The sequence below is a fragment of the Vibrio sp. YT-18 genome (assembly GCF_033337345.1).
GTDB classification, from domain to species: Bacteria; Pseudomonadota; Gammaproteobacteria; order Enterobacterales; family Vibrionaceae; genus Vibrio; species Vibrio alginolyticus.
Window position 1 is genome coordinate 57,672 of sequence record NZ_JAWOQO010000001.1, and the last position, 111,166, is coordinate 168,837.

81 protein-coding genes and 1 pseudogene (1 of these 82 running past the window's edge) are annotated in these 111,166 nt (G+C 44.0%); 45 read left to right on the top strand and 37 right to left on the bottom strand.

Features of this window, described 5'->3' with window-relative positions; translation table 11 throughout:
* Positions 1-41, bottom strand: the 5' portion of a protein-coding gene (locus R7M72_RS00275) for a hypothetical protein (protein WP_021035939.1). The gene continues 181 nt to the left of window position 1, outside the view; only the first 41 of its 222 coding nucleotides appear in the window; the start codon lies at positions 39-41; its stop codon lies beyond the left edge, outside the window.
* A gap of 240 nt (positions 42-281) precedes the next feature.
* The gene (locus R7M72_RS00280) at positions 282-1,715 is read right to left on the bottom strand and encodes a glyceraldehyde-3-phosphate dehydrogenase (RefSeq protein WP_017635170.1); all 1,434 of its coding nucleotides are present in this window, start codon (positions 1,713-1,715) and stop codon (positions 282-284) included.
* 615 nt (positions 1,716-2,330) lie between these two features.
* Between R7M72_RS00280 and R7M72_RS00285 the strand changes: the two are divergent.
* Positions 2,331-4,962: pseudogene (locus R7M72_RS00285) on the top strand (ATP-binding protein).
* A 68-nt stretch (positions 4,963-5,030) separates the two neighbouring features.
* Here R7M72_RS00285 and R7M72_RS00290 read toward each other — a convergent pair.
* Positions 5,031-6,374, bottom strand: a complete 1,344-nt coding sequence (locus tag R7M72_RS00290) for an MATE family efflux transporter (RefSeq protein WP_318055973.1) — start codon at positions 6,372-6,374, stop codon at positions 5,031-5,033.
* Positions 6,375-6,495: 121 nt separating this feature from the next.
* Complete coding sequence (locus tag R7M72_RS00295) at positions 6,496-6,810, bottom strand: DUF496 family protein (protein WP_005373603.1); 315 nt, start codon at positions 6,808-6,810, stop codon at positions 6,496-6,498.
* 220 nt (positions 6,811-7,030) lie between these two features.
* Between R7M72_RS00295 and R7M72_RS00300 the strand changes: the two genes are divergently transcribed.
* The 8 genes from R7M72_RS00300 (at position 7,031) to R7M72_RS00335 (ending at position 15,284) form a co-directional block, all read left to right on the top strand.
* Entirely contained in the window at positions 7,031-7,255 is a 225-nt protein-coding gene (locus R7M72_RS00300) for a hypothetical protein (protein ID WP_005385630.1), read from the top strand.
* A gap of 165 nt (positions 7,256-7,420) precedes the next feature.
* Complete coding sequence (locus R7M72_RS00305) at positions 7,421-8,071, top strand: YceH family protein (RefSeq protein WP_005373594.1); 651 nt, start codon at positions 7,421-7,423, stop codon at positions 8,069-8,071.
* Positions 8,068-8,385, top strand: a complete 318-nt coding sequence (locus R7M72_RS00310; RefSeq protein WP_053304534.1) for a GIY-YIG nuclease family protein — start codon at positions 8,068-8,070, stop codon at positions 8,383-8,385. Before R7M72_RS00305 ends, R7M72_RS00310 begins: the two co-directional genes overlap by 4 nt.
* Positions 8,386-8,715: 330 nt before the next feature.
* Positions 8,716-9,813 (top strand): autoinducer 2-binding periplasmic protein LuxP, encoded by a 1,098-nt coding sequence (locus R7M72_RS00315; RefSeq protein WP_005385634.1) that lies wholly within the window; start codon positions 8,716-8,718, stop codon positions 9,811-9,813.
* Positions 9,813-12,389, top strand: a complete 2,577-nt coding sequence (gene luxQ / locus R7M72_RS00320; RefSeq protein ID WP_017635176.1) for a quorum-sensing autoinducer 2 sensor kinase/phosphatase LuxQ — start codon at positions 9,813-9,815, stop codon at positions 12,387-12,389. Before R7M72_RS00315 ends, luxQ begins: the two co-directional genes overlap by 1 nt.
* Before the next feature lie 295 nt (positions 12,390-12,684).
* Positions 12,685-13,140 (top strand): transcriptional regulator SlyA, encoded by a 456-nt coding sequence (slyA, locus tag R7M72_RS00325; protein WP_017635177.1) that lies wholly within the window; start codon positions 12,685-12,687, stop codon positions 13,138-13,140.
* 35 nt (positions 13,141-13,175) lie between these two features.
* Positions 13,176-14,234, top strand: a complete 1,059-nt coding sequence (locus tag R7M72_RS00330; protein WP_262689005.1) for an HlyD family secretion protein — start codon at positions 13,176-13,178, stop codon at positions 14,232-14,234.
* 12 nt (positions 14,235-14,246) lie between these two features.
* The gene (locus tag R7M72_RS00335; protein WP_065275183.1) at positions 14,247-15,284 is read left to right on the top strand and encodes a DUF2955 domain-containing protein; all 1,038 of its coding nucleotides are present in this window, start codon (positions 14,247-14,249) and stop codon (positions 15,282-15,284) included.
* A gap of 2 nt (positions 15,285-15,286) precedes the next feature.
* Here R7M72_RS00335 and R7M72_RS00340 read toward each other — a convergent pair whose 3' ends face one another.
* Together R7M72_RS00340 and R7M72_RS00345 are read right to left on the bottom strand one after the other, a co-directional pair.
* Positions 15,287-15,949: a flagellar brake protein gene (locus tag R7M72_RS00340; protein WP_262689007.1), complete on the bottom strand. Its 663-nt coding sequence runs from the start codon at positions 15,947-15,949 to the stop codon at positions 15,287-15,289.
* Positions 15,950-16,043: 94 nt separating this feature from the next.
* Complete coding sequence (locus tag R7M72_RS00345) at positions 16,044-16,970, bottom strand: DMT family transporter (protein ID WP_017635181.1); 927 nt, start codon at positions 16,968-16,970, stop codon at positions 16,044-16,046.
* 148 nt (positions 16,971-17,118) lie between these two features.
* On the opposite strand from R7M72_RS00345, the gene R7M72_RS00350 reads away from it, so the two are divergent.
* A complete protein-coding gene (locus R7M72_RS00350) occupies positions 17,119-17,574 on the top strand; it encodes an Lrp/AsnC family transcriptional regulator (protein WP_005373581.1) in 456 nt (151 codons plus the stop codon).
* A 5-nt stretch (positions 17,575-17,579) separates the two neighbouring features.
* Positions 17,580-18,203 carry a class I SAM-dependent methyltransferase gene (locus R7M72_RS00355; RefSeq protein ID WP_262689008.1) on the top strand — a complete coding sequence of 208 codons (624 nt, stop codon included), beginning with the start codon at positions 17,580-17,582 and terminating at the stop codon, positions 18,201-18,203.
* A 525-nt stretch (positions 18,204-18,728) separates the two neighbouring features.
* Here R7M72_RS00355 and R7M72_RS00365 read toward each other — a convergent pair.
* On the bottom strand, positions 18,729-19,277 hold the full coding sequence (locus tag R7M72_RS00365; RefSeq protein WP_064354859.1) for a hypothetical protein: 549 nt from the start codon (positions 19,275-19,277) through the stop codon (positions 18,729-18,731).
* Positions 19,278-19,380: 103 nt separating this feature from the next.
* Here R7M72_RS00365 and R7M72_RS00370 point away from each other — a divergent pair, with 103 nt between their 5' ends.
* From R7M72_RS00370 to secF, 4 genes are all read left to right on the top strand, one after another.
* Entirely contained in the window at positions 19,381-20,049 is a 669-nt protein-coding gene (locus R7M72_RS00370; protein ID WP_005373574.1) for an SH3 domain-containing protein, read from the top strand.
* Positions 20,050-20,217: 168 nt separating this feature from the next.
* On the top strand, positions 20,218-20,697 hold the full coding sequence (locus tag R7M72_RS00375; RefSeq protein WP_005373572.1) for a hypothetical protein: 480 nt from the start codon (positions 20,218-20,220) through the stop codon (positions 20,695-20,697).
* A gap of 164 nt (positions 20,698-20,861) precedes the next feature.
* The gene (gene secD / locus R7M72_RS00380) at positions 20,862-22,700 is read left to right on the top strand and encodes a protein translocase subunit SecD (protein ID WP_086047504.1); all 1,839 of its coding nucleotides are present in this window, start codon (positions 20,862-20,864) and stop codon (positions 22,698-22,700) included.
* Positions 22,701-22,702: 2 nt separating this feature from the next.
* Positions 22,703-23,605 carry a protein translocase subunit SecF gene (gene secF / locus R7M72_RS00385; RefSeq protein ID WP_005373567.1) on the top strand — a complete coding sequence of 301 codons (903 nt, stop codon included), beginning with the start codon at positions 22,703-22,705 and terminating at the stop codon, positions 23,603-23,605.
* A gap of 58 nt (positions 23,606-23,663) precedes the next feature.
* On the opposite strand, the gene R7M72_RS00390 is transcribed toward secF, so the two are convergent.
* Together R7M72_RS00390 and R7M72_RS00395 are read right to left on the bottom strand one after the other, a co-directional pair.
* Positions 23,664-23,930: a hypothetical protein gene (locus R7M72_RS00390; RefSeq protein WP_017635186.1), complete on the bottom strand. Its 267-nt coding sequence runs from the start codon at positions 23,928-23,930 to the stop codon at positions 23,664-23,666.
* 15 nt (positions 23,931-23,945) lie between these two features.
* Positions 23,946-24,566 carry a LysE family translocator gene (locus tag R7M72_RS00395; protein WP_158155841.1) on the bottom strand — a complete coding sequence of 207 codons (621 nt, stop codon included), beginning with the start codon at positions 24,564-24,566 and terminating at the stop codon, positions 23,946-23,948.
* A 739-nt stretch (positions 24,567-25,305) separates the two neighbouring features.
* Between R7M72_RS00395 and R7M72_RS00400 the strand changes: the two genes are divergently transcribed.
* The 4 genes from R7M72_RS00400 (at position 25,306) to phaC (ending at position 29,501) form a co-directional block, all read left to right on the top strand.
* Positions 25,306-26,046 carry an SDR family oxidoreductase gene (locus R7M72_RS00400; protein WP_005373555.1) on the top strand — a complete coding sequence of 247 codons (741 nt, stop codon included), beginning with the start codon at positions 25,306-25,308 and terminating at the stop codon, positions 26,044-26,046.
* Positions 26,047-26,058: 12 nt separating this feature from the next.
* A complete protein-coding gene (locus R7M72_RS00405; RefSeq protein ID WP_054574713.1) occupies positions 26,059-27,267 on the top strand; it encodes an acetyl-CoA C-acetyltransferase in 1,209 nt (402 codons plus the stop codon).
* A gap of 44 nt (positions 27,268-27,311) precedes the next feature.
* Positions 27,312-27,659, top strand: a complete 348-nt coding sequence (locus R7M72_RS00410) for a phasin family protein (protein ID WP_005373550.1) — start codon at positions 27,312-27,314, stop codon at positions 27,657-27,659.
* Positions 27,660-27,725: 66 nt separating this feature from the next.
* Positions 27,726-29,501, top strand: a complete 1,776-nt coding sequence (gene phaC, locus R7M72_RS00415) for a class I poly(R)-hydroxyalkanoic acid synthase (protein ID WP_017819891.1) — start codon at positions 27,726-27,728, stop codon at positions 29,499-29,501.
* A 170-nt stretch (positions 29,502-29,671) separates the two neighbouring features.
* On the opposite strand, the gene R7M72_RS00420 is transcribed toward phaC, so the two are convergent.
* The 6 genes from R7M72_RS00420 to napF form a co-directional block, all read right to left on the bottom strand.
* Positions 29,672-29,806, bottom strand: coding sequence for a TIGR02808 family protein (locus R7M72_RS00420; RefSeq protein WP_005373546.1), 135 nt, complete (start codon positions 29,804-29,806; stop codon positions 29,672-29,674).
* Between the two features lie 11 nt (positions 29,807-29,817).
* A complete protein-coding gene (locus tag R7M72_RS00425) occupies positions 29,818-30,396 on the bottom strand; it encodes a NapC/NirT family cytochrome c (protein WP_005373542.1) in 579 nt (192 codons plus the stop codon).
* A gap of 28 nt (positions 30,397-30,424) precedes the next feature.
* The gene (locus tag R7M72_RS00430) at positions 30,425-30,880 is read right to left on the bottom strand and encodes a nitrate reductase cytochrome c-type subunit (protein WP_005389061.1); all 456 of its coding nucleotides are present in this window, start codon (positions 30,878-30,880) and stop codon (positions 30,425-30,427) included.
* 78 nt (positions 30,881-30,958) lie between these two features.
* Positions 30,959-33,448, bottom strand: a complete 2,490-nt coding sequence (napA, locus tag R7M72_RS00435; RefSeq protein ID WP_005389060.1) for a periplasmic nitrate reductase subunit alpha — start codon at positions 33,446-33,448, stop codon at positions 30,959-30,961.
* A complete protein-coding gene (locus R7M72_RS00440) occupies positions 33,445-33,753 on the bottom strand; it encodes a chaperone NapD (RefSeq protein ID WP_005373535.1) in 309 nt (102 codons plus the stop codon). The genes napA and R7M72_RS00440 overlap by 4 nt, the downstream gene beginning before the upstream one ends.
* Positions 33,754-33,800: 47 nt before the next feature.
* Complete coding sequence (gene napF / locus R7M72_RS00445; protein WP_081107471.1) at positions 33,801-34,286, bottom strand: ferredoxin-type protein NapF; 486 nt, start codon at positions 34,284-34,286, stop codon at positions 33,801-33,803.
* A gap of 247 nt (positions 34,287-34,533) precedes the next feature.
* On the opposite strand from napF, the gene narQ reads away from it, so the two are divergent.
* A complete protein-coding gene (gene narQ, locus R7M72_RS00450) occupies positions 34,534-36,270 on the top strand; it encodes a nitrate/nitrite two-component system sensor histidine kinase NarQ (RefSeq protein WP_025998659.1) in 1,737 nt (578 codons plus the stop codon).
* Between the two features lie 4 nt (positions 36,271-36,274).
* Positions 36,275-36,889, top strand: a complete 615-nt coding sequence (locus R7M72_RS00455) for a response regulator (protein ID WP_318056012.1) — start codon at positions 36,275-36,277, stop codon at positions 36,887-36,889.
* A 90-nt stretch (positions 36,890-36,979) separates the two neighbouring features.
* Here the strand turns inward: R7M72_RS00455 and R7M72_RS00460 are convergent, their stop codons facing one another.
* On the bottom strand, positions 36,980-37,153 hold the full coding sequence (locus tag R7M72_RS00460; RefSeq protein ID WP_005373524.1) for a hypothetical protein: 174 nt from the start codon (positions 37,151-37,153) through the stop codon (positions 36,980-36,982).
* A gap of 261 nt (positions 37,154-37,414) precedes the next feature.
* On the opposite strand from R7M72_RS00460, the gene R7M72_RS00465 reads away from it, so the two are divergent.
* Entirely contained in the window at positions 37,415-38,278 is an 864-nt protein-coding gene (locus R7M72_RS00465) for a DUF6279 family lipoprotein (RefSeq protein WP_270049746.1), read from the top strand.
* A gap of 170 nt (positions 38,279-38,448) precedes the next feature.
* Positions 38,449-39,678: a peptidase T gene (pepT, locus tag R7M72_RS00470; RefSeq protein ID WP_270049745.1), complete on the top strand. Its 1,230-nt coding sequence runs from the start codon at positions 38,449-38,451 to the stop codon at positions 39,676-39,678.
* A gap of 82 nt (positions 39,679-39,760) precedes the next feature.
* Here the strand turns inward: pepT and R7M72_RS00475 are convergent, their stop codons facing one another.
* Positions 39,761-40,225 carry a dCMP deaminase family protein gene (locus tag R7M72_RS00475; RefSeq protein WP_005373515.1) on the bottom strand — a complete coding sequence of 155 codons (465 nt, stop codon included), beginning with the start codon at positions 40,223-40,225 and terminating at the stop codon, positions 39,761-39,763.
* Positions 40,226-40,644: 419 nt separating this feature from the next.
* On the opposite strand from R7M72_RS00475, the gene vmeY reads away from it, so the two are divergent.
* Both vmeY and vmeZ read left to right on the top strand, forming a co-directional pair.
* Entirely contained in the window at positions 40,645-41,772 is a 1,128-nt protein-coding gene (gene vmeY / locus R7M72_RS00480; RefSeq protein WP_017635193.1) for a multidrug efflux RND transporter periplasmic adaptor subunit VmeY, read from the top strand.
* An 8-nt stretch (positions 41,773-41,780) separates the two neighbouring features.
* Complete coding sequence (vmeZ, locus tag R7M72_RS00485) at positions 41,781-44,933, top strand: multidrug efflux RND transporter permease subunit VmeZ (protein ID WP_318055974.1); 3,153 nt, start codon at positions 41,781-41,783, stop codon at positions 44,931-44,933.
* Positions 44,934-45,022: 89 nt separating this feature from the next.
* On the opposite strand, the gene R7M72_RS00490 is transcribed toward vmeZ, so the two are convergent.
* A complete protein-coding gene (locus R7M72_RS00490) occupies positions 45,023-46,792 on the bottom strand; it encodes a methyl-accepting chemotaxis protein (protein ID WP_025767924.1) in 1,770 nt (589 codons plus the stop codon).
* A 100-nt stretch (positions 46,793-46,892) separates the two neighbouring features.
* Positions 46,893-47,306 (bottom strand): alternative ribosome rescue aminoacyl-tRNA hydrolase ArfB, encoded by a 414-nt coding sequence (gene arfB / locus R7M72_RS00495; RefSeq protein ID WP_017635196.1) that lies wholly within the window; start codon positions 47,304-47,306, stop codon positions 46,893-46,895.
* Positions 47,307-47,382: 76 nt separating this feature from the next.
* Between arfB and R7M72_RS00500 the strand changes: the two genes are divergently transcribed.
* Positions 47,383-47,985, top strand: a complete 603-nt coding sequence (locus R7M72_RS00500) for a beta-phosphoglucomutase family hydrolase (protein ID WP_017819896.1) — start codon at positions 47,383-47,385, stop codon at positions 47,983-47,985.
* Positions 47,986-48,073: 88 nt separating this feature from the next.
* Here the strand turns inward: R7M72_RS00500 and R7M72_RS00505 are convergent, their stop codons facing one another.
* Positions 48,074-49,066: an OmpA family protein gene (locus R7M72_RS00505; protein ID WP_005373499.1), complete on the bottom strand. Its 993-nt coding sequence runs from the start codon at positions 49,064-49,066 to the stop codon at positions 48,074-48,076.
* A gap of 459 nt (positions 49,067-49,525) precedes the next feature.
* On the opposite strand from R7M72_RS00505, the gene aroG reads away from it, so the two are divergent.
* The 3 genes from aroG (at position 49,526) to R7M72_RS00520 (ending at position 53,676) form a co-directional block, all read left to right on the top strand.
* A complete protein-coding gene (gene aroG, locus R7M72_RS00510) occupies positions 49,526-50,578 on the top strand; it encodes a 3-deoxy-7-phosphoheptulonate synthase AroG (RefSeq protein WP_017635200.1) in 1,053 nt (350 codons plus the stop codon).
* 153 nt (positions 50,579-50,731) lie between these two features.
* Positions 50,732-51,904, top strand: a complete 1,173-nt coding sequence (locus R7M72_RS00515; RefSeq protein WP_053304523.1) for an MFS transporter — start codon at positions 50,732-50,734, stop codon at positions 51,902-51,904.
* A 209-nt stretch (positions 51,905-52,113) separates the two neighbouring features.
* Positions 52,114-53,676, top strand: coding sequence for a methyl-accepting chemotaxis protein (locus R7M72_RS00520; protein ID WP_053304522.1), 1,563 nt, complete (start codon positions 52,114-52,116; stop codon positions 53,674-53,676).
* 141 nt (positions 53,677-53,817) lie between these two features.
* Here R7M72_RS00520 and tkt read toward each other — a convergent pair whose 3' ends face one another.
* Entirely contained in the window at positions 53,818-55,809 is a 1,992-nt protein-coding gene (gene tkt, locus R7M72_RS00525) for a transketolase (RefSeq protein WP_318055975.1), read from the bottom strand.
* A gap of 125 nt (positions 55,810-55,934) precedes the next feature.
* Positions 55,935-56,885, bottom strand: a complete 951-nt coding sequence (gene tal, locus R7M72_RS00530; RefSeq protein ID WP_005373488.1) for a transaldolase — start codon at positions 56,883-56,885, stop codon at positions 55,935-55,937.
* 466 nt (positions 56,886-57,351) lie between these two features.
* On the opposite strand from tal, the gene R7M72_RS00535 reads away from it, so the two are divergent.
* Positions 57,352-58,353: a sugar-binding transcriptional regulator gene (locus R7M72_RS00535; protein WP_005387670.1), complete on the top strand. Its 1,002-nt coding sequence runs from the start codon at positions 57,352-57,354 to the stop codon at positions 58,351-58,353.
* A 165-nt stretch (positions 58,354-58,518) separates the two neighbouring features.
* On the opposite strand, the gene R7M72_RS00540 is transcribed toward R7M72_RS00535, so the two are convergent.
* The 5 genes from R7M72_RS00540 to moeA all read right to left on the bottom strand — a co-directional run bounded on the left by R7M72_RS00540 (position 58,519) and on the right by moeA (position 64,274).
* A complete protein-coding gene (locus R7M72_RS00540; protein ID WP_318055976.1) occupies positions 58,519-59,349 on the bottom strand; it encodes a sulfurtransferase in 831 nt (276 codons plus the stop codon).
* Positions 59,350-59,478: 129 nt separating this feature from the next.
* Entirely contained in the window at positions 59,479-59,985 is a 507-nt protein-coding gene (locus tag R7M72_RS00545; RefSeq protein ID WP_318055977.1) for a hypothetical protein, read from the bottom strand.
* 12 nt (positions 59,986-59,997) lie between these two features.
* Complete coding sequence (locus R7M72_RS00550) at positions 59,998-62,103, bottom strand: LruC domain-containing protein (protein ID WP_318055978.1); 2,106 nt, start codon at positions 62,101-62,103, stop codon at positions 59,998-60,000.
* A gap of 176 nt (positions 62,104-62,279) precedes the next feature.
* Positions 62,280-63,029, bottom strand: a complete 750-nt coding sequence (gene moeB, locus R7M72_RS00555) for a molybdopterin-synthase adenylyltransferase MoeB (RefSeq protein ID WP_053304517.1) — start codon at positions 63,027-63,029, stop codon at positions 62,280-62,282.
* Between the two features lie 9 nt (positions 63,030-63,038).
* Positions 63,039-64,274 (bottom strand): molybdopterin molybdotransferase MoeA, encoded by a 1,236-nt coding sequence (gene moeA / locus R7M72_RS00560; RefSeq protein ID WP_053304516.1) that lies wholly within the window; start codon positions 64,272-64,274, stop codon positions 63,039-63,041.
* Positions 64,275-64,561: 287 nt separating this feature from the next.
* On the opposite strand from moeA, the gene folE reads away from it, so the two are divergent.
* On the top strand, positions 64,562-65,215 hold the full coding sequence (folE, locus tag R7M72_RS00565; RefSeq protein ID WP_005373478.1) for a GTP cyclohydrolase I FolE: 654 nt from the start codon (positions 64,562-64,564) through the stop codon (positions 65,213-65,215).
* Between the two features lie 45 nt (positions 65,216-65,260).
* Here folE and R7M72_RS00570 read toward each other — a convergent pair whose 3' ends face one another.
* Together R7M72_RS00570 and clcA are read right to left on the bottom strand one after the other, a co-directional pair.
* Complete coding sequence (locus R7M72_RS00570; RefSeq protein ID WP_017819907.1) at positions 65,261-66,208, bottom strand: TDT family transporter; 948 nt, start codon at positions 66,206-66,208, stop codon at positions 65,261-65,263.
* A gap of 261 nt (positions 66,209-66,469) precedes the next feature.
* A complete protein-coding gene (gene clcA / locus R7M72_RS00575) occupies positions 66,470-67,873 on the bottom strand; it encodes a H(+)/Cl(-) exchange transporter ClcA (protein ID WP_053307249.1) in 1,404 nt (467 codons plus the stop codon).
* 456 nt (positions 67,874-68,329) lie between these two features.
* Here clcA and R7M72_RS00580 point away from each other — a divergent pair, with 456 nt between their 5' ends.
* Positions 68,330-68,944: a hypothetical protein gene (locus R7M72_RS00580; RefSeq protein WP_080996737.1), complete on the top strand. Its 615-nt coding sequence runs from the start codon at positions 68,330-68,332 to the stop codon at positions 68,942-68,944.
* On the opposite strand, the gene R7M72_RS00585 is transcribed toward R7M72_RS00580, so the two are convergent.
* Positions 68,925-69,338, bottom strand: a complete 414-nt coding sequence (locus tag R7M72_RS00585; protein ID WP_005387686.1) for a helix-turn-helix domain-containing protein — start codon at positions 69,336-69,338, stop codon at positions 68,925-68,927. The genes R7M72_RS00580 and R7M72_RS00585 overlap by 20 nt on opposite strands.
* Before the next feature lie 95 nt (positions 69,339-69,433).
* Here R7M72_RS00585 and R7M72_RS00590 point away from each other — a divergent pair, with 95 nt between their 5' ends.
* The 5 genes from R7M72_RS00590 to R7M72_RS00610 all read left to right on the top strand — a co-directional run bounded on the left by R7M72_RS00590 (position 69,434) and on the right by R7M72_RS00610 (position 75,259).
* Positions 69,434-70,342: an aldo/keto reductase family oxidoreductase gene (locus R7M72_RS00590; RefSeq protein ID WP_005387688.1), complete on the top strand. Its 909-nt coding sequence runs from the start codon at positions 69,434-69,436 to the stop codon at positions 70,340-70,342.
* Between the two features lie 367 nt (positions 70,343-70,709).
* Positions 70,710-71,714, top strand: coding sequence for a response regulator (locus R7M72_RS00595; protein WP_005373466.1), 1,005 nt, complete (start codon positions 70,710-70,712; stop codon positions 71,712-71,714).
* Positions 71,714-72,151 (top strand): PAS domain-containing protein, encoded by a 438-nt coding sequence (locus tag R7M72_RS00600; protein ID WP_005373463.1) that lies wholly within the window; start codon positions 71,714-71,716, stop codon positions 72,149-72,151. The genes R7M72_RS00595 and R7M72_RS00600 overlap by 1 nt, the downstream gene beginning before the upstream one ends.
* Before the next feature lie 86 nt (positions 72,152-72,237).
* On the top strand, positions 72,238-73,779 hold the full coding sequence (locus R7M72_RS00605; protein WP_206970297.1) for an NAD(P)H-hydrate dehydratase: 1,542 nt from the start codon (positions 72,238-72,240) through the stop codon (positions 73,777-73,779).
* Between the two features lie 436 nt (positions 73,780-74,215).
* On the top strand, positions 74,216-75,259 hold the full coding sequence (locus R7M72_RS00610; RefSeq protein WP_005373458.1) for a GMP reductase: 1,044 nt from the start codon (positions 74,216-74,218) through the stop codon (positions 75,257-75,259).
* 147 nt (positions 75,260-75,406) lie between these two features.
* Here R7M72_RS00610 and R7M72_RS00615 read toward each other — a convergent pair whose 3' ends face one another.
* The 4 genes from R7M72_RS00615 to R7M72_RS00630 form a co-directional block, all read right to left on the bottom strand.
* Positions 75,407-75,820, bottom strand: a complete 414-nt coding sequence (locus R7M72_RS00615; protein ID WP_315957071.1) for a hypothetical protein — start codon at positions 75,818-75,820, stop codon at positions 75,407-75,409.
* A complete protein-coding gene (locus tag R7M72_RS00620; protein ID WP_315957072.1) occupies positions 75,820-76,692 on the bottom strand; it encodes a linear amide C-N hydrolase in 873 nt (290 codons plus the stop codon). Before R7M72_RS00620 ends, R7M72_RS00615 begins: the two co-directional genes overlap by 1 nt.
* Before the next feature lie 439 nt (positions 76,693-77,131).
* Positions 77,132-77,458 (bottom strand): hypothetical protein, encoded by a 327-nt coding sequence (locus tag R7M72_RS00625; protein ID WP_005373454.1) that lies wholly within the window; start codon positions 77,456-77,458, stop codon positions 77,132-77,134.
* Between the two features lie 87 nt (positions 77,459-77,545).
* Positions 77,546-79,237, bottom strand: coding sequence for an FAD-dependent oxidoreductase (locus R7M72_RS00630; protein WP_315957073.1), 1,692 nt, complete (start codon positions 79,235-79,237; stop codon positions 77,546-77,548).
* Between the two features lie 283 nt (positions 79,238-79,520).
* On the opposite strand from R7M72_RS00630, the gene R7M72_RS00635 reads away from it, so the two are divergent.
* Positions 79,521-79,994 carry a DUF1842 domain-containing protein gene (locus R7M72_RS00635; protein WP_005373450.1) on the top strand — a complete coding sequence of 158 codons (474 nt, stop codon included), beginning with the start codon at positions 79,521-79,523 and terminating at the stop codon, positions 79,992-79,994.
* Positions 79,995-80,128: 134 nt separating this feature from the next.
* On the opposite strand, the gene R7M72_RS00640 is transcribed toward R7M72_RS00635, so the two are convergent.
* Positions 80,129-83,302, bottom strand: coding sequence for an AAA family ATPase (locus R7M72_RS00640; protein WP_017819913.1), 3,174 nt, complete (start codon positions 83,300-83,302; stop codon positions 80,129-80,131).
* Between the two features lie 868 nt (positions 83,303-84,170).
* Between R7M72_RS00640 and R7M72_RS00645 the strand changes: the two genes are divergently transcribed.
* The 4 genes from R7M72_RS00645 to R7M72_RS00660 all read left to right on the top strand — a co-directional run bounded on the left by R7M72_RS00645 (position 84,171) and on the right by R7M72_RS00660 (position 96,938).
* Positions 84,171-85,469 (top strand): hypothetical protein, encoded by a 1,299-nt coding sequence (locus R7M72_RS00645; protein ID WP_017819914.1) that lies wholly within the window; start codon positions 84,171-84,173, stop codon positions 85,467-85,469.
* Between the two features lie 7 nt (positions 85,470-85,476).
* Positions 85,477-86,424 (top strand): formyltransferase family protein, encoded by a 948-nt coding sequence (locus tag R7M72_RS00650; protein ID WP_238966389.1) that lies wholly within the window; start codon positions 85,477-85,479, stop codon positions 86,422-86,424.
* Positions 86,425-86,570: 146 nt separating this feature from the next.
* A complete protein-coding gene (locus tag R7M72_RS00655; protein ID WP_176311468.1) occupies positions 86,571-87,185 on the top strand; it encodes a phage tail protein in 615 nt (204 codons plus the stop codon).
* A gap of 120 nt (positions 87,186-87,305) precedes the next feature.
* Positions 87,306-96,938 carry an Ig-like domain-containing protein gene (locus tag R7M72_RS00660; protein WP_318055979.1) on the top strand — a complete coding sequence of 3,211 codons (9,633 nt, stop codon included), beginning with the start codon at positions 87,306-87,308 and terminating at the stop codon, positions 96,936-96,938.
* Positions 96,939-97,511: 573 nt separating this feature from the next.
* Here R7M72_RS00660 and R7M72_RS00665 read toward each other — a convergent pair.
* Positions 97,512-98,915: a PLP-dependent aminotransferase family protein gene (locus R7M72_RS00665; RefSeq protein WP_315957075.1), complete on the bottom strand. Its 1,404-nt coding sequence runs from the start codon at positions 98,913-98,915 to the stop codon at positions 97,512-97,514.
* A 359-nt stretch (positions 98,916-99,274) separates the two neighbouring features.
* Here R7M72_RS00665 and ampC point away from each other — a divergent pair, with 359 nt between their 5' ends.
* Positions 99,275-100,426 (top strand): class C beta-lactamase, encoded by a 1,152-nt coding sequence (ampC, locus tag R7M72_RS00670; protein ID WP_054576100.1) that lies wholly within the window; start codon positions 99,275-99,277, stop codon positions 100,424-100,426.
* Between the two features lie 94 nt (positions 100,427-100,520).
* Positions 100,521-101,159: a CatB-related O-acetyltransferase gene (locus R7M72_RS00675; RefSeq protein WP_054576099.1), complete on the top strand. Its 639-nt coding sequence runs from the start codon at positions 100,521-100,523 to the stop codon at positions 101,157-101,159.
* Between the two features lie 341 nt (positions 101,160-101,500).
* Here R7M72_RS00675 and R7M72_RS00680 read toward each other — a convergent pair whose 3' ends face one another.
* Positions 101,501-102,475, bottom strand: coding sequence for a peptidoglycan DD-metalloendopeptidase family protein (locus tag R7M72_RS00680; RefSeq protein WP_213916864.1), 975 nt, complete (start codon positions 102,473-102,475; stop codon positions 101,501-101,503).
* 253 nt (positions 102,476-102,728) lie between these two features.
* On the opposite strand from R7M72_RS00680, the gene R7M72_RS00685 reads away from it, so the two are divergent.
* Positions 102,729-111,166: hypothetical protein (locus R7M72_RS00685; protein ID WP_318056013.1), on the top strand; the 8,438-nt coding region annotated here is incomplete at its 3' end.

A 111,166-nucleotide genomic window follows, 5' to 3' on the forward strand; every position in this document is an offset into this window, starting at 1 on the left:
CCGGTAATCAGTGCTAGTGCAGTTACAATAATCCGATTCATAATCATGACCTCTCTGTAATTTATGTGCTCAGATTAATGCTGTGAACATGAACAAAACATGAATGCTGACGTTTACTTTGTCCGGAGAGTGTCAAATGAATGAAACGAAAAAACGCCTGAGAGTGATCAGGCGTATAAACGGGGAAAAATATTAGTAATGCGCATGGCGCTTATTATTTAGAACAAATATGAGATATTGTCCGCTACGCTATGTGGTTAACGTTGTGGAGCAAAGTTCACCTATCGAGGGAATGTTTGGTAACGAACACCCATCATTTGTTCCATACAGTGCACAACTTGGCAGCTGTAACCGAATTCGTTGTCGTACCAGATGTAAAGTACACAACGCTTGTCTTGTGCGATAGTCGCTTGACCATCTACGACGCCTGCATGACGAGAACCAACTAAGTCAGTTGATACAATTTCTGTTGAATCGGTGTAGTCAATCTGTGCCGAAAGCTCAGAGTTCAACGCCATTTCACGCAAGTAATCGTTCAGTGAATCACGGTCTACGTCTTCACCTAAGTTTAGATTAGCGACTGCCATAGATACGTTTGGTGTCGGTACGCGAATCGCGTTGCCTGTTAGCTTGCCTGCAAGCTCTGGCAATGCTTTAGCAACTGCTTTTGCCGCGCCTGTTGAAGTCAGAACCATGTTTAGTGAAGCACTACGTCCGCGACGGTCACCAGAGTGGAAGTTGTCGATCAAATTTTGGTCGTTTGTGTATGAGTGCACGGTTTCAATATGGCCAGAAAGAACACCATATTTATCGTTCAGAGCCTTAAGGACTGGCGTGATTGCATTTGTTGTACAGCTTGCCGCAGAGATGATGGTGTCATCTTCTTGAATTACTGACTCATTTACACCGAATACAACGTTTTTGATGTCACCTTTACCTGGTGCTGTTAGCAGTACTTTCTCTGCGCCTTGACACGCTAAGTGCTGGCTCAGACCCTCAGAATCACGCCAAACACCTGTGTTATCAACAACTAGCGCGTTATTGATACCGAAAGCTGAGTAATCCACTTCGCTTGGGTTATTTGCGTAGATGATTTGGATGTAGTTGCCGTTAACGATCAGTGCTTTACGCTCTTCATCGATAACGATACTACCGTTGAACTGACCGTGAACTGAGTCACGACGCAGCAAGCTAGCACGCTTCTCCAAATCGCCTTTTTTACCGCCACGAACCACAATCGCACGTAGTCTTAGTGGGTAACCTGGACCACTTTTCTCAATGAGAAGGCGAGTAAGTAGTCGACCAATGCGACCGAACCCGTAAAGAACCACATCACGCGCTTTCAATGAAGAATCTGCGTCGCGAGCGCCATCAAGTGCAGTGATAAGGAAATCGTTTAGAGAGCTTGTATCGTCATGTTCATTCCAGTACATAGTTGCCAATTGGCCAACATCGACACGGCATGAAGAAATGCTCATTTCACAAAGCGCTTGAATAATAGGCATCGTGTGCTCAAGCGAAAGTGGGTTACCGGTATAACGTCTTGCAACGCGATGAGTTTTGAGAATGTCTATAGTAGTAGCATTAATAAGCGTTTTACCAAACAGAACCACTTCGATTCCTTTTTGACGATATAGCTTACCAATTAGAGGGGAAATAGATTCAGCAATCGTTTGGCTAGTTTGCCAGTCTTGGAGATATTTCTCTGGACTCATTGTTGTATTAGACCTTTCACGTTTTGGGGGCTAACCATACTCTCTGCTGTTGCCTCTTCGGCAGCGTGCAAGAGTGTGGTGGGTTATGTAATCGGGTTGTAATAGTTATGTGTGCGGATTCTAAGGTCGGAGTCCTTATTCTGCTAGGAAAATTAAATTCAGTGTAAAACACTACTTAAGGGGGCGTTAGTGGTGGATTAATGTGACTAAAGCAGTGGTTTTCACGTATTGACATTTAGAAAGTAACTTACTTTTTTTGCGATGATAACGTTTGCTTTCAAATTAGTTTTGTTGACAAAAATGGATATTTTGCATTTTTGTGTGATTTTCCTCGATAAGGCAACTCAATAGGTAAACATACAATAGATGATTTCCTGAAAAGTGATGCGACTCTTAGTTGTGAGTGAAACTTTATTGTTTGCATCCAACTTTAAGATCAAAAAATATGACTTGAATCACAATTGCCACTTCATTAACCGATGATAAAATACTCACAATAACCATAATCTAGGTAGGTGAATGTTGTTTGAAAGTAACAATGTCGTATATGCGTTTCAATGCAAGAAACTAGTCTAATATTAAATAAACGGATGAAATCAACCATTAGGCTGATGGATGTTGAGATTATCAATAAAAACACGCTTAGCACTCCTCGCACTATTACCCGCTGTGGTAATAGTGGTGTTTGCAGTTCAGCAGTTTTCTGATAATGCGTTGCGCGTGATCCGTCTCAATCAAACGGTTAGCAATATTCAAGGTTTCCAATTGATATCCAAGGCCTCCCACTTTATTTACTCCATAGAGAAAGTACGCCGACAGCCTGATCTTCAAGTCTCTGCAGCCATTAATATTGAAGAACAAGGTGAAGTTATTTCTTCTTTGCATCAAAAGTTTGTGAGTAACCCTAATACTGCTGAGTATGCTGATGAACTGAAAGAAGCCATGCTGGGGGTATTGTCAGGTAGATTGAGTGAGATGGACGACCTGGGTGATTGGGCATTTCAACAGCTCCAAAATATGTCGCGCTCTTTGTTGCAAAATCATCAATGGTATGGCAGTGACGATGGCATTCGCATGCAAAATTTTATTGCCTACCTTGCTCAGCTCTCTTTTTGGACACAGAAAGAAGCTTGGCTGACGAACCGTTTAGTCCAAGACCCTAAGAGTTGGCTAAGTCAAAGTATGTTTTATCAGGCGATTGACCGACAGCAGCAAAATTTGGATGCGTTTTTAAACTTAGGTGGGTCATACGAGCAAGTGGATAAATTGCTTGGCTTGTTTACTTCGCCGAGATATCAGAGAAACTTGGCGTCTCGCGGACAATTAATGTCAGGAGACATGTCACAAAGTGACTACGCCGCATATTTAAAAGAACTCGATTTTCGTGTGCAGCGCTTACAAGTGCTCATTGATGGGTTCACCAAACAAACTGAGCAGTCGCTTCTCACGCAGGTTCATGAACAAAAGGCCAATATAGCGGTGATCAGTTTTGGCGTTGCCTTAGTGGTTATCCTGCTTTGTTGGCTCGGATTTAGTACTTGGTTCCGAGTTAACAGCAAACTCGATGCGATCATTCACACTTTAAACGCGTTGATCAACTCCGAAGAGAAGCAAACAAAAGTCAAAGTTGATGGAAGTGATGAACTGACCATTTTTGCTCAGCAAGTGAATCGAGTGGTTGAAGAAATGCAGAGACAAACTGAAGAAATACTGCATGCAAAAGAGTCAGCAGTATCGGCTAATCGTGCAAAATCTGTGTTTCTTGCCAACATGTCACATGAAATACGCACGCCCCTTAACGGGATCATGGGCATGACAGAAATACTCTCTCAAAGTGAGTTGTCTTCGCATCAACAAGAAGTTGTTGATGACATTGACTCCTCATCTCAAACACTGCTTACTTAACGATATATTGGATCTCTCTAAAATCGAGTCTGGACGATTGGAGCTGTCACTAGTAGAAGCGGATATCCGAGAAGTCGTGTATCAGTCGATGATTTTATTCCAATCCAAAGCAACATCTAAACAGCTAAAGTTAGGTATTAATTTAGCTGAAAATATCCCCATTCGCGTGATGGTCGATGATCATCGTGTCAAACAGGTAGTTACGAATCTGGTATCGAATGCGGTTAAGTTTACCGAAAGTGGGCATGTGTGCGTTGATGTTAGTTATGAGGAGTTACTTGAGAAAGAACGTGGAGTGCTGACGTTTAAAGTAGAAGATACCGGAATAGGCATTGATCAAGATAAGTTAACCACGATTTTTGAACCCTTTACTCAGGAAGATGAAGGAGTGTCGAGGCAATTTGGCGGTACAGGGTTGGGTTTGGCAATTTGTTGTCAGCTTGTGTCGATGATGGGGGGCAAGCTCGTAGCAACATCTACAAAAGGAGTGGGCACATGCTTTGAATTCTCGATTGAGGTTGAAGCAATTCCGGTGTTTGGCTGGCGTTCGGAGGTGATTAATAAAGGGCTTTTGATCTGCTCAAATTACGACTACGCCGACCAAGTATTAAAAGAGTGTCGCTTAGCGAAAATCAATCTCTTTGGTGTTAATAATGTGAATGAAGTGCAAGCGATAAATGATGACTTTGATGTCATATTTCTGTGCCACAGTAACGACGCTAATACCGATGAAATCTTGGATAATCTATCATTTAATTACGATCTTCGCCGTGTGATTATTTGCCAGCATCATTTATCCACTCCCTACGAAAATGCAGAAAAAGTACATGCCGTACTCACATTACCTTTCCTTGGCAATCGATTTAAGCATGTCATTGATGATTTAGCTAAGGTTGAAAAGACCATATCAAGTGACAATGTCACCAATAATGTTGTCAGCTCTGAATATCGAGCGTCGCGCTCTCATCGGAGGATCTTAATTGCGGAGGATAACTTGATGAACCAGAAAATAGCGAGTTTCTTTCTGGATAAAGCAGGTTATGACTATTTGATAACAAGCAACGGTCAAGAAGCGTTAGAAGCCATCACAAAGGGAGAAGAATTCGATGCAATTTTAATGGACTGCATGATGCCCGTGATGGATGGACTGACCGCGACGAAAGAAATTCGTCGTTGGGAAAAGAAAGCAGGACGTGAAAAAACGATGATTATCGCACTCACTGCGAGTGTTTTGGAAGAAGACATCCACAACTGTTTTGCGGCAGGCATGGATGCTTATTTACCTAAGCCGTATAAATCGAACCAGTTATTTGAGCTCTTTAGTGAATTAAAACTCGCCTAGCTAACATTTCAACTTAGACAAGGCGTCAAAACGATAAAGCCCCACTTCAGGGGCTTAGTTCTGATTATTCATTGTTGTGCGTTGGCTTGCGCGCCTGCGAGTTTGCGTATGGTTTGGCGATAGGTTAGGTATGCGGAAACACCAGCTAACAGGTTGCCGATACAAGCGCCTAAGAGTAAACCTCGGATTCCATTCATTTGAGCGCCAACCCACAAGCACGGTAGGAAAAAGACAAACAAGCGCAGCGCTGAAATGGTGAGCGCGGTGTAAGATTTGCCTAATGCATTACAAAGAGAAACCATTAGCATACAAACCCCTAATGAACCCAAACTGATCGGCACTATCAGTAAATGCATTTCCAAGACTTGCTCCACTTGCACATCACTTGTCATCAATAATGCGAGTGGGTTTGCGACGGCAAATGTAATGGCAGCAATCAAAAGTTGGAAACCTAGAATGAATTTTACGGCAATACTGACGAGCCTTTGGATATCTTCATAGTTCTTTGCTCCAAGTAAGCGTCCAACCATTGGAGGCATAGACATTGTCAGCGCCAAGACCGAAACGATAGCAAAGAACTCATAGCGTGAACCAAGCGCCCAAGCGGCGACTGCTGCGGTTCCAAAGCTTGCCAATAATTTTGTTGCTAGCATGGAAGACAACGGTGGCAGCAGTTGGCTAATCATCGCAGGGCCCATAATGTTACCGATAGATGCAACACTTTTGGCTACGTTAAGATCTTGCCATTGTGTCGTTGCCCAGTGATTCTTTTTCACGCGAGGAGCGACGACTAAAATACCAAACCCAAAAGCGACGATGGTTGCTATTGCCGCTCCGTTAATACCCAAGTCAAACGTGAAAATAAATAGCGGATCGAGTACAAGGTTCACGCCGCTGGTTATCATCATCATTGTGCCAGGTAACATTGTATTGCCATTAGCTCGGCAGATACTGTAATAAAAATACAAAACCGCACCAGTCCATGAGCTTAATAACCACCAAGGCCAGTAACTGTCGATTATCGGCATAACAGATTCTGGAGCGCTTAATAGAGCTAAAATGGGGTAGCGCAAAAGCCAAATTAGCCCGCCAAAAATAGCGACACCAATTGAGCCGATCATCAATACCAATCCGCCAAGTTGTTTGGCATACTGGCTTTCATTCGCCCCAAGAGCTTTAGAAATGACCGCTGTCGTTGCGATCCCTAGACCGACTTGAATGCCGATAATGACCATTTGCAAAGGCAGAGTGAAACCTTGAGCGGCTAACGGTAAAACGCCGAGCTGACCGATAAACGCGCTATCCACAAGCTGAAAGCTCATTAAAGACAGAACGCCAAAAAGCATTGGCCAGGTCATCGTAAATAATTGTTTTGCAAGCGTTGGTTGTGTACTTGTCGTAGTTGAAGACATAGAAAGCTGAATGCGTTAGGAATAAGAGTTAGATTGATTGTACACGGCGGTTAGTTTAGAGACAAAAATAAACCCCGAGGAAGATATTCTTGCTCGGGGTTCGAAAATCTAGCTTACGCGTTTATTTTTTGCCGCTAGTTTGCTTGTCTTCTTCAGTCAGCTCACGAATGCGACGGCTGATGTCACGACGTGCTTTAGAGATCTCAGCGCTTTTAATGATGTGGTCATCAACACGATCTTCATAGTCTGCTTTCATATTTTTGATGATTGCGACGATTTCATCGTGAGTCATTTCTGGTTTGATGTAGTCTAGAAGGTTTTCTAGAAGATCAACACGTTTACGGTTATCACGAACTTTCTTCTCGTTATCAAGAAGCTCACGTTTTAGTTTGTTTTTACGACGAGCTTGGTTAACGATTTCAAATACGCTACTCATAGTTCTCTTTCCTAATTTTATGAATATCTTCCTCGATTAAAGCACAACATCCAGTGGCATAACAGTCTTTAGATCAATAGCAATGCAGAGTTGAACATTTCTCAACCAATTGCGCTGTGTCCATATAATCGTGCTGCTTTCTTCGAGTTTTGGCCAACATTGTAGAATCCATCGATTCATTGTCATAACGTGACCTTCACTATATTATCAACACCATTGAATGCAAAATGATGAACTTGATATGGACTCTGGTAACACTGCGGAGCAAGTAAATAGTCAAGATAATGAGCAAGTCACTCGCTCTGTGGCTGAAAAGTTAAAAACGGCGTATATCAACGCTCGCGAGCAACTCGAAATCATCGAAGTTGAGCTTAATCGTTCAAAAATAATGATGGTCGACCAAGATGGCAATTTGACGAGAGTGCCGATTCTCTCGGAGCATTGATACCTGACCCTATTCGTAAGGGGTGTCAGGTCTTACGCTATGCTTTAGCCTGACACCAACACCTGAACCGCTAACGCTTCTTGCACTGCTGTGTGAATTTATGGCGTATGATTTCGAAGCGATTTAGGTACAAAGTCAAATGCAAAAATAATAAGGAAATGCATTATGAAAGTTGAGCTAACGGCAATTGAAGCACGAGTTATTGGTTGCTTGATCGAAAAAGAAGTCACTACCCCAGATCTTTACCCCCTCAGCCTAAACGCATTAACCAACGCGTGTAATCAAAAAAGCAACCGTGATCCCGTGATGTCACTCTCTGAGTCAGACGTTCTCGATGCCGTTGATGCTCTTATTGAGCGCAGGCTCGTCAGTGACGAAAGTGCGTTCAACAGCCGCGTCAGCAAGTATCAACACCGTTTCTGTAATACGGAATTTGGTGATTTAAAGCTGACAGAGCAGGAGAAGGGCATTGTATGCTGTATGCTTTTGCGCGGTGCTCAAACACCTGGGGAAATTCGTACTCGTACTAATCGTCTCGCGACATTTCATGATGTAAAAGAAGTGGAAACGGTCCTTGAGCATTTAGCAAGCGAAGAGAAAGGACCATTAGTGGTCAAATTACCACGTGAGGCTGGTAAGCGGGAGTCGCGTTATATGCATTTGTTCTGTGGTGATGTTGATGCGTCCGAACTTGCAGCGCCTGTGTCTGCTGCAAGCTCGAGCTCCGATCGAGTAAGTCAGCTAGAGCTCGAAGTCGCTCAGCTGAAAGAAGAGCTGGATGAATTAAAAGCTAAGGTTGAGTCACTGCTTTCATGATGGAAAATACAACGCAGCGTTGGAGTGTCTACCTGATACGAAATAACCGCAACGCGTTGTATTGTGGTGTTACCAATGATGTTGAACGAAGATTCAATCAGCACCAAACCGGAAAAGGAGCGAAAGCTTTGAAGGGAAAAGGCCCTTTGGTATTGGAATGGTCATCGGATTTTGAGTCAAAGACGCTTGCCATGCGAGCAGAGTACTATATTAAGCAACTAACTAAAGCGAAAAAAGAGCTGCTCGTTATGTCAAAAGCAAATATTGTCGTCGACGAACATCAACAAATGATGTTAGAGATAGTGGCACTCTGATAAGCCCTTGCTACGCAAAGATACACGGAAACCGCCTATGTCACATTGGCGGTTTCTTTTTGTTTTTGGAGTACCATGTAGGAATAAACTGACGCATAATGGGCTGGTGTTCTGTTTAAAGGGCCTGAGTATGAAAAGCGCGAAATGTCTCTACGTCATCGAGACAAAGGAAGCGACTCAATGTACTTTATTTGCATCCACTCAGACCAAGAACCAATTTACTATTGAAACAGGCACTAAGAGGAAGGTAGATTACAAGAGTATAGGATGACTCGGCTAGGTAATGAATAGAGCTGAATTAGGCTCATAAAAAAGCTAAAAGAGCAGTAGATGAAAAAAGCGTTAGTATTCTCCCTGATTTCAATGGCCGCTTTTGCGCCGAATGTGCAGGCCACCCAAGTTCTTAATGGGTATTGGGCATATCAAGAGTTTTTAGACCAGTTTCCACAACAGAAGCAGCTAACTAGTGCGTTGGCTGAAGTGGTAAGAGAAACCCCTGTACCCGTAGCAAAAGACAAGAAGCGTCCACTGAAAATTTCTGTTGTTTATCCAGGGCAGCAGATCTCTGATTATTGGATTCGAAACATCGATGCGTTTGAAAAACGCCTAGATAAGCTTGATATCGACTATCAACTAAATCAGGTGTTTACTCGTCCTAATGCAGATATAAAGCAGCAAAGTTTGTCTTTAATGGAGGCGCTGAAAAGCAACTCCGATTACTTGATCTTTACTCTAGATACCACAAGACATCGTAAGTTTGTTGAGCATGTCTTAGATTCAAAGAAAACCAAGTTAATTTTACAAAATATCACCACACCTGTCAGGGATTGGGAACATCATCAACCGTTTCTTTATGTTGGTTTCGACCACGCAGAAGGAAGTCGTGAATTGGCCGTTGAGTTTGGCAAGCGTTTCCCTAAACATAGCCACTATAGTGTTCTCTATTTCTCGGAGGGCTACATTAGTGACATCAGAGGCAACACTTTTATCAACCAAGTGAACCGCGATAACCAGTTTGAACTACAATCTGCTTACTACACCAAAGCAACAAAGCAATCTGGGTATGAAGCTGCAAAAGCCAGTTTGGAGAAGTATCCGGACGTTGATTTCATTTACGCGTGTTCTACCGATGTAGCATTAGGTGCTGTTGACGCTCTTAAAGAGTTAGGTCGTGACGATGTCATGATCAATGGTTGGGGCGGCGGTTCAGCAGAGTTAGAGGCGCTTTCTAAAGGGGAGTTAGACGTTACCGTTATGCGTATGAACGATGATACAGGTATTGCAATGGCTGAGGCCATTAAGTGGGATTTAGAAGGAAAGCCAGTTCCCACCGTTTACTCTGGTGATTTTGAAGTCGTTACCAAATCGGACTCTCCAGAAAGAATTGAAGCATTAAGAAAACGTGCATTTAGATACTCAGATAATTGATGACAACTACATCAAAAACAAGAAAGCGTCGCTCACTGTCGACGCTTATTACCAAAATAATTATTCTCGTACTTGCTCCGATCATTCTAGGCATCTTTGTTCAGAGTTATTACTTCTCGAAGCAGATTATTTGGCAGGAAGTCGACCGAACCAAGCAGCAGACCTCTGCCCTGATCCTGAACATTTTTGATAGCCATTTTGCAGCGATTCAGATTCATCACAACAGCAATTCGAAAAGTGATGTTGTATTGGATTTTTATACAGAACGTGATGAAGAGGCACTCAATTACTTTTTCATGAGTATTGACCAGAGTGATCCTTCCCATACACCGGAGTTTCGTTTCCTAACCGATCATCAAGGTATTATTTGGGACGATGGCAACGCGCATTTCTATGGCATCAACAACCTGATACTTAGCCGACTTGCCAGTCAGGTGACCTTTAGCAACAACTGGTATTATCTACCCTCACAGACCCCGATGGGAACTCGCCATCTGTTACTTCGTCGCGTACCCGTTTTACAACCTAAAACCGGTGAAGTGATGGGGTACTCTTACAATGTTGTTGTTTTAGATAATAACTTTGGGTTGATGGAAAGGTTAAAAAATGAAGGCAACGTCGACAATGTTGTGTTGGTCGCTAACAACACACCATTGGCAAGCTCATTAGTAGGAGATGAGGCTTATCAAATATTTGACGTACTCAAACGACGAGAGTCCCAGCACAAGCTTGACCAATTATTGATCATCAAAACCCCTATTGAGGTAAATGCCGCCGAGACTGACTTGTGCTTGCTTACTGTGCAAGACAATCAGAGCGTGGTGACATTGCAAATCCAACACCTGCTAGCAATGCTAGCCTCAGTTATCGGTATGGTCATGATTGCGCTAATGACTAAAGAATGGATCGAGAATCGTGTAGTTGAAGAGTTAGGATCCCTGATGGCATATACCCGCTCGGCTCGTGAAGAAAAAGGATTTGAGCGTTTTGAGGGGTCAGATATTGAGGAATTCGATCATATTGGTTCGACACTAGAAAACACTTTTGAAGAGCTTGAAGCACAAAAGCGGTCTTTCCGCGACCTGTTTAACTTTGCGTTATCACCTATTATGGTGTGGTCTGAATCGGGTGTACTTGTCCAAATCAATCCGGCAGCACGCAAAGAGTTAGTCATGGAAAACGATGTTGAAACCATGCACCCAGTGTTCAAAGGTTTCAAAGAAAAGTTGATGCCACACCTTCGCATGGCGGCTCAGGGAGCTACGTTGACAGGCGTTAATGTGCCAATTGGAGACAAAGTATATCGCTGGAACTTATCGCCGATTCGAGTTGATGGAGATATTAGCGGTATTATTGTTCAAGGTCAGGATATAACCACGCTTATTGAGGCGGAAAAACAGAGTAACTTGGCGCGCAAAGAAGCAGAAAAATCTGCTCAAGCCCGTGCCGACTTTCTGGCTAAAATGAGCCATGAGATCCGAACGCCAATCAATGGAATTTTAGGGGTTGCTCAATTGCTAAAAGACTCTGTGGAAACAGAAGAGCAGAATAACCAAATTGACGTACTTCGGCATAGTGGTGAGCACTTACTTGCTGTTTTGAATGATATTTTGGACTTTTCGAAGATTGAGCAGGGTAAGTTTAATATCCAAAAGCACCCGTTTTCTTTCACTGATACAATTCGAACGTTAGAAAACATTTATCGTCCTATTTGTGAAAGTAAAGGCGTCAACCTTGTCATTGAAAACAAAATAGATCCCAATGTTGAAATCTTTACTGACCAAGTTCGTCTGAACCAAATTTTATTCAACCTAGTCAGTAATTCTGTGAAGTTTACGCCCTCGGGTAGCGTGCGCTTGCATGCGGAACTGGAGCAGTTCTATGGTGCTGACAATAGCGTGCTGGTCGTGGAAATTACGGATACAGGTATCGGCATCGAGTCTGACAAACTCGACCAAATGTTCGAACCTTTTGTTCAAGAAGAAGCAACAACGACTCGAGAATACGGTGGTAGTGGCTTAGGGCTGACCATTGTGAAGAGCCTTGTCGACATGCTGGAAGGTGATGTTCAAGTCCGCAGTCAGAAAGGTTTAGGAACGACTTTTGTCATTACAATGCCAGTGAAAGATCGTGAGCGAGTACTCACCCCTCTTGATTCGAGTTTGCGAGTTAAGCCAGGTGAACTATTTGCAGAGAGTCTCAAAGTGTTGTTGGTAGAGGATAACCATACTAACGCATTCATTCTAAAAGCGTTTTGTAACAAGTACAAAATGCAGGTTGATTGGGCGAAAGATGGGTTAGAAGCAATGGAATTCTTAAAAGATCATACTTACGATTTGATACTGATGGACAACCAACTTCCGCATCTTGGTGGAATTGAAACGACCAAAGAGATCCGACAAAAGCTAAAACTAGGCACGCCAATTTATGCGTGTACTGCTGACACCGCGAAAGAAACCAGTGACGCCTTTATGGAATCGGGTGCGAATTACGTGCTTCTCAAGCCGATTAAAGAAAATGCGCTCCATGAAGCATTTGTGGATTTTAAACAGCGGTTCTTAGTTGAGCGAACATAAGGAATTGGCTCACTACGGGATAATCCAATTATTCATTATCTGAAAAGCACAACACCATGACTGTGGGTTGTGCTTTTTTGTATCTGACCCTTTTACTCTTATACAAATCAGACTTTATTGGTCTCGACGTTTGTTGTGTACATCGCTGCATTTCAAATTCAAACATCGTGTTGTGTTACTTAGATTTCTGCCCCTTCACTGACGCACCCAACGTGATTTCAATCACAAAAAGATATTTACTTAGCGTGCTAACTATTTTATATTACTTAGCACGCTAAGTAATTGAGTAGATCTTATGATTCAAGACATCAACAGTTTGCGAGACCTTTCTCTGGCTGAAAAATTATCTCGTGTTGCTCGTTTGTGGAAAATGGTTGCAGATCGCGAGTTAGAGCCTTTAAACCTAACGTATCCGCGTTGGACTGCGTTATGGAAGCTTTATCGAATGGGTGACAACATCAGTCAGAAGCATTTGGCTGAAGCGCTTGAGATCGAGTTAGCGTCGTTGATGCGAACATTAAAATTATTAGAAGAGCAATCTCTGATCGTTCGCCATTGCTGTGAACACGATAAGCGAGCACGTATTGTTAGCCTCACAGAAGAGGGGAAAACCCTACTAAAGCAAATGGAGGCTCGAATTCTTCAAGTTCGAAGCAAGCTCCTAACGGACATCAACGACCAGGAACTTCAGCAGCTTTCATTGATTCTTGATCAGATTGCTCACAATGCGCTTGATTCACTTAGCGAATAAGTCAGAAAACCGAATAAAAAGAGAAGTAAACGCCTATGACTCCAGATCAAAAATTCGCACGTTGGATCAAATATTCTTGCGTCGCGTTTGTCCTTGTCTTTGCCTATTTTCTAGTTGCAGATCTCGCCATGCCGTTGACGCCTCAGGCAATGGCAACGCGTGTGGTAACTAAAGTGGCCCCCCGTGTGAGTGGGCAGATTACACATCTTTATGTTGCCAACAACCAAGAAATAAGCCAAGGCGATCTACTATTTCAGATTGATCCCCAGCCTTATCAGCTCGCCGTAGAAAAGGCTCAACTTAACCTTGAGCGTGTGATTCAAAACAACGAACAACTTGATGCTTCTATTGCGGCGGCAAAAGCAGACGTTGAAGCGAGCAAAATCGTGGCGGAACAAAAAGTTCGCGAAGCGAAACGTCTTAATACCCTGTTTCACCGTAATGGTACTTCGCAACAGCAGCGCGATGACGCACAGAGCAGTGCAACGGCAGCTAAAGCGAACTTACTGGCCGCACGTGCTCGTTTAAAAGAGTTGGAAGTAAACCGCGGTGATTTAGGCACGACGAATGTGAATATCCGCGTAGCGCAAAACCAGCTAAAACAAGCGGAACTTAATCTGTCTTACACTCAAGTCTCGGCGGAACATGATGGCGTTGTCGCTAACTTGCAGCTGGAGACGGGGGCCTATGCGGCAGCTGGTACACCTCTTGTCGCTTTAGTCTCCGATGACGTGGATATCATTGCCGACTTTCGTGAAAAGAGTTTACGACACTTTAATCAGAACAGCCGTGCGTTAGTGGCTTTTGATAGCTTGCCTGGTGATGTATTTGAAGCTCGTATTACGAGTGTGGATGCCGGGGTCAGCTCGGGTCAGTTCGATGCGGATGGTCGCTTAGCAACACCAACTGACTCAAACCGTTGGGTGAGAGACGCGCAGCGCTTACGTTTACATTTAGCTATCGATGAGCCTCAGCAGCGTGCATTTCCAGCAGGGGCACGAGCAACCGTGCAGTTGTTGCCAGAAAACGCATTATCTGGCTGGTTAGCGAGATGCCAGATCCAATTCTTGAGTCTTCTTCATTATATTTATTAACGAGGAGGCGATATGAAGTTATGGGACCACCCCATGTCGGAAAACGACTTCCGTCAGTGTTTGCGCATTGCAACTGGTGCGACCATTGGTTTCACTTTATGTAAAGTATTTGGTTGGAACTATGGCGTATTCTTTACTGTAACCCCGATGCTGTTACTTGGAATGGTGCCAGTCATGAGTCTACATGCCGCACGACAACTGATTTTTTCAGCGGTTGTGTGTGGATTAGAAGTTGGTGTTCTTGGTGGGTTATTTGGTGGGCACCCTGGCATGATGACAATCATTGCATTCGGGTTGTTTCTGTATAAATTCGCCTGTATGTCAAAAGGGAGCTTATTCTTATTTGGAGCGAACAGCGTACTGAGCTTAAGCATCATGCTGCATTTTGCGAGTTATCCAACCACTGACTTAAATGACCTAATATTTAGCAATCTGCAAGCGAATGTTATTTCAGTGATCGTTGCTTATGTGGTGACATTTTTGATTCCCGATGCGGAACCTCGTCAGCCACCAGCGAAACCGTCGCAGCCTAAACAGAGTCATCGCATGCGTCATGAAGCCCTTATGGGGGCGAGTATCGCTACAATGTCTTTCCTTGTATTCCAGCTATTTGACCTCAGTGACTCTATGTCTGCTCAGGCGACAACCTTGCTTTTATTGTTTCCTATGCATTGGAACGGTGCTTTAGGGTATGCGCGAAAAAGAGCAATGGGGACCTTGATGGGGGTGACCTTTGGTGTTGTCGGACAACTTGTATTATACGATTGGTCGGATACCTTATTGTTTATCGTCCCATTGCTTTGGATTGGTGCGATGATGTTCAGTTATATGCACGTGAAAGAGTCTAGCGGTTCGGGAGCCGGATTTGGCGGTTTAACCACATTAGGCATTTTGTTCGGCCAATATCTTACTCCGGATGGTGACTTAATGTTCAGTGCGCTGTATCGCGTGAGCAGTATTTTGTTTGCTATTGTTGCGACGCTGCTTGTGACCTATACGGTTCACAGAATACTCAACAGCTTTGAGGCGACGCGCTTTAGCGAGCAGTAAGTTCAGACGTTACTGGTTAGAAAGGATTGCTCCAGTAACTCTGTTTTTAGTTCGTGAGTCATCGCAATGGGACTGGCAAACTTAATTCCAACTACCCATCCCTTCACCAATTTCTTAATGTTGGCAATGACACATCGATTTTCTTCTCCGATATAGTGGCTTAACGGGCATTCGATGGTAACACTCTCACCCACGTTGAATTCGGGCTCAACCAAGGTTGATATACCAACACCTGCTAGAGAGAAATCGATAAGGCTGCCGTCGTAGACATTCCCTGCATGAATAACGTTACAGTCCATTTGCAACTTGTAACGCTCATGTTCCCGAACTGGTTTGGTTGCAAATGTTCCTGGAATGCGGATAAACAAAAGGGGGGATGGTCGAACGGTCGTCGTCAGCACGCTGGACTTAAACGCAATGACATGGCCTAACTCCGTATCTGATACACCACGCACGATGATATCGGCGTTGGGGAGTTTTCTCATCACTTGCTCTTCAAGCAAACGCATTGGTATATCAAGAATCAAATAAGCATTTTCTTTCATCCCAAGATAAGTGGTGGAATACGTATATTGATCCTTAGGCCCAAATTCGAAATTAGTAGAAAGTTTCATTCCCGGTTTGAGAAACCTATGCAGTTCATCTTTAGTATGAGTGGCTGGCATCACATTGGCGTTTTAATTTTTAGTTAAGCTGAGGCTATCAAAACGCCATTTTGTTATTCAAGATAGTAAGGCATAAGTTTTTGTAAAATCATCGCTATCTGTGAAGTGGTGGGCGATAAGTTTGGCTCATTCCACCTTTCATAAAGATTTGGCTTGCCACAATACTGCCGCATGTGACCAACATCAGCGCTAACCAAGTGAGAGAATCTGGTTGTTCACCAAAAATTGGAACGGCAAGAAGTGTCGCGACGACTGGAGTTAATGAACCAAAAGCAGCGCTGGCTTCGGCACCGATGATCCTAATTGCATAAATGAAAGTGAAAGAAGCGATTAAACCTGCGCCAACACCTTGTAGCATCGCGTGGCCAAATAACTCCTCCCATGGCCACTGGCTGAAAGGTGTTACCACCAAATAACTGTCTACCCACCCGAAACCAACGGCGATGATGAGTAGAGCCAAAGACGCGATTGCAACGAATCCTGCACAGACGTGTGCATTAAGATTAGCGACACGAGCGCTGATGGTGAAAGCAGCCCACATGATGCTGCCAGTTAGAAACAGGATATGCCCTTGCAACTGAGACCAGTTGTACTCTGCGCCGCTATTAGAAAGAAGGAATACGAAAATCCCTAACAACACCGTAGAAAGCCCGATTAAGCGGTGAGCACTCAGCGACTGTTGATAACAAAGTACCGCGATAGCAGAAACAAACAATGGCAAAGTGCCAGGTACTAATGCACTGCCGTGCGCCACGGGAGCGAAATGCATAGCCGTTCCGACGACCAGAAGATAGGGAAGGCCGCTTCCAACCACAACACCAACCAGGTAGCGTTTAGGCACTACGCGCAGCGACTGTTTATGCTTAATCACAAATGGTAATAAAATTATACTTGGGATTAGAAAGCGAACTAACGCGATATCGGCTGGCTGCAAGGCAGAAATTGCGCCCCCTTTTAAAGAAATAAAGAAACCAGACCAAAGCAGTAAGGTCGTTAATATAGCTGCGTATCCCAAGATCATTATCGACATGTCCATTTGTAAATGATGTGTTAATTGTTGAATAAAACTCTTGCAAAAGGGAGGCAAAGTTTGACGTAATTAGGCTTGATGTTGGTGATAAATTGCGTATAAGTGTTAATTGTTGGTGATTAAAGGCATGGAAGAATAAATGGATAAAATTGACAGGCAACTTATCAACCTAATGCAGAAGGATGCCACTCTGACAACGGCAGAACTTGCTGACCAAGTAGGGCTATCGGCATCACCTTGTGCAAGACGCATTAAGCGTTTGGAGCAGGAAGGTGTAATAAGTGGTTATCGAGCTATTGTGTCCAGAGACACTGTAGGCATCGCGATGACTGTATTTGTTGAAGTGAGTTTAAATAACCACCAAGCTTCTTCGATTGATGAGTTTGAACATGCCGTTGTTGAGATGGATGAAGTGATCTCATGCCATGTCGTATCAGGGGCCTATGATTACCTGTTAGAGGTGGTCAGTAAAGATCTCGCTGGTTATGAAACATTTACTAGAAAGTTACAGCGATTAGAAAATGTGAAAGATATTCATACCCACCTGGCGATTAGACAAGTGAAAGGAAATGGCAGTTTGCCGATTTATGCATAAGAAAGATGAAATTTTTCGATAGACTTAAGATTGCCCACTATCATCGAAAGCGATATAGACAGTTTGGTAAAGACAGAGCCCGAACTCTGGGATGGGCAGATAAGTATAGTCAGATCAGCCGTTTTGAGGCGTTGTGCCGAGGGTTAACGTTAGACGGTTCAAGTATTTTAGATATTGGGTGCGGCTACGGAGACTTGTTAGCGTTTATCGAACTTATGGGGGGGCTTCCTCAAAGCTATATTGGCATTGATCAGCAAAAACAGTTTATCTCTGAAGCCAGAAAACGAGATTTTCGTACGCAAAGTAAGTTTATATGTGGCGACTTTTCAACGTTGGTATTGCCTCGTTGCGACTTTGTTTTTGCTTCCGGATCATTGAACTATCAATCCACCAACCCAAATCATACCATTGAAATGATTGATAAAATGTACCGAGCGACAGAGAAAGGTTGTGTGTTTAACTTGTTGGATGAATCCAAACTACCCAGCATGAAAATGTTAGCGTCGCACAATAAAGAAGGTGTCTTTCGCTATTGTCGGTTGCTGTGTCCGAATACACGATTGATTGAGGGGTACTCCGAGCACGACTTTACGATTGCCATGATCAAAAAAGCGGGGTCCGTTTCCTGACTCCGCTTTATAAATTCTTAAGCCTTATTGGTTTTTGTATTGTGAGATTTCACAGTTACCTGTGTATCTATCAACCTTGAATGAGAACGCGGCTGAATGGTATTCCCTCCCATCACTCCATATTGTTTCTCCGAAGATTTTACAAAGATCCAAATCACTGATTGAACCGAACTCTTTTACGTGCCTAACTACTGACAAAAACTTGGCTTTGGTAGCATTAGGACATTCCCTGTTACTTAATCGATTGATAACCATGTTTGTAGCATCATCTCCAGCCAAATGTGACTTTTTATTAAATTTTATTAATGGCTAAACTAACCAAAAAATGTCCATAAGTAAAGCATTAATGTGACGTATGTCTCTATAAATTGATTGTCTTGGTCATGGTTTAGTCAAGTTTGTCAAAGAGAACAATCCCATTATTTACATTTGATATCATTCACGACTAAGGAAAGAAAAAAGCACGAATAACGTCCAATATTGGAGTGAAAAACCAACATCGTCTATTCAAAACTGGCTCTGTTTTTACTTCGAAACATCTTGAGCGTATTGAAGCGCTCGAGCTTCTTTATCATAGACTTGTGACAGAGTTTGATATTGTGAAGAGAGGCGCTTGTAATCTTCAGCAAGTTCCAAAGCGTTGGTGTTATACCATTCCGCAGTTATTTGATTGACGGTTTTGTTTGACTCGCGGCACTTTTGGGCCAGGATCTCCCACCCATTAGCTGACCATTGGGATTGTGTGCTCAATTTAAGCAGTTGATTCGCTTTAGTTGTGAGCTCTTCTTTGTATTGAATCGATGCTTTTAATTGCGCTTTGAACACATTTTGGTTCGACTTGGCACGCCAAAGTAGCACGAGCTCATGCAGTGAAAAGGTTTCGGACAATAACTGACGCTGTTTATGTTCGGTTAAAAGTGTATTGAATACCTCAACATGCTGATTGTAATTGGACTCTAAACGATTGAATTGGGTAAGATTGTCATTCCACGACGATGGGTTACATTGAATATTGGCGTGCCCCGTTATCGGGAACAGAAGAAATAGTAGTATCCAATTGAGTCTGTTGATCATTATTGCTCGCGTTAGTTGACCTGCTCTTTTGAGTATATACCCAAATTTCTACGACATGCGTGCTGCTGGTGGGATAAGAATAAAGAATGAAAAGGAAAAGGGCATGAAGAAAATTCTCGTCGCATTGATTGTCATGCTGTTGCTCGGCGGAGCGGGGGCTGGATACTATTTCTTCTTTATGCAGAAAGATGAACCTGAAGCACCAAAGGCTACACAAGTCGAGCAATCGTCACTGCAAAAAGAAACATCCAAACCGATTCTGGATTTAGAAGCCGCTCCCCCGGAAGTTACCGAGTACTACGTTATTGAGCGTCGTGTCAATGTTTACAACAAGCCTAACCTTAATGCTTTAGTTGTCGATACGCTCTATAAGGGAGAAAAAGTATCGGTGTTAGAAAAAGTAGATGGGTGGTACCGAATCTCCGGCTATCTTGTCTATGAAGAGGGTGGAGAAGAAAAAGCCGAATGGTTGAATGCTGAAGGGTTATCGGATGCAGAGCCAGTTATTAAAGAGCAAGAGCGCTTAGAGATATTGGATGAATACCTACAGAAGTCGGATGATTTAAAAGTTCACTTGGATATTTTCCGTAAGAAAACACAGCAATTGTTAGACGATGAAACCTGTGATCCGAGTGATTTTGAGGAGCTCGGGGGTTGGGTGCGTTCTGTGACGTTCAAAAAGCGCAACGTTTACTTCATCTATTGTGGCGGTTTGGAGCAAGAGAATAAGATCTACTTAGATGTTGATAAGGGCGATATTTTTTATCGATAACTCACCACCAATTACACTCGTTCTCTAAAGACGTTTTGATAAATGCAATAACGATGCAAACCTGAAATCAGAGATTTATAACTTTTTAGTTGTGAACCATAATCAATAGGAATACTATCAACGAGTCAAGTGACCTAACTTGGCTCTTTGTGTTTTTAGTGAGTTCCTATGCCTTGGATTTACCTTAGAAAGTTGATTTTGCTGCTATTTGCAATGGTATTGCTACCAGTGCATGTATCTGCTGCGCAAATCGACCACAAGGCTCACGTACCGCACTTTTCTAAGCTACAACCTTTTGTAGCCGTAAGTGTATCGCCAAACTCTTCCGTCGATTTTTCTGAAGTTTCAGAAGAAAGCTCTCAATCTCCAGTATCTGAAGGCCATGCAAGTCTCGATTCCGTTGCTTTGTTTAACTCTCAGCGCTGGACGTCTTACTTACGGGAAGGGCTTGATGACGAGCACGTAGATTTTGTCGGCGATCTCACTACTCCGTTTTACGCTGATGCGGGTTACGCATACAGCTTGATGGACATTAACTGGCGTCACAACCAGTCCACATTTTATCATTTCACAAGCGATCATCGCATTTCTGGTTGGAAAGAGACCAATGCCATGTACGTCGCACTCAATAGTCAGTTCTCTGCCTAAACACCATCTATTTGCACCATTGTGCACTCTTAACACGACGATTGTATTCGACAGGACGTGAGCGTTCTGAGCATTTCATACCCTGAATTTATTCTGGGAGCATCTGTCGTGTGTTAAGCCTTGTTATTAAAAGCTTCACTTCATCGTGAAGGGATGATGTTTACATGAAAAAAACACCAAAGCAGCAAAAGAACAGAAAGCTGATGAATCACTACTCAGCTTGGAAATATGTCGTATTAATCACGACGGTCATTATCTTAACTTTAAGTGCGATCCCAACTTGGTTTGGCGAACAGCCTTCTATCCAGTTGACGTTTTCGGAGCAAAACAACAGTGAAATGTCGGTTGTTCATCTGAATCAACTGCTAAAAACCAACCATATTTCAGCCGACAAAATCATCGAAAAAGACGGCAAAACAACCATTGTATTCGATGGTGAAGATGCGCAAAGTAAAGCTCGTGCGTTGTTAAACAAAGAGCTAAATAAAGACGACAGCATCACTTTCTCATACGTATCGGTTGCGCCAGAATGGTTGAATGAGATGGGCTTTAGCCCAATTAAGCTCGGTCTTGACCTTCGTGGTGGCGTTCAGTTTTTGTTGAATGTTGATGTGAATAAAGCGTTTGAAGAACAACGTGATGCGTTGATTGATGAAATCAAAGCGAATCTACGTGATCAACGTGTTCGTGGTGTGCAAGTTCGAGCAGAAAGTGGCAACCGAATTACGGTAAACAGTGACAGCGAGCAAGCATTGTCGGAAGTGAACAATTTCTTGCGTCAAAACTACCCGGGCTGGATTTCAAAAAGTTCATCTCGTGGCTTTGTGCTTGAACCGAGTGAACAAAATATCCAAGAATTTCAATCGTCGACTCTTCAACAAAACCTGAAGATCATGCGTGGTCGTATTGAAGAACTTGGTATCACAGAAGCACTAGTGCAACGCCAAGGTAAAGAGAGCATTCGAATTGAGCTCCCTGGTGTACAAGATCCTGCTCAAGCGAAAAACGTTATTGGTGCAACAGCAAGCTTGGCGTTTTATGAAGTGAAAGATGCGAGCCAAGCACACAGCAGCCAAGATCTTGTTCTTCAAGACAATGACGGTCGTACGGTGATTTTGGCAAAACGACCAGTCCTAACGGGTGAGCACATCGTAAACGCTCGTGCTGGTGTCGACAAAATGGGTATGTCAGAAGTAAATATTTCTCTTGACCACGCTGGTGGTAAGAAAATGAGCGACTTCTCAGCAACTCACATCGGCAAGCCAATGGCGACCGTTTACCGAGAGTACAAAACAAACGATCGCGGTGTAACTGAGCGTAGTGAGCGCGTTATCAGCGTCGCGACTATTCAATCTCAACTTGGTAGCCAGTTCCGTATTACTGGGGCAGGTAGCATGGACGATGCGCAGCAGTTGGCGCTATTACTTCGAGCGGGTTCACTAACTGCGCCGGTTACTATTGTGGAAGAGCGTACTATCGGTGCTTCTCTGGGGGCAGAAAACATTGAAAACGGTTTTGCAGCACTGGCTTTAGGTATGGGACTAACACTGACCTTTATGGCACTTTGGTACCGCCGCTTAGGTTGGGTAGCAAACGTGGCGCTTTGTGCCAACATGCTTTGTTTGCTTGGCTTAATCGCCTTGTTACCAGGAGCGGTTCTAACGCTTCCGGGTATTGCCGGTTTAGTGTTAACCGTCGGTATGGCAGTAGACACCAACGTTATTATCTTTGAACGTATTAAGGACAAAATGCGTGAAGGCCGCAGCTTCGCTCAAGCGATTGATCTTGGCTTTGACAGCGCATTCTCGACCATCCTTGATGCCAACATTACTACCATGATCACCGCCGTGATTTTGTACGCCATCGGTAATGGCCCAATCCAAGGCTTTGCCTTAACACTCGGATTAGGTTTGTTAACCAGTATGTTTACAGGCGTATTTGCCTCTCGAGCAATGATCAATTTAATTTGGGGCCGCGATGCCCGTCGTGATGTGAGGGTTTAATCATGGTCGAAATGCTAAAACAAAATATTCGTAAAATTCGCTACTTTACTACGCTAGTTTCCATCATTTTAACGGTGATCGCGATCGTCGCTCTAGGCTTTAAAGGGTTGAACCTAGGTTTGGACTTCACTGGCGGTATGGTGACAGAAGTAAAGGTAGATAAGCAGCTAACTAACCATGATTTGCTTGACGTTCTGCAACCAAAGCTTGGTGAATCTGCGTCAGTGACACGCTCTGGTGAAGATGGCCGTTGGGTGATTCGTTACTCTGCGCCGGAAGATGGACAAACGTTGCCAAGTGTAGAAGAGGTGTTGAAGCCAATCTCTCACCAAGTTGATGTTGTCAGCAACAGTATAGTTGGCGCTCAAGTTGGCCAAGACTTGTTTGAACAAGGTGGCTTAGCATTGTTGATTTGTGTCTTGAGTATTCTCGGTTACTTGTGTTTCCGTTTTGAGTGGCGTTTAGCGAGTGGTTCACTGTTTGCTTTGGCCCATGATGTGATCTTAGTGCTTGGCTTCTTTGCAATTACTCAAATGGAGTTCAACTTAACCGTTTTTGCTGCTGTGCTGGCGATTTTAGGTTACTCATTGAATGACTCGATCATCATTGCAGACCGAATCCGTGAGCTGTTGATTGCGAAGCAGAGTTGGAAAACAGAAGACATCAATGACCAAGCTGTTATTGCGACGTTTTCACGCACTATGGTGACATCTGGTACGACATTGATCACTGTTGGTGCATTATGGATTATGGGAGGAGCGCCTTTGGCTGGTTTCTCAACCGCCATGTTTATTGGCGTTCTGTCGGGTACATGGTCTTCGATTTCGATTGGTACTGTGCTGCCGGAGTGGTTGAAACTGGAGCCGAAACATTATCTTCCAGTTGAGATTGACGCAGCGCCGTAGCATTATTTTTAAGGTAAAAGTGCTTGCGCCACTCATCTTGAGTGGCGCTTTTTTGTGCTTATTTCACGCGCATCAAGCGATGTTTCACAAGTCCCAAATCGAACTCTAAGACTTGTGAGCGCTTCATTGCTTCGACTTTATTCAACATCGACTCTTGGTAGCCTTTCTTCTTCATCCACTGAAGAGGTACAGAGAAAGCATCTTCATTAACGACATAAGACTCGCCTTTATGCTCACCGCTATAGACGTTCACAACCCAAACTCGGGCTTGAAAGTCCAATACTTCACCCATGACTTTAGCGATTTTATTCAGAATATTTTTCATTGTTTCCAGTTTGCCTTAGCTTAGTAGCAACCAGACACCAACTCCCATCATTAAAGTGCCTGCGATACGGTTCATTAGACGTACATTCTTAGACTGACCTAATACGTGTTTCAACCCTTTACCACCAGTAGCGTACAGAGACATGCAAATGAACTCAAACAGTAAAATAATGGAGACAAGTATGATCAGTTGCGGTGCAAGCGCTGCGTTTTGGTCTATAAAAGGCGGTAAAAGAGAAATCATAAATGCCCAGCCTTTTGGGTTTGCGATTGCGGTAACGAAGCCTTGCATGATCAGTGTGATATTGTCACTCTTTGGTGTTTCTAAGTTGTCGACATTAATCGCAAGTTTCCCTCGCGATCGCCACATTTCAACACCAAGATAGAGTAAATAACCGCCACCAATGAACTTTAACGCGATAAACATCCAAGGATAATTGAGCATAATCGCAGCGATACCTAACACCGCAGAGACTGACACCAGCGCAACACCGAGAAGCTCTCCTATCATCATCCATAACGTGCGACGATAACCGATACTCATACCTAACGTTAGGGCGAGAGTCATGCACATACCAGGCGTGATTGAGACAAAAAAGAAAGTAGGGATGAACATACTGAGCAATGCAAGATTCATATCTGTTGATGATTTAGTGATTAAAGAGAAGCCACAAAGATAGTGCAAAGTGGAAAAGGATGCTACTACAAAGCGAACGATTACTTTCACTAGTAGCTAGTTGATGTTCTTCGAATATATAAATTTAAAATGAAATTATATTTTAATCTATGCGTCATAATAGTGCGTATTGCACCAGTATGAGACAAGCTCTTATATCATTTTTAGATTAAATATATTTAATTTATTATATTTTATCGGTATTAATCATCACTGTATTAAAATAATCGAATTGATAACTAAATTATCATTAAATGCAGTAATTAAATGATATGTTTGATAATTATTTTTACTGATAATTGAATTATTATTCTAATCTCAAGTTTGTTGTAATCATATAGGCTTAAAATTCAGATCTTAAATCATGACATAATGTAACGTCTACCATTCTGTATGTAAGTGCATGATATTTAATAATTATGTTTCTATTTCTGTTGGTGTGGCTTTTGTGGAAGTGTGATTTAAAACAATGACTTATGTAAAATTAACCATTTTATAACATTTCACGGGTAATGAGATCTAAATCAATCTTATGCAATTGGGTGAGTTTTTTATTTGAAATGTAATATTTCTAGGTTAACTTAAAATAAAGGCAGCACGGGATTGGTTGTCAAAAGAATAAATAAACACGTCAGTTGGTGAACTATTTCATCAGTGTATTAAGTTTGCTTTTTAAATGCCGTTAAGAATGGAGTCTTCAATGAAGAAAGTCGCTTTGATCACTGGATCAAAAGGCGGAATTGGTTCTGCTATTTCCTCTCAATTAGTCAATGACGGTTACCGTGTAATCGCTACTTATTTCACAGGTAACTACGAATGTGCGCTGGAGTGGTTCAACAGCAAAGGGTTTACGAAAGATCAGGTTCGCCTTTTTGAGTTGGATGTAACAAACACGACAGAGTGTGCAGAGAAATTGGCGCAATTGCTTGGGGAGGAAGGAACCATTGATGTTGTTGTCAACAACGCAGGAATCACACGTGATGGCGTGTTTAAAAAGATGACTGCGCAAGCTTGGAATGATGTCATCAATACTAACCTCAATAGTTTATTCAACGTTACGCAACCCCTCTTTGCTGCAATGTGCGAAAAAGGCGGTGGTCGTGTCATCAATATCTCTTCAGTCAATGGTCTTAAAGGGCAGTTTGGTCAAGCAAACTACTCGGCGGCGAAAGCTGGGATGATCGGTTTCTCTAAAGCCTTAGCATACGAAGGTGCTCGCTCGGGTGTGACAGTTAATGTTATCGCTCCGGGTTACACGGGTACGCCAATGGTTGAGCAAATGAAGCCAGAAGTGCTGGAATCCATCACGAACCAAATTCCAATGAAACGTCTTGCGACACCAGAAGAAATTGCAGCATCAGTGAGCTTCTTGGTCAGCGATGCGGGCGCCTACATCACCGGAGAGACTTTGTCGGTGAACGGCGGCCTATACATGCACTAAGGAGAGAAGATGATGGAAAAAGTATTTATCGTAGCGGCGAAGCGTACTCCAATTGGTGCTTTTGGTGGCAGCCTGAAAAATACTTCTGCTGGCGATCTGGCAGCAGTAGCGATTAAAGGCGCGTTGGAAGCGGCAAAGTTGCCTGGCGACAAGGTTGACGAAGTGATTGTTGGCAACGTTGTTGGTGCAGGTCAAGGAATGGGTGTTGGCCGCCAAGCGGCACTGTTTGCGGGGGTTCCTGAATCTGTTCCTGCATATGGCGTAAACATGGTTTGCGGTAGTGGCATGAAAACGGTCATGGATGCCGTGTCCCATATCCGTAGTGGCGATGCTGAGATCGTTGTTGCAGCGGGTGTTGAAGTCATGTCGCAGATTCCGTTTGCTGCACCAAGCAGCATTCGTGATGGCAACAAAATGGGCAATCTGGAGCTAAAAGATCTGCTCGTAGCGGACGGTTTAACCGATGTTTACAACCAATATCACATGGGTGTGACGGCAGAAAACGTAGCAAAACAAATCGGCTTAACTCGCCAGCAGCAAGACGAATACGCGCTGTCTAGCCAACAGAAAGCGGTAGCCGCTATCGAAGCTGGCAAATTTCAAGACGAAATTGTGCCAGTGGAAGTAAAGCAACGCCGTGAAACCGTGATGTTTGATACGGATGAATACCCAAAAGCGAACGCGACAATGGAAGCCTTAAGCAAGCTACGTCCTGCTTTTGACCGCGAAGGCACTGTGACTGCGGGTAATGCATCAGGTATTAACGATGGCGCGAGTGCGATTATCGTTGCATCTGAAAGCGCAGTTAAAGCGCATGGATTAACGCCGCTTGCTGAGATCGTAAGCTATGCGCAATCGGGTCTTGATCCGAAGATCATGGGCCTAGGTCCTGTTGAGTCGGTCAATAAAGCACTCGAAAAAGCAGAACTCAGTGTACACGACATCGACGTTTACGAGTTAAACGAAGCATTTGCAGCGCAAGCACTTGGCGTGATTCATCAGTTGGCGGAAACAAACCAAGTTCCAGTTAACGCGATTCAAGATAAAGCGAACTTTAACGGTGGTGCTATCGCGCTAGGACACCCGCTTGGTGCTTCTGGCAACCGAATCTTAGTCACGCTGGTTCACGAGCTTCATAAGCAAAATGGTCAATATGGCGTTGCTTCACTTTGTGTGGGCGGCGGCATGGGCACGGCTGTGGTTGTAAAGACAGTTAAGTAATTATTTAAACGGACATTTTTAATTCTTTCTCTAGGAGACAAACCATGTACACAGATTTCTTCAAAACATTTAGCGATCAAACTGAAAAAAATCTAGAACCTTACTTGAAGTTCAACAAGCTAGTGACAAAAAACGTAGAAGTGTTGACCGAGCTTCAATTGAACGCCATTCGCACATACAGTGAAGTGGGTCTAAACCAGATGAAAGCAGCGACAGAAATCAAAGACGTAACGTCATTGACTGCTTTCAACAGTCAGCAACTAAGCGTACTTACTAAACTTTCTCAACAAATGATGGATGACAGCAACAAGCTTCAAGCGATTGCAAAAGAGTTCAAAGAAGACGTTGAGAAAATGACTTCGGAAAATCTAAAGACTGTTACTCCAGCGTAATTTGTCCGATTCTCGCCGCCCCTAGATTTGGGCGGCGTTGTTTTTTCCGAATATAGGAGTAAGACTATGTTTCAACACTTCTTTTCGGACTATCTTGTGAAGCTTCAGGAAACCAATCATCAGTGGTGGCATGATTTCGAAGTGAACAAGGCAGTCGTGAACTCTCCTTTAAACAAGGCCATGCAAGAAGTGAACTTTGAGGATACTGCCAAACTGTTCGAACAAGCTGCGAATCAGCCTGCTGCGATTTTAAAGCTGCAAGCACAGTGGTGGGAACAGCAGCTGCAAATTTGGCAGAATGTTGCATTGGCAGGGAACCAAGCACAAATCGTCGAAGCTGAAAAAGGGGATAAGCGTTTCTCAAACGAAGCGTGGCAAAATGAAGCCATGTATAGCTTCATCAAACAATCCTACCTTTTATTTAGTAAGACCTATCTGGACACCATCGAGTCTTTGGAAGGCTTAGATGAAAAGACGAAAGAACGTATTATTTTTTTCTCTCGCCAAGCCATTAACGCCCTTTCTCCTTCCAACTTCATCGCCACTAACCCAGAGCTTTTGAAGCTGACACTTGAGCAAAACGGTCAAAACTTACTGGCAGGCTTAGAGCAGTTGAAAGAAGACGTTGAGTCGAGCGCAGACATTTTAAAAATTCGTATGACGAATAACAATGCATTCCGCGTGGGCGATGACGTTGCGACGACACAGGGCAATGTGGTTTTTCAAAACGAATTGTTTGAGTTGATTCAATATCGACCTCTAACAGAGAAAGTGAATGCGACGCCGCTGCTCATCGTCCCACCTTTCATCAATAAATACTACATCCTTGATTTAACAGCAAAGAACTCAATGGTTCGATGGTTGTTAGAGCAGGGGCATAGTGTATTTATGATGTCTTGGCGCAATCCAGGCAAGGCACAAGCGCACATAGAGTTTGGTGACTACGTGACAGAAGGCGTAGTGAAAGCCGTCGCTGCAATTGAAGATATAACAGGACAAGAGCAAATCAATGCTGCTGGTTATTGTATCGGTGGTACTGTTTTAGCAAGCACGGTTGCCTACTACGCTGCAAAACGTATGAAGAAGCGCATTAAGTCTGCCACTTTCTTCACCACGTTGCTCGACTTCTCTCAACCAGGTGAAGTCGGCGCGTATATCAATGACACCATTGTTAGTGCAATTGAAGCGCAAAATAACGCAAAAGGGTATATGGACGGCCGTTCCTTAAGCGTGACGTTTAGTTTACTGCGTGAAAACAGCTTGTACTGGAACTACTACGTCGACAATTACTTGAAGGGTAACAGTCCGGTTGATTTCGACTTGTTGTACTGGAATAGCGATAGCACCAACGTCAGCGCTGCATCTCACAATTTCTTGCTTCGCGAGCTCTATTTAGAGAACAAGCTGGTGCAAGATAAAGGCGTCAAAATTGGTGGAGTATGGATTGATCTAAATAAGATCAAAATTCCTAGCTATTTTGTGTCAACGAAAGAAGACCACATTGCGTTATGGCAGGGAACTTACCGTGGTGCGCTGAACACGGGTGGTAACAAAACGTTTGTCCTCGGTGAGTCTGGTCATATTGCGGGCATCGTGAACCCTCCAGCTAAAAATAAGTATGGTTATTGGTTGAACGATAATTTGGATGACTCTGCTGATGAGTGGTTGAATAACGCGGAACACAAAGAGGGATCGTGGTGGACACACTGGAACGAGTGGTTACTCCAATTCAACCCTAAAGAGCAAGTTGAGCCTTTCCCTATTGGCTCAGAAAACCATCCGGTTATTGATGAGGCGCCAGGACAATACGTCAAACAGGTTCTGCCAGTAAAAGAATCTTAAACGACTCCCTATAGCAGTAAATCTTAGCGGCCTTTATGGTCGCTTTTTTTATGTATGATTGCTTGTTTATTGTTGGCAAGTACCATTGATTAATAAATAAAAAGCGCCGAGCATTTGCTCGGCGCTCAGTGTCAACAAATAGGCTAGTTGACGAGTAGAGATGCGTTACGTTATACCTCTTTATCCTTACCAAATGACAGCAGCCAGAGAGAGATTGCTGCTACCGCCACAAAGCCGGAAAGAATAATCACTGGCATAGCACTGTAGCCAAGGATATGCCAAATTACAGATTCTAATGTACTCATGGTAAGTCTCCTTAGTGCCAGCCTTCAACGCCGCTCATGTCTGGTAGTTTGTGCGCAATACCTTTGTGACAGTCTACACATGTTTTCTCGCCTGAAGCTAGAGCGGTGGAGTGTTGTTCTGCCGCACGTGATCCTTGCTGAGAGTAATCCATGAAATCAAACTCATGACAGTTACGACATTCAAGAGAGTCATTCTTTTTCATACGTGCCCACTCTCGCTCTGCGAGGTGTCCACGACGCTCTTGGAACTTCTCTGGCGTATCGATCGTCTTCGTTACGAAGTGTGCAAATAGCTCTTTAGATGCCTGTACTTTACGAACGATCTTATCCGTCCATTCATGAGGAACGTGACAGTCTGAACAAATCGCACGAACACCAGAACGGTTGGAGTAGTGAATTGTTTCTTGAATTTCAGCAACGATCGGCGCGTGACAGCCAGAACAGAATTCTTCTGTGTTGGTTGCTTCCATACCTGTGTTGAATGCGCCCCAAAATAGAAGGCCACCAGCGAAGCCTAGAAATAAAACCACACCAGCGGCAGCTTTACTCGGGCTCGACAGTCTCTTCCAAAACGCTTTAAGTATTTTCATAAGTAACCTCTTAGTACTCGCGTTTCAATTACTGAAGCGAATCGACTGCCTTAAACTCGTTTTCCACTAGTGGTTTTGCATCCGTTTGTGGAACGTGACATTGCAAACAGAAGTAACGACGAGGAGACATATCTGCCAGTACCGCATCTTCTCTGTTTACATAGTGCGTTACGCTAATTTTAGTCGCACCTGACTCTTTTGCATTTTTCCAGCTATGACATGCAAGACACTTGTTAGCATTTAACGAAATTTCGTAGTGACGAATGCTGTGTGGGATCAACGGTGGTTGATAAACATAGCTGTCTTCAACGATTTGATCTTTAGGGAAGTCTTTGAACTCGTCTGCTGGACGCGTATCTTCCAATTGAGACATTCCACGTAAAGATTCTAGACCACCAATACCACCAGGATTATCCAACTCAGCTTGCGCAATGCCTGTCACTAACGCACCTACAGATAAAACTGCGACAAGTAATTTTTTCATCATTTCATCTCCGCCTTTATGGCTTAAATTCTTTATTAGGCCGCCATAATGACGGCCGTAGCATTCAGTATCTGAAGGTTAAGCAATCTTAGTGATTTTGACTGGGCACTTCTTAAAGTCTGTCTGTTTAGACAGTGGATCAGTCGCATCTAGGATAAGCTTGTTAATCAAAATACGTGCATCAAAGAACGGTACGAATACCAAACCTTTTGGCGGACGGTTACGACCGCGAGTTTCAACACGAACGCGTACTTCACCGCGTTTGTTTGCCATGAGTACTTCTTCACCACGACGAACATTGCGTGCTTTTGCGTCTTCTGGGTGCATGTAACACACTGCGTCTGGTACTGCTTTGTATAATTCAGGTACACGACGAGTCATGGTGCCTGTGTGCCAATGCTCAAGAACACGACCAGTACATAACCACATATCAAATTCATCGTTCGGTACTTCTGGTGGCGCTTCGTATGGCGCGGAAATGATCTTCGCTTTGCCATCAGCATTGCCGTAGAAGTCCCAACCAGAACCTTCTTTTGCGTATGGGTCTGAACCTTCTTTAAAGCGCCACTGTGTTTCTTTACCATCAACAACAGGCCAACGTAGACCACGTACTTGATGGTAGCGGTCGTATGGAGCCAAATCATGCCCGTGACCACGGCCAAATGTTGCGTATTCCTCAAACAGACCTTTTTGAACATAGAAACCGAAGTGGTGAGCATCGTCATTCAGTTCACGAGCTTCTTCGATAGGGAATTTGTCGACGTTACCATTGCGGTAAAGTACGTCGTACATTGTTTTACCACGGTATTGAGGCGCTTTCGCTAGAAGCTCTTCAGGCCACACTTCTTCCATTTTGAAGCGTTTCGAGAACTCCATTAGCTGCCACAGGTCGGATTTTGCTTGACCGACTGTGCCCACTTGTTGGTACCAAGCTTGAGTACGACGCTCTGCGTTACCGTAAGCACCTTCTTTTTCAATCCACATTGCGGTAGGAAGAATAAGGTCTGCTGCTTGTGCTGTTGCTGTCGGGTATGGGTCAGACACAACGATGAAGTTTTCTGGGTTGCGGTAACCTGGAAGACGTTCTGTGTTGATGTTTGGACCGGCTTGCATGTTGTTGTTACATTGAACCCAGTAACAGTTCAGAACGCCGTCATTCAGCATACGGTCTTGCAATACGGCGTGGAAGCCAGGTTTTGGTGGAATCGTACCTTCTGGCAGTTTCCAGATGTCTTCTGCAATCTTACGGTGTTTAGGGTTAGCAACCACCATGTCCGCTGGTAGGCGGTGAGCAAACGTACCAACCTCACGAGCGGTACCACATGCTGATGGTTGGCCCGTTAGTGAGAATGGACTGTTCCCCGGAGTCGAGATCTTACCGGTTAGTAGGTGGATGTTGTAAACCAAGTTATTCATCCATACACCACGAGTATGCTGGTTCATGCCCATTGTCCATAGAGACATCACTTTCGTGTTTGGATCCGCGTATTGCTTCGCAAGCTCGATAAGCTTCTCTTTCTCAACACCAGAGATTTCAGATGCTTTCTCTACTGTGTATGGCGCTACTGATTTCTTGTACTCTTCGAATGAGATAGAAGTGAGTTTGCCAGAGTTCGGGTTCTTCGCTGCTTTTTGTAGCGGATCATCGTCACGTAGACCGTAGCCGATGTCAGTGTCTGCTTGAGTGAAGTTCGTGTGTTTGTTCACGAAGTCCCAGTTTACTGCATCGTTTTCGATGATGTAGTTTGCGATGAAGTTAGCAATTGCAAGGTCAGACTGAGGATTGAAAATGTAGCCGTGGTCTGCCAACTCAAATGAACGATGGTAGTAAGTAGAAAGCACGTTCACTTTAACGTGAGGGTGGCTTAGGCGGCGGTCAGTAATGCGAGTCCATAGAACCGGGTGCATCTCTGCCATGTTTGAGCCCCAAAGAACGAAAGCGTCTGCGTTCTCAAAGTCATCGTAACAACCCATTGGCTCATCGATACCGAATGCGCGCATGAAACCTACAACGGCAGAAGCCATACAGTGGCGAGCGTTTGGATCAATGTTGTTTGATCGGAAGCCTGCTTTCATTAACTTTGATGCAGCGTAGCCTTCCATTACTGTCCATTGGCCTGAGCCAAACATACCTACGCTTGTTGGGCCTTTTTTCTCGAGGGAAGCTTTCCATTTCTCAGCCATGATGTCGAAAGCGTCATCCCAAGAGATAGGTGTAAATTCACCATCTTTGTGGAATTTGCCATCTTTCATTCGTAGCATCGGTTGAGTTAGACGGTCTTGACCGTACATGATCTTAGAAAGGAAGTAACCTTTGATGCAGTTCAGACCTTTGTTTACTGGTGCTTCTGGGTCACCCTGTGTTGCTACCACTTTGCCGTTTTGAGTGCCAACAAGAACAGAACAGCCTGTACCACAGAAACGACAAGGTGCTTTGTCCCATGTGATTTTGGTTTGATCAGAGCTTGCAATCAGGTTGGCTGCAGATGCTGGTAGTGTCACACCTGCGACAGCAGCAGCTGATGCAGCCGCGTTTGCTTTCACAAACGCACGTCTTGTCATTTTCATACTTCACCCTCGATTTGGGAATGTTGTGTTCCAGTGTCTTCTTCATCCGTTTCTTCAAGCCCAGTTTCGATTTGGTGATAAACCAATACCGTGCTTAAGACGTTCGGTAAATTGTTAATGGCATCGATAGTGTCTGTGATGAAACCTTGGTTCTCAGTTTCAAGTACGACGATAATCTTGCCTTCAGGACTGTCACCATAGATTTCCGCATTTTCGTGTGCTTCTATCTTTTGTTTGATTTCGTCCAAATGTTCCGGCAGCACATGTACTACCAAACTTGAAATATGCACTTCATTTAGTGACATATAGCTCTCTCATTTATTTTTATTGCCTTTGGCCGACGACATTCGGCTTAGGCTGTTGTATTGCTCACATTGATGGATGAAGTTGGGCACACTGAAACACAGGCGCCGCAGCCGTTACACTCATCAAGGTCTAAATTGGGTTGTGCTACTTTCCCCAGTTCTAATTTGAACTGAATCGCCATCGGGTCGCACATATCCCCACAGCTTCGGCATTCGACATTTTGTTTTGCTAAGCAGTTATCGTTGATACTTGCTTTTGCTTGCCAAGGTTGTTCTGTTTCTGGCAAGAAAAGGGGCTCAGGACAGGCGTTTGCACATTGATAGCAAAATGTGCATTCATCGATGGAAAAATCGACCGAGGGGAATCCGCCATCACTTTTGGTTATAATCTTTGTTTCACAGGCCTCAATGCATTTACCGCAGCGAGTGCAATCGTCCGTAAACTGTTGCGGTTTAGTTAACCAAGGCAAACGTACGACGTTGTCGGGGTGCGCTTTTCTTGCAAAGAGTCTTCTTCTGGAAAGGTCTACCACTTAGTCACCTCGAAACTTGGAACCCAAACTAAGCATAGTCCACAATTTTCATTAATAAACTGTCATTTAAACTAACGAAATTGTAGTTTTTGACATATTTGTATAAATACCTCTTAGGGGGTAAATGGTATGCAATATTGTTTTGGATCAATAAATTCCGTCGCAGGTGATCACATATTGATAAAGTTGAAAGGTAATGGGTTCATTGCACGTACAAATAGGATTGTTAATGGGCGAGGAACTCAGATTGTTTAAAAATGTGAAAAAGTCGGTGACGCGCACGATTGCGTCCGCAATGCTTCTTATTTTGCTGCTCTCAGTTGCTACGACTGGTTTTGCGATTTTTACGTTAGCGTCCAGTTTGAACGATGCTGAAGCCGTCAATGTTGCTGGCTCGATGCGAATGCAAAGCTACCGTCTAGCGAATGATATTCAGGTTAAATCTGTTGACTATTCTTCACATATTGACGCATTTGAAAATTCGATATATTCACCTTCAATGAAAGCGCTTCAGCATTGGTCTGTGCCTGAAGACATCACTCACGATTACTACCGCCTTATTATCAGATGGCATGAACTCAAGGCGGTGCTTAGAGGAGACAACCCGGCAGAATATCAACTCCTAGTGGCCGGTTTTGTTGAACAAATCGATGAGTTTGTATTTAAGCTGCAAAGCTTTTCGGAGCAAAAACTGATTAACTTAGCCTGGATCGGCGGGTTAGGGTTGGGTGGCATCCTTTGTGTCAGTATGTTTGTCGTTCATTTTGTGCGCCTCGAAGTTGTTCGGCCTCTGCGTGCCTTAGTTTTTGCTAGCGAGCAAATTAAAAATCGCTCATTCAATATATCGCTCAATGTATCCAGCGATAATGAAATGGGAATACTGACTCGAACCTTTAACCGGATGGCGACAGACCTTGGTAAGTTGTACCGAGGATTAGAGCAAGCGGTTGATGAGAAAACACGTAAATTGCAGCATGCCAACCAGTCTTTAGAAGTGCTGTATGACTCGTCAAAAGAACTCACGGCGTCGCGTATTAATCAAGACAATTTCCAGGCGATTTTGCAGCATATCGTCAGTCTTGAGGGCATTAAAGCGGTCAAACTTGAAATCGAGCAGTTGGGAGAACCGAGCTGGATATTGATGGAAGGAGAAGAATGCTGCCAAGATTGTGATGAAGATTGCCACGGTAAAGCCCTGATGCTAGATGGTGAGCACTTGGGCTATTTATATTGGAAAGCAGGGTTACCTTGTCCGAACGAGGCTCTTATTGACAACTTCGTGCAGATTTTATCACGCGCTGTGTATTACAATCGGGCGCAGCGCCAAGCAGAACAAATTCTGCTGATGGAAGAGCGAGCCACTATTGCTCGGGAGTTGCATGATTCATTGGCTCAAGCACTCTCTTACTTAAAAATTCAGGTCGCTTTGTTGAAGAGAAGCGTAAAGAACTTGCCTGACGAAAAGGCGATCGCGCAGGCTAATCAAGTTATTGCCGAGCTAGATACGGGCTTATCTGCGGCTTATACGCAGTTACGCGAATTACTGACGACGTTTCGTCTTACGATTAAAGAGGGTAGTTTTGGCCAAGCATTGCAAGACATGGTTGAAACGCTCAGTGAACAAACTGCTGCGGACATTACGCTAAAAAATAGACTTTCATCAACTGAACTGGACGCACATCAGCAGGTTCATTTACTACAGTTGATAAGAGAAGCGGCAATTAATGCTATCAAACATGCGCAAGCAGATAATATTCACATTCAATGTCTCGATAATGATGGAAAAGTCACAGTAACCGTTAGCGACGATGGAATAGGCTTTGAACATCAAGACGAAAAATTAAATCATTACGGTATGAGTATCATGCAAGAGCGGGCCGCTAGACTGCATGCCGATCTGCACATCGAAGCATCGATAAACAAAGGTTGTACCGTAAAATTAGAATTCCAACATAGTAAGGAAGTAAACAGTGACAGTGTGTAAAGTAATGCTGGTGGATGATCATCCACTCATGCGAAGAGGTATCCACCAGCTTTTAAGCTTTGAGCCTGAGTTTGAGGTCATTGCAGAAGCAAGTAATGGCGCGGATGCAGTAGCGAAAGCGCATGAGCTAGAACTGGATCTTGTACTTCTTGATCTTAATATGAAAGGCATGTCTGGCCTTGATACTTTGCAAGCACTGCGTGCAGATGGCTGTGAAGCCAGAATTGTCATTCTAACCGTTTCAGATAGTCCAGCAGATATAGAAGCAATAGTTCGAAGTGGTGCCGATGGCTATTTATTGAAAGACACTGAGCCTGATGAGTTGGTTGAGTTGCTAAAACAAGCGCACCAAGGGGACAGGGCATACAGCCAAGAAGTTTCTAAGTATTTGAGTGAACGTTCAGAGCAAGAGGACGTGTTTGATACACTGACCGATCGTGAATCTCAGATCTTAAGAGAGGTGGCAAGAGGTTTCCGCAACAAGCAAATTGCCGATCGTCTTTTTATCTCTGAGTCTACGGTTAAAGTACATATGAAGAGTTTACTTAAAAAGCTTCAAGTTCCTTCTCGTACTGCAGCAACCGTCCTTTATCTTGAGCGCTTTGGCGACATCAAATAACATTGTTGGATTTGAATCTGTAATAATAAATAAAATCAAATGCTTATATTGATTCTGACGAATAAAAAAACCGCCTAACAGGCGGTTTTTTTACTTGTCTGGGCGAATAGAGTACAAGTCACTGTTGTGCTTACCACACTCCAAATAGTACTGATAAGCCACTTTTTTGCTTTCAGCAATGACTCTCATGCAGTGCATTTTCCCCTGTTCAAAATATCGAATCTCATATTCTACACTGGTATCAAGTTGCTCAGCGGCTGCCATACTTCGCCTCCATAAACCATCCAAAAAACATCCATGCAAATTATATGCCGTTATAGGGAGCGTCGTTCGGTACGTTTTTTAGCCGATAATTGCGCTCTAACTCACTTTTTTGCGGATAGCTGTGATCAAAAAGTTAATTTCAAACTCTATATATTATTAAGGTGGCAATCAATATTTGTCACACTGGTGTAAGTTTGCCGCAATACTAAGTGATACAGGTTGAGTATAGAACTTAATCAACAGAAAAGGGAATACGAATAAGTGACTAAATTAAAGGATGTATCTAATAAGGCGCTTCGTTATGGCCTTCTATTTTGCTTCGTATTTCTGCTTGCCGGTTGTGCGAAAAAGTTTTTATACAGCAATATCGATTGGTTCGTGCTCGATTACTTAGAGGACTATGTCTCGTTGCAAGGGGAACAAGAAGTCCTAGTGGAAGAGCGCTTATTATTGTTGGCAGACTGGCACAAGAAAGAGGAGTTACCATTATATATCGAACATTTAAAAGACCTTGAGAGATTAAAAGCGAGCGATATCACCTTAAATTACTTACAAAAAAATCGAGATAGAATGCGAGCGCATTACGATAGAGTGGTCAGAAAAGCAGCACCAGATCTTTTTGCGTTAAGTTTGCAATTAACGAAAGAGCAAGAACGCGAGTTTTTGAGTAATGTACAAGAACATTATCAAGAGCGAAACGCAAAATATGCCGATAAGACAGAAGACGAAGTGCGTGAAATTATTCTGGATAACACTGAAGAGTGGATGGAAGAATGGCTGGGGAATCTATCAGGAAATCAGCGTCAATTAGCTCAAACATTTTCTCAGCAAGTTATTTTAAACAGCCCTTTATGGAGAGATTATCGAGCCACGGTATATCAAGAGCTCGAATACTTGTTCGACAACAAATCTAATGTTGTGACTTATCAAGATATATTTATGCGACTCTTGTTCGAGCCAGAGAGTTATTATAGTGAGCAGCTTTCTCTGAATATTGACTCTAACTTTGCATTGGTTGATCAACTGACATTAGATGTTTCTCGTTCCATGACCGATAAGCAATGGCGTCATTTTCGTGAAAAGGTTAAAGAGTGGCGAGTACTGGCTGAGGAACTTTTAGATTAAATTCATACTTCAATGAGCGAAAGCAAAGCGCAAAAGCCTTTCTTATCAAAAAATGATTCAAAGCAAATTCTTATTGAGCTAAGAGCGTAACATAGCGTGAGGTTTGATGAGGCAACGTCAGCTTATCAATGCGTGATAAGGCCTCATCGTACAAAACAATGAGAATAAATATGAAACATTTAGTTGAAAGATTTCTTCGATACGTCACGTTTGATACCCAATCCAATCCACATGTGACGCTTTGCCCAAGTTCACCTGGTCAGCTTGTGTTTGCTGAGTTACTTAAAAATGAGATGATCGAGCTTGGTTTAAGTGACGTGACTTTGGATAAAAATGGCTACTTGATGGCTAAACTGCCAGCCAATGTTGATTATGAGGTTCCTCCTATCGGCTTCATTGCCCATATGGATACCGCGCCGGATGCATCTGGCAAAAACGTAAAGCCGCAATTCATCGAAGATTACCAGGGTGGCGATATTGCATTAGGGTTGGGGGATGAAGTGTTATCTCCCGTGCAATACCCAGATTTACATCACCTACATGGCCACAATCTTATTACTACCGATGGCACTACATTACTTGGCGCGGATAACAAAGCTGGTATCGCAGAGATTCTTTCCGCGGTAGCTCTGCTACTGGAAAACCCAGACATTCCACACGGCGACATTTGTATCGGCTTTACTCCGGATGAAGAAATCGGTCGTGGTGCAGATTTGTTTAATGTTAAAAAATTTGGCGCGAAATGGGCATACACTATAGATGGTGGCCCGCAAGGTGAGTTGGAATACGAAAACTTTAATGCAGCAAACGCTGATGTAATTTTTCATGGTGTTAGCGTTCATCCAGGTACTGCAAAAGGCAAAATGGTCAATGCGATGAACTTGGCTGCGAAATTTCAAGTTCAAATGCCCCAAGATCAAACTCCGGAAACAACCGAAGGTTACGAAGGGTTCTTCCATCTAAAATCGGCAGAAATGGGCGTTGCACGAAGCGAGCTCGGTTACATTATTAGAGACTTTGACCGTCAAAGGCTTGAGGAGCGAAAAGCCTTTATGCAGAAACTCGTCGATGAAATGAACACGGGTTTACGCCATGGTTCTGTAGAGCTAAAAATAAAAGACAGCTATTACAATATGAGAGAAATGGTTGAGCCTTACCCTCATATCATTGAGTTGGCGAAGCAAGCGATGGAAGCGTGTGATGTGGAACCGATTATAAAACCTATTCGTGGTGGTACAGATGGCGCTCGTTTATCTTTTATGGGTTTGCCGTGCCCGAATATCTTCACCGGTGGTTTTAACTTCCACGGAATTCATGAGTTTATTTCTGTTGAAATGATGGAAAAATCAGTACTCGTTATTGTCAAAATTGCTGAGCTCACAGCGAAAAAACACAGTTAAAAGACTACGTCGAGACCTCTTGCAGATTTAATAACAAAATAGCCCAGATCTCTCTGGGCTATTTAAATATTAAGATGGAATACTAGCGCACGTCTTTGTCTTCAATTTCAATGTCTTCTAGCGGTAACCAGTCGACTTTCACCCCCGCTTGGTCGAACATATCTTGACTGACTTGGATTTTATCTCCCCAGCGAGATAAAAAGTCTTCAGACTGCTCAGGGCAGTGTACGTGTGAGATCCCTGTTTGAATGATCTTTGCCGCGCAGTTAGGGCAAGGAAAATGCGTTACCCAAATATCACATCCGTCTAAGTCACGTTTTGAGAACAAAATTGCGTTCTCTTCCGCGTGCAGTGTTTTAAGGTATTTCAACTCGCGCTCATCGGTGTCGACACTGTCAGAAACACCATGCGGATAGCCATTAAATCCAACAGATACAATGCGATTCTGTTTAGTAATAACGGCACCGACTTGTGTTGATGGGTCCTTACTCCAAGACGCCACTAGTTCTGCCATCTGGTAAAAGCGTTTCGCCCATTTAGAAATCATAGTCATCCTCTCTGTCGAAGGCGTTGAATTAATTGAATGATAACCCATTTATATTAAAAAAATAGTCAAAATCGGGGTCTTGAGTATGAAGGCGTCACTTTTTACCTTTTTAGCTACAAAACGTTCTTATCTTGAGCACTGAATCTCACTTTACGCCCGAATACAATACTCCCGTTAGTGTTTCCAAGCACACGCTAAAATTCGCGATCTCCTAAGGCGTATATTAAATAGTTATGATTGAGTTGTATGTATATTGCTCATTGAATACCACTGTTAACTAAATTACTTTATTTTCCTTTTGTTTCTCATGTTTACATTTAGAAACACCTTGGGCGCTTTTCAGTGAAGTTTTCAGTGGCAGCAAGGAGTAAGGTTGATAGGAATTCAACAATATCCTGTTCTATAAAGACGGTAAATACATGCAAAAGAAACCACTTGTCGCACTAATGGCGGCTACAGCAATCCTCGCTGGATGCGGGGAAGCTAATAATGCCCAAACGAAAGGTCAAGCGCCTCTCGTAGTGACTCAGGATGTCACGGTTATCGACTACCAACCGAGCAAGTCTTATATCGGTCGCATTGAAGCAGTAGAAGATACCAATATTACCGCGCAGATTTCTGGCTACTTAAAAGCTCGTCACTTTGAAGAGGGGCAAATGGTAGAAAAAGGGCAGCTCCTTTACTCTATCGAGCCATCTTCTTTTGAAGCCCAAGTCGCGAGTGCTAAAGCCGCACTTGCACAAGCTAAAGCGGCGCTAAAAAAAGCCGAATTAGATCATACTCGAGGTAAAAACTTGTTGCCTCGCGGTAGTATCTCTCAATCTGAGTTTGATGCTTTAACAGCTGCACTTCTTGGTGCGAGAGCAGAGCTAGAAGCGGCAAATGCTCAACTTAAACTTGCTGAAGTTAACCTTTCCTATACTCAAATCCGAGCACCTTTTAGCGGACGTATTAGTGATACCAAAGTGAGTACGGGTGATCTGGTTTCTCCGTCATCTGGCGTGCTGACAACTCTGGTGAGTTTAGATCCAGTTCATACCTCATTTAGTGTGAGTGAGCGTGAGCGTTTAGCTATGGGTATGGATCAAGTAAAAGGTGATGGCTCGGCTGAATCAAACCGCGTTGAAGTTCAGCTTGAACTGGAAAATGGACAGTTTTTTGAGCATCTCGGTAAGCTTGATTTCTTAGGTAATCGTATTGACACCAAAACGGGTACGATTGCTATGCGCGCGTTAGTGCCAAACCCAGAGCAGAAGTTACTTCCGGGTCAACACATCAAAGTGAACTTGAGAGATAAGAACACGAAAGACGTTATTGTTATCCCACGACGTGCCGTACAGACTGACTTAGAAGGTGACTTTGTGATGGTGATGGCTGAGGGAAGTGTGGCAGAGCGTCGTAACGTCGAGCTTGGCCCTCAGGTTGAACAAGGCATTATCATTCGAGAAGGGCTCGATCAGGAAGATACGGTTATTACACAAGGCCTACAACGTGTGCGTAATGGTGTAGAAGTGCGCCTTCAAGCACCTGCTGAAGATAAGCAGTAGGGGGCACTATGTTAAGTCGTTTCTTTATTCAGAGACCTAAATTCGCGCTGGTTATTTCGATCATATTAACGCTAGCCGGCGCGATCTCACTGGCGATTTTGCCAGTGGCTGAGTATCCACATATAAGCCCGCCATCAGTAAGCGTTTCGGCTTACTACACTGGCGCGAGTGCGGAAGTTGTCGAGCAGGCCATTGCGGACCCCATAGAGACCTCAGTCAACGGCGTTGAGGATATGATATACATGTCTTCAAAGAGCGCGAACGATGGCTCTTACAGCCTAAACGTCACGTTCGATGTTGGCACCGATCCAGATATGGCGCAAGTTAACGTGCAAAACCGCGTGTCACAGATTGAGTCAAAACTGCCTCAAGAAGTTCGCATGGTTGGTGTGACGGTGAAAAAGCGTTCACCTGACTTGCTGATGGTACTTAACTTCTATTCACCTGATGGCAAATACGATGATCAGTTCTTGATTAACTACATTAACTTGAATGTAAAAGATCAGTTGGCTCGTGCGAAAGGTATCAGTGAAGTTAACGTGATTGGTGGTGGCGAATACGCAATGCGTGTTTGGTTAGATCCTGAAAAAATGGCCAACCTTAAGCTAACCACGTCAGACGTATACGCCGCTTTGGCTGAACAGAACGTTCAAGTTGCGGCAGGGCGTGTAGGTGCAGCACCATACAACAATCCGCAAGAAGTTCAGTTTAACCTTGTGACCAAAGGTCGCCTGGAAAGCGTGAGTGAGTTTGAGAACGTAGTCCTTCGAGCTAATCCCAATGGCTCTACGGTTTATCTGAAAGATGTTGCTCGCGTTGAACTAGGCAAAAAGTTCTACGATGGTAACGGTAAGTTCCGTGGCCAGGACGCGTCAATCGTTGCGTTGTCTCTTCAATCGGATGCGAATGCGTTAGAAAGTGGTCAGGCCGTCATGGAGCTCCTTGAAGGCTTGAGCAAAAACTTCCCAGAGGGAATGGAATACGAGACCAGCTACGATACAACCGTGTTCGTATCTGAATCGATCAAAGGGGTAGTAAAAACACTGATTGAAGCGATTCTATTAGTGATTGCTGTAACTTACTTGTTCTTGGGTAGTGCGCGTGCAACGTTGATTCCTGTTGTCGCGATCCCCGTATCTCTGATTGGTACGTTTGCCATCATGCAGGCAACGGGCTTCACCATTAATACGGTTACTTTGTTTGGCTTGATCCTTGCGATTGGTATCGTGGTGGACGATGCGATTCTGGTTATCGAAAACGTCGATACTACCATGGCGAAAGACCCAAGCATTTCACCGCGTAAAGCGACGTTGCTAGCGATGAAAGAAGTAACGGGCCCAATCATCACGTCGACCTTGGTCCTACTTGCGGTATTCATACCTGTTGCCATGCTGCCAGGTATCACTGGTATCATGTATCGCCAGTTCGCTTTGACCATCTGTATTTCGGTTGTGATTTCATCCATCAATGCATTGACGCTGTCCCCAGCACTTTGTTCTCTGGTATTGAAGCAGGGTGGGGGCAATACCGCTAACTGGTTCCAGGCTTTCAACAGAGGCTTAGAGCGCATCACTACGCGTTATGGCCAGATCGCTGGTTTCTTGGTGAAGAAGTCTTTACTGCTCGTGACGTTCTTTATAGTTGCTATCGCAGCGGTCACTTTCTTTGCGAAAACCACCTCTACAGCGTTTGTTCCTCAAGAAGATAAAGGCATTTTGCTGGTTAACGTACAGCTACCAGATTCAGCCTCTTTATCACGTACTGAAGAAGTCACCAATGATTTAATGAAAATGATCGGTGAAGAGCCTGGTGTGGATGGTGTGACGGTTGCGAACGGTTACTCGTTTATGACAGGCGCAGCAGCATCAAACGGTGCTTCTGTATTTATCAAATTGCATGACTGGGATACTCGTAACTCGCTGCAAGGAGAGCACTCTGCTAATGCTATCGCGGCACGTATTAACGGGCGAGCGGCGACAGAGTTACCTCAAGCGGTTGTTTTTGCGATGGGACCACCGGCGGTTCCAGGTATGGGCGCTGCGTCTGGTTTTGAGTTTGTGCTTGAAGACACGCTAGGGCGAAGTCGTACCGACTTGTCGATGGTCATGGGAGAAATGATCCAAGCGGCTAACCAAGCGCCTGAAATTGCCTACACGTTTAGCACGTTCCGCGCGAATGTTCCGCACTACTACGTTGATATCGATCGTGAGAAAGCGCAGCAATTAGGTATTTCGCTGTCGTCTATTTTCCAAACCTTGCAAGGCAACTTAGGTTCGCTTTATGTGAATGACTTCACCATGTTTGGTAAGAACTTCCGCGTAACCATGCAAGCTGATAGCCAGCACCGTAGCAGCATGGAAGATCTAGAGCGTTTCCATGTTCGTTCTTCGAACGGTGATATGGTCCCGTTAAGTACGCTAGTGAGCTACGAGCAAGTGTTTGAGCCTGATGTGGCGTGGCGTTACAACATGTACCGCAGTGCTATCATTCAAGGCCAACCAGCTCCGGGTTACTCTAGTGGTGATGCGATTGCAGCAATGGAACGCGTTGCTGCTGAAGTTCTTCCGCAAGGGTACACGTATGAATGGACAGGTATGGCTTATCAGGAAGTGCTTGCGGGCAACCAAGCCATTTATGCGTTTGCGCTGGCTTTGATATTCATTTACTTGTTTATGGTGGCTCAGTATGAGAGTTGGAGTATTCCACTGGCTATTATTTTGGTGGTCCCAGTAGCAACGTTAGGTTCCTTCCTTGCGTTGAATCTAACTGGCACGCCGCTTAACTTGTATGCCCAAATTGGTCTTGTCTTGCTCATAGCCTTGGCGGCGAAAAACGCAATTTTGATTGTGGAGTTCGCCAAGCAAGAGCGTGAAGAAAAAAATGCTGATATCGATAGTGCAGCGGTTAAAGGAGGCACGTTACGTTTCCGCGCTGTGAATATGACATCTTGGTCATTTATCCTGGGTATCTTCCCGCTTATCTTTGCCGCTGGTGCGGGGCACGTGAGTCAAAACTCACTCGGCGTGTCGCTGATTGGTGGTCTATTGTGTGTGCTTCTAGCAGGTACATTCTTGATCCCAGGCTTCTACGCCCTGGTGCAAAGACAGCGTGAGAAAGTTCATGGCGGCAACACCAAGCTGGTTCCTCTTGATGATGAATAATCACATCCGAAGTGCGCAGTAAGCACGAAGTGACAATTGAAAAAAAGCCCGAAGCAATGATTGCCTCGGGCTTTCTATTTTGAAAAGGGTTATTTTAGCGCAGTTTTGAATTGTGCAACGGCTTCATCCATATCATGAGCTTGAGCAGAGACAGAGTTCACTTCATGCAAGCATTCCTGAGCGGATTGCATGTTATTCTCAGATATGGCGTTTAGCTCGGTGATTGAACCGCTAACTTGGTTCATCACGATACCTTGTTCTTCAATTGCTGAAGCTATGCGCTCCGAATTACCTTGAATTGAATGCATGTCAGTAATGATCTGTTGCAGGCTAGAATCCAGTTTTTCAGAAGCATTAAGTGTTTGTTGCCCTTGATCGTTACATTGATCAATATCAGCAACAACTGTAGACATTTGAGTTTGAATATCTGCAACGACCCGCGTGATTTCCTCAGTGGATTGATGAGTTCGGCTAGCTAGGGCGCGTACTTCATCGGCAACAACTGCAAACCCGCGGCCTTGTTCGCCTGCTCGCGCGGCTTCAATTGCTGCGTTGAGAGCTAGTAGGTTGGTTTGCTCTGCAATCTCTTGGATGATGTTCACGGCACCACCAATTTTATCTACATGCTGATTCAGCGAGCCAATCGACTGCTGGCTGTTTGATAAAATCGTGGTTAGTTGACCGATGTTGGTTACCGTCGCCTCAACAACTCCTCGACCTTGTTCGGCATTATTCGCTGCCTGATGTACGCCTTCTACCGCAACTGATGTGCTCTCAGAGATTTCACCTATTGTGGCAACCATTTGCTGAACTGCCGTCGCCATTGATGCTGTGTGGTCAGTTTGAGTGTGGAATTGCTCCATAACGCCTTCTAACTCACGATGCATATTATCGGTACTTGCAGTGAGTTGCGCCGATTTTTCTTGGGTACTACTAATTAGATGCTCAAGCTTATCCAATAGGTCATTGAGGTGATGACTGATATCAAATAGCTCGTCTTGACCTTTCAAATCAGATCGAAGTCCCATGTTGTTCGTTTCGCTGATACTTCGAATGGTGCCAAGTAAGCTATTCACTCGCGTATTGATTGAACGTGAAATTTGCCAAATCAATGCGAAAATAACGACTAAGATCAGAGCTGTAATGACCTGCTTGATGGTCGACATTTGTTCATCACGTTGTGCGGCAGCAGAGCTAAGGGCTGTGGAAAAGGTTTCAAATTGCTCTTCTACGGCATGGGATAATGCGCGAGTTTCACCGAGTAGGCCTTTGTCATAAGCAACCCCAACAACTTGCTTTTGGGCCGCCAATTGCTTACCTGTTTTGATAAGCTCCGGAGCATATTGCCCCTCAAGCAAGTCACTATTGAATAGTCCTGCTTTTACCGCAGAGTCAAAACGGACTAATGCCAATAACTGCTGGTGGTCTGAACGTTGTTTAGCTTCTAATAGTGCTTGTTCGTAACCGGCGAGAAGCCCACTCTTTGAATCAAGCCCGTATCGTTGGTAAGCGCTGACCAGATTCTGAAAGCCCCTTTGGTATGCGAGCAAGTCTTGCTTAAATTGTTGACTGGAAGGTAATTCATTACTCTTGAGTATGTTCGCAAGCTCTTTTTCTGTGTCTATAAACTTGTCAACATTGGCGTCAAACTTATTTAGATATTTGTCATTACTACGCAGTAGGAAATCTTTTTCATTTCTGCGTAAGTTGAGTAAGCGTATTTCTAGATCACCAACGAGTTTGATGGCGTGATTAAGATCATTGCTCTTATTTTCAAAATGGGATGACGTACCCAAAAGGGCCACGATGCCTAAAATGGCGATAACTCCGAGGAAGTAGAGTTTTTGCCTAATAGTCATATTGTTGTTTCCTGAATAAGTAACTAAAAAGAGAAATCCAATGAGATTTCCAAGGGCTAGCAAACGTTGTTCAACTAACATGTCGAGAAAACGACATGCACTAATACAGCACTTTTTTACGTTGCTGTTTTTTCGCTCCGTGCTTGTTTTTTGTATCAAGTCGTCGGCGTTGAGAAGCGCGGGTTGGTTTCGTTTTAATACGCTTCTTCTCCTGTAAAGCGGCAGCTTTTATCAATGCTTGAAGCCGATTTAGGGCGTCTTCCTTATTTTGTTCTTGTGTCCGAAATTGTTGCGCTTTGATGATGATCACGCCATCTTTACTTATACGACTATCAGAAAGTGCAAGTAATCGCTCTTTGTAAAAGTCAGGTAAGCTTGAATGCCGGATATCAAAGCGCAGGTGTATAGCGGACGCCACCTTGTTAACGTTCTGGCCACCATTTCCTTGAGCTCTAATTGGGGATAATTGAATTTCCCACTCTTGAATTGTGACGGAGTTCGAAATTTTGAGCATGATAAGTAAATGCCGGTAAGGACGATTGAAAGAGCTGATAAATTAACATTACAGATGCACAAATAGAAGAAAAGACATGAGCACGATTGATTTTAGACCCTATGAGGGATTCATATTTGATATGGATGGTACTCTAATCGATACCATGCCAGCCCACTTGGCAGCTTGGCAAGCAACTGCTGAGCGTTTTGATTTTCCGTTTTGCCAGGAATGGTTTCACAGTTTGGGAGGGATGCCGAGCTTTAAAATTGTTGAGGAACTAAATCGTGTGCATGAGCTTTCATTAGATCCTAAAACTGTCGCGACATTTAAAATGGAAACATTCGCTGCTATGGAGCTTCATGGTGACGTTATTCCTTGCACGAACATCGTGTTAGAGGAATATTTAGGCCATAAGAAAATTGCAGTCGGGACTGGCAGCCAACGAGAAAGTGCCATGCGCTTATTAAGCCATGCAGGTTTATTAGACAAGTTGGATGTTGTAGTAACCGCGAGTGATGTAGAGAACCATAAACCCTTTCCAGATACCTTTTTGGTGGCCGCGGAACAACTCGACTTGGAGGCGTCACAGTGTCTTGTGTTCGAGGATACTGAGTTGGGGAAGCGAGCTGCGCATGCAGCTGGTATGGATTGCGTTATGGTGCAAGATAATGAGTTGATCTTTTTCCCAAAACCATAGTGGCAATATCCCTTAATATGAGATCAAAATGGGGTGCAAATGCACCCCATTAATTTTTACCACATCATCGATCATGAATCATAGATGCTTATTCTGGTTGAACTAGCTCTTGGTATTCAAATGAAGGTACCACAACTTCTACGCGACGGTTTTTCTCACGACCTTCGCGAGTGCTGTTGTCAGCAACTGGGTTTTCTTCACCCATACCTTTAACTGTCAAACGATCTGAACCAATGCCAGCTGCGGTTAGGTAATCAGCAACAGATTGAGCACGACGCTCAGACAGTTTTTGGTTGTATGCCGCAGGGCCTGAGCTATCCGTGTAACCAGTAATCTCTACTTGAGCTTGAGGATATTCGTTCAAGAATGAAACAAAGTTGTCCAGACGTTCAGAAACGGACTCTGTTAACTTAGCACTATCGAATTCAAACGTACCTGTACCGTACTCTTCTTTGTGCACCTTGCTCATCATCACTGGTTCTGGATCTGGCTCGATCACTTCTTCCGTTACAACTGCTGCAACAACTGGAGCTGCTGCGAATTTGTAGTTAACACCGATACCAAAGAAGTTAGCATCCATGTCGTCCCACACGTCGTCAGACATATCTTGGTAGCGTTGGTATTCAGCGCGAACACTCCAGTTTCTATCGATCGAGTATTCAGCACCCAAAGAACCTGTTGGGACAAAGTCTGTTTCGTCATCAGACATCATGTAAGCACCACCGATCTTAGCAAATAGATTCCAAGAGTCGTTTAAGTGCCAGTTGAATTTAGGTGCAAGTGTTAAAGCCGTTAGATTGCCGTCAATCGTATTAATCGTATTAGCCCCTGACCTAGAGTTTCCTTCATAGTCGCCTAAGAAGTCTACGCCGTACTCTAGCCCGATGATATCGGTAAAGTCATAACCGATATGTAGTCCTGCACCGAACGCTTCATCATCACAAGGGCTATTTAGATAGCAAGCGTCGTCAAGTGTAGTCATGCCCACTTTGCCCCCGATGTACATTTCAGCTTGAGCAGAGTTTAAAAGCGCGCTACTACCAGCTACCACTGCTGCTACTGCAATTGCTACTTTGTTCATAATGTTTCCTTGTATTGATTGCATATTAACTTCTACTTCGTTTTATCAAAAAATTAGAAAAAACCAGCGTTTATAAGAAATTAGTTTAATATTCTAATCATTTCATATCAAGCAACAATATATTTGAACTTGATCAACATTTACTACCCAAAAATACCTCACAAACTTCTGATATTTCTTACATTGTAGTAAAGATTTTTTGGTGCATAAGAAAATTGATGATTATTTTGAACTTTTTTTCGTAAACTTTACTTTACATTGTGCGCGGTGGTTAACAGGTGGTTTTTATTTGCATTTATTTGCAAAAACTGATTGCAAGTCTACGCCTAAGCCGATAAGTTACTTAAACGCTAGACAGAAAATGACCACAGCCCTTGATGCTGCTCGCTTTGTGAACAATGTTGCAATGAGTTCAGTTGGTAAAAATGGGGTCGGAAATAAAACCAGGAAGTAGAAGTAATGTTTCAAACTGATGATGTAAGAATAAATAGAGTAAAAGAGTTATTGCCACCTGTTGCAGTATTAGAGAAGTTCCCAGCGACTGAAACCGCTTCTTCGACCACTTTTGATTGCCGTAACGCCATTCACAATATTCTTGAAGGAAAAGACGATCGATTACTCGTGATCGTTGGCCCGTGTTCTATTCACGATCCGGCTGCCGCGGTTGAGTACGGCAAAAAGCTAAAAGTACTACGTGATGAACTGGGCGAGCAGCTTGAGGTTGTTATGCGAGTTTATTTTGAAAAGCCGCGTACGACCGTTGGTTGGAAAGGCCTTATCAATGACCCTTACTTAAATGACACCTATAAGCTAAATGATGGTCTACGTATCGGACGTAAACTTCTTCTTGATCTAACCGATATGGGCTTGCCAACGGCAAGTGAATTCTTAGATATGATCACACCTCAGTACGTGGCGGATTTGATCAGTTGGGGCGCTATCGGTGCTCGTACGACAGAATCTCAGGTTCACCGCGAGCTAGCTTCTGGTCTTTCTTGTCCTGTAGGTTTCAAAAACGGTACTGACGGGAATATTAAAATAGCGAGCGACGCGATTCGTTCTGCAAGCGCTTCCCATCACTTCCTTTCAGTAACAAAATACGGTCATTCCGCGATCGTAGAAACCGCTGGTAATCCAGACTGCCATATTATTCTACGTGGCGGTAAAGAACCAAACTACAGTGCAGCACATGTAGCTCAAATTAAAGATGAGCTGGACACTGCAGGTCTGCCGAAAAAAGTGATGATTGATTTTAGCCATGCTAACAGCTCGAAGCAGTTCAAGCGTCAAATGCTGGTGTCTGATGATGTATCCGAGCAAATCTCTGCTGGCGAAGAAGCCATTTTTGGAGTGATGATCGAGTCTCATTTAGTTGAAGGTCGCCAAGACTTAGTGGATGGTAAAGCAGCCACTTATGGTCAGTCGATTACTGATGCATGTATTGGTTGGGAAGATACGGAAACGGTACTTCGTCAGCTTTCTGATGCAGTAAAAGCGCGCCGCAACAAGTAAACTCAACAGAAAAACTTTTTTAAAAGTGAATAGTGAAGAGCCAGAGGTACTATGCCTCTGGCTCTTTTTGTTGAGAATTACTCTCATATCTTTCTATTGCTTCTGCTTTCCTATATGTTATCTGTATACGTTGTAACCAAAAGGAATTTGGAATTGAATCGTAATGTATGGCTTCTATCCCTCTGCCAAGCCTTATTAATGACAGGGAATATTTTACTCATATCTGTTATTGCCCTTATTGGCAAAACACTTGCGCCGTCATCAAGTTTTATCACATTACCAGTTGCACTGCAGTTTTTGGGACTGATGGCCGCGACAATTCCCGCGTCGCTAATTATGGGCAAGTTAGGGCGTCGCCTTGGTTTTAGCCTTGGTAATGTCATTGGCATTTTGGGTGCTAGTCTAGCGACGTATGCATTAAGTCAACAAAACTTCTATCTGTTCTGCATGTCTACGTTTTTGCTTGGTGTTGGTATAGGTTTCGGTACTCTATACAGGTTTGCTGCCATTGAAGTGTGTGAAGAGTCGGCAAGGCATAGGGCGATTTCGATATCTATGGCGGGTGGGGTGTTAGCGGCGATCCTTGGACCTAATTTGGCGGTGTACTCACAGCAGTGGTCAGGTGATGGCTTATACATTAGTGCATTTGCTGTGCTTGTCGTGCTTTATATAACCGCGTTGGTTGTGCTACAAACCATTCGTTTTCCACCTGCACACACGCAGGCGCTACACGCTAAGGCGGATAAGCTGAGACTGATTATTCGTCGACCTAATTTCATGCTGGCCGTTATCGCGGCAATGGTTGCGTACGCGGTGATGAACATTTTAATGACAGCAACTCCTTTAGCGATGATTGGTTGTGGCTTTGATTTTGATAAAGCGGCGGGAGTGATCGAATGGCACGTGTTGGGTATGTTTGCACCTGCGTTTGTCACGGGCCGTCTGATAGAGCGGTTTGGCGCTAAGAATATGATTTTGGCGGGTGGATTGCTATTTGTTGCTTGTATTGGAATTAATATACATGGAGTGTCTATCTGGCATTTTAGTCTTGCTTTAATCCTGTTAGGAATAGGGTGGAACTTTATGTTTATCGCAGCAACCGGGCTGTTTAGTCAAAGCTATGAAGCGAAAAACAGAAGCAAGGCTCAAGCGTTTAATGAATTCTTCGTGTTCAGTTGTGTCACCGTCACCGCATTACTATCTGGTTGGCTTGAGTCTACCGTAGGTTGGCAGAATCTTAATTTGTATGTTCTTCCATTTGTGTTACTCGTTATCGCGATGTTTGCGTTAAAAACGAATAAAAAGCCAGAATCACAAACCGCTTAATTAAGGCTTAATATATAACCCGGCCGATCGTGTCGGGTTTGTTTATTAGCTCAAATCAACAATCTCTTCTTTATCTTTTTATCGATAATGTGAATTCCCACAATAAAAATGTCTATTTGATAAGACTTTTTATCTAACTTTTTGTAATAAAAATAAAAATCCTGTATATATCTTGCCGAAAATCAATAAAAACTAAAGAAGTTTCGTCTATGTCAGCCAATATTTCTCATAAAGCTCAAGAAACTCTCGTGAGGGAGTCTGAGGAACTCGTCTCAACAACGAACTTACAAGGTGTTATTACATATTGTAATGAAGCCTTTTGCCGCGTTGCTGAATACACTCACGAAGAACTTGTCGGTCAGAACCACAATATAGTTCGTCATAATGATATGCCTAAAGCCGCTTTCGGTGACATGTGGGCACGCCTTAAACAAGGTAAAGCCTGGCGTGGAATGGTTAAGAATGCCACTAAGTCTGGCGGTTACTATTGGGTTGATGCTTATGTCACCCCTATCTACGAAGACAACCATGTTGTTGGGTATCAATCAGTGCGCGTGAAACCAAAGCGAGAGTGGGTTGATATTGCGACAAAAGCCTACAAAAGCATGCGTGCTGCAGAGAAGTCTGGCCGAACTTGGTCGTTGAAAATCAATGAAACCATTCGCTATGCGATTCTAGTTGGTGCACTAACCGCACCTGCAACCGCATATGCGTTGTCTGTTGAAGGGCCGTTGGCTTGGCTTGCAAGTGCGTTACCTGCAAGTGTTCTGGCTCTGTTATTCCGCCAAGAGTTAATTGATACACCTCAGCAACTTAAAAAGTTACAAAAGCAATATGACAGCGTAAGTCGCTTGATCTATTCCGGTAACACGGCATTTTCGATTGCTGATTTCCATATCAAAATGCTATCCGCAAGAATTCGAACCGTGTTAGGAAGAATGACTGACTCTGCATTGCCTTTGCAGCATTGCGCCGAAGAGCTCAGTCAAACAACGGCAGAAGTCTCGGCTGCATTAAATCAGCAAAATACCGATATTCATCGTGTGCGAGATGCTACCCAAGAGGTGGAGTCGTCGGCAAATTCGGTTTCTTCGAGTACCAATGATGCCCATATGTTGATTGATGATACATTGAAGTCATGCTTGATGGCGAAGGAGACCATTGATCAAACGCACACCAATCTAGCGCAATTAAGCCTTCAAGCTGAAAAAGCGACGGAAACGACGTATCAACTGAGTGATCAGGCGCAGAAGGTGAACCATTTGATGGAAGAGATTGGTGGGATCGCAGAGCAAACCAATTTACTGGCACTCAACGCGGCGATTGAAGCGGCAAGAGCAGGGGAGCAAGGTCGTGGTTTTGCTGTTGTAGCTGATGAGGTCCGCGCGCTTTCTGGGCGAACATCCAATGCAACTGAACAAATCCAAGCCTCTATCTCCACTATGTTGGCAACGATTCAAAGTTGGCAGAAAGATATTCTGGCAAACAAAGAGCAAACCGATGCCTGTTCTCAAGTAGCAGAACAAAGCGCGTTGCGTTTGTCTGAAGTTGAACAGATGATGCAAACCATGAGTGGGCTGATGGTTGATGTAGCAGAAGCGGCGAATAACCAGTTAAAGCTATCTAGTGATGTAAACCAGCACATTCATTCTATTGCTTCGACCGCAGAACAAAACTTGGCAGCAACACATTCAGTTGAGCAAAATAGCCGACAGTTGAAAGACCAAGTACAAGATTTCTATCAGCTCGCACTTCGATTTGAAGACAAATAGTCGTAACGAAAGTTGTGATGTTTATGTCCTGGCTGCGTTTATGCGAATAGGAGCCAGATAAAAGAAAGCCCCGCCATTGCTGGTGGGGCTTGTCAGTTTTCACATTCGCAATAGAGAAAACTGACTATCTTTTTACTGCAATTACGCGAGTAGCTCTTTTGCTGTGTTCACTACGTTTTCAGTCGTGAAACCAAACATTTTGAATAGTTCGCCAGCTGGTGCAGATTCACCGAATGAAGTCATACCGATGATGCGACCGTCGAAGCCTACGTACTTGTACCAGAAGTCAGCAATACCTGCTTCAATTGCGATACGTGCTGTTACGTCTGATGGCAGTACAGCTTCACGGTAAGCGGCGTCTTGTTTGTCGAATGCGTCTGTTGATGGCATTGAAACAACGCGTACTTTCTTACCTTCAGCAGTTAGCTGTGCTGCTGCTTCTACTGCTAGTTCAACTTCAGAACCTGTTGCGATAAGGATTAGCTCTGGCTTGCCTTCGCAATCTTTCAGAATGTAAGCACCTTTCGCGATGTCTGCTACTTGTTCTGCTGTGCGCTCTTGTTGCGCAAGGTTTTGACGAGAGAAGATAAGTGCTGTCGGTGCATCTTTACGTTCAATCGCTAGTTTCCAAGCTACAGCGGACTCAACTTGGTCACATGGACGCCATGTGCTCATGTTTGGTGTTAGGCGTAGCGATGCCATTTGCTCAACTGGTTGGTGAGTTGGGCCATCTTCGCCAAGACCGATAGAGTCGTGAGTGTACACTTGGATGTTCTGAATTTTCATTAGAGCAGCCATACGCATTGCGTTACGAGCGTATTCCATGAACATTAGGAATGTTGCGCCGTAAGGAACGAAACCGCCGTGTAGTGCGATACCGTTCATAATAGCAGTCATACCAAATTCACGTACACCGTAGTGGATGTAGTTACCAGAGAAGTCGTTCGCTTCTAGAGACTTAGAACCAGACCACATTGTTAGGTTAGAAGGTGCTAGGTCAGCAGAGCCACCCATGAACTCTGGTAGTAGAGCACCAAATGCTTCTAGAGCATTTTGAGACGCTTTACGTGATGCAATGTTTGCTGGGTTAGCTTGAAGATCAGCAATGATTTGGCTTGCTTTTTCTTCCCACTGTGCAGGAAGCTCACCGTTTACGCGGCGTTTAAATTCAGCTGCCAGCTCAGGGTACGCTGCTTCATAAGCTGCAAATTTCTCGTTCCACGCTGCTTCCTTAGCTGCGCCTGTTTCTTTCGCTGACCATTCTGCGTAGACTTCTTGCGGAATTTCAAAAGGACCGTGCTCCCAACCTAGTTCTTTGCGTGTTGCTGCGATTTCTTCTGCACCTAGTGGCGCACCGTGACAATCGTGTGAACCAGATTTGTTTGGTGAACCAAAACCGATGATAGTCTTAGTACAGATAAGTGTAGGACGTGGATTCGCTTTCGCCGCTTCAATTGCTGCGTTGATTGCGTCAGCATCGTGACCATCGACTGCAGGGATTACGTGCCAACCGTAAGCTTCGAAACGCTTAGGTGTGTCGTCAGAGAACCAACCTTCAACGTGACCGTCGATAGAGATGCCGTTGTCATCCCAGAACGCGATCAGCTTGCCTAGACCTAGAGTACCTGCAAGAGAACATGCCTCGTGCGAAATACCTTCCATCAGACAGCCGTCGCCCATGAACACGTAAGTGAAGTGGTCAACGATGTCGTGGCCTTCTTTGTTGAACTGTGCTGCTAGCGCTTTTTCAGCTAGAGCCATACCAACCGCGTTAGTGATGCCTTGACCTAGCGGACCCGTTGTGGTCTCGATACCTGGCGCGTAACCATACTCTGGGTGACCAGGAGTTTTAGAGTGAAGCTGACGGAAGTTTTTCAGATCGTCGATAGACAACTCGTAACCTGCAAGGTGCAGTAGAGAGTAAATCAGCATTGAGCCGTGGCCGTTAGACAGTACGAAACGGTCGCGGTCTGCCCACTCAGGGTTTGATGGGTTGTGGTTTAGATGAGAGCGCCAAAGAACTTCAGCGATGTCAGCCATACCCATAGGTGCACCTGGGTGACCAGAGTTAGCTTGTTGAACACCATCCATGCTTAGCGCACGGATTGCATTTGCTAGATGTTTACGATCCATAGTGATTACTTCTCGATATTTGATTTAAATAGAGGGAACTCGCCGAAACAAGTTCAAATAGAATTTTTTGAAAATAGTGCTGATGGTAAAAGCGAGTAGACGGGCTACTCGCTTTTGGTAAGCAATTAAAGCTTAGCTTCGATCATCGCTTCTAGTTTGCCTTGGTCAACGGCGAAGTTGCGGATACCTTCAGCCAGCTTCTCAACAGCCATTGGGTCTTGGTTATGTTCCCATAGGAACTCTGCGTGAGTCATTGGTGCTGGACGCTCAGCTGCGCCTTTAGAATCAACTAGTTTCTCAACTACTTCACCCTCAGCTGCTTCTAGTTCTGCAAGTAGAGCAGGAGCGATAGTTAGACGGTCACAACCAGCTAGTTCTAAGATCTCACCGATGTTACGGAAGCTTGCGCCCATAACTACAGTTTTGTAGCCGTATTCTTTGTAGTAGTTGTAGATCTTAGTTACAGATAGTACGCCTGGATCTTCTTGAGCTTCGAAGTCACGGCCTTCTTTCGCTTTGTACCAGTCCATGATACGACCAACGAATGGCGAGATTAGGAATACACCCGCTTCTGCACAAGCACGTGCTTGAGCGAACGAGAATAGAAGCGTTAGGTTACAGTTGATGCCTTCTTTTTCTAGGATCTCAGCTGCGCGAATGCCTTCCCAAGTTGAAGCCAGTTTGATAAGGATACGGTCGTTAGTGATGCCAGCATCGTTGTACATTTTCACTAGTTGACGAGCTTTCGCTACGCTGCCTTCCATATCGTAAGATAGACGAGCGTCTACTTCTGTAGAGATACGACCTGGGATAGTTTTTAGGATTTCTTTACCGATGTTTACTGCAAGCATGTCACAAGTATCTTGAACTTGTTGAGCTTTGTCGTTGCTCTGTGCTTTAGCGTATTCGATTGAAGCATCGATTAGAGGTGCGTACTCTGCGATTTGAGCGGCTTTAAGGATAAGAGAAGGGTTAGTTGTTGCGTCTTCTGGCTGATACTTTTTAATTGCATCAATCTCGCCAGTGTCTGCTACTACAGTCGTTAGTTTACGAAGTTGCTCTAACTTGTTGCTCATAATCGATCATCCTATTTAAATGGGCTTAAGCGTGATTTTTGTTATCACAGCTTGTGCATTTGCAAGCGAGTTAGCTAACCGTCTCATCGCATTTAATGAGACATCTGCTCAGCCAACTACGGAAAATTTCGTTACCGAACAAATGCTATGAACATTTGATCGATAGCTGAGTAAATGATGTGTCCATATTTATCCTATCTATGCTGAAAGTCAATCGCTGAAATGGACTTATAGTGAACTTCATCAACGTTTTTTTACTGTGTGTTTAGTGGTTAACCCAAATAAACGATTGCCCTTATTGTTCAAAGCTTGAGCGTTGTCCAAGAGGGTAAAAAATTGTAGTGAGAAAATGTTATTGCGATGAGCAAATGTAGCGTTTAAATTGATAAAGAACATATGCTAAGTCAATGAGCATATGTTCACTTATTGCATACAATATCGATCCTCTTAAAGGGCGAGAGAAACCATGAGCAGTTCTAATCAAGATATTTCCATTGAAAACACGGATTTGTTGACAGAGATTTCCGTCGCGTATTATCAAGACGGTGCGACTCAGGAAGAGATATCGAGAAAATTTGCCATATCACGCGCAAAGGTCGGGCGAATGCTCAAGCAGGCGCGTGATGAAGGCATTGTTGAAATTACCGTTAAATACCATCCGGTGTTCAGCGCCAAGATTGAACAACGTTTGATCGAGCGATTCGGCGTTAAGCGCGCGCTTGTTGCTCTTGATCAACCGAATGAAGAAGCGCAACGACTACAGGTATCGGGATTGGTGTCCAATTATCTCACTAGCACGCTCAAAAACGGCATGGTGGTGACGGTCGGACAAGGGCGCAACGTGTCGTCTGTCGCTCACCATATTGGTGTTATTACGCCGCGTGATTGTAAATTTGTGTGTGGCATTGGTGGTATTCATCCGCGTGGCGGTATGTATAACGCCGACCATATTTGTCGTCAGTTGGCGAAGAAATATGGGGGGACCTCTGAAACACTTTATGCGCCGGCTTACGCAGAAAACAGAGAACAGAAGTTGGCCTTTATGCAAAATGCAACCGTGAAACAAACGCTCGACCTAGCACGTAAAGCCGATGTCGCTTTGGTTGGTATTGGTGACATGAGCGAAAACAGTTACATGGTCGACTTAGGTTGGTTTACGCCTGATGAAGTGGTTCAGTCGAGACTTCAACAAGGTGTGGTAGGGGATTTTGCAGGTTATGACTTCTTTGATATTCACGGTAATGTAGCGAACACGGTAATGAGTGACCGAGTAATTGGACTTGGTATCGAAGAGTTTCGGCCGATCTCGGAAGTCATTGCGATCGCAGCTGAGAACAGCAAGCCACTCGCTCTACTCGGAGCATTAAGAACTGGAGCGATAGACGTGATCGCCACGAGCGTTAGCAACGCATTAACCGTGCTCAACTTAGATGAGCAAATGCACGGCAACGCGACATCTGAACGCTAACGGAAATAGTCGGCTTTTGATGTAGTCAGGCTATGAGGGGTGACAAATCACTCATAGCCAGTTTCTATTTCGAAATGACAAGTTTGGTTTAGAAGCTGCGTTTAGTTTATTGGAACACATCATCTTTAGATAAACGTAAGATACTTTGTTAAACAGACACTTGTCTTAACACTCGATAGGTAGAGAGTGGTCAGCACCCCATTCGGTCCAAGAACCGTCGTACACCGACAGATTGTCCAGACCAATTTGATACGCTGCGAGTAACAAAATGCATGCGGTCACACCGGATCCGCAACTAAAAATGATTGAATTATCACTATCTATTGTTAGTGCGCTAAATATCTGTTGCAACTCTGAATTCGGTTTAATGTGACCGTTGGTTAAGAGTTCTTGAAACGGTAAGCAAACCGAATTTGGAATGTGCCCACTACGTAGACCTTCTCGTGGCTCAGGCACTTCACCAAGGAAGCGTGCTTTTGCTCTCGCATCGATGATGTTGGCACTTTTATTGGTTGAATGAGCAAGAACATCTTGTGCACTCAAAAAGGCATTTTGGTTGAGCTTACCCTCAAAGTTACCTTTTTCGCTTGGTTGCGATAGGGCACTTTCGGCAGGGAGTCCTGCTTCAATCCAAGCTGGAAGACCGCCATTTAAGACTCGGACATTGTCATGCCCCATGGCTTTGAACATCCACCAAGCTCTTGGTGCCGCTAAAGTGCCTGAGTTGTCATAAACCACAATCAAGTCTTCGTTGTTCAAACCGAGTTGTTGCGCACTTTGGTTGAAGCCTTCTTCTGTTGGCATCATATGCGGTAGGGAGGAGCCGGGTAAGCAAAAGTCATTGTCGTAATCAAAGCGTAAAGTATTTGGAATCCACTTATCTTGAATCTTTTTACCTTCAGAAGGGATTTGAAACGCAATACTAGCGTCGAGGAGCTTGACGTTAGGTTGGCCGAGAAGGCTATTGAGTTCATCAGTACTAATCAGTGCTTGCATTGTCTTTAGTTTGCTAGGTGGATAATCTTACTGTTTTACAACAAAAAAATCGCATGTTCAAAAGAACGATGCGATTTTTAAGTTAAAGATTGAAGATTTGTTCTGAAAGACAGCTTTCGATTTACCCAGTTACATGGTCCAAGTGTTGTCTCCAGAAGTAATCACTTTCTGAATTGGGTCACTACCGTCATAGAACCAAATTTCAACAAGTAGGCTACCTTGGCTATCAGAAACATTAAAGTCGACATTTGCTGTACCATTGTTGAGTGGAACCGATGCGACTTTGCTTGGGTATTTTGCATCGTAGTTACCTGAACTGTTCTCGACAAACTCTTTGTACACGCTTAGGTGTGCTCGTTGTGAAGAGAAACCACTGATGTCTACATTGAGCGTACCTTCCGTCACTGGGTTGTAGCTAAAGCCATCTGGTACTACTAGATCCTGCATGGTTGCATCTTCCACTGTTACCGTTGTCTCTTCTTCAGTAGTTTCTTCCTGCTGGGTAGTATCTTCCTCTGGCACCGTGGTTTGGGTTGGTGGAGGTGGTGTACTGTTACCACCTCCGCCGCCACCGCCACCGCCTCCGCCACAAGCTGTTAGTGCTAATCCCATGATGATTGTGATAAGTGCTTTCATAATGTTATCTCCCTATGGAATGTAGCATTTGTTAGGTGTTGGAGCGGTGTGCCAATCTGTGCTTAGTTCGCCACCAGACTCAGCCCAAGCTTGGAATTGAGGGTATGCATCGACCATGTCTACACGCTCTAGCGGCCAATCCCAATCTTCTACTATCAACAGTGCCCAAGGTAAGTTGTTTGCTGTTTTGAAGTACACACCTTGTGCAGGGTCACTTGCATCGACGCCGACACCGAAGAGGTTTTGGTCATCAAACTGTTCTGTTGGTGCTTGGTCTGCTAAGTGAACTTCCCATTTACGACCTGGTTGGAAGGTAATCCCGTCGCCATGGTAAGTGCCCGGTGTTGCAAAGATGAACGGGTCGTATGGCATGGCTTGAATCGCTGAACGGTCAGAGCCTTCAGTGAAGTAAACATTCAAGGTAAAGGTGAGTGAAACGTTATCATCACAGCCAGGCTCTGTGCGGAAGTAGCTACAGCTGCTCGCCGCGTGTGTGCTTAAGTCTTCACTGATGATGAAAATTGCTTCATCAGAAATACTTTCCAAGCCATTAGATGCTTGCTCTACACCATTGAAGGATAGCGTCGTTAATCCATTTTCAATCGAGCTTCTCAATACACCCGGTAGTCGGATTGCGAAGCCATTTTTGTAGCTTGCGCCGTAAGCCGCTAGGTCACCTGTAATCTGAATATTCTCAACATGACCAGCAAGACTGGTTTCGGTGATGCGGAATTTTACGACCACATCGTTCATGTCGTAGTCTGCGGTGTATGGCCAGTTATCTTCGTAAGCGACGGTGGCGTAATCTTCTGCACTCGGGAAATATTCCACTGAGTAACCATTACCAGTGATGGTAATTGGGTAATCTTCCACCTCACCAGATGTCGAACCACCATCGTAGTTTAATCCGGTTTGTTGGCTAAAGCGGAATCGGCTCCAGCTAGACCCTTCCGTTGCAGCGGTTGAAACTACAAACGGTAGGGGATTATTACCCGCAGACAGTAATTGGTCGGTAAAGACTTGCTCACCTTCATCATCAAAGTCACCATCGCGGTTCCAGTCAAACCATGCTGATAGGTAGCCAGAAGTAGAAGCTGTCACATTCACAATTGAGCTTAAGCCTGGATCAAGTGCGGATACAAAACCAACACCATCTTCATCGGCTGTGCCCACAGAGTTGTCGTTTGCTTGACCGTCGGCATCACCATCTGGAGCAACAGAGCCAAGCCAAGTTGCACCGTCCACTTCGTGACGAGGACCGTTTGACGCAAGTGTTGTGTGGTAGCTGTCTGGAGCATCACCGAAATCAATTGGCTCGTCTTCGTTAATCACCGGAGCATTTGCACAACGTGCACCGTCATTTTGGCTTGAGCTTGGACCGTTGGATACAAACTCAACCGCAGGAACGATACCTGCTGCGATATTGGCTGCGTTACCTTCCGAAAGGTCAACGCGATAGATTTTGCCATCTTGGTTACGTGACACGTAGTAGTTGCCGTTTACATCGAAGTAGCCAGCACCAAATGTGCCTTTCTCACCTGTGTCACCTATCGCAGTTGCGCTACCGTTTGATGGGTTGAACTGATATAGCACACCAGAGTTGTTGTCGATGCCGTAAAGGGAGCCATCACCTGGATGGAATGCAAAGTCGGTTAGGTTCACTGTCGCTGTTGAGCTAATTTTCACGATGCTCAATGTCGCATTTGGATCAGAATCGAGCGGAGAAAGGTCAATGGAGAAAAGTCCTTTGCCTTTGCGGTACAAGTAGTAGACGTGGTTGTAAACGTCGCCAACGTAAAACGTGTGGTCGGTAGGAAGGCCCGAAACATTAAGTGTCTCTGCTTGGAAGTCTTTACCAAGACGAACAATCTTTTTGTTTGTGGTGTCGTAGCCGTAGATATAACGGTCAGTGAAGTTAAAGCCTACACCGTTGATGCCCGAAGCCAAACCTGTGTCGTCCTCTAAAAGAGTCGTAGAGCCTGTAACCAAATTGACGCCATAGATTTGAACCGGGGTTGATTGGAATAGGTATGCTTGGCTTGGGCACGTATCAAATGGCGCCGCTTGTGCATAAGCGCTCACTATTAGAGACCCAAGTAGTAGTGATGTCCTTTTCATAATTCGCCCTCTCATTGGTTCGTGATATATGCAATGAAAGGAATGTGCCAACTTTTAAATTGTTGAATTTTATGAAGTTAAAATTTGTAAGAAGAAGGGTTTTAAATCTGATTGTCAAAATGAGAAAAAAGCCCAACATCGAGTTGGGCTTTTTGGGAATGATTAGAGGTTTAGAACTAACTACAAACCGGACAGGTTGGCATTTTCATCAGATTCATTTCTCGCCAAGACATGCTGAGCGCGTCCAAAATCAGAATTTTGCCTTTCTTTGGTTGGCCGTAATCAGCAATCACTTTAATCGTCTCCATCGCTTGTACTGCGCCAACAATACCCACAACAGGCGCCATGACTCCGGCTTCGACACAACTTAACGCACCGCTGCCGAAGAGGGCACTTAAGCACTGGTAACATGGTTGTGCTGGATCATCGTAAGTAAACACACTCACTTGGCCCTCCATACGAATGGCCGCGCCTGAAATTAGCGGTGTTTTGGTCGCAAAACATAGGCGGTTAAGTTGATTGCGCGTATCGACGTTATCTGATGCATCGACAACAATAGTGTGCTGCTTAATCAGACTCTCTAACGCGGTATCATCAAGACGTTTTGCGATGGTATCTACAATAATGTGCGGGTTAAACTCACGCAGTGCATCGGCCGCCGAGTCTACCTTCTTACGACCAATATCCGCATCGTGGTGTAGCACTTGGCGCTGAAGGTTAGACAACTCGACGATATCATCATCAATCAGTGTGATTTTACCGACACCAGCAGTGGCCAAATATTGGCTTGATGCGCAGCCTAAACCACCAGCACCAAGCATCAATACTGATGCTTGTTTGAGTGCTTCTTGTCCTTCAAAGTCAAACTGACGAAGAATGATTTGGCGGTTGTAACGCAGCATTTCCTGATCGGAAAGAATATCCACAACGACTTCCTAGTAAAGGGTTGAGTTGAATAGTTGAATCTGAACAGTTTCGCCCACTTCAACTCGGCCGCGTTCACGTTCCAATACAACAAAGCAGTTCGCTAGGCTCATTGAGCGGAACGCACCAGAGCTTTGGTTGCCCGTTGTTTCAACCACAAACTTGCCATCTTCCAATGTGTAGATACCACGTTGGTAATCGGTACGACCTGGCGCTTTCTTAAAGGCGGTTTTAGTTGCTGCTGGAATAGATTCGGGTGCTTTCCATTCTGTATGGCCTGCAAGTTTTGCCAGCATTGGTTGAACAAGCACATACATAGTCAGAACTGCAGAAACCGGGTTCCCCGGCAGACCACAGAACCAAGCTGTACTTAACTTACCAAACGCGAAAGGTTTACCCGGCTTGATTGCTAGCTTCCAGAAACCGATTTCCCCAAGTTCTTCAAGAATGTCTTTGGTGTAATCCGCTTCGCCCACACTGACACCGCCTGAGGTCACGACCACATCTGCCAATGTTTGTGCTTTCTCAAAAGTTGCTTTCAGAGTCTCTGGGCAATCTGGAATGATGCCAAGATCAACGGCTTCACAACCGAAGTTCTCGATAAGCGGTTTAATACCGTAACGGTTGCTGTCGTAGATCTGACCTTCGTCTAGCGGTTCGCCCAGTGCTTTAAGTTCATCACCAGTAGAGAAGAAAGCAACTTTGGGTTTGCGCACTACTGTCACATGGCTTATACCAAGAGACGCAATCATCGGAATATCGCGAGGTGTCAAACGTGCACCTTTTGCCAGTACGATGTCGCCTTGCTTGATGTCGTCACCTGTTGGGCGGATGTTGTTTTGCGGCTTCACGTCAGTTTGGTTGAACTGAACGCCAGCATCTGTTACTTCAGTGTTTTCTTGCATGATAACGGCATCACAACCCTGTGGGATTTTTGCGCCAGTCATGATGCGAACACAGGTACCTTGAGGCCATTCACCTTCAAAAGGTTGTCCTGCAAATGATTTACCTGCCAGAGGCAATACAGAAGATGACTCAAGATCTTGAATGCGAATAGCGTAGCCATCCATTGCTGAGTTGTCGAATGGCGGTACGTGGATAGGAGACAAGATATCTTCTGCCAGTACAAAACCGAGTGCTTCAGCAAGTGGAAGAGAAAGCGTTGTTTGGATAGGTTTGATTCGCGATAACATTTTGTCCATCGCTTCTTCAATTGGCATCAAGCCAGGTGCGTCGCAGCAGCCCATTGAGAAAATCCTGTGTTCTTTTGTTTTGTGGCAACTTTACCATAAAAGGGGACTGAGTAAGAATGTCCACCTATAAAATATGGGTGTAATTATTCAAAAATCCGAGTATCCTTGTCAGCCATCCAAAAGGGGTAAAAAACCTGCGGAGCTCAAGAAAATCAGCTCAGTACCTTCATCTGATGTGACTTGGTGTAAAGACACGAACTGAGCAACTCAAAGCGAAAAGTATGAATGCAATTTTGATTGGGTTTGTACGAAGGCTGAAGTAAAACAAAAGAGGAAGTGGAATGTCAGGTCTTAGCGAGTCAGCGAAGTTAGTAAAAGAAGCGCTAGAGCAACGCGGTTTGGAAACGCCAATGCGTCCAAACAACGTAAGTCGTGAAGAGAAGAAAGAGAAGATCGAACACCACATGCGTGAGATCTTAGGTCTACTTCAACTTGACCTCACTGACGATAGCCTAGAAGAAACCCCTCACCGCATTGCTAAGATGTACGTTGACGAAATCTTCTCTGGTCTGGATTACTCCAACTTTCCTAAAATCACGGTGATTGAGAACAAGATGAACGTGAGCGAGATGGTTCGCGTGAAGGACATCACAGTGACCAGTACTTGTGAACACCACCTTGTGACCATCGATGGCAAGGCTGCTGTGGCTTACATTCCACGTGGCAAGATCATTGGCCTGTCAAAGATCAACCGTATCGTTCGCTTCTTTGCTCAGCGTCCACAAGTACAAGAGCGTATGACTCAGCAAATTCTTGTTGCACTTCAAACGCTGCTTGAGTCCGATGATGTGGCAGTGACGATTGACGCAACACACTACTGCGTGAAATCTCGCGGTGTGATGGATGCAACTAGCGAAACGACAACAACTGCATTGGGTGGCATCTTCAAGAGCAACCCAGCAACGCGTGCCGAATTTCTGCACGGTTTACGCTAGGTAACTAAGCAAGTTTCTAAGAGGATGGCAAACGCCATCCTTTTTTTATACTTGTTTAGAAAATGACTTCATGATTTCTGGCCAATACATTTTGACGTAACCTGCCGATACCCAAACAACCAATACAGTCGCGATACTGAGCTCTAGAAAACCAAAGTCGTGTAGCCAGTGCCAGTGAGGGTGCGATTCGGCGAAAAAAGAGGTCAAGCGATGCATTGCGATGGCGCTGATCACGGAAGGAAAGGTTACTGCCGCGATAGAAGGTTGAAACTTCAAGCGAAGTAAGCGGAAGTAACATAAGTAGATCAATAACGTCATAGTGATGGCGATCCCGGCCAATGCGCCTGTCAGTATCGGATCAGGCAAGGGAAAGTTCACCAAGTATGCTGCTAATGACAAGTTTACCGGCGCGGCCATAATCGCGAGGGTCGGTCTTGCTCGCCTTGGTAGAGAGCCGAAAAACACCAAACGATACAACACGAGTGGCAGCATGAAGAAATAAATGCCGATGCACATCATCGCTAACGTTTCGGAGAATAAGTTGTGACCTAGTTGAGAACCGGCTAGTGAACTACTGATCAGCCCCACCGGATAAAGAAACCAACTCGGTACGATATTGGACATTTTGAAGTTCATTAGCTGAAAGCTAAAAAACAGCACCATCATAGTAAAATGCAGCAAAAGCGCCATAAACCAAAGTGGATAAGCGATGATAGGCGCTACAGCGGCAAGATAATCTGCAAGGATCAGTAACGCCATACTCATTGGTGCCATTAAACTACCACTCAGCGGGTGACGAATGTCGACCATGAATAATCGTGGATTAGCGGCATATTTTATGAGTACAGGGGCGAGTAAAAGTGCGCCGAGTGACGCCAAAAATGGGCGTATCGGTTCACCAATCTCAGGAACATAGAGTGCCCAAGCTTGCCCTAAACCTATCATACCTAGTGCCAACGCGGCTTGAGACGGCGGGACACTATAAAACTGCACAAGTCTTCTCCAGTTCAAATCTACTCCATTTGATTTTTGCCTGAATGAAACGAAACATGACGATTTGGATGAAATGCTCTATTTAAGTAGCGAATACTAACAAGTATGGAGAGGGGTTTCTCATGAAAGGTGGTGAGCAAATATCAGAGAATGATAATTTTGTGAGTTTGGTATCGAATATTTGGGAAAAGATGTAAAAATGCAGAGTTTATCGCTCCAAACCCTTCGATAGTCTGGAGCGAAGTGATAACAAAGAGAATGTTATGTTGATTGATTCTCCGGTAGATCCTGCTGGCGTAACTTTTCGTTTTTGATTGTACGATGCAGCAGCTGGCTGTAAATAGGTTGTCCACCCAACAATTGAGCAATAATCACAGCGCCCAAACAAGTAATGATCAATGGCAGGATTAAGTAGTAGTTATTCGTCATTTCAATCACTAACAGAATACCAGTAATCGGTGCACGTACCGTTGCAGCAAACAGGGCACCCATGCCCGCAATCGCAAATACACCAGGCTCGATATCAAGCGCAGGGAGCAAGACATCAGCACTTGCTCCGAACGCATAGCCAAATAAGGTTCCCAGAGCAAGCATAGGTGCAAAGATGCCTCCCGGCGCACCAGAACCAAAACAGAGCAGGGTTGTAATTACGCGACCAAAGAAAAGCAAAACTAAAATGGATACCGAGTAGTTACCGTTAGTAATGTCAGGAATAAGGCCGATACCACCACCAGTTAGTTGGGGTACGTACAAAAGAAGCAAGCCAAACACGCCTCCCAGTAACGAACCTACAATCAAGTAGCGCTTACGATCGTTTTTGTGAATTGCGACAAAACTGTCTTGTGCTACGGTAATCAGTTTATTGAAGATCACGCCAAACACGCCAAACAATGCGCCAAGCAATAAAAACAGCCATAGGGCTTGAAGCTCTGGCGACTGGTATTGCGGCATAGTGATAACGGCGTCTTGCCCGTTGATGGCGCGAAACACTATGTTCGCCATAATGGCAGAAATGATCACTGCGCGAATTGAGATCAAAGAGTAGCGAAACTGAGGTCGCATTTCCTCCACAACAAACATAATGCCTGCGAGTGGGGCATTAAAGGCCGCAGCCAAACCGCCAGCAGCACCAGAAGCGAGCAGGGAGTGGCGGGTATCGTCATCCTTTACCCGGAATATATCGGTCACCATTCGACCAACAGCACCACCCATTTGAACGGTTGGGCCTTCACGACCAAGCACCATACCAGAGCCAAGTGCGCCCATGCCGCCGAAGAATTTTACTGGCAGCACGCGCCACCAGCGCACTGGACGAATATTATCCATTGCCCCTTCGATTTCAGGAATACCAGAGCCTGCCGCTTCTGGCGCAAAGCGGTGCACAAGAAAATAGCCAATAAAAGCTAAAAGTGCGCTAATGAGAACCGCTGCCAGCCACAATGGTAGAACATTACCAATTTCGCTTCTTAACCATTCTGTTCGTGTTTCAGAAACGAAATGAACGGCAAGCTCGAAATACGTACCGACAAAACCAGCCAACGTACCCACAATGGCGGCCATAATGAGAACAGAAAATGATGTTGACCCTCGAGAGACAAACTGGTTAATCGCATCTTTCGGTACGTGCGCCAACACAGATTTCACAATTCTCTCGCGTTTGGTCATTAAAAAGCTCTCCTGTTGCTGGGGGGAAGGGACGAAAGAAAGTATACGCTTCGCAGAGTCTAGACCTAATCAATAAAGATGCAATTTAGCTTTTCACTATTGAGTGTTCGAAGTGTCGCGATATTATTCATTCACTCAGATTGTGCTATTGCTCTCATAATTTAGGATAAAAAACTTGTTTTTTGAGAAAAATGAACCATGCTTTAAATGTAAAGCAACATGACTGCTTCAGAAGGAGGGATGTGAGGTTTTACACACAATTTGGATGGATTCAAACCCTACGGTAAGTCCTCGTTTTATGTTCGGGATGCATCAATAGACATCGCCGATTCGCACACTCACGATTGAGTAACGAGGTAGAGGCGCACGCACATGTGCGCCTTCTTAATTTCTGCGTTATAACTTTCATCACCACCTGCCACCGTTTTTCTCTTGAACATTTTCTTGCAGTTAGTAATGTCTTGGTTCGATGTCAACCAACTAGAGCAGTGCATGCGCTTTTATCTTCGACTCTTACTTTCTTTATGTTGTTGTTCGGTAACGTTTCCGGCACTTTCAACGCCGAGCTGGTGGCAAGACACGTTGTCAGCAATGCCATATTCCAATCTAAAAGAACGTATAGAAAAAAGTGGAAGCTGGTATGGTTGCGAAGTGCAGTTGCGAGACAACTCAACGTTTATCAACGCATTTTGTTTGGATGATTTTTCGTACTACCAGCAGCACTTGTATGGTGAAGTGATTTTGAGAAGAGAAAGTGCTCAGTTCTCGTTTCTTACTGAATACGAGTGGCAGCGTCTGAATGACTTACTTCTCAACTTAAGAAAGGATGGGTTAGTTTTACGCAGAGTCACTATCGGAAAAGAGCAATATGATGTCGTTGAAGCTCTGGAAAAGAAATCTTCCGAGCTTGTCGATAAAGAAGTTATTTTGTTGATGAACCGCTATCCACAAGAAACGATTCGAAGTTTGCTTTGGGTAAAGCCGGACGAGTTTCTGACGCCATCACCGTCCTTAAATGTGCACTTGCGCAGTGATGGCGAAATTATCGAGGTCAAAGTGACTCGTTTTTAGATTCTTTATGGAGAGATAGGAAGGTCGCCATTGCAGATTCATCCAAAAAACCATCCGATTTTTTGTGAGCGCGCAGGTATTGATATCCTGCAATTAGCTTGCGGTGTAGCTCTTCTGCATCGTCTGACAACGGCTGATTCATAACGTGTTGAAAGGCAAGTTTGTACGCATCCATATCCACGACTTCAGCACGGCGATATAAATAACCGCATCCCGTTGCTAACCATTCGAGAGAGCAATTGGCGCGCATTGCAATTTGATTTGCTTTAGTTAGGCTAGGTTCACTGCCTTTAAGGTATTTGCGTATTAAAGCTTCAGACACATCGACGCGTCGTGCGAACCCGCTGATGCTTTCTTCTCCGATCAGGGTGGCTAGGCGTTGGGCAAAAGACATATTTCGTACTCCAGTTCGAATTGCGAAAGTTTACCCGTTGAGCCGGTACGAAAACAAGACTACGATGAATGCAGATCAATTGAAGGAGAAAACCCATGGTTGCAAAAGTAGTAACTGCACCAAAAGGCCCAGAGTTCTCAGAGCTGGTTCAAGGATATTGGCGTGCAGTTGAGTGGGGAATGACGGCTCAAGAGCGTTTGTCATTTCTTAAGCAACACATTGAGTTAGGCATTACGACAGTCGATCACGCCGACATCTACGGTAATTACGAGTGTGAGGCGTTGTTTGGTGAAGCGTTAGCTTTAGACAAGAGTGTTCGTGAGCAAATTCAGATCGTGACGAAATGCGACATCAATTTGTGTGGCGATAAAACGCCAGAGCGTAAGATCAATCACTACGACACGAGCTCAGCACATATCTACCAATCGGTGAACAACTCGCTAGAACGTTTGAATGTGGATGAAATCGACGTACTTTTAATTCATCGTCCTGACGTGTTAATGGATGCAGACGAGGTTGCAGAAGCATTTTCTGAGCTTCATAAAGTCGGCAAAGTGAAGCACTTTGGCGTGTCTAACTTCACTCCACGCCAGTTTGAACTGCTGCAATCTCGCTTAGGTAAGCCGTTGGTTACTAACCAAGTGGAAATCAACCCACTTAACTTTGAGGTTGCTCACGATGGAACGCTTGACCAAATGCAAATGTTGCGTACGCGACCAATGGCTTGGTCTTGCCTCGGTGGAGGTTCAATTTTTAGTGGTGACAGTGAGCAAGCTGTTCGTGTCCGTAACGAATTAGAAGCAATTCGTGAAGAAGTGGGCGCAGCGAGTATTGACCAAGTAATTTATGCCTGGGTACGTCGTTTGCCATCTAACCCTATTCCAATCATTGGCTCTGGTAAAATCGAGCGTGTGCAAACTGCAGTTAATGCATTGAACATCGAACTTACTCGAGAGCAATGGTATCGCGTATGGGTGGCTTCTAAAGGTCATGGTGTGCCATAGAATTGATATCTTATCGATGAAATTGTTATTAAAGGCATCCTCTAGCAGGGTGCCTTTTTAGTTTTAGCGCGTTACTGTTTACCCATTATGGAAATGGAAAGAATGAAATTCGAGCAAAAATGGGCTTTGGATGTTAGCTGCAACTTTTTGCTTACTTTGGGTGGAGGAGTTTTACCCATGTTTGTTTTATGTCACTAAACAGCGAATGTGATGCTTGCTTTTTAGTCATTTTGTTCACTCATTCATTCATATTGCGTATGCTTATTGAATAATAAAGAAATAAAAAACTCGTCAGTTTTCTCGTATTACATGCTGTAACAATCTGTTAGACTCCGGCGCAGATTGTGGAATATAAAAAGGTGATTGAATGTCTTTTCCCGTACTCATCTGTGATGATTCAGCGTTAGCACGCAAACAGATGGCGAGATCACTACCAGCCACATTGAATGCCGATATTACGTTTGCTATCCACGGAAAAAACGCGCTAGAAGAACTCGAAAAAAACGAGTTTAAATTGATGTTTCTTGATTTGACCATGCCAGAAATGGATGGCTTTGAAACACTAGAGCACATGCAACGGTTGGGGGATAAAACTCCGGTGGTTGTTGTGTCGGGGGATATCCAACCTAAAGCGAAAGAGCGCGTGTTCGCACTGGGTGCAAAAGCGTTTATTCAAAAACCGATCGCCAAAGATGAACTCAAGAAGGCGCTTAAAGAGTTGGTCGAGCCAGAACCTCGTCCTCAAATTATCACGCCTGTCTCTATTGAGTTACCGATTTTACGTCGTCGCGATATTTACATGGAAGTGGCTAACGTTTCAATTGGTCGAGCAGCCGATGCGTTGGCGCGTCACTTTGACGTGTTTGTGCAACTACCTCTGCCGAACGTCAATATCTTTGAAGTGAGCGAACTTCACATGGCGCTACGCGACTTGGCGTCGCATGACAACGTATCGGGCGTTTGTCAGGGATTTTGTGGCGAAGGTATTGCTGGCGAAGCGCTAGTGATTTTGAGTGATTCAAGCGTATCTGATCTCAAAAAGTTGATGAAAGTACCAGCAGACAGCGAAGAGCTAGAAGAGCTTGAGCTGCTAATGGATATTTCTAATATTTTGGTGGGGTCGTTCTTAAATGGTTTAGGCGAGCAGTCTGAAGTCCGATTCTTCCAAAGTCCACCAGTACTCCTTGGTCAACATATCTCAATTGACTCGATCATTGAATCTACAACTGGAGCATTCAGCCGCACGATGACATTCGAAGTGAGCTACAACATTGAAGGGACGTCGATTCGTTGTGACTTGTTGTTTATGTTTGTGGATGAATCCTTGCCGCTGCTTGATAACAAACTGTCTTATCTAATGGAGGAGTTCTAATGTTGAATATGCCAGCAGAGTTTGAACAATTCCATTGGATGGTGGATATGGTACAAAACGTCGACATGGGCTTAGTGGTCATTGATCGAGATTACAATGTACAGGTCTGGAATGGGTTTATGACTCATCACAGTGGTTTGCAGTCTCATGATGCGATAGGTCGTTCTATATTTGATATCTTCCCTGAAATCCCACAGGAGTGGTTTAAATTAAAAACAAAACCAGTGTATGACCTAGGCTGTCGCAGCTTCATCACATGGCGACAACGACCTTACTTATTTTGCTGTCGCAATGTTCGACCAGTCACGCAGCAAGCGGAGTTTATGTACCAGAATGTTACGTTGAACCCAATGCGCACACCGACTGGAAAAATCAACTCGTTGTTTTTGTCTATACAAGACGCGACGGCTGAAGCTCTGATGTCTCAGAATCAATAGCGATAAAAAACTTTCTCAAAAGCCAAGGTCCGCCTTGGCTTTTTTGTATACTTATAATTGTGTTTCCCAATGCGTAGAACGTGAATATGGACTTTAATCTCGCCCTAAAACTCTACACCGCAGAGCAAGTAAAAAACGGTGAAACGCTGGCTGCGCAAATGGCTGGTGTTTCTATGTATAGCTTAATGCAACGCGCTGGTATGGCCGTGTATGAGCGCTTTTTACATCTGTATCCTAAATCAAAAAATATCTTAGTGATTTGCGGTAAAGGGAATAACGGTGGCGATGGTTACGTATTTGCATCTCTTGCGAAACAAGCTCAACTCAATGTACATGTTTTCCAAATTGGTGATGTATCTGCGCTAAAAGGTGATGCTTTGCGCGCATACCAAGATTGGCAGTCAATCGACGGTGTTAACAATGATTGGGATGAATGGAATACCGCATTGCTAGAGGCGGATGTGATCATTGATGCCATGTTAGGTACTGGTTTAAGCGGTGAGGTTCGTTCGGAGTATCGTCGCTATATTGACCAAATTAATCAAATTCATGCCCCTGTGATTGCAGTCGACGTTCCTTCTGGTCTGTGTGCTAATACAGGTGCAGTTTTAGGTGATGCTATTCGTGCCGAGCATACTGTAACCTTCATTGGGGTTAAGCAAGGCTTATGCACTGGACAAGCGAGAGATCGCGTTGGCGAGCTCTACTTTTGTGGTTTAGGCGTCAATACTAAGTTTGATACTATCGAAGTAGAAAGTGCATTAGGTATTGATCATCAGGTTGTTTCAAGATTAATGCCCAAGCCAAATCCAACAGTCCATAAAGGTGACAACGGGAAGTTGCTTTGTGTTGGTGGCAACCAAGGGATGTCTGGAGCGATTCGTTTATGTTCCTCCGCTGCGATTAGAGCCGGAGCGGGTTTAACTGCCGCAATTACTCACACGAGTAGCCTTATTCCACTGCAGGTTGGTTGCCCAGAAGTAATGAGCCAGAGCATCACCGCTGACTTACTCAGGGATACTGAGAACGACTTAACTAAACGCATTCGCTGGGCTGACGTATTAGTGTTTGGTCCTGGCTTTGGAGATGATGAGTGGGCTTATCAAGCCTATCAATATCTGGCTCAAGAGCAGAAACCTAAAGTTGTTGATGCTGATGGCCTCAATATTCTAGCGATGCTGAGCCAGCGGTGCGATGGCACTCTGGTTTGCGACAACCATCGAGTGATCACGCCGCATCCTGGAGAGGCAGCTCGACTACTAAATGTAACCATTCAACAAATAGAAAGTGACCGATACTCTGCGGCAAGACAACTGCAAGAGCGTTATGGCGGTGTAGTGGTTTTAAAAGGCGCGGGGACGCTTATTTACGATGGAACGAGAATGTACGTCTGTCTAGCGGGTAACGCCGGAATGGCGACGGGGGGAATGGGAGATGTGTTATCTGGAGTCATTGGTGCATTACTAGCCAAAGGTTTACCAATTTCTGTTGCCGCACGTTTAGGTGTGGTACTTCACAGTCATGCTGCCGATATAAACGTGAGTCAGCATGGTCAAATTGGTCTTTTGGCAAGTGATGTCGTTAGCACTCTTCGTACCGCTATCACCCAAGAGCTCTATCGAGTTTAATTAGATTTCATGCATTTTTGAGAAAATTGGTCGATTTTTTTGAGTACTTTTTTACGAATTAGCAGGGCATCTTAGTATTAGGTGATTGAGTTTTAGGCAGATTTGAGAGGTGATGCGTTTTAATTTTTAAGATATGACGCAAAGGTTTGCGCAATGGGTTAACTTAAGTGCTTTCTCAAGTTGTTGATAGTTATAAATAATAAGAGGTTTTGGTGACTTGGGGAGCGTTTTTGATATGCGATTTTCAAGATGGTATCACAAAAAAAATTCAAATATCAGACTTGTAGGAAATAAATCACAGCCTATAATGCTGAAAACCGGAGCGTCTGCCAACGCTCCGGTTTTTTTGTGTCCGAAGAACAGTGAACTCGTCTGCCAACGAAATCACTACGCACTCTGAAATGACACATATACATATGAATCAAGGAATTACACAATGCGTATCGAACAAGAACTTAAGTTAGGTTTTAAAGATGTACTGTTTCGCCCGAAACGTTCTACCCTTAAGAGCCGTTCTCAAGTAAATTTAACCCGCGATTTTACATTCAAGCATAGTGGTCGTCAATGGTCTGGTGTGCCAGTAATCGCAGCAAACATGGATTCGGTTGGTAGCTTTGCAATGGCTAAAGCGCTGGCTGAGCATGGTGTAATGACCGCTGTTCACAAACATTACACGGTAGAAGATTGGGCTGAGTTTGCTAAATCAGCAGATAAAGTAACCATGAATAACGTTATGGTGTCTACTGGGACATCTGACGCAGACTTCCAAAAAACCAAAGACATCATGGCGCTTTCAGATGAATTTATTTTCATTTGTATCGATATTGCAAATGGTTACTCAGAGCATTTGGTCGAGTATGTTGAACGCGTGCGAGCAGAGTTCCCAGACAAGGTCATTTCTGCAGGCAACGTGGTTACTGGTGATATGTGTGAAGAGCTAATCCTAGCTGGTGCAGACATCGTTAAAGTGGGTATCGGACCAGGCTCTGTATGTACAACTCGTGTAAAAACGGGTGTTGGTTACCCGCAGCTTTCTGCAATCATCGAGTGTGGTGATGCAGCCCACGGCCTTGGTGGCATGATCGTCGGTGACGGTGGCTGTTCTTGTGCGGGTGACGTAGCGAAAGCATTCGGTGGTGGCGCGGATTTCGTAATGCTAGGTGGGATGCTAGCGGGTCACGAAGAGTCAGGCGGCGAAGTGATCGAGAAAGACGGCGAGAAGTTCATGAAATTCTATGGCATGTCGTCGAAGAGCGCGATGGACAAGCACTCAGGTGGTGTCGCTGGCTACCGTGCGGCCGAAGGTAAAACCGTATTATTGCCATACCGTGGTAGCGTTCACGGCACTATTCAAGACATCCTTGGCGGCGTTCGCTCAACATGTACATACGTAGGTGCAGCAAAGCTTAAAGAGCTAACCAAGCGTACTACATTCATCCGCGTTCAAGAACAAGAGAACAACGTGTTCGGTAAAGAGTAAATCGACTGTATGTAACAAGTGTAAAAAGCAACCATACGTTATATCTATAGCAGATAAAACTATACTATATGCAGCTATGAGCCAGAGTGAGATTGATTTCTTACTCTGGCTTTTTGCTTCTCATTTGTTTGCGCTTCAAAATTAACTCTAAGCGATTTTAATAGTTTGTCGAGATTCGACTTGTTCAAACGGTAATGATGTTGTAACTGGCATGAGCTGTAAAACGCTTGAAATCTGACAGTCTCTATTTAACCCAATATAGTCTTTGACATTAGCGACTCGCCAAGTCATGTCTCCGTAAGTACGCAGATAGAACGCGGGTGATTGATGACTGTTATGTCTAATAACGCTCCATTGGGTAATATCACTAAAAAAGACTTCAGGGTTATCGGATGTCTCAAACTCATTCGCCATGATGCCCAAAGGTATATCAACGCGATTAAGTAGCTTTTGTCCGAGTGAGAAGGCTTCGTCGAAGTTAGTTGGTTGTTCGCTTAACTGCTTAATTGCATAGGTTTGTACAAATCGAGACGGCGGTGTTGGGTCGGAGGGTAGACCCATCAAGCCAGCGCCATTGATTGAAGTGGGCCAGGCACTTGGACATGACGTTGCATGGTTGCTTCATTGTTCGGTTCTGGGTTGTAGTTGCGCAAATTGGAAAAATAAGAGAGGTGATTGACATGCCAATGGTAATTTGGGCAGTTAGTCATTACTCCAACGTAGGAGTGGTCCACAACCACTTTATAATCATCAAAGTCGTATTCGGTACATTGATAGCGTGCTTGCTGATTTTCCTCTTTGCTCAACATATCGCTTTCTTTGAATGCTCGATAGATATGCATATTACCGTTAAGAAACTCAATGACGGCACTGTCATTATTTGCATCGTGAATCACGAAATGCTGGTCCAAAGCCATGTTGTCACTCTCTGTTTCACCAGTTGAAATAGTCGAGTTAAACACGTAAACGGGGTGGGTGGTGAAGTAGGTCACCATCTCGTCCACAGTATTAAACGTAGACAAGATAAAAGTACCAAACAGGCCGCTGCCTAATGCAAAGGCATCATCAGGGATGTGAGAGGTCGATACATTTTGATTGAGAATGGGCAAGTACAGTGACCCAACAGAAAGGCCAGATTCATTAATGCCATCAGCTGTTAAAAGAGGGTTATTATACCGGGTAATGGCATTGCAGTGTATGAAGCTCAACTCTCCCTGCCAATTTGCTCGAAACTCACATTCTTTACTGTGAAGTTTTGGCGGCTGACCATTGAAAACACGGTCGGCTTTTCCGTCGGAAGTAAAGGTCGTAATTTGGTAAGTTTGTTGGGCTCTAAACCAAATCTCGGTCTGAAGGTTAACTGCAAACTCCATGGTTCTAGCGGATAAGGTTTGGTTGTTGCAACCATAATTGATATTAACATCTGTACACATAGCCATGCTTTCCGTTGTTTATCTTGAATGATGAATATCCAAGAAACCCTCTGAATCAAATGCTTAGAGATTACGTGGATATAGATGAATTGCGCTTTAATAATGGTTTTAGCCATTGAGATAAGCGCATGCTATTAAGTTAAGCATTCAATCAAAAAAAGTCAGTAGCAGTTTAGTATCAGTTAAAATTGATATAAAAGAGATGAACTAAAGATATTACTTTACCTTATAATCACATGATACATATTGTTAATATCATTTTGTCTGATTTTATATTGAAATTATTATATATCTTGATGATTTAACGTGAAGGAATAAAAATTACAATATTTAGAATATGATTGAAAATGAAGGTAATTTGCAATTTAAATGCTGAGAAGTGAAACTGCCCGAGAAGTTGTGCAACTGTCTCGGGCGAAGTGATGAATCAGGTGAGCAGCTATAAAGTTTTCTCACAAGAACCGCTAAGTGGTGGAGATATTTTTAAATTATCATTAAAGATTTCTACAACGACGGGGCCTTTATTTTCATCTTTTGCATAGTATGCACAGGACTTGTCCCCAGTATAGGTTTTACCTGCCTTTTTGAAACTGTAATACCAGGAGTCATGGGTAGCGGCACCGGATTCAAAACTAGCAGATTCAGATTGTTCGCCAATATTCAAGTCGAAATGAACCTCCATTTCCGGAGAGTCTTTAAATCTCACATATCCGGTGATTTTATCGTTGGAGTTATTTTTAACGTAAAATGAACCCTTAGTTGTCATAATTTTTCCTCTTTTTTAATTTCTATACGTGATAGAACGGCCAAATGACGTTCTGTTAATATATGCTTTTTAAGATGCATATTGATGTTAAATGATGGTCTTATTAGTTCTAAGGTGATTAAACTTATCCTTAGCGTATTTTTCTTTTATACCGATTAAGTCGCGGTAGCTTCGATCAAAATAAACGCTTGTCGGAATTGCCGGATCTTTAAAGCTGATGAAGGCACCATAGGTTCCCGGTATATCAGCTTCTCTGGCTTTATCAATCCAGTCCATGGCTCTGTTTACATCAACAAGTACTGGGTTATTTTGTAGTTCTAGTTTTTGCTTTATCTCTTCATTCCACCAGGTTTGGTATTGGACTGTATATTGACACTGGCGGTAGGGGAAAGATATGTCTTCAAGGTCGTCTGAGTGATTATAAAAACCGCCAGTGATCGCCCCTAAGGTTACGTAACTAAATAGCCCTTGATCGCGGTTTTCTGGCTTTATCAAAGGTGAAGTTAAGCTTTGCAAAAGTGCAGTATAGCCTTCTGGTTTAAGACCTCGCTCTGACACCAATCGCGAAGTGATTTTGTGAGGTGCTGGGGCGTCATAATCGGGAGGGAAAGGAGAACCGTTTTGACACAAAGAATCGCGCCCCCATGTGCTCATCAGGGAGTGATCGTATTTCTTCCCGTCAAAGTCAGTGCCATGTGCTTCATAGACTTGAACTAAATCAGGGAAGCAAGCGCCAAATTGAACGGCTATAAATTGGTGAAGATCTTGTTCTGTTCCTTCCCAGTAGCCATACATGGTGCAGTGATGGCTGATGGTTTCAATATCACAGTGGTTAGATGATTCAGGCAGAGCATCAATTTGCAAGTTGGTGCCAAGAAGTTTAGGCGTATCGAGGCTTTTTATAGCCTGCTCCCAATTTTTTAGCACATCTATGGTAGGGTGCGTTGGTATTGGCTGAAGCATACCGTTGATTTTTGGATAGAGGTTCCACTGAAGCTCGAAGCGGTGGATCTCTTTGGGTAAAGGGAATGTTTTTACGCGTAGCTCGGTAACAATGCCATAGCTCATGCCTCCGCCGCCTCTTAGTGCCCAAAATAGGTGAGGGTTGGACTCTGCTGAGACTTCTGTGATCGTACAATCACCCAATACCACGGTTGCACTCACTAGGTGCTCACAACACATGCCGTATTTTCGCGTCCAAGGGCCCCATCCTCCGCCTTGAATATAGCCAGTCAACCCAACTGTGGCACAGGTTCCATGTGCAATCATTCGATCATGCTCTGCAAGTTTTGGTGTCAGTTGATAGAAGCGATAGCCAGCACCAATGGTGGCAATATTGTCACACAATTGGAAGGTCTTAATTCTGCTCACGTCAATCAAAATGACGTTGTCACCACTGCATTCACCTGCGTGATCATGCCCTCCTGAGCGAACACGAATCGGGAGATTGAATTGAGTTGCTGTTAGATAGGCTTGCTGAACTTCTTGCGTACTTTCGCACATGACAATGACAAAGGGTTGGTGTTGATAGCGAGTATTGAAGATGAGTGACTCGACTTGATATTGGTTCAAACCGGGAACCGGTGAAACCGTGTTTTCAAGAGGTGTCAGTAATCGTTCTTTAGGAAAACCGCACTTATCCATTTTCTGAATAAACAGTTTGGCATTATTGACTGAGATTGAGTACGCGCTAAGTACAGCGAGGCGTTGTATTTGAGGGTTAGGGTGCTGTTCTACCACTTGGTTTTCTTTAGTTCCCTGCATCCATTCATGTTCCATTATTTTTTCCATTTGGCTTATGTATTGAATAGTTGTTCAAATATTAAACCAAATGCATACATTCACCATATCAGTTTGGTATCAGTTGTTCTGTACAAATCGCCAAAAGCATCAGCGAGAGAGCAACAATATCTGGTTGATGAAAAGAACGATCGGCATCTGCGTGACCGTGGATAATTTATGTAGTCAAGTAGATCTGAGCCTAAATTGATACTGAACCAGAATGACGTGTTATCTACATTGAATGGGTCACTAACGACAATAAATTCAGTTGGAGAACACAATGAAAATGGACTCAAAAGAATCACAAGCAATTTTTACTGCTCATTATCAAATTGGTAACGGCTTACCTGGAGGAGTGAGCTTCGATGTTAATCTACTCGTAGCCAGCGAAGACAAATCAATAGTGGGTAAAGGACATATCTTTCAGGCCGTTAACCCACCGTTAAATGTGGTGTCTGATCTCAATGGTAGTTTCAACTATCAATGCACGATGCGTGATTGTCATATCATGGTGACGTTGCAGGGCTACCAGCCTTATCTAGGCATTGCTCCTTTAGGAGCTGATCTTCATAACGTAACGCTCAACCTCCTACTTAATGATGATTGGAAGTCAGGCGTGGCATTCTATCGATATAAAAATAGTTCAGGTAAATGGATTGAAGCAGCAAATCAACGCGTTACTCTACTTTTGCCTGAGCATGTTCCTAGCATCGAGAACTTTAAGGTGGAGCAAAATGATCTTGCGCCAGCATAAATCTCATCAGCGATGACACTGTGCCAAAACACAGATATTCGATGGTTTCGAATATCTGTGTTTGACGAGGTAAATCGAGTAAACACGATGACTTGACGGTGCAATTAATCGACTTTCTTCGTTTATTGAATATTTCATGGTTGAGTAGATGTGGAGAGCCAATGGTCGAGCTCATCAACACTTATTTGAGCCTGATTCAGTTGATGTTTACGCGCGGCCTGATTGAAGTTTAACAACTCAGAGACGGAGCTGGACTGGTCGAGTAAGGCAAGCATCAGATTCGCTTGTTCAATATAAAAATCACCCCATGGATGCGGATCTTCTTGGGTGAAGTTAGACAGCTTATCGCGATATTTTCGAAGTAGCGTAGGCTGCTTATACTGCCACGCTACTTGGATTCCTTGTTGGTAAAAGCGTAAATAGTTATGACCAACACAGGTAGATTCTAGCCAAGCCTCACCAGTGCGCAAAGCGGAAAGGGCCGTTGATTCATCGCCACAAATAAGTGCCTTGGTAGATACGAGCCAAGGACCAATAAAATTGTGTAGCTTATTGATATGAACAAGATCTAGAGCCGTGTCGATGTCCGAAAGGGCTTTCTCCTCTTTTCCCTGATACCAGTGCAATCTTGCACTGGACTCCAAAAGAAAAGCGACAAATCGATGAGCATTAAGCTGTTTTGAAAGTTGTAGAGCGGTCGAGATTTCGTTTTCAGCTTGCACCAAGACATTACGGTCGAGAAAGATCCATGCAGCCGTAAGCCTAGAAACAATTTCTGCTCGGCGGTTTGCCGTGAGATAGGCAAGATTCGAGGCATGCTGAGCCTGTTTTAGTGCTTCGTCAGATTGCAGTTGATAGATCATCACTGTTGCCAGCATGTAGCGATTGGCAGTTTCAATCGAAAGCAACTGATGCTCTTCACACAGTTGCAAACACTCGGTTAAGTGCTCGTATGAGCGAGCCATTTTTCCTTGTGCGTAGGCACAATCACCGAGGCCGCCAAGCGATTTTGCTTTCGCGCGAAAACAGTTTGCTCGTTGACTGTAATCTAATGCAAGTAAATGTTCTTTCTCACATTCGTCTAGCTGCCCAGTGGGGAACAGCATATTACCTCTCATCGAGTGAATTTCACACAAAGATTTATTTAACGTCAGCTTTTCGCACAGGGCTTGGGCTTGGTCTAAAATCGACATCGCTTGTACAAAGTTGTCGGTTAAACGGTAGGGGTTAATGAGGTCTAAATAGTATTGAACACGTTCAGAATCATTTTCTGTGTGATGAATCGCTTGCTCAAGAACCTCAATACTCTCTTTGATGCGTCCCATCGAATACAGGCAGTTTCCTTTCATATTTAGTGCATACGCCATCTGTGCTTTAGGTGACTCTTTAATAGCGTATTCAATAAGAGTCAGTGCTTTTTCAAATTGATAATTGCTCAGGTAATGTTTGGCGGTCTGGTCAAGAACAGTAAATACACCTTCGCCCTTGGCATGATTGATATGGACTGCATATAAGAACCGATCTCGGTTCTCATACCATTTTGCGCAGGCCATGTGTATTTTTGAACACTGTGACTTGTCTATTTGACGGAAAACAGCATTACAAATCAAATCATGATGGAAAAGGTATTGATCGCCATTGAGTTTTACTAAGCCAGCGTCGACTAACTTATCTGGTACGTAGCCGGGAATTCGAGTGATTTCACGCAGTTGCTCCAGTTGAAAGTACTGCCCTAACACAGATGCAGTACAGAGTGCTTGGCGATCTTGGGCTGGAAGTTGAGCTAATTGTATCGAAACTAAATGTTCCAATGACTCCGGAACGTCTTTATCAAACTGAGAACAAAGTAGTGTTTGGCGTAAGTATAGAGGATGGCCTTTCGCAAGCTTTATACAGTCATTGATATGTTTATTCTGTTGGCATGTGATTGAGCAAGCTAACTCGTAAGACTCTTCAGATGATAACTCCCTAAGTTCGATTAGATTCACGTTGGCAAACCAAGATTGTTTGGAACTAAGTCGTTTTTGCTGCCTAAACGTCAGAAAGAGTAAAATATTGGTGTTTGTAATATAAGGTAGCAGTGTCTCAAGAAATGCCAACATTACCTCGTCGGCCCAATGGACATCTTCAACAATAATCAAATGCGGTTTGCTGGTCTGCCGTTGTTGAATTAAGAAAGGGATAGATTGCTCTATCGTTTGTTTCAGCGTTTGGAACTCCATTAAGTTCAGCAGCTGTTTTTCTGATTCGTTGAGTGTTACCCCCATTAACCAATAAAGGCAGAGATGGAAAGAAGAGGGAATTGATGACTCGACAGTCTGCTGACGAATAGAATCATCGGTATCTTCACGAGTAAATGAACAAATTGCCCGAGTGAATATATTTTGAGGGGACAAGAGATCAGCACTGCCATGATTCAGGATTTGAATCTCTGTGGTTAAACACGAAGAACGACTCAAAGACGAAATGACCTGGTTGAGTAGGCTGGTCTTTCCTATCCCTGCGGTACCAGTAATACAATACGTTTGGCCTGCTTCTTGTTTTTGCCATCGCTTGATTCCGCTATTCAATGTTTCTAGTTCAAGTTTACGCCCTACGAAACAGTCAGTATGGTTTTGGTGTAAGGATACAAAATGCCAGTTGTTGAAGTCTGGCTCTCCTGTTAGAAAAGGTTTTATTGGTCTGGCACAATTGGACGAGATAAAGCAAGGACAAGCAGCTATTTCTCCCCAAGGGATTTTAACTAGGATTTCATTGATTGGGGTTATCGCATTCGGATGTTCCGATAGCTCAGTGATTCGATGCATGTATTTCACATTGATAAAAGACCGAATCGAAGCCGAAAGAGCAACCTTTAATTGAAGGGCTAGTTGTCGAATTCGCTCAAAAATATATTCGTCCGATTCCTGTAAAGACCAAGTAAGAACAAACGTTCGGTTTTGTATTATGGGTGTAGTGTTTTGGCTGAGAAGTAAGGTTTGCAGAGCCTTTGCGGTCAAATCACACTTTGCTTCGATTGCAAAAATAAAAAAATATGGTGGTGATGAAGATACATTTGTAAATAATGGTTCTGAGGCCCGATCTATTAAAAGGTCCTCTACGGGGACAGAAAAGTATTCCGCGAGATTGGATGCGGTACGATACAGCACATTCGCCCCAGACTCTGCTCGCTTTATAGAAGCAATAGATACGACAAAACCCTGTTGAAAGCATTCTTCCGCCAGTTTTTCTTGGCTCAGTCCTAATTTCTTTCTCAGTTCTTTGAGTCGTAATACGTTGAGTGGAATTCTTCCATCCCTATTTGCCATATTTCACTCCGTTGTAACGTATAGCTTTTCCCAGTAAACCTGAATCGATTGGATATGTTGAGTGAATAAATTTATCTTATTTCACCACATATATAATACTAGTAGTTAAAATGTTATATACGAAAATGAAATGGGCATTTTAATCTTCAAGCCACCTTAATTCATTGTTATATTAGTGGTGTTTTTTTATTAATAATTTTGATATTTATTTTTGTGAGTTCATGTTTTTCTTAATAAGTTTTTTGAAATATCTTTAAACTTATATCTTTTAAAAGATTGCACACCTTAAACTTATATTGGACTTCATTAAACTTTAAAAATTAAATTCTTTAATTTTAGAGATATAAATTGACAATCTTATTTTTAGTGTTTTTTTTGATCTCTATTCTGGCTAACTGATTTTTTCTAGTCTATAAATCAAATATCGGCAATTTCAAAATAACTGCCGAAAAAATTATTTTAATTTCAATATTATAAATAGTTGGCTTTATACTATGGATATTGGCTTTTTCTGCCTGTTAAAAGGCTTTCATATTACACCACACTTGAGTGCCGCGCTTACCTCTATTAAGGAGACTGCGTGGCTGCCATATGTCAAACGATCTTGCCATCGAGGGGATTGGCAAGCGCTTGCTTTAGAAGAATCACATCGAAAGGCCTATTACCCTAACTATTTACTACTCTCTGAATTTACAGGATTAGAACTGTTTTTATCTCAATTTTTCTGCCCAATTTTGTCAGTACGGTTTATGAAGTTAGAGCCGGGAGCTGAGATATTGTAACGCGGACCTCTGGCATATGTTTTTCTCAAGTACAGGTGTGTTACATCATTAACTACTGCTACAGCGGCAAGTGAGGTTCATGAATTATGCAAAAAGGCTCATCTATAGAATTCTACCAGCAACGTCCTCAATCTCGTGAGACGGTCGGTGTTGAAGAAGTGCAGCAACAAACTCAACAGTTTGGTTTTGCTGAACCCGAAATGGATGAGCTGCTTAAGTACTCATTACGGACTCAACTTGAGGCTATGCTCCAAAACCAACTCAGCACGGCTGAACGCCAACGGCAACTGAAAGAGAGTTTCGCTGCGGCAGTTGAGCTCGTATTGAAGGAGACGAAAGTTGAGCACCGAACACTGGTGCAAGCCTTTCAGAGCATGTATGGCAACGCTTGCCAATCTCTTTCTCTGGCTAAACTCACTCAAGAGGAACTGACCCGACAGTACATTTCCACGTCTGGGCTGGTGATGTCCCCACTTAACTGTAAACACACCATCAAAGATGTGTACCGAATTAAAGGCTTTGCGTGTGGTATAAACAAAGCTATCCAACATATGCTTGCCAACAAGTCACAGGTTAAAGTGCTTTATCCAGCTTGCGGCCCCTTTGCACCATTGCTGCTGCCTTTACTTGCTCACTACAAACAAAGTGATCGAATTAGCGCAGAGCAGCTTCAGGTGACACTAGTAGATATTCACCCCGGAGCCATTAAAGCACTCAATCAATTGATCGCGGATCTCGATATCGCAGACTACATTGAAGCCTTAGTGGAAGAAGATGCTACCCAATTTTCGCCAACTCAAACGTTTGATCTCCTGATACTTGAAGCGATGCAGCATGGCTTTAGTCGGGAAGGGTTCCTCAGCATCGCGAAACATTTGGTTCAATATTTACATATTCAAGGCGAAATGATCCCCAATCAGGTATCTGTGCGCGCCATGATGGTCATCGGGGAGACGGAATTTAATCAACAATGGGAAAAAGCAGAGTATGCACATTCCAACCATTGCCAGCCGGAAGCGATCGATGATCGAATTGATCTGGGAGAAATTCTTAACGTCAATAAAGCCATGTTGCTCAGAAGCGAGATTTTTGAGCTAGATGGTGGAATAAAAATGCTGCAAGGCAACACCATTGAGCTGCCGAAAGATGTGCCAGATATGGCAAAACGTATCCTCGCCATTTACAGCCATATCGATACTTACGGAGATGCGATGGTCGGACAATACGACTCTGGTATTACCCATCCTAAACCCGACATGACTTTTTATGTGGATGCCAAGCCCAAAGCCGTTGAACACCATTACTTTGAAGCGAAGGGAGGCGATAAGGTCTGTTTCTATTATCAGTTAACCGGATTGCCAGGTTTTGTCGCCACCCATGGATGATTTCGATATGCAGCAAAAATACGTCGTTTTTACAGGAAGTTGTTACGCCTTGCCCATCATTCAGTTGTTGGCACAACAACATAAATTGGCGGGCGTGGTAGTACCGGAAGGAGAACTAAATCCAGACTTACAGCAGCTACAGAGCTATCTGAGCGCTCAATCGATTCATATTGCTCAGTATACCGCCAATGACAGCAGTGCTTTGATAGCGCAACTCGATGCTTGGCGAGTCACGGATGGCGTCATCTATTTGTTCAGGCACATAGTTCATTCCTCGCTGTGTCAGTTTTTCAACGGAAACTTGTACAACATTCATCCGGGAAAGCTGCCCGAGTATCGAGGCCCGATGCCTCTCTATTGGCAATTAAGAGACGGTTTAGACACCTTTAGCCTCACCCTGCATCGTCTTGAGGCATCGGCTGATTCCGGCGCTATAGGAATGGAGTTAGAGGTACCATTTCACCCGTTTGAGACCTTAACCAGTGCTCAGAAAAAAGCGTCACAAATGACGGCTAAGCTGATGTATGACTTCCTCATCGCGCAACAAAAGCAAGGGCTGGTTTGGCGTGAACAAGTATCAAACCCCAACGAAGTGGCACGAGCAGTAAACCAACATGATCTGCACATTCGTTGGAACGTGCAAACGAGTCGCGAAATCGTCAACTTAGTGCGAGCAGGCAATCATGACTTCGGTGGTGCGATGTTGAGCTTGCCAAGTGGTGTCGCCAATGTTTTGCAAGCAAGCGCAATGGAGACTTCTTTAGTCGGTGTTGAGGCGGGGAGCATTCTCGAGATCAGCCCACAACATGGGTTACAAGTGAAAACGTTAGATAGCGCCATATCAATAGATGTTATTGCTACACCGCAAGGCGTGTTTTCGGGTTATCGCTATGCGCAAATGGCTGGGCTAGATGCTGGGATGTCATTGCTCCAGCACGCTTCAACTTGTGAGTAAATAAATATCTCAATACGGTGCTTTGCGGCAGTGATGAAGCCCGTAACGGTATTTAGTAATGCGAGATTGGAAAGTTTTAACCAACCACACCAATTTCGTTATGAGCTAGTTTTAACTTAAGTGTATACGTTGAAAGGAAGAACAGTATGGCTACAGAACCGTATCTTGGGGCACTAACCGCATTTGGTGGCAATTTTGCAATTAGAAATTGGGCAATGTGCTCGGGGCAAATGCAGGCAATTGAAGATAATCCAGCGCTCTTCTCTCTAGTTAGCACTCTATACGGAGGTGACGCCCGAACTACCTTTGGTTTACCTGATTTGCGTGGCCGCAGTCCAGTTGGTGTAGGCACACGACCTGGGGGGATGGATTATCATCAGGGAGAAAGATTGGGTACTGAACTGGTAACTATTGATATAACTCAAATGCCAGCACACTTACATACGGCAATTTTTACCCCTCTTGGCACTTCTGCACCTGTAACAGGCAGGATGCAGGTTGCTACCAATGCTGCAAATACACAGGTACCCGATAGTAATTCGTATATAGCGCAAAACTCTACCCCCGGGTTCTATAAACCGACGTTTCAGCAACCAGATTTGACCGAGATCGAAGGCTTAAGTGTGTCTGGTAGTGGCTCGGGCGGAGGTACTGTAACTGTGACTGAAACAGGCGGTTCAATGCCACTTAATATTTTGAGCCCGGTATTGCCGATTAATTGGTTAATTGCCACTGCGGGAGTATACCCACCGCACAGCTAATCAACCAAGAAAGAATTGGCTGAATCTTTAGCTAATCCTTTCCTATAAAAAAATTAAATATTTAAGTTGATTATGATAACCCGGCCATGTTGATAAGGCCGTCATCTTCAGGAGAGGAAAATGAGATTACATCGTCAGGTTGCGATCGCAATTACAACAGCATGGGTGTTCTCAGCGTTTTTTTCCGGTGGAGCCTGGGCTGCACAGCAAACGATTAACTACTCTAATGGTTCAGGTTCCAATTTTAGTGAGGTGGAGACCGGCGTCACAGGGGGTATGCCCTCAGTCACTCTTACCAATGCAGGTACTGTATCTATGGTATTAGATGCGGGCACTAGCTCGGATGGCACTCCGTTTACTGGCCTAAATGACCTCGGATTTGTAGCTGGTGTTCTTTACTCAAATACCATGATTAATGAGTTCAACAATCGTGGCTTCCGCTTTTTTGAGAAATCAAGTACTAACTTCAGTTTCGACGAAATTACCTTTATGCAGGGGTCGGCCCGAGACTCAGATAAAACGTATCAACTTGTGTTAACTGGCTTCTCTAATGATACTCAAACAGTGACCGAAACTGTCACCTTGCCAAAAGGTGGTGAAGCAAACTCAGGGTTACAGGACTTGTTTACCCTGACCCGTGGTACAGATTTTAATGATTCGGCATGGCAGGACGTTGATACAGTGACTATGGCGTTTACCCGAAGTCCGGGTGCTGACTCTCGTTATCTTATCAGAAGTATCAAGATTGATGACGCTGCGGTTTCAGACTCTACCGCGCCTACTTTTGTCAGTGCGAGCTCAACTCCCACTGATGATGCAACCAATGTTTCTGTTAGCAACAACATCGAGATTGCCTTCGATGAAAATATTGAGCTGAAGAGCGGCAATATTACCATTCGTAATGTTACCGACAGTCGCGACTTTGAAGTATTTAATGTTGCCACTGAAAGCGATGGCACAACAACATCACCAGGCGCTGGTCGCATCAGTGTTACCAACAATAAAGTTTACTTAAACCCAACCAGTGATCTGGCAGGGAACCGGACCTACGCCATTCATATTGAATCCAGTGCCGTGGCTGACAGCGCAAATAATAGCTTCGCTGGGATCATCGATGATGCCACATTTAACTTTACGACAGTCGATACCACGCCAAATGCGCCATCTACACCCGATTTAGATGCTAGTTCGGATACCGGGCCATTAAATACTGATAATATTACCAGTGACACTACACCAACGTTTAGTGGGACTTCTGAGAGTGGATCGATCGTTACTTTATACAGTGATCAAGTCGGTGGAGGTGCAACGGTTATTGGCACAGGCACTGCTACTGGAGGAAACTGGCAGATAACAACCAATGAGTTGGCGTCTGGTATTACACATGCAATAAGTGCTAAAGCGTCTGATAGCGATGATAATGTTAGCTCGGCATCCAACGCGTTAAGTGTCACCATTGATACAATAGCACCATCCGTAGTGAGCATTACCACGCCGATTGAGGCTGACAGTATCGTCAACGCTGCAGAAGACAACGATGTGTTGATCGCTGGCTCCGGCGCGGAAGCAGGCAACAGCGTGACCGTGACTATCACAGACAATAACAGCTCTGTCAGTCGTACGGTGACGGCCGACAACTCAGGCAACTGGACGCTGAGCGGCAGCGAGCTGGATGTCAGTGGCCTGAACAATGGCACCCTGACGGTGTCTGCAACCCAAGCAGATATAGCAGGTAATATCTCCACCGCAGCTAGCCAGAGTGTTACCCTAGACAATGCAGCCCCATCAGCAGTGACCATCACCACGCCGATTGAAACCGATGGTATTGTCAATGCGGCAGAAGACAACGACGTACTGATTGCTGGCTCCGGCGCGGAAGTAGGCAACAGCGTGACCGTGACTATCACGGACAATAACAGTTCTGTCAGTCGTACGGTGACGGCCGATAACTCAGGCAACTGGACGTTGAGCGGCAGTGAGCTTGATGTAAGTGCGTTTAACAACGGCACCCTGACTGTGTCTGCAACCCAAGCAGATATAGCAGGTAATACTTCTACCGCAGCCACCCAGAGTATTACTCTGGACAATGCAGACCCATCTGCTGTAATCATCAATACGCCGATTGAAACTGATGGGGTCGTCAATGCGGCAGAAGACAACGACGTACTGATCGCTGGCTTCAGTGCGGAAGCAGGCAATAGCGTGACCGTGACTATCACGGACAATAACAGCTCTGTCAGCCGTACGGTGACGGCCGACAACTCAGGCAGCTGGACGTTGAGCGGCAGTGAGCTTGATGTCAGTGGCCTGAACAACGGCACACTCATAGTTGCTGTGACGCAATCGGATACGGCGGGTAATACCTCCAGAGTGACCACCCAGAGCATTACCTTAGATAACGCCGCACCATCAGCTGTGACCATCACTACACCGATTGAAACCGATGGTATTGTTAATGCAGTGGAAGATAACGATGTGTTGATTGCTGGCTCCGGCGCGGAAGCAGGCAACAGCGTGACCGTGACTATCACGGATAACAACAGCTCTGTCAGTCGTACGGTGACGACCGACAACTCAGGCAACTGGACGTTGAGCGGCAGCGAGCTGGATATCAGTGGCTTGAGCAATGGCACCCTGACTGTGTCTGCAACCCAAGCTGATATAGCAGGTAATATCTCCACCGTAGCCACCCAGAGCGTAACCCTAGATAACGCAGCGCCATCCGCTGTTACCATTTCCACGCCGATTGCAATCGACGGTATCGTCAATGCGGCAGAAGACAATGATGTGCTGATTGCTGGCTCCGGCGCGGAGGCTGGCAATAGTGTGACCGTGACCATCACGGACAATAACAACTCAGTCAGTCGTACGGTGACGGCCGGCAATACCGGGGCTTGGACGACTATTGGCAGTGAGTTTGATGTAAGTGCGTTTAACAACGGCACCCTGACGGTCGCGGCGAGCCAGAGCGATGCGGCGGGCAACACCTCCAGTATAGATAGCACAACAATTACGTTAGATAACGTGAGGCCAACTGTTTCTTTGAGCAGCTCAGACCTTGATTTGATCTCTGGCGAAACGGCGAGTATCACGTTCACCTTAAGTGAGTCCTCAAGTGACTTTACTGAGTCAGATGTCACCGTCACTGGCGGCAGTTTGTCTAACTTTGCGGGCAGCGGTGACAATTACACGGCCACCTTTACGCCGGATAGAGACAGTACAAGTACAGCGACGATTAACGTGGCGGCAGATTTCTTTACCGATGCTGCCGGGAATAGCAACACTGCTGCGTCTCAACTGTCTATAACCGTTGATAGTTTAGTGCCGAGTGTGACTATCTCCAGTGATAAATTGGCGCTGAAAGCGGACGAAACGGCGACCATTACCTTTACCTTAAGTGAAGCGTCGAGCGATTTTACCGAGGCGGATATCACGGTTAGTGGCGGTACTTTGTCTGGTTTTGCTGGCAGTGGTAGCAGCTACACTGCGACCTTTACACCAACGGAAGAGAGTGCGACGAGCGGTACTATTGAAGTTGCCACAGGTACATTTACCGATGCCTCTGGTAACACCAATAGTGCAGCTACACCACTTTCCATCAGCGTCGATACTGTGCTTCCAACCGTTAGTATCACTAGCTCAAGCGCTGCGTTGAAAGCGGGTGAAACGGCAACACTCACGTTTACCTTGAGTGAAGCCGCAACTGATTTTTCCGAAGCCGATGTGACCGTGGCTGGAGGAACTCTTTCTAACTTTGCGGGCAGTAGCGCCAGTTACACGGCTACCTTTACACCTGCAGAAGAAAGCACTGAGGATGCAACTATTGATGTTGCAGCCGAGAAATTTAGCGACGCAGCTGGCAACCTCAATACAGCAGCGACTCAGTTGTTGATCTCAGTGGATACGGGGATCCCGACTGGACATAGCATCAGCATTGATCAGGAGAGCATTAACAAAACCAACGAACAGGCGATGAGCTTTACCTTCGCAGCAGCTGAAGTGAACGCGATGTTCACTTATAGCGTGACCGACGGTACCACGACCATTGACGGCGCTAGTCAAACAATTTCTTCGGAGACCATGCAAGTAACGGGCATTGACGTCACTATTTTGCAAGAGGGGATGTTGACAGTAAGCGTGGTGGTAACCGATGCCGCAGGCAACGCATCTGATGCAGTGACGGATACTGTGACCAAACGCTACGATGTCGCGCCAACGGTAGTTGATGATAGCTTCTCGACTGAGGAAGATACGGCGAAACAATTTAGTCTGTTAGCCAACGATTCCGATGTTAATGATGACATGGTCGCTTCTTCTACAACGATTAAAACGCAACCAATTAAAGGTCAGGTGTCGATCAGCAACGGCGTTGTTACCTATACGCCAAATAATAATGAGACAGGCACAGATAGCTTTACCTATACCGTGAAAGATGCCCTGCTGCAGGAGTCGCAAGAGGCGACAGTGACCGTCACTATCATGGCTATAAATGATGCGCCAGTCGCTAAAGCGCTGACCATCAACACCGACGAAGATACCGCAAGCGCAGCAGTCAGCGCGCGTAGTCAAGCGGAGGATGTTGAAGATGGCATCCCAACGGGTGATTTATCGTTAGTTAGTTTGCCTCAAAAAGGACAAGTAGCCATTGATCAAACTGTAGGCACTTTTGTATATACGCCGAATCCGAATGAAAATGGTAGCGATAGCTTTACTTACACGATCGCAGACAGTGAAGGCGGCGTTTCTCTTGCGGCCACGGTCAGCGTCAATATCGGTTCCGTCAATGACTCACCAGTAGCGGAGGAAGACAGTTTTACTTTTGATGAAGATATCACATCGACACTCGATATTTTAAGTAACGACAGTGATATTGAAGATGGGTCATTCACCCCGAGTAGTATTACCCTGCAAGATCTTGGTCAAGGAGAGGGGGTATACAGTTTTGCCACGGTCAGTGTCAATGTCGATGGGACCTTAAAGATTGTGCCAACAGCGAACGTTAATGGTCAACATAGCTTTACCTACATGCTAACCGATAGTGGTCAAGCAGTCTCAGTGCCTGCAACCGTCACGCTCAATATTACGCCAGTGAATGATGCCCCCGTTGCTGTTGATAACAGTGCACAACTACTAGAGGGAGGCTCCTTCGAGGTCAATGTATTAGGCAATGATAGTGATGCCGATGTTGGAGACAGTTTTGAACTCACTAGTGTCACAGTCGTCGATACGCCAGCACATGGCAGTGTGAACGTGACGGCGTCAGGAGCGATTGTTTACAACCCCAATGAGAACTACTTCGGTGAAGATAGCTTCACCTATACGGTGGCAGACTTAGCAGGTGCTGTATCTAACGCCGCAACAGTGACCATGACAGTAACACCAGTCAACGACGCACCAATGGCGCAAGCACAGTCACAAACGCTTGATGAAGACAATAGTTTGGTGATCACGCTGGTTGGTTCAGATATTGATAACGATGATGACACTCTGCAGTATCTTATCACTGAGCAAGTCAGTCATGGCGTGCTAGAGCAGTTGACCAATAATAGTTGGCGCTATACACCAGAAGCGGACTTCAATGGCTCCGACTTCTTCTTGTTCAAGGTCAACGACGGTGATCTCGACTCGACAGAGGTTCGTGTCGATTTGACGGTTAATGCAGTCAACGATACACCAATCGCGACCGATATCAGTGCTACGGGAGAGGAAGAAATACCGCTGACCATTACTTTAAATGGTAACGATGCAGAAGGCTCATCTTTGAGCTATCAAATTGTAAAATCGCCAGTCAACGGTAATGTTACCGTCACAGGCAATCACGCGGTTTATACGGGTAACAGTAACTTCTTTGGTCAGGACAGTTTCACTTACAGCGTAAGTGACGGAGAACTTACCGCTGGAGTGGCGTTAGTGACCATCACGGTGAATAACGTTAATGACGCGCCAGTGATTACGGGTACCCCATCGGCGCAAGTTGATGAAGATAGTGTGTATCAGTTTGTGCCCGCGGCATTGGACAATGACCCAGCGGATACTCTGACCTACTTGATAGCTAACAAGCCACCTTGGGCTACATTTGACAAGACAACAGGAGCGCTTTCTGGCACGCCAAGTAACCGTTATGTGGGGACTTATCCAGGTATCGTGATTAGCGTATCCGATGGCTCTATTTCTTCCTCATTGTCAGCTTTTTCGATTACTGTGAATAACGTTAACGATGCACCCGTTATCTCTGGTTCACCAGCAACACAAGTGAATGAAGACAGCACCTATCTGTTCACGCCACAAGTGTCAGATGTTGACAGCCAAGCCTTCACCTTCAGTATCGTGAACAAGCCATCTTGGGCTAGCTTTGATGCATCAACAGGCACGCTTAGTGGTACACCAGATAATGGTGATGTTGGCAAATATCAGGGCATTGTTATCTCGGTTTCTGATGGTCTCACGACCACAATGCTCAATAGATTCAGTATTGTGGTTAACAATGTCAATGACGCGCCAGTGATCAGTGGCACTCCTGCTCTTACCGTCAACGAAGGCAGTACGTACCGCTTTGCGCTGCAGGCATCGGATGTTGATAGTAGTAGCTTGAGCTTTTCAATCCGCAATAAACCATCATGGGCAACCTTTGATAGAGCAACTGGGTTGCTAAGTGGTACGCCGGAAAATGAGCATGTTGGCAGCACCAATAATATTGTTATTAGTGTCTCAGACGGTGAGCTAAGCACATCTTTAGCAGCGTTTAGCATCACGGTAATCAACGTTAATGATGAGCCAGTGGCGGTTAATGATACCTATGTCTTTACCGAGAGTAACGATGGTAGCTACTTATTGGATGTACTCAGCAACGACAGCGATGTTGATCTAGATACATTACAACTGGAATGGGTTAAACCTACATCTGGAACGGCAACGATTGTGGGCAGTCAAATCCAATTGGTAACGACCTCAATTGGTACAGTGGCAGTGCAATACAGTGTGAAAGATGGTAACGGTGGAAAGGCCACCGCGAAAGTAATCGTGACAATTAAAAGTGCGAAATTGGACGCACCAACAATAGCCGCACCTTCAGATATCGAAGTGAACGCAACTTCGCTCTTTACTAAAGTTGCATTAGGCTCTGCTGTGGCACGAGATAGTACAGGCAAGCTATTACCTGTTTCATTGGTCGACAGCACGACCTTTTTCCGACCTGGAACTAATACGGTCTATTGGCGCACTCAAGACTCTGATGGAAACGTCGCTGAAGCTAGTCAAACGGTAACAGTGTATCCACTGATAAGTATCTCCAAAGATGCGCAAACCACGGAAGGCACCAATCATAGCGTATCGATACACCTTAACGGTCCTTCGCCGAGCTACCCAGTAATCATACCTTATACGGTTTCAGGAAGCACGGACAGTGATGACCACACGCTCACCTCTGGTGAAGTGGTGATACCTAGTGGTACCGAAGGCAAACTTTCGTTCGAACTACTTAATGATGGACAAAATGAGGGCGTTGAAACCTTAGTGATTGATCTGGACAGCACCCTTAATCTAGGTAGTAAGCGTCGTTACACCTTGACAATCTTTGAAGAGAATGTGGCTCCGAAGGTCACGGTAAGTGTATCTCAGGCGGGGGAGCAGCGGAGCCAAATTGAAAATGGTGTTGAACCGGTCACAATCACGAGCAGTGTTAGTGATGCAAATATGTCCGATATACACAGTTTCAGATGGAGTAGTGATAGCGATGTACTTAACCAAGCGATTGCGGGGCAGATGTACAGCGAAACATTGACTTTCTCTCCGCAATTACTGAGTTCAGCGATTTACAATTTGCAATTGACAGTTACTGACAATGGCACTCCACCATTATCAGTGACACGGAATGTCTATTTAGAAGTGGTACAAACATTGGCGGAGCTCGGGAGTGAAGACAGTGATGGCGACTTAATCCCGGATGATCAAGAAGGTCATAATGATAGTGATGGTGATGGTATCCCTGATTATCTTGATGCAATTTCTGACTGTAACGTAATTCAACAGGTTGTGTCAGAAAAAGATCGCTTCCTCATTGAGGGGCAGCCTGGTGTCTGTTTACGCAAAGGAATAACCATTCTGACTAACACAACAGGAGGAGCTTTATTGTTGGATGAGGAGCTTCCTAAAGATATCAATATGAAGAGCATAGGGGGAATCTTTGATTTTGTAGTAACTAATTTGCCGCTTCCCGGTCAAAGCTATCAATTAGTTATGCCTCAGCGTTTACCTGTTCCAGCAAATGCAGTGTACCGAAAGTATAATGCTGAACAGGGGTGGGTAGACTTTATTGAGGATGCTCAAAACACAGTTTCTTCTAGTGCTGGCGAGGCTGGTTATTGTCCGCCACCAGGGCACAGTTCATGGTCACAGGGTCTGACTGAAGGTGACTGGTGTGTACAACTTACCATTGAAGACGGTGGCCCGAACGATGATGACGGATTGGCTAATGGCAGTGTCGTTGACCCTGGCGTCGTTGCCGCTCGTGTAAGCAATAATACACTCCCTCAAGCGATTGACGACAATGCGTTTGTTAGTCTCAATGGTACGGTGACGATCGATGTATTGAGCAATGATACCGATGCTGATGGTGATGGGCTGAAGGTAAGTCGCGCTTCTGTAGATATTGGTAGTGTTAGTGTGGTTGATAACAAACTAAGCTATGTCACTCAACCACAGTACTACGGGGAGGCTTTGATCACTTATAGCGTAACGGATGGTAATGGTGGAACGGGATCGGCGAAGGTGACGGTAAATGTGGTAAACAGTCAGAATCCGAATGCGGTGGACGATAATATTACCACCGATGATCGTACCCCTGTCACGGTTTATGTCCTTGCTAACGATACCGATCCGGATAACGACACATTGAAGTTGGTTTCAGTCCAAGCGCAGTATGGGCAGGCGGTCATGAATGCAGATCAGAGCGTGACCTATACCCCTACCTCAGGGTTTGAAGGCAATGATGTGTTGACATATATCATTCAGGATAGCCAAGGCCTGCAAGACGCGGGGAAAGTTATAGTGACCGTTAAGTTGGTAAGAGATGTAAAGGTTGAAAATACTTCAGCAGGATCATTGGGTGGCATGGTGTTGATGCTTTTGATTTTGTTAGGAGCCATGCAACGTTATGGAAGAAACAGTGCTCTAGCACTAATTGCTGTGTTTAGTTTTAGTAGTCAAGCGGGCTGGTATGTTGATGTTCAAATGGGGTCAAGCCATGCAGATGAGCGTGATGCTGTTAAAGGTGATAACGTAATCTCTACTGACAACACCGGGTTCTATCGCTCTGTCGGGTTGGGATATACTTTTTCTGATCAATGGTCTGGAACTATTCGTTATATTGATATGGGTGAAGGTAGTGCTACATTGCGTAGTGCTACTACTTCACCAGAAGACTATCACGCCAATGTCGCATCTATAGCCCCACTCCTTGTTAAGGGCATGGGCTTCGACATCGGTTATAAGTTCTGGCAATACAATTCATGGTCCGCAAAACTGAGTTTGGGGGGCTTGTTCTGGGATACCGATATTGAAAGTACGTATCAAGGCAGCAAGATAACGACGGAAGTGGATGGTTTTGATGGATATATTGGTGCAGAAGTTGGCTACAACCTCTCAGATAATTGGGAGATCGGTGTCCAAGGCGCTCGTTATTTTTTACATGAAAATGATGTTGATATAATTGCGCTACAACTTCGTTATTTTTTTGAGCCGTTAGCAGCGTATTAACTTATGGTTTGGTATTTTTCGATAATTTACATCCCAATTGCTCATGAAGCAGTATGGTAAATCACTGGAGATTAATGTCGTGATTGTGATCTTTATTATGTAGGTCAATACTCTATAACAAATCCTTAATTACCTTGAAGTCTTTTCTTCTTTAACATCTAGCGAAAGATAGTGTTTTGATAGAGTGTTAAGCAGAACTTACTGTTCGATATTAGAAAAATAAGGTTCTTTGAATGCTCGATGTGAACTTAAAAGAAGATGATTTACGCAATAGGGTTGCTGGTGGCGCTGAAAGTGTCAGCGTGATACGTCGCTTTACTTGAACCTAGTGCGTCTACAGTCGAAGAAATATAGTGTTGGGGCTGAAGCCAAACCAAGCGGGTTAGAGCGACACAATTCGTAGTGAACTCTTATTTGGTTGAAAAGCGTTCCAAGTTCGCAGTTGCCCCTGACTCTGCTGGTGATAACAAGACGATAAATTGATACCTAAACGATAATTTGATATTGCCTCTTCATAAGTCTATGGTTTTTTTAAGTTTATGACATTTTTGAACGGGTAATTTTATATCTGCTTTAATCCAATACTGATTGAATAATATCAAATGCTGTTTCTATTTTTTGGATAGGGATAATGCCAAACCCAAATAAGAGGGCATTAGAATGATTGTTGATAGAAAAATGCGATGATGGATAAACCGCTACATTTGATGAAGCAAGTTTATTCATCATTTGTGTCGCGCATCCCGATACTTCAGCTGCTATATGCAATCCACCTTGGCTTGGAATACGTTGTAAGCAATCTACGTTGTCAATTAATTGAGTGAGTTTATGGTACCTTTCGCTATAGATTTTATTCATATTGAGTAAATGGTGAGAGAAATGACCGTTACGCATGAATTCGTCAAGTAGGATTTGAGACACTACAGATGTACTTCTTCCCAAGTGCCACAACATATTTGAAATTGGCTCCATTAAAGACTTTGGTGGAATCATATAGCCAATGCGTATGCCGGGAAATAGTATTTTAGAGAAACTGCCTACCATAATGACGCAGTCATTTTTGTCTTGTGACTTGAGAGCTTTCTTACTGGTATTGAGATAGTGATATTCCGAATCATAATCATCTTCGATAATGATTGCGTTATTAACTTCTGCCCATCTCAGCAGTTCTAACTTCCTGTCAGCTGAGTAGCTAAAGCCTAAAGGGAACTGATGGCTAGGCGTTGTATAAATAATTTTGGCATTAGAAGGGATTGATTCAACGACAACACCTTGGTCGTCCATCGGCACGGAGCCTATTTGCGCGCCAAGTAATCGAGCTTGATTTCGAAAAACAGGATATCCTGGATCTTCCGTCGACACGAGATCCCCGGGAGAGAGTAATGTAAGGAGAGTCGTCATTATTGCCTGCTGGCACCCTTGAGTAATGATGATGTCTTCAGGGTCACAGATTACGCCTCTCGAGTGTCTCACATACTCGCAGATAGACTCTCGTAAACAAGCTAACCCTTGCAAATCACCGCCATGTGCAAACTCTGGAGTTAATGCATTGAGCCTACTCAGTCTTGAGTGTCGCCAAATATGCTTTGCTATTCTCTGATGATCAGGAACGCCTAAAGTGAAGTCATAGTCTAGATTCTTTGGTGCGATGATCTCTGGCTTCTTCGCTGCGTTAGTGCCAAACACCCCTAGTTGGTAGTGTTTTATTGGTCTCTTATCTTGATTCACCGTTTGTTCTAGAGCATTACTTACGTACGTGCCAGACCCTGCCTTTTTTACTATCCACCCCTCGAACTGAAGTCGCTCATACACCGAAATGACAGTGTTTCTTGCTATGCCTAACTTTTTCGACAGCATGCGGGTTGACGGTAATCTCTCATTTGATCGTAATCTGCCTTCTAATATCCCTTGGTATATCTCGGAATAAAGCTGTTGGCTGGTGACTTTTCCAGTTTCGAAGTGTAGTGAAAATGGCATCGTTTTCTCTGTAGACGTTGAAAAGTGGTTCTAAAGCGTTGTGAGGATGTGGATCTGTATATACCAAGTATATCTACCTAGTATACCGTTATCGTGATATGGAGAAAGCGTAATGAGTACACTATTTCCCCATTTTGGAAACGGATGTTACTTACATTCGTATCTAACCGGCCTACCTATCAACGGTGATCAGGTTTAGACCTGTTTATATCGCACTAAAAATTTGAAGACACAGTGTTATTCATCGAGGGTTAACGATTGGAGTTCTTCAAGTCAGGATTACTTTTATATAAAAAGTTAAAAGCCTTGGAATAAACTAGAAATTAATTATAAGTTAAAATTAAAAAATTGAGGGTTCAATGAAGTTAAACAATGCCTTGCTGGCCATTTTATCGCTCACTTCTTTCGTCACGTTTGCGAAAACGGAGTTAACGGTTAGCAGTCAATTAAAGAGCGTAGTTGATGATTGCGCTAAAGGATTAATAAACGAATACGACATTCCGGGGTTGGCTGTTGCAGTAACGATTGATGGCAAGCGTTATTTTTACAATTACGGTTTTGCTGACGAAAGTAAGGGGAGTTTAGTCACCAACGACACAATTTTTGAACTCGGTTCTATCAGTAAAACTTTTGCCGCTACTTTGACTGGGTATGCCCAAGAAAAAGGTAAGCTAGACATGGATGACAAGGTCAAAGATTATATTCCAGAATTAGAGAATAGTGCTCTGGGTAATACCAAGCTAGTTCATGTCGCCACCTACACTGCGGGTGGTCTACCATTGCAATTTCCTAGCGAAGTAACGAACGACGCTGAAATGATGCAGTACTACAAAACGTGGAAACCGGAGTACGAAGCCGGTACTAAGAGGAAGTACTCAAACCCTAGTATTGGTCTATTTGGCTACATCGGTGCCTTGAGTATGAAGTCAGACTATACGGAAATGATGGAAACCGTCATCCTGCCTGAGCTCGGTATGACCAATACCTTTGTCGATGTACCAAAGGATAAGCTTAATAACTATGCTTTTGGTTATAGTTCTGAGGGAAACCCCGTTAGAGTTAATCCAGGTATTCTTGATGCGCAAGCCTATGGTATTAAATCAACGAGCTCAGATATGCTTCAATATATCGAAGCAAATATGGGGCAAGCGCAACTGAATAATGATATGGAGAATGCGCTAGAGCAAACTCACATTAAGTATTTTAATACCGATACATTTACGCAAGCAGTAGGGTGGGAAGGTTATGATTACCCCGTTTCACTTTCACAATTATTGAAGGGTAACTCCAGCGACGTAATTCTCAACGCTAAACCGGTGCAAGCAAGTGAACCCGGTACTCTCGGTCGTGATGTTTGGTATAACAAAACGGGCTCAACAGGTGGGTTTGGGGCATATGTCGCGTATGTACCTTCTAAAAAAATAGGCATAGTGATTCTAGCGAATAAAAACTACCCTAATGCAGAAAGAGTAGAGGCTGCTCACCATATTATTAGCTCAGTGGTGAAGTAAATTTTAGTAGTAATAGGAACTATGTAATTATTAGAGCTTATTTAGATACATACTATCTGCAGTGTTTTATTCGATAGTATTTATAGGAGTATTCATGAAAACTAAGCATTGGTCTAAAGTGACTTTGCTACATGAAGTTGTTACGAACCCAAATATAACGATTAAAGGTAAACATAGTTATTACAGTGATTGTTGGGACGCCGGTTTTGAGGAGTCCGTTGTAAGATATCTACAAGGTGATGAGTTCAGCCGAGATTGGGAACCAAAATGGAAGATTGATAAGTTACATATAGGTGACTTTGTCTGTATTGCAGCGGAAGTTGTGATTGTTATGGGGGGAAACAGTACACATAGAGCAGATTGGTTCTCCTTGTACCCATTTATGGACTTTATTGAAGAAGCGTACGTCGGGAAAGGAGATACTCATATTGGCGATGGCGCCTGGCTCGGTATGCGATCCATGATAATGCCGGGTGTGACTATCGGAGAAGGAGCAATCGTTGCGGCAAACAGTGTGGTGACGAAAGATGTTGAGCCTTACAGCATGGTTGCGGGTTCACCAGCTAAGCATGTCAAATATCGCTTTTCTCGAGAGACGATAGACGAACTGCTTGCTCTTAGGATATATGATTGGCCTGATAAGAAAATCGACAGCCTGAAGAGATTTTTATGTTCAGACGATTTAGAAGGGCTGAGAAAGGCAAGCGCTGAATATGATAGAAACTACTCATAATCGTGACAATGTCACTGTTTAAAAAGTCAGAAAGAGGTCATGAGTTGGGCCTCTTTGTATTAAATATCTAGCCAATACAATGAGTAATCATTTTATTCTTTTATTGATTTTTTACGTGAACATGATGGGGCGCGTATCATTTGCGTTCAAGAACAAGAGGACAACGTATTTGGTAAAGGGGAAACCGATGGAATATCGGGAAATTATAATTATTAAGAGCCGCATGTAGCGGCTCTTTTTGATCCTGAAATTGGTTAGTGGCGACAGACTACGAAGCGCTCAGAGGGTTACGAGGACTCGCTTCAGATAAATGAAGAAAGAGCGAATCGAAGTGGATGTTGTTACCTATTTGACTGCTCATACCGTTGCCATTCCGCTGTTAACTCTGCTTTTTCTTTTCTCGCTGCAATCAGCATTTCTATATTTACGTCAGTGTTTGGGTGCCTTTGAATGTATTGCTCGTAATCAACAGGAACACCATTGATGTGCAGTTCAAGATGTAAATGCGGCCCTGTTGTTCTTCCTGTGTTACCCGTTTTCCCTATCACTTGTCCTCGGCTGATCTTCTCACCAACATGGACGTTGCGCTGAGATAAGTGTAGGTAGCGTGATACAGAGCCATTTGTGTGGCGGATATTAATATAGTTGCCCGCAAAACGGTTGTAGCGGGACTTTAAAACGATGCCATCAGCAATACTACGAATCGGTGTACCTACAGGTGTGGCATAATCAGTGCCTAAGTGCGGAGTCGTTATATTGGTCACTGGATGTGTTCGCTTTAAGTCATAGTCAGAGCTCACTCTGTAGTTTTTATCAAAGGGTGAAGAAAACATGAACTGATTATTTATCGACACACCATGCTCATCAAATACGTTACCGTGACCATCATTGATAATAAATAAATCAGTTTTACTGCCTAAATAGTAAAAAGAACTAATGTAAGTTTCATTTTTACTATTTAATTTAGTTCTTAAGATAAAGTTATCACCTCTTTTAATAGAGTCAATAATATTAAACTTGCTTTTGATAAGTGCTAATAGCAAGTTGATCTCTTTTTGACTCACTCCTGATTTTAATAATGAAGCGACAAAAGAGTATTCAACAACACCGATAGTGATTTTTTGCCTACGAGTCTTCTTTTTAATTGGTGGCTGCACATTCTCACTTGCGAATTCTAAAGGCTTGATGGTAGGTAGCCTATCCACAGGAGTGAGGAAGTAGTGAGAAAGCGATACGCTAATCAATATGATTAACGCAGTAGTGATAAGGGCTACGGTAGGAGCTTGCACACTCCTTTTTATTATTAAAATAGTCATTAGTTTTGTTGGTTTATCAATACTGACAGTTGTGCGTAGAGTATAATATTTTAAATAAAAACTAGCATTAAAGCATGAGTGATTCCTCTGTTTTAACTAAGTTAATGATTATAGGATGTAAAAATAATTTTAATAATTCAGTCAAAGTGACGGTTGGCTTGGTGTTTATGCCTATTTTGTTGGTGTTAATGTCACGTTGAGAAAATATTTTTCAATAATATAATCTCGGGAAAATATATTTTGCCAAATTACTATGTTCGCTAAAAATACGCTGAAATTAACATTAGGTCTTACGCTTACATCTCTTTTATTGAGTGCATGTGGTGGTGGTGATGGAGGAGACAACACACCTCCAGCTAGAAGCAAAGGAAGCATTTCCGGTATGGTGTTTGACGCCCCAGTCAATGGCGCCAAGATTGAGGTTTTCGAGTTCAAAAATGGAAACTTAGGTCGGAAGTTGGCTAACACGACGTCTGATGCCTTCGGAAACTATCTGCTAGAGTTTGAATCGTCGTCAATGCCTCTTTTTGTTGTTGCAAAAGAGGGGAGTTATACCGATCCGTTTACAAATGAAACGGTATCTGTGAGTAATGCGAAGACACTTAAATTTGAAGGTGTTGTGAACTTTAAAGAGGGGAGTGAGCAAAAGTTAATGCTTACTCCGCTGTCGAACTTGGCAGCAGGCTTGGCAAAGTACAAAATTTCTCAGGGGGCCACAGATGAAAGTGCCTTTTCAACCGCTTTGGATAGTATCAATAGCATGTATGGGTTTGACGTAAATGAGACCAAACCTATTGATATTACCAAAGGTGGGCAAAGCAGCTTTGCTAGTGTAGGGCATCAATACGGTGCTTTATTAACAGCATACTCGTCTTACTCTTACGATCTTATAAAAAAATACGGCAACAGCGATAACGTCTACACTTCGATGCACTTCGCTGACATCCAATATCGGGATGTTATTGCAGATGGTGTTCTTGATGGTCTTGAAGTGAGCAAGACTTCAGGAGCAGTGACTCCCCTTAGCTTTGGACAGAAAAAGATAAACAGCGACGTTTACACACGTGACTTATCTCAGCACGTTTTGATCGTGGTAAACGACCCAAGTATCAATATTTCAGGTACTGATGCTGCCGACTATGTCGACTTTAGTAAGAAGCTTAATGACTTAGGTACATATGGCAGTACAGATGGCGTCATTCCACCGCGAGATGGGACGGAGATTGATACCACAGCGCCTATCGTGACACGCATTGACCGTGATGTACTGGCAGGCACCGATAAAGTTGACCTAAAAATTGTTGATGATATCGGTGTAGAAGACGTATCCGCCTTTATTCAGTATCAGATTAATGGCTCTTGGTCTGGTGAATTTCAATGTAACGACATACAAGATTTTGGAAGCACATTCTGTTCGGTTGAATTTGATGATTTTGAAGTTGGCCTTCGAGAGACCAACGTTAAAGTTAACATTAATACCAAAGAGATCGATAGTGTAGATATGAACCCTGCCACAGGGCTCTCAAACGTAACAGCAGCACGGTTAGTCTTATATACAGCGGATGTACTGGGTAATGAGTTAATTCCAGGCAGCCATTCGGGTCTTCATATCAACTTTGAATGGGATAACGATGCGCCTGTTATCGATATTACATCGGCGAGTGCAATTAATAACCAACTTAAAGAATACGTTCTGAAAGGGGTTGTAAAAGAAAGCTCGCAAGAGATTAGTTCGGTCAGTATTTCATTTAAAGATGGCTTACATGAGGGCGTCACATGTTCTCCTGTCACTGTAGAGTCTGGAAATGCTTGTGAGTTTAGTAAGGCTTACCCAACTGATGAATTCCTATCTACGACGGTCTTTGAGGTTCGAGCGAAGGATAGCAAAGGCAATACGGGCTCTGCGCAGCATGCAGTAAGTCGTGACGATCAAGCGCCAGCACAGACGATAACCTATCCTGAAGGTACCTCAATGACGTACGTAAATGTGGGTTTAGATGGTGAACGAACCACTTACGATGGTATCTACTCTCAAGATACGTACACCCCAGACAATGTTCAAGCAAGCCGCGATTTCCTGAAGATTGATTATGCGTACGCAAGTTTAGGGATTCAGAACTCATTAAAAGGGATAGATTTTAGTAACTTCAACGCTAATTTATTGAAAGAGAATAAAATCCCTTATGTTCGTGTGAAAGTTTCAGACGTAAACACCGATACGGTTTTAGGCTCCAACGCTAATAAGCTTAAGCTCGTCGTCAAGTACTACGTAAGCCAAAACAACGATAACAACTACTCACTTCAGCAAGTTATTGACACAACCGCATCCGATGACGATTACATCGCAAAAATTCCGCACGAAACGCTGTTAGATAGCAATGGGCGAGTAGAGGATGTCATCTATTACATTCCTTTTGTAAGAGATATTTTGGGTGACAGCTTTAAATCGGTATCAGAAAACAGTAGTCAAAAGTTAGTCATTCAAACCATCGATGAGTCTGATAACGAAAGCACTCCAAGAGAAGTATATTTTAGAAGTAGCTTTGACCTACCAACCATAAAAGTGGTGACACCATTTATTGGTGCGCGAGCTCAACTTGAAGGGTTGAGCCCAAGTGGTGAATTCACTTCACTTGCAAGTTGTACCACTATCCAGCAACTGGAAAGTGACCAGTCCATGGCTCTTGACGTAGCGAGTTGTGAAACCACAACTGACGTAGTGAATTATGATTTCATGCGTGTTCGTTTAATTGGTCTCGAAGGCAGTGAGCCATACTATTACCAATGGAAAAGAGATCCAGGGACCAAGAAAGTAACGGTTGACTTAAACAAGGCCAATATTGGTGTGTATTTTAAGCTCAAAGGTTCTCAAACTTACTATATTACTGAACTATCGACATATCAGACTGGTTTGTTTGATTTCCAGTGGGATCAAGTGACAGCGGGAGAGAAAACTTCAGAACGTGCGATTCAAATTCTTGATGAGGTGCGCTACGCGTTATCAGGTACGAATAACAACTCATTCTTTGGGTTTGACCCAACGGTTGTGTCTTATGCAACCAATGAAATGTTTACGACTAAAGCGATTCCAGACAAGCCATCAAATGACTATCTACACCGATTCCTTGTTGAAGCAATTGATAGTATTGCCGAGAGAATGCCAAGAAATAACTCATTAGATTTTGCATCTGCTATTTACGATGATTTTAGCTACGATGGAAAAGCAAATGGTGTAGGGGCAGGAGGAAGTCAAGTTACGCTCGATTCTTACACGTTTGGCGCTGAAACTTACCGAAAAGACCTGGCGCAATCGTATTATGAAATCATGGCGAGCAAATACGGTATTGAGACCAATATCGCGCAGCTCTATGCTGATGATATTTCGATGGCTAATCCTGACTTAAATGGTAAGAACATTTTTGATACAGAGGGTAGCAGTATCGATACCTTGCCTCCGCAGCCAAAATTAACCATTGAAAGCGGTAGAGAGACGATGGTTGGTAATAGGCTTTATATCGCTGGCGAGGTTGTTTCTAAAATTGTCCTAGACGATCCTTCTGGTATTGTAGGAACCGACGCTCACGGCCCGAAGTTTAGCACGATGTGGTATCAAGCCAATGAGCCAAATATTGAAATACCACTGGACATCAACATCGTAGAAAACTCAGACAGCAGCAATGCTTATCGAAAAGAGTACTTCTTCACCCTTAACTCCCAGTCTAGTGAACTAAAAGATATTATAGAGTTTGCCGTGGAGACCAGTGCTATGGACCCACATGGCAATGCGTATGGTTACAATGGTAAATCTCCGTTTATAGAATCGGTGTTTATTGATAACGACTTCCCTAAGGCCAGTTACCTTCCACCCAATGATGTCGATGGTAAACCTGTAGAAAACGGTATTTATTTAAATGCGAACAATACTCATGAATTAACCTTCAAGGTTGAGGATATTGTTGGTGATAAGCTTGCCTCGAGGGGCCTTGTTTTCTACCAGCAAACCGGTGAAAAAGTAACATACACACCAGAAAACTTTGCAAGTAACTCGAAAGACGCGTTTAAAGTCAAACTATGTACGGGCGAGATATGTTCAAATCAAGGCTCTACGATTTATCCTGGTGATGGAGATTGGTTAGTTGTTGCAGCAGCAGAGGACAACTTAGGTAACTCCGTTTCAGAGTTAACTAGCACCGCTCCGAGATTCAATATTCGTATCGACTCTGAAGCCCCTATTGTAAAAAGTGAGCAGGTTCAAAGCCGTTTAGGTGGTAATAACCAATGGACACCTGTCATTGATTGGGGGACGTTAAGCTCTGGCAATAACGTAAAAATAGATTTGCGCCGCGGATCTGGTCAGGCTCTGACATTAGAAAGCTGTGACCCTCTAACAGAGGCGTGTGACGTACCATACCTAGTTGGTGAACAGCCTGACGTCAAAGTCCAACTGGTTTCAAAAGCATTTGATTACGATGAATGGAATGAATTTTACGTCACTGCGACGGACAACGCTTACCCTGCCAATGTTAGTACAACAGGGAAATTTACCTTCCAAGTCGATAACAAAGGCCCTGAAATCATCCTAAATACGCCTTGGGTTGAAGACACATTGTCCAAAGAGAACTATGTTATAGGGCGTGAGTTCAACGTGCGATTTAAATCCGTAATAGACGATTCAGACCTTGAGCAAGTCTCGCTGTATCAAAGTGGTAAAGATTCGCCAATTAAGACAATTGTGCCAACGGATTCATCTAAAGAGTTTGTCATGTCTCTTATCAAGAGTGACACAGATAAAATAGACATTTCTGAAGATGAAAAAACAACGTCATTGTATGTAAAAGCAACCGATATTTATGGTTTTGAGTCTAGTTCTAACGCGCACAAGGTTATTCTTGATCGTGATGGACCAACATTAGGATTAAGTGGTTTCAATGCGAATGACTACTACTTAGGTAACTATGTCTTTGACCTAACGGCGCTAGACCTAAATGCAAACGGTGATGTTTCAATTAATGGCGTAAATAGAGAAAGCCTAGAGTATTGGACGTTTAGCGATCTGGAACCATTACCTGGCTCTCCTGGCACAAAAATCAATGAGGATCTCAAAGTGAGTCTTGGTGATTTAGGTTCGGGTACACACAAGATTCGTTTAAAAGGGTCTGATGTTCGTGGCAACACAACCTTAACCAGTGATGAGCAAGATTTTACCGTCAAAGTGTACAACTCAATCCCGCAGGTGACGCTGGCGATGAGTTACACGGATGGAACGCCAATTACAAACAACACCATCTATCAAGATGGGAATATCGTACTTACGCTTGATATTGTTGATGATAGTGGCGTTGATCGAATTGACTCAACGTATAGATTCTCTGGAGAGCAAAACGGGACTAACTTTACGTTCTCAGAAACTGCAGATGGCACTTGGACGGCAACGTTGCTTTCTACACAAATTGCCAAAGATGGTAATTATGAACTTGATATCAAGGTTTATAACAAAGTTCGTTACCTTGATGAAAAAGACCGAAAGGTTGGAAAAGTAAACCAAACCTTTAGCGTACAGCGTGAAGGCGTGGTTCTAACAGTTGAAAGCCCGCTGGACTTCCAAAATTACTTATCTGATGGTGTTCTTGATGTCACCTTTACTACATTGAGTGCGGTCAAAGCCAAAACGTTAGAGTGTTGGGTTCGTGAAGAATACAACTCTCTAGATGCGCCACCAACTAATGAGCAACCAACTTCTGGTGTTATCAACGTATCGCAAGAACCTTACAGTTGTAGTGTCAATGTTGGGCAAAACATGACCAAAGCACCTGTTACTTTGATCACTAAAACCTTGGGTACAAATGGGCGTGAAACGATCAACAAGTTCAATTTCTCGATGGTGGATATTGATGCACCGACAGTCGTGGATGGTAACTCATACAGTTTTAAAGGAAGTGATGTTTGGTTTGATGAAGCTTTGAAGAAGAAGATGCTCACATTTGAGCTCTCTTTTAATGATGCTTTATCAGGCGTGAATACCGAAAGTTCAGATGAATATCCAAAGTTGGTTCGTAATCTTGGCAACAAAGCTTATACACCAACGACTTGTGCCAAAGGTGTTGGAAATATCAAGTGTACGTATTCTGAATCCTATGCCGATATTATTGATGGCCTGAGTACAACTCAAGAATACAAAATCAAGAACTTATCTGATTTAGCAGGAAACTTGACGCCAGAGCACGATCTACTGCTTGAATTACCTAAAGGTTCGGTAGTCGTCGAAATTACTGATCCGGTTGGAAACACAACCATTAATGGTCAGCAGCTTGTCGCCAAATTCAGAATTAAGCTGTATGAAAACTCTAGACTAGACAATGTGATGGCCAGATTTGGAACGGAATCCTACAACTATAAAGATAACCCGGAGAAGTTTGCACAATTAGAGGTGTGTGCAGATGCCCCAACCTACAAGTGTTCAACATTTACGAGTGAACTTCCTAGCGATGCGGATGGAAAAACGATCAGGACAACGATTATCGCAACGGATGTGTGGTCGAGAGTCGGTGAAGCGACCGTTGATATTAAAGTTGACAATACATCTCCAAGTGTTGGCGATGAGATTATCGTAACTGAATCGCCAACAAATCCAGATAACGTTCGTTTTCGTTTCGACATAACGGACACTGGTAGCAGCCTGGCAAAAGTAAACTATTCGGTTTTAAACCCAAGCTATCAAGAAGAAAGAGTAGAGGATGGGAACGGTTCATCTACGTACTTTGAACTATCAAAATCTCAGTTAGAGGGGCGTGGTTCAATCACGGTTGATATCAAAGCGACAGATAGCGTCGGACTGTATTCTGATATCAGAAAAGTCATTGATATTAGTGTTCCTAAAGTCACGATTGATTTCGATGGAATTACGAGTTTGCAGGGTGGGAAACTGTTTTTAACCAAGGCGAGCCAGCCATTCACGGTATCTACGGTGGAAGGAGAAAGAGTGAAAGCTTCACAGTATTCTGTGGAGCTTATTCCAAGCCTCGGTGATTCCTTGCGTTACTCAGGTGATGTTATCTCATCTAGTGGTAATGGAATGATGAACTTTGCCGTCGATAACCAAGGGTCATATACCCTTAAAGTGACAGTGACGGACTCAGTTGGAAGAGAGAATACAAGCTTTGAATTACTAGGCAAAAGTTATGATGGAAAGGTTATAGAATCTATTGTTGATTATGACGCTCCAAGTATTTCGGGCTTAAGTGCTAATCAAACCTCTAAGGTGCCGACAAACGATAAGTATCAACTAGAAATTAGTGCATACATTACAGATAAAAATTTAAATCTCGTCACGTCAAAAGCGGTGAGTGGTGGCAGCACTGTGGCTCCTCAAGCGATTACTGAGCCAACAACCGAAGCGGGGCCTTATGTCATAAGCTACTTGTTACCGAAAGGCGATCATACGATCACGGTAGCAGCAACAGACAAAGTGGATAATAAGAACGAGAGTTCTATTGACGCACATGTGGAAGCTGCAACCGTTCCCGGGCTAAGTATATCTACTGCTTCAAGCGCCCCTCTTTTTGGAGGTGAAGAGATTACACTTACGTTTAACTTTACAGAAAAAGTTACTAACTTTGATATCTCAGATGTCCACCTTGTCGCTAGTGATAACGGTGCAACAGGAACGTTAAAGCAAGATACGTGGTCCACTTCAGACAACGTTACGTGGACGGTTAATTACATCAGTCCAGAAAAGCAAGATAAAAACATAACAATACAGGTAGAGGATGATAGCTACCAAAGTATCAACACCATTCCTGGAAAAGGAAGCAGTTTAAGTATCGCGGTTGAAGGAATCTTACCAAAACTAACCAATGTGACATTTAACCCCGAGCATCAGAGTGTGGGTCAAAGCGTGAATGTATCGCTTGAGTTTGATAAAGAGCTCCAAGAGGCGACCGCTACGCTTGGCGGCAATCGCATTAGTTCTCTGTCAGCAACGGCAGATAAAAAGGTCTGGGTTGGTGATGTACAAGTTCCGAGCACCGCGCTGTTAAGTGTCGACTTGGTTGTTAGTCAATTTAAAGATTTGACTGGCAACATAGGTGAGGATAACACCGCTCACGAATTACCGATCACGCCAACCTTAGCCATCACGCCAGTGGGCAATGTGGATGAAACGCATGCCGCCACGCTACAATTCGAAGGCACGTCGACACGTTTTGACGGTCAGTCCCTGCGTCTTGAAGTAAAAGCCCAAGGCAGCGCGACGGTATTGAAAAGCAGCAGTGCGACGGTACAAGCCGGTGGCAATTGGACCAGTGACGCGATTGATATGAGTCACCAAACCAACGGCACTTATACCGTGATTGTGACAGGGACGAACTCAGCCGGCATTGAAGTGAGTGAAAGCCAGAGCTTTACACTGGCGCAGTCTTTGCCAACGCTGACTAACGTGACGTTTACGCCTGAGCACCAAGCCATCGGCCAAAGCGTGACGGTAACGCTAGAATTCGATAAAGATCTGCAGTCCGCCGCGGCGGAGTTAGGTGGCACGACGATCACCTCGTTAGTGGCAACCGCGGACCCAAGTGTTTGGACTGGTGATGTGGTGGTACCAAGCACGTCAGAGCTCAATGTGGCGTTACTAGTTCGTGACTACCAAGACTTATCAGGGAATACCGGTAGCCAGAACACGGCTTACTCCATGCC

Excerpts from the sequence above, each read along its gene's own strand:
- R7M72_RS00610 (WP_005373458.1), top strand. The coding sequence starts at position 74,216 with ATGCGTATCGAACAAGAACTTAAGTTAGGTTTTAAAGATGTACTGTTT.
- luxQ (WP_017635176.1), top strand. The coding sequence starts at position 9,813 with ATGACAACTACATCAAAAACAAGAAAGCGTCGCTCACTGTCGACGCTT.
- R7M72_RS00395 (WP_158155841.1), bottom strand. The coding sequence starts at position 24,566 with ATGAATCTTGCATTGCTCAGTATGTTCATCCCTACTTTCTTTTTTGTC.
- aroG (WP_017635200.1), top strand. The coding sequence starts at position 49,526 with ATGTTTCAAACTGATGATGTAAGAATAAATAGAGTAAAAGAGTTATTG.
- R7M72_RS00490 (WP_025767924.1), bottom strand. The coding sequence starts at position 46,792 with ATGACTATTAGGCAAAAACTCTACTTCCTCGGAGTTATCGCCATTTTA.
- R7M72_RS00645 (WP_017819914.1), top strand. The coding sequence starts at position 84,171 with ATGCAAAAAGGCTCATCTATAGAATTCTACCAGCAACGTCCTCAATCT.
- R7M72_RS00680 (WP_213916864.1), bottom strand. The coding sequence starts at position 102,475 with ATGACTATTTTAATAATAAAAAGGAGTGTGCAAGCTCCTACCGTAGCC.
- moeA (WP_053304516.1), bottom strand. The coding sequence starts at position 64,274 with ATGGGCTGCTGCGACGCACCTGGCTTGATGCCAATTGAAGAAGCGATG.
- R7M72_RS00310 (WP_053304534.1), top strand. The coding sequence starts at position 8,068 with ATGATGGAAAATACAACGCAGCGTTGGAGTGTCTACCTGATACGAAAT.
- R7M72_RS00665 (WP_315957075.1), bottom strand. The coding sequence starts at position 98,915 with ATGCCATTTTCACTACACTTCGAAACTGGAAAAGTCACCAGCCAACAG.
- R7M72_RS00455 (WP_318056012.1), top strand. The coding sequence starts at position 36,275 with ATGCTGGTGGATGATCATCCACTCATGCGAAGAGGTATCCACCAGCTT.
- clcA (WP_053307249.1), bottom strand. The coding sequence starts at position 67,873 with ATGACCAAACGCGAGAGAATTGTGAAATCTGTGTTGGCGCACGTACCG.
- R7M72_RS00590 (WP_005387688.1), top strand. The coding sequence starts at position 69,434 with ATGGTTGCAAAAGTAGTAACTGCACCAAAAGGCCCAGAGTTCTCAGAG.
- R7M72_RS00505 (WP_005373499.1), bottom strand. The coding sequence starts at position 49,066 with ATGAACAAAGTAGCAATTGCAGTAGCAGCAGTGGTAGCTGGTAGTAGC.
- R7M72_RS00290 (WP_318055973.1), bottom strand. The coding sequence starts at position 6,374 with ATGTCTTCAACTACGACAAGTACACAACCAACGCTTGCAAAACAATTA.
- folE (WP_005373478.1), top strand. The coding sequence starts at position 64,562 with ATGTCAGGTCTTAGCGAGTCAGCGAAGTTAGTAAAAGAAGCGCTAGAG.
- R7M72_RS00335 (WP_065275183.1), top strand. The coding sequence starts at position 14,247 with ATGAAGTTATGGGACCACCCCATGTCGGAAAACGACTTCCGTCAGTGT.
- R7M72_RS00605 (WP_206970297.1), top strand. The coding sequence starts at position 72,238 with ATGGACTTTAATCTCGCCCTAAAACTCTACACCGCAGAGCAAGTAAAA.
- napA (WP_005389060.1), bottom strand. The coding sequence starts at position 33,448 with ATGAAAATGACAAGACGTGCGTTTGTGAAAGCAAACGCGGCTGCATCA.
- R7M72_RS00475 (WP_005373515.1), bottom strand. The coding sequence starts at position 40,225 with ATGATTTCTAAATGGGCGAAACGCTTTTACCAGATGGCAGAACTAGTG.
- R7M72_RS00600 (WP_005373463.1), top strand. The coding sequence starts at position 71,714 with ATGTTGAATATGCCAGCAGAGTTTGAACAATTCCATTGGATGGTGGAT.
- secD (WP_086047504.1), top strand. The coding sequence starts at position 20,862 with ATGAAAAAAACACCAAAGCAGCAAAAGAACAGAAAGCTGATGAATCAC.
- R7M72_RS00615 (WP_315957071.1), bottom strand. The coding sequence starts at position 75,820 with ATGGGTCTACCCTCCGACCCAACACCGCCGTCTCGATTTGTACAAACC.
- R7M72_RS00375 (WP_005373572.1), top strand. The coding sequence starts at position 20,218 with ATGCCTTGGATTTACCTTAGAAAGTTGATTTTGCTGCTATTTGCAATG.
- ampC (WP_054576100.1), top strand. The coding sequence starts at position 99,275 with ATGAAGTTAAACAATGCCTTGCTGGCCATTTTATCGCTCACTTCTTTC.
- R7M72_RS00635 (WP_005373450.1), top strand. The coding sequence starts at position 79,521 with ATGAAAATGGACTCAAAAGAATCACAAGCAATTTTTACTGCTCATTAT.
- R7M72_RS00625 (WP_005373454.1), bottom strand. The coding sequence starts at position 77,458 with ATGACAACTAAGGGTTCATTTTACGTTAAAAATAACTCCAACGATAAA.
- R7M72_RS00430 (WP_005389061.1), bottom strand. The coding sequence starts at position 30,880 with ATGAAAAAATTACTTGTCGCAGTTTTATCTGTAGGTGCGTTAGTGACA.
- R7M72_RS00400 (WP_005373555.1), top strand. The coding sequence starts at position 25,306 with ATGAAGAAAGTCGCTTTGATCACTGGATCAAAAGGCGGAATTGGTTCT.
- R7M72_RS00580 (WP_080996737.1), top strand. The coding sequence starts at position 68,330 with ATGTCTTGGTTCGATGTCAACCAACTAGAGCAGTGCATGCGCTTTTAT.
- R7M72_RS00370 (WP_005373574.1), top strand. The coding sequence starts at position 19,381 with ATGAAGAAAATTCTCGTCGCATTGATTGTCATGCTGTTGCTCGGCGGA.
- R7M72_RS00280 (WP_017635170.1), bottom strand. The coding sequence starts at position 1,715 with ATGAGTCCAGAGAAATATCTCCAAGACTGGCAAACTAGCCAAACGATT.
- R7M72_RS00620 (WP_315957072.1), bottom strand. The coding sequence starts at position 76,692 with ATGTGTACAGATGTTAATATCAATTATGGTTGCAACAACCAAACCTTA.
- R7M72_RS00540 (WP_318055976.1), bottom strand. The coding sequence starts at position 59,349 with ATGCAAGCACTGATTAGTACTGATGAACTCAATAGCCTTCTCGGCCAA.
- R7M72_RS00405 (WP_054574713.1), top strand. The coding sequence starts at position 26,059 with ATGGAAAAAGTATTTATCGTAGCGGCGAAGCGTACTCCAATTGGTGCT.
- R7M72_RS00535 (WP_005387670.1), top strand. The coding sequence starts at position 57,352 with ATGAGCAGTTCTAATCAAGATATTTCCATTGAAAACACGGATTTGTTG.
- R7M72_RS00425 (WP_005373542.1), bottom strand. The coding sequence starts at position 30,396 with ATGAAAATACTTAAAGCGTTTTGGAAGAGACTGTCGAGCCCGAGTAAA.
- R7M72_RS00640 (WP_017819913.1), bottom strand. The coding sequence starts at position 83,302 with ATGGCAAATAGGGATGGAAGAATTCCACTCAACGTATTACGACTCAAA.
- pepT (WP_270049745.1), top strand. The coding sequence starts at position 38,449 with ATGAAACATTTAGTTGAAAGATTTCTTCGATACGTCACGTTTGATACC.
- tkt (WP_318055975.1), bottom strand. The coding sequence starts at position 55,809 with ATGGATCGTAAACATCTAGCAAATGCAATCCGTGCGCTAAGCATGGAT.
- R7M72_RS00350 (WP_005373581.1), top strand. The coding sequence starts at position 17,119 with ATGGATAAAATTGACAGGCAACTTATCAACCTAATGCAGAAGGATGCC.
- R7M72_RS00550 (WP_318055978.1), bottom strand. The coding sequence starts at position 62,103 with ATGAAAAGGACATCACTACTACTTGGGTCTCTAATAGTGAGCGCTTAT.
- R7M72_RS00520 (WP_053304522.1), top strand. The coding sequence starts at position 52,114 with ATGTCAGCCAATATTTCTCATAAAGCTCAAGAAACTCTCGTGAGGGAG.
- arfB (WP_017635196.1), bottom strand. The coding sequence starts at position 47,306 with ATGCTCAAAATTTCGAACTCCGTCACAATTCAAGAGTGGGAAATTCAA.
- R7M72_RS00585 (WP_005387686.1), bottom strand. The coding sequence starts at position 69,338 with ATGTCTTTTGCCCAACGCCTAGCCACCCTGATCGGAGAAGAAAGCATC.
- R7M72_RS00675 (WP_054576099.1), top strand. The coding sequence starts at position 100,521 with ATGAAAACTAAGCATTGGTCTAAAGTGACTTTGCTACATGAAGTTGTT.
- R7M72_RS00655 (WP_176311468.1), top strand. The coding sequence starts at position 86,571 with ATGGCTACAGAACCGTATCTTGGGGCACTAACCGCATTTGGTGGCAAT.
- R7M72_RS00345 (WP_017635181.1), bottom strand. The coding sequence starts at position 16,970 with ATGATCTTGGGATACGCAGCTATATTAACGACCTTACTGCTTTGGTCT.
- R7M72_RS00305 (WP_005373594.1), top strand. The coding sequence starts at position 7,421 with ATGAAAGTTGAGCTAACGGCAATTGAAGCACGAGTTATTGGTTGCTTG.
- secF (WP_005373567.1), top strand. The coding sequence starts at position 22,703 with ATGGTCGAAATGCTAAAACAAAATATTCGTAAAATTCGCTACTTTACT.
- R7M72_RS00595 (WP_005373466.1), top strand. The coding sequence starts at position 70,710 with ATGTCTTTTCCCGTACTCATCTGTGATGATTCAGCGTTAGCACGCAAA.
- R7M72_RS00440 (WP_005373535.1), bottom strand. The coding sequence starts at position 33,753 with ATGTCACTAAATGAAGTGCATATTTCAAGTTTGGTAGTACATGTGCTG.
- R7M72_RS00390 (WP_017635186.1), bottom strand. The coding sequence starts at position 23,930 with ATGAAAAATATTCTGAATAAAATCGCTAAAGTCATGGGTGAAGTATTG.
- R7M72_RS00295 (WP_005373603.1), bottom strand. The coding sequence starts at position 6,810 with ATGAGTAGCGTATTTGAAATCGTTAACCAAGCTCGTCGTAAAAACAAA.
- R7M72_RS00410 (WP_005373550.1), top strand. The coding sequence starts at position 27,312 with ATGTACACAGATTTCTTCAAAACATTTAGCGATCAAACTGAAAAAAAT.
- R7M72_RS00420 (WP_005373546.1), bottom strand. The coding sequence starts at position 29,806 with ATGAGTACATTAGAATCTGTAATTTGGCATATCCTTGGCTACAGTGCT.
- R7M72_RS00365 (WP_064354859.1), bottom strand. The coding sequence starts at position 19,277 with ATGATCAACAGACTCAATTGGATACTACTATTTCTTCTGTTCCCGATA.
- slyA (WP_017635177.1), top strand. The coding sequence starts at position 12,685 with ATGATTCAAGACATCAACAGTTTGCGAGACCTTTCTCTGGCTGAAAAA.
- R7M72_RS00660 (WP_318055979.1), top strand. The coding sequence starts at position 87,306 with ATGAGATTACATCGTCAGGTTGCGATCGCAATTACAACAGCATGGGTG.
- R7M72_RS00300 (WP_005385630.1), top strand. The coding sequence starts at position 7,031 with ATGCAAAATGATGAACTTGATATGGACTCTGGTAACACTGCGGAGCAA.
- R7M72_RS00460 (WP_005373524.1), bottom strand. The coding sequence starts at position 37,153 with ATGGCAGCCGCTGAGCAACTTGATACCAGTGTAGAATATGAGATTCGA.
- R7M72_RS00315 (WP_005385634.1), top strand. The coding sequence starts at position 8,716 with ATGAAAAAAGCGTTAGTATTCTCCCTGATTTCAATGGCCGCTTTTGCG.
- R7M72_RS00500 (WP_017819896.1), top strand. The coding sequence starts at position 47,383 with ATGAGCACGATTGATTTTAGACCCTATGAGGGATTCATATTTGATATG.
- R7M72_RS00330 (WP_262689005.1), top strand. The coding sequence starts at position 13,176 with ATGACTCCAGATCAAAAATTCGCACGTTGGATCAAATATTCTTGCGTC.
- R7M72_RS00650 (WP_238966389.1), top strand. The coding sequence starts at position 85,477 with ATGCAGCAAAAATACGTCGTTTTTACAGGAAGTTGTTACGCCTTGCCC.
- R7M72_RS00545 (WP_318055977.1), bottom strand. The coding sequence starts at position 59,985 with ATGAAAGCACTTATCACAATCATCATGGGATTAGCACTAACAGCTTGT.
- vmeY (WP_017635193.1), top strand. The coding sequence starts at position 40,645 with ATGCAAAAGAAACCACTTGTCGCACTAATGGCGGCTACAGCAATCCTC.
- vmeZ (WP_318055974.1), top strand. The coding sequence starts at position 41,781 with ATGTTAAGTCGTTTCTTTATTCAGAGACCTAAATTCGCGCTGGTTATT.
- tal (WP_005373488.1), bottom strand. The coding sequence starts at position 56,885 with ATGAGCAACAAGTTAGAGCAACTTCGTAAACTAACGACTGTAGTAGCA.
- R7M72_RS00630 (WP_315957073.1), bottom strand. The coding sequence starts at position 79,237 with ATGGAACATGAATGGATGCAGGGAACTAAAGAAAACCAAGTGGTAGAA.
- phaC (WP_017819891.1), top strand. The coding sequence starts at position 27,726 with ATGTTTCAACACTTCTTTTCGGACTATCTTGTGAAGCTTCAGGAAACC.
- R7M72_RS00340 (WP_262689007.1), bottom strand. The coding sequence starts at position 15,949 with ATGCCAGCCACTCATACTAAAGATGAACTGCATAGGTTTCTCAAACCG.
- R7M72_RS00355 (WP_262689008.1), top strand. The coding sequence starts at position 17,580 with ATGAAATTTTTCGATAGACTTAAGATTGCCCACTATCATCGAAAGCGA.